The organism is Kribbella sp. NBC_01505, from assembly GCF_045040285.1.
GTDB lineage: Bacteria > Actinomycetota > Actinomycetes > Propionibacteriales > Kribbellaceae > Kribbella.
In genome coordinates this window covers 5,855,565-5,968,260 of the sequence record NZ_CP109425.1, presented here as the reverse complement: position 1 = coordinate 5,968,260, position 112,696 = coordinate 5,855,565, and the positions used below count along the sequence as shown (strand labels likewise).

General features: G+C 67.8%; 108 protein-coding genes and 1 tRNA gene (2 of these 109 only partly in view). 37 read left to right on the top strand and 72 right to left on the bottom strand.

Annotated elements, in window-relative coordinates:
* From OG474_RS28185 to OG474_RS28175, 3 genes are all read right to left on the bottom strand, one after another.
* A protein-coding gene (locus OG474_RS28185; RefSeq protein WP_405056602.1) for an ABC-F family ATP-binding cassette domain-containing protein crosses the window boundary here: on the bottom strand, positions 1 to 1,092 show its 5' portion. Its footprint begins 507 nt before the window's first position; the window shows 1,092 of its 1,599 coding nt (coding positions 1-1,092); its start codon is at positions 1,090 to 1,092; its stop codon lies beyond the left edge, outside the window.
* 478 nt (positions 1,093 to 1,570) lie between these two features.
* Positions 1,571 to 2,980 (bottom strand): ATP-binding protein, encoded by a 1,410-nt coding sequence (locus OG474_RS28180; RefSeq protein WP_405056601.1) that lies wholly within the window; start codon positions 2,978 to 2,980, stop codon positions 1,571 to 1,573.
* 3 nt (positions 2,981 to 2,983) lie between these two features.
* A complete protein-coding gene (locus tag OG474_RS28175; protein ID WP_405056600.1) occupies positions 2,984 to 3,667 on the bottom strand; it encodes a response regulator in 684 nt (227 codons plus the stop codon).
* 167 nt (positions 3,668 to 3,834) lie between these two features.
* Between OG474_RS28175 and OG474_RS28170 the strand changes: the two genes are divergently transcribed.
* Genes OG474_RS28170 through OG474_RS28150 form a run of 5 tightly spaced genes read left to right on the top strand, consistent with a single transcriptional unit; the run spans position 3,835 to position 9,557 of the window.
* Positions 3,835 to 5,628 carry an ABC transporter substrate-binding protein gene (locus OG474_RS28170; protein WP_405056599.1) on the top strand — a complete coding sequence of 598 codons (1,794 nt, stop codon included), beginning with the start codon at positions 3,835 to 3,837 and terminating at the stop codon, positions 5,626 to 5,628.
* A 4-nt stretch (positions 5,629 to 5,632) separates the two neighbouring features.
* On the top strand, positions 5,633 to 6,619 hold the full coding sequence (locus OG474_RS28165; protein ID WP_405056598.1) for an ABC transporter ATP-binding protein: 987 nt from the start codon (positions 5,633 to 5,635) through the stop codon (positions 6,617 to 6,619).
* On the top strand, positions 6,616 to 7,665 hold the full coding sequence (locus tag OG474_RS28160) for an ABC transporter ATP-binding protein (protein ID WP_405056597.1): 1,050 nt from the start codon (positions 6,616 to 6,618) through the stop codon (positions 7,663 to 7,665). The genes OG474_RS28165 and OG474_RS28160 overlap by 4 nt, the downstream gene beginning before the upstream one ends.
* Complete coding sequence (locus OG474_RS28155; protein WP_405056596.1) at positions 7,662 to 8,588, top strand: ABC transporter permease; 927 nt, start codon at positions 7,662 to 7,664, stop codon at positions 8,586 to 8,588. The genes OG474_RS28160 and OG474_RS28155 overlap by 4 nt, the downstream gene beginning before the upstream one ends.
* Before the next feature lie 9 nt (positions 8,589 to 8,597).
* A complete protein-coding gene (locus OG474_RS28150) occupies positions 8,598 to 9,557 on the top strand; it encodes an ABC transporter permease (RefSeq protein WP_405056595.1) in 960 nt (319 codons plus the stop codon).
* Positions 9,558 to 9,560: 3 nt separating this feature from the next.
* Here the strand turns inward: OG474_RS28150 and OG474_RS28145 are convergent, their stop codons facing one another.
* Positions 9,561 to 12,062 (bottom strand): ATP-binding protein, encoded by a 2,502-nt coding sequence (locus tag OG474_RS28145; protein ID WP_405056594.1) that lies wholly within the window; start codon positions 12,060 to 12,062, stop codon positions 9,561 to 9,563.
* Between the two features lie 73 nt (positions 12,063 to 12,135).
* On the bottom strand, positions 12,136 to 14,970 hold the full coding sequence (locus OG474_RS28140) for a BTAD domain-containing putative transcriptional regulator (RefSeq protein WP_405056593.1): 2,835 nt from the start codon (positions 14,968 to 14,970) through the stop codon (positions 12,136 to 12,138).
* A 22-nt stretch (positions 14,971 to 14,992) separates the two neighbouring features.
* Between OG474_RS28140 and OG474_RS28135 the strand changes: the two genes are divergently transcribed.
* Complete coding sequence (locus OG474_RS28135; RefSeq protein ID WP_405056592.1) at positions 14,993 to 15,991, top strand: 2-dehydropantoate 2-reductase; 999 nt, start codon at positions 14,993 to 14,995, stop codon at positions 15,989 to 15,991.
* On the opposite strand, the gene OG474_RS28130 is transcribed toward OG474_RS28135, so the two are convergent.
* On the bottom strand, positions 15,968 to 16,864 hold the full coding sequence (locus tag OG474_RS28130; RefSeq protein WP_405056591.1) for a GNAT family N-acetyltransferase: 897 nt from the start codon (positions 16,862 to 16,864) through the stop codon (positions 15,968 to 15,970). The two genes, OG474_RS28135 and OG474_RS28130, sit on opposite strands and share 24 nt — an antisense overlap.
* Before the next feature lie 56 nt (positions 16,865 to 16,920).
* Positions 16,921 to 17,487, bottom strand: a complete 567-nt coding sequence (gene idi, locus OG474_RS28125; RefSeq protein ID WP_405056590.1) for an isopentenyl-diphosphate Delta-isomerase — start codon at positions 17,485 to 17,487, stop codon at positions 16,921 to 16,923.
* Positions 17,488 to 17,694: 207 nt separating this feature from the next.
* Between idi and tyrS the strand changes: the two genes are divergently transcribed.
* On the top strand, positions 17,695 to 18,903 hold the full coding sequence (gene tyrS, locus OG474_RS28120; protein WP_405056589.1) for a tyrosine--tRNA ligase: 1,209 nt from the start codon (positions 17,695 to 17,697) through the stop codon (positions 18,901 to 18,903).
* Between the two features lie 2,147 nt (positions 18,904 to 21,050).
* Here the strand turns inward: tyrS and OG474_RS28115 are convergent.
* The 13 genes from OG474_RS28115 to OG474_RS28055 form a co-directional block, all read right to left on the bottom strand.
* Positions 21,051 to 21,881 carry a class I SAM-dependent methyltransferase gene (locus OG474_RS28115; RefSeq protein ID WP_405056588.1) on the bottom strand — a complete coding sequence of 277 codons (831 nt, stop codon included), beginning with the start codon at positions 21,879 to 21,881 and terminating at the stop codon, positions 21,051 to 21,053.
* A gap of 132 nt (positions 21,882 to 22,013) precedes the next feature.
* On the bottom strand, positions 22,014 to 23,174 hold the full coding sequence (locus OG474_RS28110) for a lytic transglycosylase domain-containing protein (RefSeq protein ID WP_405056587.1): 1,161 nt from the start codon (positions 23,172 to 23,174) through the stop codon (positions 22,014 to 22,016).
* Positions 23,171 to 24,016 carry a phosphate ABC transporter ATP-binding protein gene (locus tag OG474_RS28105; protein WP_405056586.1) on the bottom strand — a complete coding sequence of 282 codons (846 nt, stop codon included), beginning with the start codon at positions 24,014 to 24,016 and terminating at the stop codon, positions 23,171 to 23,173. Before OG474_RS28105 ends, OG474_RS28110 begins: the two co-directional genes overlap by 4 nt.
* A 27-nt stretch (positions 24,017 to 24,043) precedes the next feature.
* Positions 24,044 to 26,665 carry a hypothetical protein gene (locus OG474_RS28100; protein WP_405056585.1) on the bottom strand — a complete coding sequence of 874 codons (2,622 nt, stop codon included), beginning with the start codon at positions 26,663 to 26,665 and terminating at the stop codon, positions 24,044 to 24,046.
* 164 nt (positions 26,666 to 26,829) lie between these two features.
* Positions 26,830 to 27,843: a PstS family phosphate ABC transporter substrate-binding protein gene (locus OG474_RS28095; RefSeq protein ID WP_405056584.1), complete on the bottom strand. Its 1,014-nt coding sequence runs from the start codon at positions 27,841 to 27,843 to the stop codon at positions 26,830 to 26,832.
* A gap of 173 nt (positions 27,844 to 28,016) precedes the next feature.
* Complete coding sequence (locus OG474_RS28090) at positions 28,017 to 29,723, bottom strand: PPC domain-containing protein (protein WP_405056583.1); 1,707 nt, start codon at positions 29,721 to 29,723, stop codon at positions 28,017 to 28,019.
* A gap of 28 nt (positions 29,724 to 29,751) precedes the next feature.
* A complete protein-coding gene (locus tag OG474_RS28085; protein ID WP_405056582.1) occupies positions 29,752 to 30,606 on the bottom strand; it encodes a sortase in 855 nt (284 codons plus the stop codon).
* Positions 30,603 to 32,267 (bottom strand): phosphate ABC transporter substrate-binding protein PstS, encoded by a 1,665-nt coding sequence (locus OG474_RS28080; protein ID WP_405056581.1) that lies wholly within the window; start codon positions 32,265 to 32,267, stop codon positions 30,603 to 30,605. Before OG474_RS28080 ends, OG474_RS28085 begins: the two co-directional genes overlap by 4 nt.
* Before the next feature lie 11 nt (positions 32,268 to 32,278).
* Positions 32,279 to 33,412: a phosphate ABC transporter permease PstA gene (gene pstA / locus OG474_RS28075; RefSeq protein WP_405056580.1), complete on the bottom strand. Its 1,134-nt coding sequence runs from the start codon at positions 33,410 to 33,412 to the stop codon at positions 32,279 to 32,281.
* Between the two features lie 3 nt (positions 33,413 to 33,415).
* Positions 33,416 to 34,408: a phosphate ABC transporter permease subunit PstC gene (gene pstC / locus OG474_RS28070; protein WP_405056579.1), complete on the bottom strand. Its 993-nt coding sequence runs from the start codon at positions 34,406 to 34,408 to the stop codon at positions 33,416 to 33,418.
* Positions 34,405 to 34,743 carry a hypothetical protein gene (locus OG474_RS28065; protein ID WP_405056578.1) on the bottom strand — a complete coding sequence of 113 codons (339 nt, stop codon included), beginning with the start codon at positions 34,741 to 34,743 and terminating at the stop codon, positions 34,405 to 34,407. The genes pstC and OG474_RS28065 overlap by 4 nt, the downstream gene beginning before the upstream one ends.
* A 217-nt stretch (positions 34,744 to 34,960) precedes the next feature.
* Positions 34,961 to 35,482 (bottom strand): isochorismatase family protein, encoded by a 522-nt coding sequence (locus OG474_RS28060; protein WP_405056577.1) that lies wholly within the window; start codon positions 35,480 to 35,482, stop codon positions 34,961 to 34,963.
* Positions 35,479 to 40,143, bottom strand: coding sequence for a DUF2961 domain-containing protein (locus OG474_RS28055; RefSeq protein ID WP_405056576.1), 4,665 nt, complete (start codon positions 40,141 to 40,143; stop codon positions 35,479 to 35,481). Before OG474_RS28055 ends, OG474_RS28060 begins: the two co-directional genes overlap by 4 nt.
* A gap of 184 nt (positions 40,144 to 40,327) precedes the next feature.
* Between OG474_RS28055 and gndA the strand changes: the two genes are divergently transcribed.
* The 5 genes from gndA to OG474_RS28030 all read left to right on the top strand — a co-directional run bounded on the left by gndA (position 40,328) and on the right by OG474_RS28030 (position 44,570).
* On the top strand, positions 40,328 to 41,767 hold the full coding sequence (gene gndA / locus OG474_RS28050; protein WP_405056575.1) for an NADP-dependent phosphogluconate dehydrogenase: 1,440 nt from the start codon (positions 40,328 to 40,330) through the stop codon (positions 41,765 to 41,767).
* Positions 41,768 to 41,879: 112 nt separating this feature from the next.
* Positions 41,880 to 42,326 (top strand): DUF6319 family protein, encoded by a 447-nt coding sequence (locus OG474_RS28045; RefSeq protein ID WP_405056574.1) that lies wholly within the window; start codon positions 41,880 to 41,882, stop codon positions 42,324 to 42,326.
* Positions 42,327 to 42,512: 186 nt separating this feature from the next.
* Complete coding sequence (locus tag OG474_RS28040; RefSeq protein ID WP_405056573.1) at positions 42,513 to 43,355, top strand: helix-turn-helix domain-containing protein; 843 nt, start codon at positions 42,513 to 42,515, stop codon at positions 43,353 to 43,355.
* Positions 43,356 to 43,423: 68 nt separating this feature from the next.
* A complete protein-coding gene (locus OG474_RS28035; protein ID WP_405056572.1) occupies positions 43,424 to 44,005 on the top strand; it encodes a dihydrofolate reductase family protein in 582 nt (193 codons plus the stop codon).
* Between the two features lie 208 nt (positions 44,006 to 44,213).
* Positions 44,214 to 44,570 (top strand): phosphotransferase, encoded by a 357-nt coding sequence (locus OG474_RS28030; protein WP_405056571.1) that lies wholly within the window; start codon positions 44,214 to 44,216, stop codon positions 44,568 to 44,570.
* 223 nt (positions 44,571 to 44,793) lie between these two features.
* Here OG474_RS28030 and OG474_RS28025 read toward each other — a convergent pair whose 3' ends face one another.
* From OG474_RS28025 to OG474_RS28015, 3 genes are all read right to left on the bottom strand, one after another.
* Positions 44,794 to 47,406 (bottom strand): hypothetical protein, encoded by a 2,613-nt coding sequence (locus OG474_RS28025; RefSeq protein ID WP_405056570.1) that lies wholly within the window; start codon positions 47,404 to 47,406, stop codon positions 44,794 to 44,796.
* A gap of 921 nt (positions 47,407 to 48,327) precedes the next feature.
* A complete protein-coding gene (locus tag OG474_RS28020; protein ID WP_405056569.1) occupies positions 48,328 to 49,341 on the bottom strand; it encodes an alcohol dehydrogenase catalytic domain-containing protein in 1,014 nt (337 codons plus the stop codon).
* 11 nt (positions 49,342 to 49,352) lie between these two features.
* Positions 49,353 to 50,096 carry an SDR family oxidoreductase gene (locus tag OG474_RS28015; RefSeq protein ID WP_405056568.1) on the bottom strand — a complete coding sequence of 248 codons (744 nt, stop codon included), beginning with the start codon at positions 50,094 to 50,096 and terminating at the stop codon, positions 49,353 to 49,355.
* Positions 50,097 to 50,210: 114 nt separating this feature from the next.
* Between OG474_RS28015 and OG474_RS28010 the strand changes: the two genes are divergently transcribed.
* A complete protein-coding gene (locus OG474_RS28010; protein WP_405056567.1) occupies positions 50,211 to 51,131 on the top strand; it encodes a LysR family transcriptional regulator in 921 nt (306 codons plus the stop codon).
* A 52-nt stretch (positions 51,132 to 51,183) separates the two neighbouring features.
* Here OG474_RS28010 and OG474_RS28005 read toward each other — a convergent pair whose 3' ends face one another.
* Positions 51,184 to 51,315 (bottom strand): hypothetical protein, encoded by a 132-nt coding sequence (locus tag OG474_RS28005; RefSeq protein ID WP_405056566.1) that lies wholly within the window; start codon positions 51,313 to 51,315, stop codon positions 51,184 to 51,186.
* A gap of 224 nt (positions 51,316 to 51,539) precedes the next feature.
* On the opposite strand from OG474_RS28005, the gene OG474_RS28000 reads away from it, so the two are divergent.
* The gene (locus OG474_RS28000; protein ID WP_405056565.1) at positions 51,540 to 52,076 is read left to right on the top strand and encodes a DUF6817 domain-containing protein; all 537 of its coding nucleotides are present in this window, start codon (positions 51,540 to 51,542) and stop codon (positions 52,074 to 52,076) included.
* On the opposite strand, the gene OG474_RS27995 is transcribed toward OG474_RS28000, so the two are convergent.
* From OG474_RS27995 to OG474_RS27975, 5 genes are all read right to left on the bottom strand, one after another.
* Positions 52,077 to 52,799 (bottom strand): PIG-L deacetylase family protein, encoded by a 723-nt coding sequence (locus OG474_RS27995; protein ID WP_405056564.1) that lies wholly within the window; start codon positions 52,797 to 52,799, stop codon positions 52,077 to 52,079. It abuts the gene before it with no gap.
* Between the two features lie 9 nt (positions 52,800 to 52,808).
* Entirely contained in the window at positions 52,809 to 54,113 is a 1,305-nt protein-coding gene (locus OG474_RS27990) for a D-arabinono-1,4-lactone oxidase (protein WP_405056563.1), read from the bottom strand.
* Positions 54,110 to 55,267 carry an amino acid deaminase/aldolase gene (locus OG474_RS27985; RefSeq protein WP_405056562.1) on the bottom strand — a complete coding sequence of 386 codons (1,158 nt, stop codon included), beginning with the start codon at positions 55,265 to 55,267 and terminating at the stop codon, positions 54,110 to 54,112. Before OG474_RS27985 ends, OG474_RS27990 begins: the two co-directional genes overlap by 4 nt.
* A 63-nt stretch (positions 55,268 to 55,330) precedes the next feature.
* Entirely contained in the window at positions 55,331 to 56,437 is a 1,107-nt protein-coding gene (gene dapC / locus OG474_RS27980; RefSeq protein WP_405056561.1) for a succinyldiaminopimelate transaminase, read from the bottom strand.
* Complete coding sequence (locus OG474_RS27975; protein WP_405056560.1) at positions 56,434 to 56,937, bottom strand: MarR family winged helix-turn-helix transcriptional regulator; 504 nt, start codon at positions 56,935 to 56,937, stop codon at positions 56,434 to 56,436. The genes dapC and OG474_RS27975 overlap by 4 nt, the downstream gene beginning before the upstream one ends.
* A gap of 87 nt (positions 56,938 to 57,024) precedes the next feature.
* On the opposite strand from OG474_RS27975, the gene OG474_RS27970 reads away from it, so the two are divergent.
* A complete protein-coding gene (locus OG474_RS27970; protein ID WP_405056559.1) occupies positions 57,025 to 57,402 on the top strand; it encodes a DoxX family protein in 378 nt (125 codons plus the stop codon).
* 13 nt (positions 57,403 to 57,415) lie between these two features.
* Complete coding sequence (locus tag OG474_RS27965; RefSeq protein WP_405056558.1) at positions 57,416 to 58,444, top strand: FAD-dependent oxidoreductase; 1,029 nt, start codon at positions 57,416 to 57,418, stop codon at positions 58,442 to 58,444.
* Here the strand turns inward: OG474_RS27965 and OG474_RS27960 are convergent.
* Genes OG474_RS27960 through OG474_RS27935 form a run of 6 tightly spaced genes read right to left on the bottom strand, consistent with a single transcriptional unit; the run spans position 58,435 to position 63,404 of the window.
* Entirely contained in the window at positions 58,435 to 58,728 is a 294-nt protein-coding gene (locus OG474_RS27960) for a GroES family chaperonin (RefSeq protein ID WP_391543269.1), read from the bottom strand. The genes OG474_RS27965 and OG474_RS27960 overlap by 10 nt on opposite strands.
* A 41-nt stretch (positions 58,729 to 58,769) precedes the next feature.
* Entirely contained in the window at positions 58,770 to 59,033 is a 264-nt protein-coding gene (locus OG474_RS27955; RefSeq protein ID WP_405056557.1) for a DUF3618 domain-containing protein, read from the bottom strand.
* Between the two features lie 17 nt (positions 59,034 to 59,050).
* A complete protein-coding gene (locus OG474_RS27950) occupies positions 59,051 to 60,094 on the bottom strand; it encodes a glucose 1-dehydrogenase (RefSeq protein WP_405056556.1) in 1,044 nt (347 codons plus the stop codon).
* A gap of 4 nt (positions 60,095 to 60,098) precedes the next feature.
* Positions 60,099 to 60,941 carry a transglutaminase domain-containing protein gene (locus OG474_RS27945; RefSeq protein ID WP_405056555.1) on the bottom strand — a complete coding sequence of 281 codons (843 nt, stop codon included), beginning with the start codon at positions 60,939 to 60,941 and terminating at the stop codon, positions 60,099 to 60,101.
* Complete coding sequence (locus OG474_RS27940) at positions 60,938 to 61,882, bottom strand: alpha-E domain-containing protein (protein WP_405056554.1); 945 nt, start codon at positions 61,880 to 61,882, stop codon at positions 60,938 to 60,940. Before OG474_RS27940 ends, OG474_RS27945 begins: the two co-directional genes overlap by 4 nt.
* A gap of 16 nt (positions 61,883 to 61,898) precedes the next feature.
* Positions 61,899 to 63,404 carry a circularly permuted type 2 ATP-grasp protein gene (locus tag OG474_RS27935; protein ID WP_405064622.1) on the bottom strand — a complete coding sequence of 502 codons (1,506 nt, stop codon included), beginning with the start codon at positions 63,402 to 63,404 and terminating at the stop codon, positions 61,899 to 61,901.
* Between the two features lie 208 nt (positions 63,405 to 63,612).
* Here OG474_RS27935 and bcp point away from each other — a divergent pair, with 208 nt between their 5' ends.
* The 3 genes from bcp (at position 63,613) to OG474_RS27920 (ending at position 66,171) form a co-directional block, all read left to right on the top strand.
* Positions 63,613 to 64,080, top strand: coding sequence for a thioredoxin-dependent thiol peroxidase (gene bcp / locus OG474_RS27930; RefSeq protein ID WP_405056553.1), 468 nt, complete (start codon positions 63,613 to 63,615; stop codon positions 64,078 to 64,080).
* Between the two features lie 303 nt (positions 64,081 to 64,383).
* On the top strand, positions 64,384 to 66,042 hold the full coding sequence (locus OG474_RS27925) for a substrate-binding domain-containing protein (RefSeq protein WP_405056552.1): 1,659 nt from the start codon (positions 64,384 to 64,386) through the stop codon (positions 66,040 to 66,042).
* A gap of 48 nt (positions 66,043 to 66,090) precedes the next feature.
* A tRNA-Leu gene (locus OG474_RS27920) sits at positions 66,091 to 66,171 on the top strand.
* A gap of 6 nt (positions 66,172 to 66,177) precedes the next feature.
* Here the strand turns inward: OG474_RS27920 and OG474_RS27915 are convergent.
* On the bottom strand, positions 66,178 to 66,612 hold the full coding sequence (locus tag OG474_RS27915; protein ID WP_405056551.1) for a VOC family protein: 435 nt from the start codon (positions 66,610 to 66,612) through the stop codon (positions 66,178 to 66,180).
* 43 nt (positions 66,613 to 66,655) lie between these two features.
* Between OG474_RS27915 and OG474_RS27910 the strand changes: the two genes are divergently transcribed.
* Positions 66,656 to 67,891 carry an RNA polymerase sigma factor gene (locus OG474_RS27910; protein WP_405056550.1) on the top strand — a complete coding sequence of 412 codons (1,236 nt, stop codon included), beginning with the start codon at positions 66,656 to 66,658 and terminating at the stop codon, positions 67,889 to 67,891.
* Between the two features lie 228 nt (positions 67,892 to 68,119).
* Positions 68,120 to 69,244 (top strand): IS701 family transposase, encoded by a 1,125-nt coding sequence (locus tag OG474_RS27905; RefSeq protein WP_405056549.1) that lies wholly within the window; start codon positions 68,120 to 68,122, stop codon positions 69,242 to 69,244.
* Here OG474_RS27905 and OG474_RS27900 read toward each other — a convergent pair.
* The 7 genes from OG474_RS27900 to OG474_RS27870 form a co-directional block, all read right to left on the bottom strand.
* Positions 69,241 to 70,026 (bottom strand): maleate cis-trans isomerase, encoded by a 786-nt coding sequence (locus OG474_RS27900; protein WP_405056548.1) that lies wholly within the window; start codon positions 70,024 to 70,026, stop codon positions 69,241 to 69,243. The two genes, OG474_RS27905 and OG474_RS27900, sit on opposite strands and share 4 nt — an antisense overlap.
* On the bottom strand, positions 70,026 to 70,685 hold the full coding sequence (locus OG474_RS27895; RefSeq protein WP_405056547.1) for a transglutaminase family protein: 660 nt from the start codon (positions 70,683 to 70,685) through the stop codon (positions 70,026 to 70,028). The genes OG474_RS27900 and OG474_RS27895 overlap by 1 nt, the downstream gene beginning before the upstream one ends.
* Positions 70,686 to 70,694: 9 nt before the next feature.
* Positions 70,695 to 71,813 carry an acyl-CoA dehydrogenase family protein gene (locus OG474_RS27890; RefSeq protein WP_405056546.1) on the bottom strand — a complete coding sequence of 373 codons (1,119 nt, stop codon included), beginning with the start codon at positions 71,811 to 71,813 and terminating at the stop codon, positions 70,695 to 70,697.
* Positions 71,814 to 71,890: 77 nt separating this feature from the next.
* Entirely contained in the window at positions 71,891 to 72,265 is a 375-nt protein-coding gene (locus OG474_RS27885; RefSeq protein WP_405056545.1) for an ectoine synthase, read from the bottom strand.
* 17 nt (positions 72,266 to 72,282) lie between these two features.
* Positions 72,283 to 72,549 (bottom strand): acyl carrier protein, encoded by a 267-nt coding sequence (locus OG474_RS27880; RefSeq protein WP_405056544.1) that lies wholly within the window; start codon positions 72,547 to 72,549, stop codon positions 72,283 to 72,285.
* Complete coding sequence (locus tag OG474_RS27875; protein ID WP_405056543.1) at positions 72,546 to 73,970, bottom strand: AMP-binding protein; 1,425 nt, start codon at positions 73,968 to 73,970, stop codon at positions 72,546 to 72,548. The genes OG474_RS27880 and OG474_RS27875 overlap by 4 nt, the downstream gene beginning before the upstream one ends.
* A gap of 184 nt (positions 73,971 to 74,154) precedes the next feature.
* Complete coding sequence (locus OG474_RS27870) at positions 74,155 to 74,598, bottom strand: MarR family winged helix-turn-helix transcriptional regulator (protein ID WP_405056542.1); 444 nt, start codon at positions 74,596 to 74,598, stop codon at positions 74,155 to 74,157.
* A 138-nt stretch (positions 74,599 to 74,736) separates the two neighbouring features.
* Between OG474_RS27870 and OG474_RS27865 the strand changes: the two genes are divergently transcribed.
* The 4 genes from OG474_RS27865 (at position 74,737) to OG474_RS27850 (ending at position 76,698) form a co-directional block, all read left to right on the top strand.
* Entirely contained in the window at positions 74,737 to 75,057 is a 321-nt protein-coding gene (locus OG474_RS27865; protein WP_391543224.1) for a DMT family transporter, read from the top strand.
* Between the two features lie 27 nt (positions 75,058 to 75,084).
* Complete coding sequence (locus tag OG474_RS27860; RefSeq protein WP_405056541.1) at positions 75,085 to 75,486, top strand: DMT family transporter; 402 nt, start codon at positions 75,085 to 75,087, stop codon at positions 75,484 to 75,486.
* A gap of 91 nt (positions 75,487 to 75,577) precedes the next feature.
* Entirely contained in the window at positions 75,578 to 76,045 is a 468-nt protein-coding gene (locus tag OG474_RS27855) for a nucleoside deaminase (RefSeq protein WP_405056540.1), read from the top strand.
* 5 nt (positions 76,046 to 76,050) lie between these two features.
* On the top strand, positions 76,051 to 76,698 hold the full coding sequence (locus OG474_RS27850) for a DsbA family protein (protein ID WP_405056539.1): 648 nt from the start codon (positions 76,051 to 76,053) through the stop codon (positions 76,696 to 76,698).
* On the opposite strand, the gene OG474_RS27845 is transcribed toward OG474_RS27850, so the two are convergent.
* The 4 genes from OG474_RS27845 to OG474_RS27830 are packed head-to-tail and all read right to left on the bottom strand — an operon-like array spanning position 76,695 to position 79,453.
* Positions 76,695 to 77,282, bottom strand: coding sequence for a hypothetical protein (locus tag OG474_RS27845; RefSeq protein WP_405056538.1), 588 nt, complete (start codon positions 77,280 to 77,282; stop codon positions 76,695 to 76,697). The genes OG474_RS27850 and OG474_RS27845 overlap by 4 nt on opposite strands.
* 2 nt (positions 77,283 to 77,284) lie before the next feature.
* Positions 77,285 to 77,890 carry an RdgB/HAM1 family non-canonical purine NTP pyrophosphatase gene (gene rdgB / locus OG474_RS27840; protein ID WP_405056537.1) on the bottom strand — a complete coding sequence of 202 codons (606 nt, stop codon included), beginning with the start codon at positions 77,888 to 77,890 and terminating at the stop codon, positions 77,285 to 77,287.
* Positions 77,887 to 78,603 carry a ribonuclease PH gene (gene rph, locus OG474_RS27835; protein WP_405056536.1) on the bottom strand — a complete coding sequence of 239 codons (717 nt, stop codon included), beginning with the start codon at positions 78,601 to 78,603 and terminating at the stop codon, positions 77,887 to 77,889. The genes rdgB and rph overlap by 4 nt, the downstream gene beginning before the upstream one ends.
* Before the next feature lie 10 nt (positions 78,604 to 78,613).
* Positions 78,614 to 79,453 (bottom strand): SGNH/GDSL hydrolase family protein, encoded by an 840-nt coding sequence (locus OG474_RS27830; protein ID WP_405056535.1) that lies wholly within the window; start codon positions 79,451 to 79,453, stop codon positions 78,614 to 78,616.
* Between the two features lie 147 nt (positions 79,454 to 79,600).
* On the opposite strand from OG474_RS27830, the gene OG474_RS27825 reads away from it, so the two are divergent.
* The 3 genes from OG474_RS27825 to OG474_RS27815 all read left to right on the top strand — a co-directional run bounded on the left by OG474_RS27825 (position 79,601) and on the right by OG474_RS27815 (position 82,763).
* Complete coding sequence (locus OG474_RS27825; RefSeq protein ID WP_405056534.1) at positions 79,601 to 80,773, top strand: Gfo/Idh/MocA family protein; 1,173 nt, start codon at positions 79,601 to 79,603, stop codon at positions 80,771 to 80,773.
* A gap of 152 nt (positions 80,774 to 80,925) precedes the next feature.
* On the top strand, positions 80,926 to 81,744 hold the full coding sequence (locus OG474_RS27820; RefSeq protein ID WP_405056533.1) for a hypothetical protein: 819 nt from the start codon (positions 80,926 to 80,928) through the stop codon (positions 81,742 to 81,744).
* 53 nt (positions 81,745 to 81,797) lie between these two features.
* Complete coding sequence (locus tag OG474_RS27815) at positions 81,798 to 82,763, top strand: DNA glycosylase AlkZ-like family protein (protein WP_405056532.1); 966 nt, start codon at positions 81,798 to 81,800, stop codon at positions 82,761 to 82,763.
* Here OG474_RS27815 and OG474_RS27810 read toward each other — a convergent pair.
* The 3 genes from OG474_RS27810 to OG474_RS27800 are packed head-to-tail and all read right to left on the bottom strand — an operon-like array spanning position 82,750 to position 85,088.
* Positions 82,750 to 83,592 (bottom strand): alpha/beta fold hydrolase, encoded by an 843-nt coding sequence (locus OG474_RS27810; protein ID WP_405056531.1) that lies wholly within the window; start codon positions 83,590 to 83,592, stop codon positions 82,750 to 82,752. The genes OG474_RS27815 and OG474_RS27810 overlap by 14 nt on opposite strands.
* Positions 83,573 to 84,319 (bottom strand): MBL fold metallo-hydrolase, encoded by a 747-nt coding sequence (locus OG474_RS27805; RefSeq protein ID WP_405056530.1) that lies wholly within the window; start codon positions 84,317 to 84,319, stop codon positions 83,573 to 83,575. Before OG474_RS27805 ends, OG474_RS27810 begins: the two co-directional genes overlap by 20 nt.
* A 10-nt stretch (positions 84,320 to 84,329) precedes the next feature.
* Positions 84,330 to 85,088, bottom strand: coding sequence for a TetR/AcrR family transcriptional regulator (locus tag OG474_RS27800; RefSeq protein ID WP_405056529.1), 759 nt, complete (start codon positions 85,086 to 85,088; stop codon positions 84,330 to 84,332).
* 75 nt (positions 85,089 to 85,163) lie between these two features.
* On the opposite strand from OG474_RS27800, the gene OG474_RS27795 reads away from it, so the two are divergent.
* A complete protein-coding gene (locus OG474_RS27795) occupies positions 85,164 to 85,394 on the top strand; it encodes a hypothetical protein (protein ID WP_405056528.1) in 231 nt (76 codons plus the stop codon).
* Here OG474_RS27795 and murI read toward each other — a convergent pair.
* From murI to OG474_RS27780, 3 genes are read right to left on the bottom strand one after another with little or no spacing between them, the layout of a single operon-like run.
* On the bottom strand, positions 85,391 to 86,194 hold the full coding sequence (gene murI, locus OG474_RS27790) for a glutamate racemase (protein WP_405056527.1): 804 nt from the start codon (positions 86,192 to 86,194) through the stop codon (positions 85,391 to 85,393). The two genes, OG474_RS27795 and murI, sit on opposite strands and share 4 nt — an antisense overlap.
* 10 nt (positions 86,195 to 86,204) lie before the next feature.
* Positions 86,205 to 86,996, bottom strand: a complete 792-nt coding sequence (locus OG474_RS27785) for a maleylpyruvate isomerase family mycothiol-dependent enzyme (protein ID WP_405056526.1) — start codon at positions 86,994 to 86,996, stop codon at positions 86,205 to 86,207.
* Entirely contained in the window at positions 86,996 to 87,400 is a 405-nt protein-coding gene (locus OG474_RS27780) for an ester cyclase (RefSeq protein ID WP_405056525.1), read from the bottom strand. The genes OG474_RS27785 and OG474_RS27780 overlap by 1 nt, the downstream gene beginning before the upstream one ends.
* Positions 87,401 to 87,483: 83 nt before the next feature.
* Here OG474_RS27780 and OG474_RS27775 point away from each other — a divergent pair, with 83 nt between their 5' ends.
* Both OG474_RS27775 and OG474_RS27770 read left to right on the top strand, forming a co-directional pair.
* Positions 87,484 to 89,586 carry an ATP-binding protein gene (locus OG474_RS27775; RefSeq protein ID WP_405056524.1) on the top strand — a complete coding sequence of 701 codons (2,103 nt, stop codon included), beginning with the start codon at positions 87,484 to 87,486 and terminating at the stop codon, positions 89,584 to 89,586.
* 162 nt (positions 89,587 to 89,748) lie between these two features.
* A complete protein-coding gene (locus OG474_RS27770) occupies positions 89,749 to 90,108 on the top strand; it encodes a hypothetical protein (RefSeq protein ID WP_405056523.1) in 360 nt (119 codons plus the stop codon).
* A gap of 13 nt (positions 90,109 to 90,121) precedes the next feature.
* On the opposite strand, the gene OG474_RS27765 is transcribed toward OG474_RS27770, so the two are convergent.
* The 8 genes from OG474_RS27765 to clpS form a co-directional block, all read right to left on the bottom strand.
* Entirely contained in the window at positions 90,122 to 91,069 is a 948-nt protein-coding gene (locus OG474_RS27765; protein WP_405056522.1) for a PLP-dependent cysteine synthase family protein, read from the bottom strand.
* 2 nt (positions 91,070 to 91,071) lie between these two features.
* Entirely contained in the window at positions 91,072 to 91,350 is a 279-nt protein-coding gene (locus OG474_RS27760; protein WP_405056521.1) for a MoaD/ThiS family protein, read from the bottom strand.
* A gap of 1 nt (position 91,351) precedes the next feature.
* Positions 91,352 to 91,834 carry a Mov34/MPN/PAD-1 family protein gene (locus OG474_RS27755; RefSeq protein WP_405056520.1) on the bottom strand — a complete coding sequence of 161 codons (483 nt, stop codon included), beginning with the start codon at positions 91,832 to 91,834 and terminating at the stop codon, positions 91,352 to 91,354.
* Positions 91,835 to 91,898: 64 nt separating this feature from the next.
* Positions 91,899 to 92,876, bottom strand: a complete 978-nt coding sequence (locus tag OG474_RS27750; RefSeq protein WP_405056519.1) for an aldo/keto reductase — start codon at positions 92,874 to 92,876, stop codon at positions 91,899 to 91,901.
* 10 nt (positions 92,877 to 92,886) lie between these two features.
* A complete protein-coding gene (ileS, locus tag OG474_RS27745; RefSeq protein WP_405056518.1) occupies positions 92,887 to 95,964 on the bottom strand; it encodes an isoleucine--tRNA ligase in 3,078 nt (1,025 codons plus the stop codon).
* A gap of 68 nt (positions 95,965 to 96,032) precedes the next feature.
* Complete coding sequence (locus OG474_RS27740; RefSeq protein WP_405056517.1) at positions 96,033 to 96,674, bottom strand: hypothetical protein; 642 nt, start codon at positions 96,672 to 96,674, stop codon at positions 96,033 to 96,035.
* Between the two features lie 429 nt (positions 96,675 to 97,103).
* Entirely contained in the window at positions 97,104 to 97,655 is a 552-nt protein-coding gene (locus tag OG474_RS27735; RefSeq protein WP_405056516.1) for a DUF2017 domain-containing protein, read from the bottom strand.
* Complete coding sequence (gene clpS, locus OG474_RS27730) at positions 97,652 to 97,939, bottom strand: ATP-dependent Clp protease adapter ClpS (RefSeq protein WP_391543248.1); 288 nt, start codon at positions 97,937 to 97,939, stop codon at positions 97,652 to 97,654. Before clpS ends, OG474_RS27735 begins: the two co-directional genes overlap by 4 nt.
* 94 nt (positions 97,940 to 98,033) lie before the next feature.
* On the opposite strand from clpS, the gene OG474_RS27725 reads away from it, so the two are divergent.
* On the top strand, positions 98,034 to 99,314 hold the full coding sequence (locus OG474_RS27725; RefSeq protein ID WP_405064621.1) for a nicotinate phosphoribosyltransferase: 1,281 nt from the start codon (positions 98,034 to 98,036) through the stop codon (positions 99,312 to 99,314).
* Positions 99,311 to 99,781, top strand: coding sequence for a MarR family winged helix-turn-helix transcriptional regulator (locus OG474_RS27720; RefSeq protein WP_405056515.1), 471 nt, complete (start codon positions 99,311 to 99,313; stop codon positions 99,779 to 99,781). Before OG474_RS27725 ends, OG474_RS27720 begins: the two co-directional genes overlap by 4 nt.
* On the opposite strand, the gene OG474_RS27715 is transcribed toward OG474_RS27720, so the two are convergent.
* The 8 genes from OG474_RS27715 to OG474_RS27680 form a co-directional block, all read right to left on the bottom strand.
* A complete protein-coding gene (locus OG474_RS27715) occupies positions 99,778 to 100,089 on the bottom strand; it encodes a DUF1048 domain-containing protein (RefSeq protein WP_405056514.1) in 312 nt (103 codons plus the stop codon). The genes OG474_RS27720 and OG474_RS27715 overlap by 4 nt on opposite strands.
* Before the next feature lies 1 nt (position 100,090).
* Positions 100,091 to 100,447 carry a DUF1048 domain-containing protein gene (locus tag OG474_RS27710; protein ID WP_405056513.1) on the bottom strand — a complete coding sequence of 119 codons (357 nt, stop codon included), beginning with the start codon at positions 100,445 to 100,447 and terminating at the stop codon, positions 100,091 to 100,093.
* A complete protein-coding gene (locus OG474_RS27705) occupies positions 100,444 to 100,770 on the bottom strand; it encodes a PadR family transcriptional regulator (RefSeq protein WP_405056511.1) in 327 nt (108 codons plus the stop codon). Before OG474_RS27705 ends, OG474_RS27710 begins: the two co-directional genes overlap by 4 nt.
* A 92-nt stretch (positions 100,771 to 100,862) precedes the next feature.
* Positions 100,863 to 101,666 (bottom strand): ABC transporter permease, encoded by an 804-nt coding sequence (locus OG474_RS27700; protein ID WP_405056510.1) that lies wholly within the window; start codon positions 101,664 to 101,666, stop codon positions 100,863 to 100,865.
* Positions 101,666 to 102,520 carry an ABC transporter permease gene (locus tag OG474_RS27695; RefSeq protein WP_405056509.1) on the bottom strand — a complete coding sequence of 285 codons (855 nt, stop codon included), beginning with the start codon at positions 102,518 to 102,520 and terminating at the stop codon, positions 101,666 to 101,668. Before OG474_RS27695 ends, OG474_RS27700 begins: the two co-directional genes overlap by 1 nt.
* 5 nt (positions 102,521 to 102,525) lie before the next feature.
* Positions 102,526 to 103,734 carry an ABC transporter substrate-binding protein gene (locus tag OG474_RS27690; RefSeq protein WP_405056508.1) on the bottom strand — a complete coding sequence of 403 codons (1,209 nt, stop codon included), beginning with the start codon at positions 103,732 to 103,734 and terminating at the stop codon, positions 102,526 to 102,528.
* A 35-nt stretch (positions 103,735 to 103,769) separates the two neighbouring features.
* The gene (locus tag OG474_RS27685) at positions 103,770 to 104,801 is read right to left on the bottom strand and encodes an ABC transporter ATP-binding protein (protein ID WP_405056507.1); all 1,032 of its coding nucleotides are present in this window, start codon (positions 104,799 to 104,801) and stop codon (positions 103,770 to 103,772) included.
* A complete protein-coding gene (locus OG474_RS27680) occupies positions 104,801 to 106,234 on the bottom strand; it encodes an aminobutyraldehyde dehydrogenase (protein WP_405056506.1) in 1,434 nt (477 codons plus the stop codon). The genes OG474_RS27685 and OG474_RS27680 overlap by 1 nt, the downstream gene beginning before the upstream one ends.
* 124 nt (positions 106,235 to 106,358) lie before the next feature.
* Here OG474_RS27680 and OG474_RS27675 point away from each other — a divergent pair, with 124 nt between their 5' ends.
* Complete coding sequence (locus tag OG474_RS27675) at positions 106,359 to 107,102, top strand: FadR/GntR family transcriptional regulator (RefSeq protein WP_405056505.1); 744 nt, start codon at positions 106,359 to 106,361, stop codon at positions 107,100 to 107,102.
* A 1-nt stretch (position 107,103) separates the two neighbouring features.
* A complete protein-coding gene (locus tag OG474_RS27670) occupies positions 107,104 to 107,790 on the top strand; it encodes a cache domain-containing protein (protein ID WP_405056504.1) in 687 nt (228 codons plus the stop codon).
* Here the strand turns inward: OG474_RS27670 and OG474_RS27665 are convergent.
* Entirely contained in the window at positions 107,783 to 109,006 is a 1,224-nt protein-coding gene (locus OG474_RS27665) for a D-arabinono-1,4-lactone oxidase (protein ID WP_405056503.1), read from the bottom strand. The genes OG474_RS27670 and OG474_RS27665 overlap by 8 nt on opposite strands.
* A 67-nt stretch (positions 109,007 to 109,073) precedes the next feature.
* On the opposite strand from OG474_RS27665, the gene OG474_RS27660 reads away from it, so the two are divergent.
* Both OG474_RS27660 and OG474_RS27655 read left to right on the top strand, forming a co-directional pair.
* Entirely contained in the window at positions 109,074 to 110,069 is a 996-nt protein-coding gene (locus OG474_RS27660; protein ID WP_405056502.1) for a hypothetical protein, read from the top strand.
* A gap of 37 nt (positions 110,070 to 110,106) precedes the next feature.
* Positions 110,107 to 111,105: a YdcF family protein gene (locus tag OG474_RS27655; RefSeq protein ID WP_405056501.1), complete on the top strand. Its 999-nt coding sequence runs from the start codon at positions 110,107 to 110,109 to the stop codon at positions 111,103 to 111,105.
* 657 nt (positions 111,106 to 111,762) lie between these two features.
* Here OG474_RS27655 and OG474_RS27650 read toward each other — a convergent pair.
* Together OG474_RS27650 and OG474_RS27645 are read right to left on the bottom strand one after the other, a co-directional pair.
* Positions 111,763 to 112,527: a sulfite exporter TauE/SafE family protein gene (locus tag OG474_RS27650; RefSeq protein WP_405056500.1), complete on the bottom strand. Its 765-nt coding sequence runs from the start codon at positions 112,525 to 112,527 to the stop codon at positions 111,763 to 111,765.
* Positions 112,524 to 112,696, bottom strand: partial view of a FadR/GntR family transcriptional regulator gene (locus OG474_RS27645; protein ID WP_405056499.1) — the final stretch only. Its footprint extends 529 nt past the window's final position; 173 of the gene's 702 nt are visible here — the last part of the coding sequence; its start codon lies off the right edge, out of view — the gene reads right to left on this strand; the stop codon is at positions 112,524 to 112,526. The genes OG474_RS27650 and OG474_RS27645 overlap by 4 nt, the downstream gene beginning before the upstream one ends.

Below are 112,696 nucleotides of genomic sequence, written 5' to 3'. Positions count from 1 at the left end.
CTTCCCCGCGCCGTTGAGGCCCAGTACGACGACCCTGCTGCCGCGATCGATGGCCAGGTCGACCCCGTCGAGCACCTGCAGCCCGCCGTACGCCTTCTTGAGGCCGTGGGCCGTCAGCGGTGTCTTGCCGGACGGCGCCGGTTCGGGCAGCCGGATCCTGGCCACCCGGTCGGTACGACGTACCGTCTCCAGCCCGGACAGCAGTTTGTCGGCCCGGCGAGCCATGTTGCGCGCGGCAACGGTCGTGTTCGCACCGGCCATCATCTTGCGGGACTGGGCGGTCAGGATCGCGGCCTTGCGCTCGGCCACCTTGCGTTCCCGGGTCCGGCGGCGTTCGTCGAGCTCGAGCTGTTGCAGGTACTTCGTCCAGCCGGTGTTGTGGATGTCGATCGTGGTCCGCTGCGGGTCCAGGTGGAACACCCGGTTGACCGTTGCCTTGAGCAACTCCCGGTCGTGGCTGATCACGATCAGCCCGCCCGGGTAGCCGAGCAGGAACGACCGCAACCACACCACCGAATCGGCGTCCAGGTGGTTCGTCGGCTCGTCGAGCAGCAAGGTCTCGTGCTGCGCGAACAGGATCCGGGCCAGCTCGACCCGGCGCCGCTGTCCACCCGACAACTCGCCGACGGGCTGCTCGAGCGCCCGTACCGGCAGGCCGACACCGCCCGCGAGCCGAGCCGCCTCTGCCTCGGCGGCATAGCCACCGCCGGCCTGGAACCGCGTCTCGGCCCGCCCGTACGCCGCCATCGCCCGCTCCTGCGCGTCGCCCGTGGCCGTGCTCATCGCCAGCTCGGCCTTCCGCAGATCGCGGATGGCCGTGTCGAGGCCCCGGGCGGACAGGATCCGATCGGTGACCGTCGTACCGGGGTCGGCCGCGCGCGGGTCCTGCGGCAGGTAACCCACCGAACCGGAGACCGCGACGGTCCCCACGGCCGGACGCTCTTCCCCGGCCAGCGTCCTCAGCAGCGTCGTCTTGCCGGCGCCATTACGCCCGACAAGCCCGACCCGGTCCCCCGGACCGACATGGAACGTCAGGTCGGACAACAGCAACCGAGCCCCGACGCGAAGATCTACACCACTAACGGTGATCATGACTGTAACTCTCTGTGATGGTAAGCGAACACACTTCTGGCGCGGAAGCGGGTTGCGTACCTAGACACAGAGGCAAGTAGCCATACCGCCACCCTAAACGCCCACCCACCCCCCGTCACCCGAATAACGCCCCCATCCCCCACCCCTCACCCCCGCGCCCCGCGCCCAAAGAGCAGCCGCCCCACCCTTGTGCACCAACCGCATCTTTGGGAACCCACCAACCACTCCGAACGCACCGAAATGGTCGGTGGCTTCCCAAAGTCGACGCCCGTGCACAAAGAGCAGCGGGCCCACCCTTGGGCGCGAAAACACGCGCGCCAAAGAGCAGCCGCCCCACCCTTGTGCACCAACCGCATCTTTGGGACCCCACCAACCACTTCGAGGGCGCTGAAATGGTCGGTGGGTTCCCAAAGTCGACGCCCGTGCACAAAGAGCAGCGGGCCCACCCTTGGGCGCGAGCGCGCGGTGGGGGTGGGGGTTATTTGGCGGGGAGCTCGATTTGGAAGCGGGCTCCGCCGGTGGGGTTGTTGGTGACCTGGATGGTGCCCTGGTGCCACATGACGTGGCGGGCGACGATCGCCAGGCCCAGGCCGACGCCGCGGCCGCGGCCGCTGGTTTCGCCGCGGCCGAAGCGTTCGAAGATGCGGTTGCGGTCCTCGGGGGCGATGCCGGGGCCGGCGTCGTCGACGGTGATGACGACGCCGAGGCCGCCGGGGGCGACGCCGACGCCCTTGCAGCCGCCGGCGTGGTCCTCGGCGTTCTCGACCAGGTTGGCGATGACGCGTTCGAGCCGGCGTTTGTCGGCCTGCATGACCAGGAACTCGGCGCGCGGCTCGACCGTGGTGATCGGCCGGCCGGCGGTCGCGTCGGCGGCGGCCCGGACCAGGTCGGCGATCCGGACGAGCTCGCGGCTGCCGCGGTCACCACCGTCGTCGCGGGAGATCTCCAGCAGGTCGATCACCAGCCGCCGGAAGCGGTCCAGGTCGTCACCCAGCAGGTCCACCGGTTCCCGCACGGCCTCCGGCAGCTCGTGCCGGTGGTTCTGGATCAGCTGCATCGAGTTCAGCATCGTCATCAGCGGCGTCCGCAGCTCGTGGCTGACATCGCCCGCGAACCGAGCGTCGGCCGCGACCCGCCGTTCAAGATTGGCCGCGGTCTGGTTGAACGAGCGCGCCAGGCCACCGAGGTCGCGGTCCTCCTCAGCCTCCAGCCGCGCATCCAGCCGACCGCGAGCGACGGCGTCCGCGACCTTGGCCAGCTCGGCCAGCGGCCGCAGCGCCAGCGTGCTGGCCAGCCGACCGACCGCGAGACCGACCAACAGCGTCGCGATGGTCGCCGCGATCAGTGTCCACCGCAGCGTCTCCAAGGTGTCGTCCAGAACGTCCAGCGGGTGCCACTCGAACAGCGCGTCCCCCGGCCGCTCCAGCTGAACGCCGACCGCGAGCACCCGCTGACCACCCACGACGATCCGCTGATCGGCCGTCGTCCCCGTCCGCGCCGACTGGATCAGCTCCTGCGGTAGGTCCTGGGGCGTGCCGGTCAGCGAGAACCACTCACCGTTCACGTAGACCATCGAGGCGGCCGAGTCGCTGGTCGGCAGGCTGTTCAGCACGTCCATCACCGTCACGCCCGGTCGCTGTACGGCGGCCTCGCACTCGACGCGTAACCGGGCCGGCGTGCAGGGCGTCGAGGCGCCGTACAGGCCGAAGCGGAAGGCGGCCGCGTTGTCGGAGGTCTGGCTGATCGCGGACTCGCGGCGCTGGTCGGTGAGGTAGTCCGACACGATGTTCCAGGTCACCAGAGCGAGCACCGCGGACAGGCTGAGCGCGAGCAACCCATAGGCGATCGTCACCCGCCCCCGCAGACTCGTTCCGCCGAGAAGCCGCACGCCCTAGCTCACCAATCGATAGCCGAGACCGCGCGCTGTCACCAGGTGCTTGGGGCTGGCGGGATCGTGCTCGATCTTCAGGCGGAGCCGCCGGATGTGCACGTCGACGATCCGGCTGTCGCCGAAGTACCCGTAGCCCCAGACCTTGGACAGCAACTGCTCCCGCGACAGCACCCGCCCCTCGGCGCCGGCCAGCTCGGCGAGCAGCTTGAACTCGGTCCGCGTCAGCGGCAGCACCGCGTCGCCCCGCGTCACCTCGGCCCCCGGTACGTCGATGGTCAGATCACCCACCACCAGTACGTCGGGCTGCCGCGCGTTGGCGGGCTCGACCCGACGCAGCAGCGCGCGGATCCGGGCCGACAGCTCCTTGGCGACCAACGGCTTGGTCACGTAGTCGTCCGCGCCGGCCTCCAGCCCGGCGACCACGTCGTGGCTGTCGGTCCGCGCGGTCACCATGATCACCGGTACGTCGCTGGTCCGCCGGATCTCGCGGCAGACGGTGAACCCGTCCCGGTCCGGCAGCATGATGTCGAGCAGCACCACGTCCGGCGGTTGCCGGCGCAACGCGGCGAGCGCGTCGAGGCCGTTGGCCGCCTCCGCGACCTCGTACCCCTCGTCTTCCAGGGCGAGCCGCAGTACCCGGCGGATGCGGGGCTCGTCGTCGACCAGCAACAGGCTGTGTGCCACGGGACCAGTGTCGCTCACCACGGGGCCCGGACGGCGGTTACAGCTGTCATGAATCCGTCATGTTCAGCCCGGACCCAGATGACAAGTCCTTGACGCTTCGGTGATCACCGTTCCGGCCGGGTCCGCAAGTCCCAAGATCGGGGCCATCCAGTCCTGGAGGAGGACACATGGCTCGAAAGAGGCTGGCGGCCGTATCCCTGGCCGTCGTGGCGACCCTGGTGCTCGCCGCCTGTAACAGTAGCGGCTCGTCGCCGACCGGATCCGGCGGCACTGCCGGTGCACCGGTCGCCGGTGGAACGCTGAACATGCTCGGCGCCCAAGACGTCGACTACATGGATCCCAACATCAGCTACTACTCCGTCGGCTATCTGAGCCTGCGTCTGTGGAGCCGCCAGCTCTTCACCTATCCGGCCGACCCGAACGGCAAGAACACCGCGCCGGTCCCGGACCTCGCACCCGAGATCCCGACCACCGCGAACGGCGGGATCAGCGCCGACGGCAAGACCTACACGGTCAAGATCCGCCCGGGCGCCAAGTGGGGCACGACCCCGGCCCGGCAGATCACCGCGGCCGACGTGGTCCGCGGCGTCAAGCGGACCGCGAACCCGGTCCAGCCCTTCGGCGGTACGCCGGACTTCGCCGACCTGATCGACGGCTACCAGAAGTTCGCGGACGGGTTCGCCAAGGCACCCAAGACGGTGGCTGGCATCCAGGACTACATCGACAAGACCGCCCTGCCCGGTGTCGAGGCCAAGGACGACAGCACGGTCGTCTTCCACCTCACCCAACCGGCCAGCTACTTCGTCGACATGCTGACCCTGCCAGCCTTCTCCCCGGCTCCGGTCGAGGCGCTGAAGTACCTCCCGGCCAGCACCGAGCTCGGCAACAACTTCCCCGCCGACGGCCCGTACAAGATCGACTCGTGGGTGCCGAGCAAGTCGATCACCTACTCCCGCAACCCCGCCTGGGACGCGGCGAGCGACCCGGTCCGCAAGGCGTACGTCGACAAGGTCGTGGTCACCCAGGGCCTGACCCAGGACTCGATCCAGCAGCAGCTCCAGACCGGTACGCCGACCGCCGACATGGAGTTCGACGTCGCGCCGCCGCCGTCCCAGCTGCCGGCTCTGCAGGCCAAGAAGGACCCGAACCTGAAGATCGGTGACACCGCGGGCTCCAACCCGTACGTCATCTACAACACGGCCTCGCCGAACAACAACAAGGCGCTGGCCAACCCGAAGGTCCGGCAGGCGATCAACTTCGCGATCAACCGCGACCACATCCTGCAGGTGCTCGGCGGCAAGACGCTCGCTCCCCCGCTGACCCACGTGCTGCCCGATGTGATCGTCGGCTCCAAGCAGATCGACCCGTACCCGTACGACCCGGACAAGGCCAAGCAACTGCTCGCCGAAGCCGGCTACCCGAACCTCACGCTGAAGTTCCTGTACCGCAACGCGACCGAGGGCAGCAGCAAGGCCTTCCAGACCATCCAGCAGGACCTGACCAAGGCCGGCATCACGGTGACCGGCGTACCGTCGCCGAACTCGGACTTCTACGTGAAGTACCTGCAGGTGCCGTCGGTCGCCCAGAAGGGTGTCTGGGACATGTCCCTGGCCGGCTGGGGTGCGGACTGGTACGGCAACGCGGCGCTGTCGTTCTTCAAGCCGCTGTTCTACGGCAAGGCGGCCTTCCCGCCGGTCGGCAGCAACTTCGGCCTGTACGACGACGCCGAGACCAACACGCTCATCCAGCAGGCCGCGGCCGCGCAGACCGAGGACCAGGCCGCCGACCTGTGGGCCAAGGCCGACGCCCGGGTGATGGACCAGGCGCCGTTCTTCCCGCTCACCAACAACAAGCAGGCGAACTACCACGCGGCCCAGGTGAACAACGCGGTGTACGTGCCTTCGCTGCAGAACTTCGATCCCGCGAACGTCTGGCTCTCCAAGGACAAGCAGGGCGGCTGACGCTGTGTCCAACTCTTCAGGGGCCCTGCTTGAAGTAAGGGACCTCAAGGTCTCCTTCGACACCCCGGACGGTAGCGTCCGCGCCGTCCGGGGTCTGTCGTTCGATGTCGAGGCCGGACAGACCCTCGCGGTCGTGGGCGAGTCCGGCTCCGGCAAGAGCGTGTCCACCCAGACGGTCACCGGTCTGACCCGCGGTGCGACGGTGTCCGGTACGGCGTACTTCGACGGGACGGACCTGATCACCGCGGACCAGGCCACGCTGCGGCACCTGCGTGGCGCCCGGATCGGGATGATCTTCCAGGACCCGTTGTCGAGCCTGCACCCGCACTACCGGATCGGCTGGCAGATCGTCGAGATGATCCGCGCGCACGACCACCTGATCAGTAAGAAGGACGCCCGGAAACGGGCCGCCGAGCTGCTCACGCTGGTCGGCATCCCGCGGGCCGAGGAGCGTATCGACGACTATCCGCACCAGTTCTCCGGCGGGATGCGGCAGCGGGTCATGATCGCGATGGCGATGGCTCTCGACCCGGCGCTGCTGATCGCCGACGAGCCGACCACCGCCCTCGACGTGACGGTGCAGGCCCAGGTCCTGAACGTGATGCGCCGTCTCCAGCAACAGTTCGGTACGGCGATCGTGCTGATCACCCACGACCTCGGCGTGGTCGCCGAGATGGCCGACGAGGTCGTGGTGATGTACGCCGGGACCGTGATGGAGCGGGCGCCGCGCCGGGACATCTTCTACCGCAACCACCACCCGTACACCCAGGGACTGCTCGCGTCGCTGCCGGCGCGCAGCGGCGAACGGCTGACCCCGATCCCCGGCAGTCCGCCGAGTCTGATCAGCCTGCCGAAGGGCTGTCCGTTCGCGTCCCGCTGCCCGCACGTGTTCGACAAGTGCCGCACCGAGGCACCGCCGCTGATCGACATCGGTCCGCGGCACCAGTCGGCCTGCTGGCTACCAGTTCAGTCAAATGAGGCGATCGCATGAACGAGCGCAGCGAGTTCATCGAACAACGCAGTATGACCGAGGTACTTCTCAAGGTCGACAACGTCCGCAAGGAGTTCCCCACGCATTCGAAGGAGGTGGTCAAGGCCGTCGATGGCGTCTCGCTGGAGGTGCTGAAGGGCGAGACGCTCGGCCTGGTCGGCGAGACCGGCTGCGGCAAGTCGACACTGGCCCGCTGCATGGCACATCTGTACGACGTCACGTCCGGCTCGGTATCGTTCGAGGGGAGCGAGATCAGCTCGTTGTCCCGCCGGGCGATGCGGCCGATCCGCCGGGAGATCCAGGTGATCTTCCAGGACCCGTACGGCTCCCTCAATCCACGCCGGAGGGTCGGCTCGATCATCGGCGACCCGTTCGCCATCCATGGGATTGCTTCTGGCAACGAACGGAAGAAGAAGGTCCAGGAGCTGATGGAGCTGGTCGGGCTGAATCCCGAGCACTACAACAGGTTCCCGGCCGAGTTCTCCGGGGGCCAGCGGCAACGGATCGGGGTCGCCCGGGCGCTCGCGCTGCGGCCGAAGCTGATCATCTGCGACGAGCCGGTCTCCGCGCTGGACGTCTCGATCCAGGCGCAGATCATCAACCTGCTGGCCGATCTCCAGAAGGAGCTGGATCTGACCTACGTCTTCATCTCGCACGACCTGTCCGTGGTGCGGCACGTCAGCAACCGGATCGCGGTCATGTACCTCGGCCGGATCGCCGAGCTGGCGCCGACCGAGGAACTGTTCGGCGAGACCCGGCATCCGTACACCCGGGCCCTGTTGTCGGCGTTGCCGGTCGCCGATCCGGACACGGCCGACAGCAGGGAGCAGATCATCCTCGGGGGCGACATTCCCTCCGCGACGAACCCGCCGGAGGGGTGCAGGTTCCACACGCGGTGCCCGAAAGCCCGAGCAGACTGCGCGACGACCGAGCCGCAGCTGATCGCCGTACTGGATGATGTCGACGATCATCGGACGGCCTGCCTGCATCCGTTGACGCTGGGCGAGGACCTGTCCACCGCCGTACCGGATCTGAAGGCGTCATGACCGCGGCGCTGGAGTTGGTGGATGTCCTCGACGAGCCGAAGGCGATCGAGGGGCGCAGCCCGCTGGTGCTGGCGTTGCGCCGGCTACGACGGGACAAGATCGCGATGATCTCGCTGGTGGTGATCGTCCTGATCGTGCTGATGGCGGTCTTCGCACCGGTGTTCGCCGCGATCACCGGGCATCCGCCGAACGAGCAGTACCGCGACATCGGCCTGACGCCGGAGGGGTTGCCGCGCGGGCCGAACGGCACCTTCTGGTTCGGCACCGACGACCTGGGCCGGGACATCCTGGTCCGGATCGCGTACGGCGCCAGAGTGTCGCTGCTGGTGGGAGTTTTCGCAACGGCGATCACAGTCGTGGTCGGCGTCGTCTTAGGACTTGCCGCGGGGTTCCTCGGGGGGATCACCGACACGATTCTGACGCGACTGATCGACGTGGTGCTGTCGGTCCCGTTCCTGCTGGTGGCGATCGCCCTGGTGTCCATCACCGGGCCGAGCCTGAGCGTGACCGTGCTGGTGATCGGCTTCTTCAGCTGGGCCTCGGTGGCCCGGATCGTGCGTGGTCAGGTGCTGTCGTTGCGCGAACGCGAGTTCGTCGAGGCGGCGCGCTCGCTGGGGGCGAGCGACGGCCGGATCATGTTCGTCGACGTCCTGCCGAACGTGCTGGCCCCGGTGATCGTCTACAGCACGCTGCTGGTGCCGGTGGTGATCGTGACCCAGGCGACGTTGTCGTTCCTCGGACTCGGCCTGCCGCCGCCAACCGCCGACTGGGGCGGAATGATCAACTCGTCGCAGAACTACTACACGACGGCCTGGTGGTTCATCCTCTTCCCCGGTCTCGCGCTGCTGATCACGACACTGGCGTTCAACCTGTTCGGCGACGGCGTCCGCGACGCCTTCGATCCGCGCGCCGACCGGAGTTAGGGGTCCACCATGGTGAGGTTCTTGGTCCGCCGCCTCGGGCACGGGGTGCTGGTGCTGTGGCTGATCTCGATGGCCATCTTCGCGCTGTTCTTCGTTGCCCCTAGCAACGTTGCGCAGACGCTGGCCGGCCGGCAGGCGACGCCGGAGACGATCGCGCTGATCCAGCACCGGCTCGGTCTCGACCTGCCGGTCTGGAAGCAGTACCTGAACTTCGTCACGAACGCCGTCCAGGGCGATCTCGGCTTCGACTACTACCACCAGGTCCCGGTGACGACGATCATCGGGCAGGCCTTGCCGATCACGTTGTCGCTCGCGCTGGGCGCCGCCGTACTGTGGCTGCTCCTCGGGGTCACGAACGGCGTCATCTCGGCAGTGCATCCGCGGTCGCCGGCCGACCGTGGCCTGACGATGTTCGCGTTGTTCTTCTACTCGTTCCCGTCGTTCCTGCTCGGTCTGCTTCTGCTGTACTTCCTCTACTACAAGCTGACCATCGCCGGATTCGACTGGTTCCCGGCCGGCGGCTACACGGCGTTCAGCGACGGACCGGGCCTCTGGTTCCAGCATCTGATCCTGCCGTGGATCTCGCTCGCGTTGCTGCTGGCAGCGACGTACACACGACTGACCCGCGGCTCGATGCTCGACGTACTGGGTGAGGACTACATCCGGACCGCCCGGTCGAAGGGCATCCGGGAGGGCCGGGTCATCGTCCGGCACGGGTTGCGCAGTGCGCTCACGCCGGTCGTCACCCAGTTCGGTATCGACATCGGGCAGCTGGTCGGTGGTGCCGTGGTGACCGAGACCGTGTTCAGCCTGCCCGGGCTGGGCAAGACCGTGATCACCGCGATCAACCAGCAGGACCTGCCGGTGATCATCGGCATCGTCCTGTTCGCCTCGGCAGCCGTGGTGGTCGCGAACATCCTGGTGGACGTCGCCTACGCCTTCCTGGATCCGCGAGTCCGCCTGCACTGATGATCAGCCCGTGAGCTGGAGGTCCAGCTCACGGGCGATCGCGGCCGCCTCGCGGCGAGTACGGGCGTTCAGTCGCATCAGGATCGCCGAGACGTGGTGGTCGACGGTCCGCACCGACACCACCAGCTTCTCGGCGATCTCGGCGTTCGTCATCCCGTCCATCAGCAGCATCAGCACATCCACCTGGCGGTCGGTCAGCCCGGCCGGGTTGTTCCGCGACCTGGCCTGGGCACCGCGCGGGATCCGGCTCACGCCGAGCTCGCGCAACCGCCGCCGTACCAGCCGGGCCGCCGGTGCCGCGCCGAGCTCGAGCAGGATCTGCAGCCCTTCGAGCGTTGCCTCCCGGCCGCCCGAAACCGCCAGCCCGATGGCACGCTCGTACGGCGTGTCCTCCCACGGCTCGAGTTCCTGGTCCTCCACACAGCCGCCGCCGAGCGCGAGGTGCCGCTCCAGCTCGCGGAAGGCCGGCTCGTCGAGGGTGTGTCCGCCCAGTCCGGACCGGATCTCTTCGGTGATCTCGGGCAGACCGTTCAGCCAGGCCCATTCGGCGTACGCGGTCGCGGCGTACGAGAGTCCGAGCGTCGACTGCTGTGTGCTGGCCTGAGCCCACGCATCGGCCAGCAGGCGACCAGCTTCGGGATCGCCGCGGCGGGCCAGGACCCGGCCGAGACCGGCTGCGCTCAGCACCGACAGCATCCCGGGCTCCGCGACCGTATCCACCAGCCAGCGCAGGTGTTGCTCGGCTCCGGCGAGATCTCCGCGGCGCATCAGCAGCAGGCCGCGATGCGTCTGCAGGTTGTAGGCGTGCGACCCGAATCCTCGTTCTTCGGTGAACTCCAGCCCGGCCTGGATCGTTTGGTCCAGCTCGTCCCACTGGCCGGCCCGATAGAGCATCTCGGTGAGATTGGTGTAGCCGCGGGCAACGGCCTCGAAGTCCCCAGTAGCGCGGGCCGCGTCGATGCTGACCCGCAGCGTCGCCAGGCCGTCAGACCTACCGAGGTCACACCAGGCCAGGCCGAGGTAGTTCAGGCAGAGCGCGACCAATTCGGTCCGGTCAGCCAGTACTGCCAGCGCGTGCGCCTGCTGCAGCAACGGTACGGCGGCCGTCGGCGAACCGGTCAGCACCAGCATCATGCCGCGGCAGCCGAGCGCCTGCGGCCAGACCTCATCGTTGCCCTGGGCAACCTCGGAAGCACGCTCCACGGCGGCCAGTGCTGTCGCGGTGTCCCCGGCCAGATAGGAATGCCTGGTCAGCTGCAGCAATGCCTCGGTCAGCGCGACCTGCTGATCCAGTTCCTCGAACAGAGCAATCGCCTCCTGGCAGCGGGCGATGGCCTCCGGGAACCGGTGCGCGATGTGCAGCTCCCACGCGTACCCGGCCAGTACCTCGGCCCGATCCGCGGGCGGCAGCCGGTCGACGTACGGGGCTAGCGCTTCGTAGTGCGTCAGGGCCTGCCGGTGCGAACCCATCGCGGTCGCCTCCCGGGCCGCGCGCGGTGCGTAGGCGACGATCGTCCCACGGTCTCCGGCGGCGACCGCGTGGTGGATCAGCGGGTACAGCATTCCGGGGTAGTCGGCGGCCAGCATCATGTCGACCAGCCGGGCGTTGAGTGCCCGCCGTCGGGTGGTCGGGAGTGCCTCCTCGATCGCGCGGCGAGCCAGCTCGTGGCGGAACACGAGCGCGTCCGACCTGGTTTCGAGCAGGCCGCGGCGTTCGGCCCGGGTCAGCGCGTCGATCCGATCACCGACGATGTCATCGATGTATTTGAGTCCCACCGGCTGCGGGATGACCGACATCTGCTCGACCACGGCGATGCTCTCCTGGTCGAGCGTCTGCAGCCGAGCCAAGGTCGCGTCGACCACCGTCAGCGGTACGGCGTCGGCCGGGCCGGCGAGCGCCTCGGTCAGGTAGAAGGGGTTGCCGTTGGTCAGCCGATAGAGCTCGGCAGAATCGCGTCCGGCCGCGGCGGCCAGCTCCCGCACGGCCGCGGCGGACAGCGGCACCAGCTCGATCCGATGCACCGGCGCCTCGGTCAGCGAGCCGAGCAGCACCCGCAACGGGTGCCGACCGTCGAGCTCGTCGTTGCGGAAACTGAGCACGAGAACGAGCGGTAGCCGGAGCAGCCGACGAGCCAGGTATCTGAGCAGGTCCAGCGTCGCGTCGTCGGCCCAGTGCACATCCTCGATCACCAGCACCGTCGGCAACCCGTCGCTGAACTGCGCGATCAACGGCTCGTACAGATCACCGCCCTCGGCAAGCGCCTGCACGAACGGCCCGGACGTCCCCCGTACGGCGTCGCGCAGCGGCTGCAGCGGCGAAGGCGCGAGCATGTCGTCGCAAGCACCACTCAGCACCCGCACCTCCGGCCCGAACCGCCGAGCGACCTCCCGGATCACGCTCGTCTTGCCGACCCCGGCCTCCCCCGTGAGCAGCACAACAGACCCCACCGGCTCCCGCACTGCCCCCAGCACAGCACGGATCGCCCATTCCCGCTCCAGCAACATCAGAACCCCCGAGGTTCGCCCAGCTCTCTCCCCACCCAACGATCGTTCCACCCGCTGTGGGAACCGCTAGGGGTCAGTGCAGGAGGGCGGTGGTTTGGGGGCTGGGGGTGGTTTGGAGTTCGGTGGCGAGGATGTCGGTGAGGGCGTTGTACTGGCGGACGGCGGCGGCTCGGTCGCCCTGGATCAGGTGCAGGGAGATGAGCGCGCGGTGGGCGGATTCGAGCAGCGGGTCGTGGCTGACTGCCTGCTGGTAGAGGTCGATGCTCTCCTCGACCCGGCCGTCCGTGGCCTTCGCGTCGGCCAGGGCCAGGAGGGATCGCTCGAACGTCTGCCGTAGTGCCTCGCGGCGCTCCTCGATCCAGGGTGCGCCCGTCACCTCGACCAGGTAGTCACCTCGGTACAGCTCGACCACGCGCGCCAGATCCCCGACTGCGGCTGCGGCTTCGAGCTCGGCCACGTCGTACACGTGCTCGAGAGTCTGGTTGAACTCGTAGCGGCCGCCGCGGAAGGTGATCCAGTCCGAGCGGCCGAGCGTACGGCGTACTTGGTGCAGGCAGGTGTGGAAGCTGTTGCGGAGTGTCTGGGCGGTCGCATCCGGCCAGAGCTCGGCGCCGATCCGGTCCTTGCTGACCGGGCCTGATCCGAGCAGGAAGTAGAACAGCTCGCGCGGCTTGGCGTATCCCCAGTCGGCAGCATCGAGGAGGGTTTCGTTGCGGCGCACCTCGGAGACACCGAGCGCATTGATCCGCAGCGCGTCGATCCGGGTCTCGGCGATCGTCAGCGGCGGCGCGGCTCGACGAGCAGTCGCGTCGACCTCGGCCACCTGCTCGAGGGTCCACATCTCACCCTCGGCCCACGCCGTCCGGAACTCGTCCAGCGGGAGGGCCGCCCGCGCCGCCTCAAGCCCGGCCGACACCTCATCGGCCTCGACCGCGGGCACCGGCGTACCGAGGCGGGCCCGCAGGCTGGCGGAGTATCCGAGCAGGCGGACCGCGCGTCGCAGGTCTTGCTTCGCCAGGGCGGTCAATGCGAGCGCCTCCAGAACACTGGCCACGCGCCACCGATTGCCGTGGTCGTTGTAGGCCTGCAGGCTCTGGTTGAGCAGGTCCTCCGCGGCATCCAGCTGCCCGGCGCGACGCTCCTCCAGGCCGAGGAAATGCAGCGACCAGGCGTTCGTCGTACTGGAATTGTTCCGCTCGGCCAACCGCCGGGCCTCGCCGAGCAAGGTCCGGGCCACTGCGGATTCGCCTCGATAGTGCTCGACCCCGGCCAGCAGGACGGTCGCCCAGCCGAGCCCCTCGCCGGCGCCATCACTCTCATAGCGGGCGCGCGCCTCCCGCAGCAGCGCCTCGGCCCGGTCGAGCTCGCCGGCCAGCAACTCGCGCATGCCGAGGTAGTCGATCGCGCGGGAGAGGTTCGACGGATGGTCGAGCGTGCGCCACAGCTCGATGCACCGCTCGCCAAGCCGTCGGGCCTCGGCATACTCACCACGCCGCATCGCAGCGCCGCCCAGCCAATGCAGCTCGCGTGCCTCAGCCGTCGGATCACCGGCCGCCTTCATCGCATCGAACGCGACCCGCAGATGCACCTCGGCCAGGTCGGCTTCGCTCTGCAGATGCGCCATCGTGCCCAGCGCCAACTCGGCCTCGACCCGCAGCTCGGCCGGGACCGCGCCGGACATCGCGAGCACGCGCTCCAGCCACTCCCTCGTTTCGCGATACCAACCCAGCAGGTACGACGGCCACCACAACCCGACCACCAGTCGAGCCGCCTGCTCGGCCTCGCCCCGATCGAGGTGCCATCCGAGCGCGGCCCGCAGGTTGTCCCGCTCGGCGACGAACAGGTCGAGCCACTCCTGCTGCTCTGCGCCCTCCCAGCGACCGGCGGCCCGATCGAGCAGCTCGATCGCGTACTGCGCCAGCCGCTCGGCCGGGCCGGAGTCGTCACCGAGCCGCGAGGCGGCGTACTGGCGGACGATCCGCAACAGCCGGTACTGCACTTCGTCGCCCTGCTCGACCATCACCAGCGAGCGGTTCACCAGTCTCGACAGGGCTCCCAGCGCATCTGCGCTCTGAGCGACCGCCTCCACCGCGTCGACCGAGAAGCCGCCCTGGAAGACCGAGAGCTGCGCGAGCAGCTGCTGCTCCGGCTCTGCCAGTAGGTCCCAGCTCCAGTCGAGGGCGGCCCGCAGCGTGCGGTGCCGCGGCATCGCCTCCCGATCGCCCTGCGTGAGCACGGCCAGCGTGTCGTCCAGCCGGGCCGCGATCTGTGCCGCACCGAGCGTCGGGATCCAGGCCGCGGCCAGCTCGATTGCCAGCGGTACGCCGTCCAGCCGGGCACAGATCTCGGCGATGTGCTCGGCGTTCGCCGCGGTCGGTTCGAAGCTGTACGACGCCGCTTGCGCCCGGTCTGCGAACAGCCGGGTGGCCGCCTCGGTGAGCGGTGGCAGCCGGTAGACGACCTCGCCCGTGATCCCCAGCGCCTCTTGGCTGGTGGCGAGCACGGTCAGCTCGGGGCAGGCTCGGAGCAGCTCACCGATCAGCGGCGCCACGGTCTCCAGCAGGTGCTCGCAGTTGTCGACGACCAGCAGCAACGGCTCACCGGTCAGCCGCCTGACCGCGGCCTCGATACTTGCATCCGGCAACTCGAACGTGTCGGCCAACGCCGCGAGCACGCGATCGGCACCGCTGCCCGGCGGCACCCCGGCCAGACCGAGCCAACGCGCGCGATCGCCGTACCGGGGGCGCAGTCGATCGGCCAGCGTCATCGCCAGCCTGGTCTTGCCACCGCCGCCGGGCCCGGTCACCGTGACGAGCCGATGCGCCACGACGAGCTTGGTCAGCTCCGTCAGCTCGGTCTCCCGCCCGACGAAGCTCGACAACCGAACCGGCAGATCCCCCGCCGCCATCGCCACAGCGTAGCCTCCTGGGATGGAAATCGTCGTGTACGGAGCTGGTGGAATCGGCTGCTATGTCGGCGGCCGGCTGGCGGCGAGCGGGAGCCGGGTGACGTTCATCGGACGGCCGCGGATGGCCGCCGAGCTGGCCACGCACGGCCTGCGGCTGACCGACTACCTGGGCGCGGAGCTTCGGGTCTCCCCGGACGGTGTGCGGTACGAAACGACACCGACCGCGGCAGCTGAGGCGGATCTGGTGCTCGTCACGGTGAAGTCGGCGGCCACCGCGACCGCCGCCGACGAGCTCGCCGGCGTGCTCAAGCCCGGCGCGGTGGTGGTGAGCTTCCAGAACGGGATCCGGAACGGCTCGATCCTGGCGGAACGGCTGACCGAGCAGCGCGTCCTGACCGGGATGGTTCCGTTCAACGTATTGAACAGTGGCGGCGGACATTTCCATCAGGGGACCGAGGGCGCGCTCGACATCCAGCGGGACAACGCGTTGACGCCGTACGTCGATGCCTTCGAGCAGGCGGGTCTCCCGCTGCACCAGCACGACGAAATCCTGCCGGTGCAGTGGGCGAAGCTCCTGCTCAATCTGAACAACCCGGTGAACGCGCTGGCCGACGTACCGTTGCGTGACGAGCTGACGGATCGCGCTTACCGGCGTTGCCTGGCCGCTGCCCAGTCCGAGGCGCTGGAGTTGCTTGCTGCCAAGGGGCTGGAGCCGGCGCAGATCCTGCGGGTCCCGATGCGGCGGTTCCCGATGATCCTGCGGCTGCCGAACTTCCTCTTCCGTCGGCTGGCCGCCACGATGCTCGCCATCGACCCGCTGGCGCGGACCTCGATGTGGGAGGACCTGCAGGCCGGACGTCCCACCGAGATCGACTTCCTGAACGGCGAGGTCGTCCGGCTGGCCTCCGAGCTCGGCCGGACCGCGCCGGTCAACGCTCGCCTGGTCGAACTGGTCCGGGCGGCCGAGACCGACCGGCGTTCGTGGACCGGTCCGGAGCTACTCCGCGAGCTGCAGGGGTAGCTTCGCCCGGACGCTGACGCTGACCAGTCCGTAGCGGAAGCCGAGGTACTCGTTCAGCTTCCGCATGTTCGCGTTGCCCTCCTGCGTCCACGTGTAGATCTCGGTGATCCCGTGCTCCGCGGCCCACGCCATACTCGTCCGCTTCAGCGTCGACGCGATCCCCTTGCCCCGCCAGTCCCGCCGTACCCCGGTGTAGGCGACCTCGGCGCGCTGCGGCTGATCGGTGTCGATCATCAGCCCGGCGACCCCGATCACGGCGTCCCCGTCGAGCGCCACGAACATCGCCGCCGGATCGTTGATCCACTCGGTCGCCCACTCCTCGGGCGTCACCTGCAGCGGCGGCTTGAGGTCCATATCGGGGAACGTCGGTAGCGCCACCTCGTCGTACGCGCGCGTCCACAGCTCAGGTCGCTCTGCAACGCTGACAATCCGGTACGCCGTCGGTGCGGGCGGCTGCGGTTCGGCTCCGATCGCGCGGATCTGCTCGACCTGTCGCGCGACCTCGGTGAACCCGAACCGCGCGGCGAACTTCAGCGACCCCTCGTCGTCGACGCTGCAGCCGGTCCGTTCGTAGCCCTGGGCAACGGAATGCTCGGCCGCGGCCTGGAGCAGCGTGGTGCCAACGCCCTGCCGACGCGCCTCCGGACGGACCCGGGCCGTGAGCACCGCGCGGCCGGGCTCGGTCGAGCGATCGGACAGCCCGTGGCCGACCACCTTCCCGCCGACCTCGGCCAGCAGCAACAGGCGCTCCGGGCGTTCCATCTCGCGCAGCTCGGCCACACTCGGGCAGCGTTCGTACGGCATCGCCGCGATCCGCACCTCACGCCAGGCCTCGTAGTCCGCGTCGGTCTGCACCGGCCGGATCTCCGTCATGCTGATCCCCTCTCGATCCGGGCAGCAGTACGCGTGCGCCGTCTGGACCGGTTCTATCAGGGTCGAGCGGCTGGAGGCAGCAGGTTTTCGTCGGCCGTCGCCCACTCGGCCGGTGCCGGGCCGAGGTGATCGAGCTCGTCCAGCTGCAGCTCGGCCCACGGCGAGAGCCCGGGCACGCCACGGATCTCGGACCACTCGATCCACCGGTACGACGCCACCTCGGCGGGCGCCGGCTCCGGCTCTCCCGACCAGCGGACCCGGTAGACCGGGCAGGCCTCGTTCTCGACGACGCCGTTCGGCATCTCGGCGCGGTACCGGAAGCCGGGCAGCACGAGCTCGGCCGTGACATCGGCGATCCCGAGCTCGTCGGACAGCCGCCGTACAACGGCGTCCTCGATCGGCTCCCCGGGGAGCGGGTGCCCGCAGCAACTGTTCGTCCAGACGCCCGGCCAGGTCGGCTTCCCGAAAGCGCGCTGCGTCAGCAGCACCCGGCCCGCGTCGTCCACGACGTAACTGGAGAACGCCAGATGAAGCGGGGTTGCGGCATGATGAACCGTCGCCTTCGCCTCGGTCCCGATCGAGCGGCCCTCTTCGTCCAGCAGTACCACCAGCTCCTGCGTCACCCTCCGAGGGTAAGCGGATATCCACCTGCGGGCCGAATGCGCGCGTGTTAGTTTGATGACGTGATCATCACGCGGCGTGTGGCGTATCGACCGGCTCTGGGAGGAGTCGGCGTTCTGTAGTACCCCCACCCCGCTCCGTCTCAGAGCCTCTTCCGTTTCCGGAGGCGCTGACGAGGGTGTCTCCATCACATCTTGGAGCGCACCCCCATGGATCCGTCCGCTGTAGTTGACCGACTACGCCGTACCACCGACTCGATCGTCGGCGAGGCCGACCTGCTCGAGCGCCTCGCCGCGGGGCGGCCGCTGCGGATCAAGTACGGCGTCGACCTGACCGCGCCGGACCTGCACCTCGGCCACGCGGTGAACCTGTGGATGATGCGCCAGCTCCAGGACCTCGGCCACCAGGTCGTCTTCCTCCTCGGCGACCTCACCACCCGCGTCGGCGACCCGACCGGCCGCTCCGACACCCGCCCGGTACTCACGCCTGAGGAGATCTCGGCGAACGCTGAGGCTTTTTTGGAGCAGGTCTCCTTGGTACTGCGCACGGACCCCGAGGTATTCGAGGTTCGCCGGAACTCCGAGTGGTACGACGCGATGGGCGTCGCGGAGCTGCTCGGCCTCCTCGGCCAGGTCACCCAGGCACAACTGATGAGCCGGGACATGTTCCGCGCCCGCGTCGAGGCCGGGCGCGAGATCGCCGTACACGAACTGGTGTACCCAGTCCTGCAGGGCTACGACAGCTTCGCGCTGCGCAGCGACCTGACGATCGTCGGCTCGGACCAGCTCTTCAACGAACAACTCGGCCGCCACTTCCAGCAACGCCTCGGCATGCCACCCCAGGTCGTCATCACCACCACGATCACCCCCGGCCTCGACGGCGGCGCCAAACAGTCGAAGTCGCTCAACAACTACATCGGTCTGACGGACTCCCCGCGCGACAAGTTCGGCAAGCTCATGAGCATCCCCGACAACCTGGTCGAGCCCTACGCCCACGTCTACACCGAACTCCCCCTCGACACCGTCGCCGCCCTCGCCGCCGCCGCAACCACCGGCGGCCCACCCGCCCGAGACGCCAAACTCCGCCTAGCCGCCGCAGTAGTAACCCGCTACCACGGCGCCGGCGTAGCCCGAACCGAACTCAACGCCTTCCAGCAAACCTTCACCCACCGAACCCAACCCACCAACATCCCCGAAGTAACCCTCGACCACCCACCAGCCACCGTCCTCGACCTCCTCCAAGCCCTCCGCCCCACCAACACCCGCTCCGAACTCCGCCGCCTCATCCACCAAGGCGCCGTAACCATCAACAACACCCGCATAGACACCCCCACCCACCCCGTCGACGCCACCACCGACCTAGTAATCCGCTCCGGTCCCCGAACCTGGCACCGAATCCCCCGCCCGGACACCGACTAGTGGCCGCGCCCACGACGTGGGGTCGCGGGACACCTTTGTCAGGTGTCCCACGACCCCAGTAGGTACGCGTGGTTCCCGCCGCTTGCGATCCGGCCGGTCCGGTCCGCGCTGGCTGATCGCCGCCGCGGCCGGTTTCTGAAGCGGGTGGCTGAGGTCGCCTATGGCTGGCCCTGATGGCGAGCTCGGCGACCAAGGTTCCCCGTCGCCTACGGCCGCCGGGCTACGGTTGCGGCCGCCAATTCCGAGTCCTACCACCTGACCCGCCGCGACGGTTGACCGCTCACCTCGCCCCGATTTCCCTGGCTAGGCAGGTACGGAGTCCTCGGGCCGCTGCCCCGGGGAGCCTGCGACCCTCACCACCCAGACCAGCAGAGCTCCCCGGCACCGCCGATCCCCGGACCGCAACCACCACCAACAGCAACCTCGATCACCGACCCGCCTGCCCCAGCCCCAGCCATAGCCCGCCACCCATCGGCAACGCGCAACCTCGGTCACCAACCGCACCCCCCACCCCAGCCAAAGCCCCACCCAGCCACCCCGCTTTCTGCCAACCGACCGCAGCGGCGACCAGCCGCCCGCCGACCCCTCCGGCCGCATCCCAGCCAGCAGAAGCCCGGCTTTGAGGGGATCCACTGCCACCCAGCGACAGCAGCTCCCCGCAGACCCGCACCAACGACTCCGGGCACGAGATCCACGGAGATCTACTGCCACGGAGCGGCAGCGATCATCCGTGAACCGGCCACAACCCGAGCACCCCACGTAACGTCCGAACAACCAGAGGCTGAGCCCGCGGGTCCTTCGGACGTTACGGAACGGCCGTGGCTAACGTCCGAACAACCGGAGGCTGAGCCTGCGGGTCCTTCGGACGTTAGCGATGGTTGGCCGGCTGGGCTGGGTGGGGTGGTCGGAGCGTGGTGAACCCGCCGAGGTGGCGCGTCCCCGACCGCCGTCGGCAACGCGCCACCTCGGTCACCGACCGCACTACCCACCCCAGCCAAAGCCCCGCCCAGCCACCCCGCTTTCAGTAGAAGCGGCCCGCAGCGGCGATCAGCCACCGGCGACCTCGGCGGCCGCATTGCAGCGAGCGGATGCTCGGCTTTGCGGGGATTTGCTGCCACCCAGCGGCAGTAGATCCACGCAGAGGCGCACCGACGACCCGGCAGACGAGATCCACGGAGATCTACTGCCACCGAGTGCCTGTTGCGATTTCGCCGCAGGTGATCGGTCGCGGTGGCTGAGGACTTTGGCCGGCCAGGAACCCCTCCTCCCCGAATGTGCCCGTCCCATCCGACCGCTCGGATCCGGCCGATTTCGTACGCGGTGGCTGGTCGCCGCTGCGGCCGGTTCTACTGATGCGGGTGGCTGGTGCGGTCTTCGGCTGAGGGGGATGGTGCGGGTCGGTGACCACGGTTGCGGTTGCTTGAGCTTCCGGGCTGTGGTTGCTCCCGACGATGAGGAGGCCGGTCAGGTGACCCGCCGCAGTGGTTGGCCACGGCGGTTCGGGTTGCCTGCCTCGCCTGCCCTGGCCTGGCCTGCGGAAATTTGGGTGGATATCCGTTCAAGTTGGCCCTTCTCTGCTCAAAATTTGAGGGGAGAACCAGCAACTTGCGAGGAGATCCCCTCGTTTTTCCGGGACCGCAACCGAAGCCCGGAAGCTCAGGCGACGGGCGCGCGGTCACCGGCCTCGCCGTCCCCCTTAACCAGAGGCGACGCCCGCCTAGCGCTTCAGTAAATCGGCCGCCGCGGCGACCAGCCACCGGCTACGCGTCCGGCCTGTCCGGTGCGGCGCGAATCGGGGGCACACGAACCGCTTTGCGGGGGTCTGCTGCCTCTCACCGGCAGTAGATCCCCGCAAACACCCACAAACCCCGACCAGCCACAGATCCACGGAGTTCTACTGCCAAATACCGGCAGCAATCGTCCGTGAACCCGCTCCAACCCCGACCAGTCACCGGATTGCAGGCACCAACGCCACGCCGATTCTGCAACAGGCTCCGAGCGGCGCGATCATCCGTGAACCGGCCACAACCCGAGCAACCGCACGTAACGTCCGAAGAAACGGAGACCACGCCCGCGGGTCCTTCGGACGCTAGGAACAGCCGTGGCTAACGTCCGAAGGCGGTGGGGCCGTTGGTGTGGCGGTGGGGTCAGGGTTTTTGGGTGGTTATCAGCCAGGTGGTGGAGGGGAAGGTTACGCCGGAGTCGGATCGGTGGGAGTGGAGGACTTGGCGGAGGTTGGATAGGGCTTGGGGTTTGGTGGTGGGGTCGATCAGCCAGTCGAGGATGCCTAGGGCTAGGCGTTCGGCGGTGGGGAGGTCGGGGCCCCAGGACATGGGTTCTTGGAGGGGTTGGTACTGCGGTTCGGCGAAGCCTGCGGTGGTGAGGATGGTGGTGACGCGCGCGGGGTCGGCGAAGGCGAACGGGCTGGGGGCGTCCGGGGGTGGGGTTGCGAGGGGGCGGCCGACGGCCAAGGCCGTGGTGAGTTCGGTGAACCAGGGGTTGGTGGCGGGTGCTTGCCAGACCAGGAGGGCTACTCGGCCGCCGGGGCGCAGTGCGCGGAAGAGGTTCGTGAACGCAGCAACGGGGTTGGCGAAGAACGTGCAGCCGGTGCGGCTGATCAGGACGTCGTATGCGGCCGGCTCGAAGGCATGGACCTCGGCATCGGCCTGCAGGAAGGTTGCGTTCCGGACCCCGGTGGCGCGGGCGCGCTGCGTCGCGACCTTGAGCATCGGCGCGGACAGGTCGACCCCGAGTGCGCTTCCCGAGCCCGCGAGCCACCCGGCGGCTCGCGTGGAACTGCCTGTACCGCAGCCCAGATCGAGCACCTGCTCACCGTTGCGGATCCCGGCCGCCCGCAACAGCGCGTCGTCGTACCGCTGCAGGCACTCCTCGAACAGGACCGCCTCCTCCGCCCAGAACACCCCTTCACCGGTGTCCCACGCCTGCAGTTGACCCGCGTTCCCCGATGCAACGTCCATTTTTGGCACCCTCCCTCTGCCCCTCAGTACGGGGAAGGGGGAGCCACGGTTCTCCAGGCCATCACAACTGTGCGTTCGAGGGTCGCTCACGCCCGCTGGGAGACGATTGTGATGGCCTGGCCGTCCGCAAACTCAGCCGGCGGGTGTGGCGGCAGGGGTCTCCAGATCCGGCGTCGGAGTGGGCTCCGGCGTAGGCGTAGGCGTGGGAGTTGGCGTTGGCTCAGGCGTCGGCTCCGGTGTCGGGGTGGGCGTCGGCGTCGGGGTGGCCGACGGCGTGCCCGGCTTGGTGGGTGGCTGGTACGGCGGCTTCGGCGTCCCCGGCGTTGCAGGCGGTGTCGGCGTCTGCAACGGCGGCGGTACGACGGCCGGCGGGGTCACCGGCAGAATCGGCACCGGCGGTGTCGGCAGCACGCTGCCAGGGCGGCCCGGCTTCGGGTCGACGTTGCCTCGGTTGTCGGCCGGCGGCGTGATCACGCCCGCACCATCCGGCACCTGCACGGTCTGCTGGCTGTAGGACTGCATCCACCGCAGCACGGTCGACACGTACTCCATCGAGTGGTTGTACCGCAGCACCGACTGCACCAGCCCCTTCGGATCCCCCAGGTTCGCGCCACCGAAGCAGAGGTAGTTGCCGGCGGCACGCGCCGCGTCGTACACGTTGTGCGGATCTTTCACCCCGTCACCGTTGCCATCAGCACCGAAACTCTTCCAGGTACCGGGGATGAACTGCATCGGCCCGACCGCCCGGTCCCACTGCGCGTTCCCGTCGTACTGCCCGCCGTCGGTGTCCGCGATCGCCGCCATCCCCGGCCCGCCGTCCAGCACCGGCCCGAGGATCCGGCCCCGAGTGTTGCCCTGGGCATCGACCTTGCCGGCGGCAGCATGGTCGGACTCCACCTTCCCGATCCCCGCCAGCAACGGCCACGTCAAATGACACGCAGGCATCGACACGCTCAGATCCTGCGCCACCCGCTGGTACGCCGCGAGCACCGTCCCCGGGATGCCCGACGCGTCCCCCGGGACCCCAGGAATCGGCTGCACCTTCCCGTCCGTCGTCCCAGTCTCCGGTACGTCGGCCTGCTCGTGCACGGGAAGCTGCCCATCCGCCCCGGGCCCCGGCGGCAACTCAGCCGGGTGGTCGATGAACCCGGCCAGCGCCGTCGAGTCGACCACCAACTGATTCGGCGTACCGCTGCCACCAGAAGCGACCACCAGCGCGATCACCCCGAGCGGCGCGGCGCAGGCCCAGCCCGCGATCAGCTTGATCCGCCAGGTATCGCCCCGGGTGATCACCCGAACCGTCCTTCCACATAGTCGGCCGTCCGGGAATCCTCCGGCGCGGAGAAGATCTTCGTGGTCGGTCCGGCCTCGACGATCACACCCGGAGTCCCCTGCTCAGCAAGGAAGAACGCGCAGGTCTGCGACACCCGCGCGGCCTGCTGCATGTTGTGCGTGACGATCACGATCGTCACCTCACGACGGAGCTCATGGATGGTCTCCTCGATCCGCCGCGTCGAGGTCGGGTCGAGCGCCGAACACGGCTCGTCCATCAGCAGTACGTCGGGCCGCACGGCCAGCGATCGCGCGATACACAACCGCTGTTGCTGGCCACCGGACAACGCACCGCCAGGCGAGTTGAGCCGGTCCTTCACCTCTTTCCACAGCCCGCCCTTGGTCAGGCACTCCTCGATCAGGTCCTGCCGCTCGCTCCCGCGAACCCGGGTCCCGGTCAGCTTCAGCCCGGCGGTCACGTTCTCCGCGATACTCATCGCCGGGAACGGGTTCGGCTTCTGGAACACCATGCCGACCCGCTTCCGCGTGTCGGTGATCCGCCGTTCCGGCTCGTAGATGTCCTCGTCGTCGAGCAGCACCCGGCCGGCGAGCGACGCGCTCGGCACCAACTCGTGCATCCGGTTCAGGATCCGCAGGAACGTCGACTTGCCGCAGCCGGACGGTCCGATCAGCGCGGTTACCTGGCCGGCCTCCATCCGCAGCGAGATGTCGGCGAGCACCTTGTGGGTACCGAACCACGCCGCGACCCGGTCGCTCTCGAGCACACTGCCACCACTGATCGGCGGTAGCACTGTGGTCTCGTCGTCAGCGATGGTCGGGACGACAGGCAATACGGAGGTCATGCGAATCCTTCCAATGCAGCAAGCAGGTCAGCCACGACGACGCCCCCGGCGGAACAGGCCGGCCAGATACGAGCCACCGGACGCGAGACCACGCCGTACCGGATGGCCCGGCTGGGCGATCACGCGGATCCCCGGCGACGCGACCCCAGCGGCCAAACCGACCGCCAGCAAGGCGGGAAGGCCCCAGGCCAACCAGCCGAGTGACTCACCGGTGGTGGCCGCGACCGGCTTGGTCCCAGCGTTGTTCACCGGCGGCTGGCTCGGCCCGCCGGACGGTGCCGTCGGAGCCGGCGTGGGCGTCGGCGTCTTCCCGCCACCACCGTTGTTCGGGCCGTCGGTGTTCGGCGCCTTCGTCGGCGGATCGTTCGGCGTCGGATCCTTGGGGTCGTCGACCGGGTCCTTCGGCGGAATCGGAATCGTCCCGGTCTGCGCCGCGACCGCGTCGGCCACCTTGGCGGCCTGGTCCCGCATCGCCTGCGTCAGCGCGAGGTAGCCGTCCGGCAACTGCCCGGCCTCCTGCCCCCACTGCTGCCCCTCGGTCGACATCCAGCGGATGTTGTCGGCGTACCGGGTGGCCAGCGTGCTCGGCAGGTTCGCCGTCGGCACGGCCGCGTAGGTGATCATCGTGCCGGGGTAGCCCCGCTTGTCCATGCCGGCGTAGTCGATGTTCCAGACGCCGGAGCTCTTGTCCGGGATCGCCCCGTCCAACGCGTACCCCATCGCCTCGACCGTCGGCGCGACGAACTCACCGGCACTGTTCCGCAGATCAGCCGCCAGTACGCCGGACTTGGCCAGCTCGGACTGGACCGACAGTGTGAAGACGTGCCGGGTCCCGAAGAGCTGCACTTGATCGCGCTTACCCGTGTAGCCGCTCTTCGGATCGTTCGGATCCTTCAGCCCCGGGCTCTGGGTCATCGGCCAGCCGATCATCGCGATGTCGGCGCCGTTCGCCCAGGAGTTGATCGCCGGGGCCCAGTACGCCGGGGGGCCCAGCCCCGCCCACGTCGCACCGTCCATCCCCGGCCCGGGCTTGGGGGCCAGCCAGCCGTCGTTGAGGTTGTAGTCGTCAGTGGGCACCTGCCACCCGCGGTAGGTCTTGTTCACCGTCATGCCCCATGGATCCGCCTTGCCCTGCAGGAACGCGCGGGCCGTCGGGTCGGCCCAGACCCAACGGGTCAGGGCGAGGAACACGTCGCTGCGTGCGGTCGGCATCGACAGCTGAGTGCCCTCAGCGGCGTTCAGACCGGCGAAGCCGGACGCGCCGGGGTTGAGTTGAGCGAACTCCGGATCCTGGAAGATGTTCGCCGGATTGCTACCGGTATTGGGATTCACCGCCCAGCCGTCCTTGTTCGGCCGGAACAGTCCTGGGTAGGACTGCGTGAGCATCTTCGCCACGAGCCGCTGGTTGAGCTTCAGATCGGTGACCGGGCTCGTGATGCCGTTCACGGTCTTGTCGATCGTGTAGCCGATGGAGAAACCGGTGACCGCGATCGGGGCATAGCCCGGCTTGCGGTCGGTCGACAGCGGATCGTCCGGTCCGGCCGGCTCACTCACCACCGCGGCATCTGCCGAGTACTTCGATGCGGTCGCGGGATCGCGAAGACCCAGCTGCCGCATCGCGTCCGGTTCCCAGGCGCGGGTGTAGTCGAGCGCGGACGGACTCGACGACTGGCACCGGGCCGGGACCCAGCGGCGCATTGCCTCACCGGTGAGTTCGGAACCGATGAACTTCGCCTGGTCGGCGCGGCCGACGCATTTCGGCAGGCTCGGGCTGAACGAGAGCTTGAAGACATAGCGCTCGTACCAGTTCGCCAGCAACTGCCAGTTCGCGATGGCAGTCGTCCCCGTCGCCTTGGCACAGTTACTGATCAGCAGGGGCGTGGCACCCTGCTCCGCCGTACGACACGGCCGGGTCCGCACCGGGACGACGACCAGGGAGCACGGCACCTTGTCCGAGCAGCCCAGCGACGTGTTCTCGACGGCCGTGTTGATCCAGGTCTGGACGGACCCGCTCCCGTCCTGCTGCGGGCGCCCGCGCCGATAGTTCCGGGACGCCGGAGTGAAGTCTTCGAGCGCCTTGACGCCGACGGACGCGTCGGTGGGGATAGCCATCGCAAACGTGCGCCAGGTGCCGTTCGCGTTCCTGACGCCGTGATACTCGTCCTTCTTGTCGTCCTTGTCGTCCACCTTGCGGAACGGCACCGAGAACAACGGGCCGGCCGGCAGCGTCTTGAGCTGGGTGTACCAGTCGGAGGTCTCGACCGGGGCGTAGTAGTTCGCCTTGGCCGACATGGCCTGGCTGCCGAGCGGATCGCCCTCGTCGGAGAAGCTTCCGAACCAGCAGTCCTCGCGGGTCGGGTTGAGACCGCGGCACTGCATCACGGCGACCGTGTTCTGGGTGAAGCTGGACGAGTAGTCGAGGCCGGTCCAGGAGACCGAGATCGCCTGCCGGGTGAGGTTTCCGGTCCTGGAGGCAGTGACGCTCACCCCACCGCGCTGCAACGTCACCGGGTTCGCTGACGGCTCGGCGAACATCGCCTGGTCCGTCGGGTCCGGTGGCGGATCCGCGGCCACCGCCGTACCGGGTGCCACTGGTAGCAGCGCCAGCACGAAGGCGCCGGCGATCAACGTGAGCTTCCTCGGCCTCACAGAAATTCCTCCCCATTCCGGACACGCCGCAAGGGTGTGTCGATGGTCCTCAGCCTGTCCACGGGGCGGTACGGCGCAGAGTCCGTGAGGTGAACTGGACATGAAACGAGCCCGGTGGGCACGGATGATCCGTGCCCACCGGGGTTCTGGTGCGTTGTCGAGATTCAGAGCACGCCGCAGGTGCCGCCGTTGGCAGCGTCGCCGAGCGGCAGGAAGCCATTGGCGGTGACGACGTCACCGGCGGTGGTGGTGGCGGGGTCGGAGTCGGCGTCCTCGCAGATGTAGGGCGTGCCGCCCAGGGACGAGAAGCCGGTGCCGTCACCGAAGACGTCGGCGAGGCCGGCCGGGACCGAGCCCGCGACGAGCTTCACGACGTTGTAGAGGTTGCGGTCGTAGGCGCCCGAGTCGGCGGCCGCGACGGCACCGAGGAAGGTGCCGCTCTTCTCGGTGGCGGTGAGGAGGTTGTAGCGGCCGACGGAGAACGGCGCGATGGAGCCGGCGTTGGCCTTGATCGGGGCCGAGCTGTGCTCCTGGACGGCGACGCCACCGACGTTGTCCTTGACGCAGGACGGCGGGGTGGTGGCGTTGATGCCGACCTGGGTGGCCCAGAAGGTCCGGGTACCCGAGTTGATCTGCGGGATCAGCGGGAGGATGGCCAGGTTCGGGCCGCCGACCTGGTTCCAGTTGGTGATGGTGCAGTTGTAGATGCCGGTCAGCTGCGCGTCGGTCAGCGAGGAGACGCCGGTGACGCCGCTGTGCGCCGCCCAGCGGACGCTGTCCTTGGCGAACGGCAGGAAGGCGAGGTTGGCGCAGTCGCTGCTCGACGGGCCACGCGAGGAGCGCGCCGCGGTGACGTTCGCGTTCGAGCACAGCGCGGTGATGCCGGCGCCCGAGCCGTTCGGCCGGGTGACGGCGGCGGTGCCGGAGCGCAGTACGACGGTCGCGGAGCCGGTCGCGTCGAACGACGCGAGCTTGGCCGACGGGACCGGGGTGCGGCCGTTGTAGACGGCGGCGAGGTCGTTGAGCACGTTCTCGCTCGTGTCCGAACCGACCAGGACGACGTCGTTCGCGTCCGGCACGAAGCTCGGGTCGGCCGAGGCCGTCAGCGTGGTGGTGGCGACCACGGCGACCGCGGCAGCGGCGATCGCGGTGGCACGGGCGGTGCGGGTGAAACGCATTTTGGGGAATTCCCTTCCTCACAAGCGTTTTCACGACCTGAGGTGGTCGCGGTGCCGGTTTGCGGTCACATCCCTAATTCATCGTGCCGGGGTCGCCAGCAGGTCTCGGTTGGGTTAACCACACATGACCCGCTGGCTAGCCGGAAACGTTAACCACTCAGCAGGGACGGCGTTCAACAGGGAGCGGTGATCCCCCACGCGATCGCGTTCAAGCTGTTCTGGCTGCCGGTCAGACCGGTGGCCGGGTTGTAGGTGTCGGACTTGAAGTCCACGTCGACATCGTCCGCGGTACCACCCAGACCGTCCGCGCCAACGCCGTACAGACCGGGGAAGTTGCCGTCAGCATCCATCAACGTGCTCGTGGTGCTGGCCGGGTCGGTCGGCGCGGCGCCGTACAGGGCTCCGAGCTCGCGGCTGGCCAGGTTGCCCAGAGCCGTGCCGACGAAGGCGATCCGGTTGGACGTGGCACCGAGGTAGGTGTTCAGGCTGAGCGGTCCGGCGGCCGCGCTGATCCGATCCAGCTGGACCAGTGCGGTCTCCTCATGGGCGACATTGCCCACGTCGATCGATTGTGCGGTACCGATCCGGCCGATGCCGGACTCGGAGGTCTTGCCGCCGATCACCACCCGCGAAACGTTCGGGCTGCCGAAGGTGTCGGTGTCGTCGGCGCTGGTGCGGATCCGGACATTGACGTCGTACCCGGCGCGGACGGCGTCAGTGCGCAGGTTCTCCCGCACGGTAGCGGTCGCCTTGGCGATCACGGCGGCCTCATCGGCAGCCGTCAGACCCCAGTTGGGCAGGTACGACGCCAGTCCGGACAGCTGCCGGACTCCCGTACCACCGAGCGGCGCGAGGTCGATCGAGCCACCATCGAAGTCCAGGAACACGGTCTGCGGAGCGTCGTCGACACTCGGCCGATTCACCCCGAGGTTGAGGTCGTAGCCGCCGAAGCCATCGGTGACCGAGACCGCGTACCAACCGGCCTGGTCGGCTACCACCGCCAGGTCGACCGCACCGCGCGGCAGGGTGGACGCGGTCGGCAGCTTGCCGAGGCTGTGTACGTCGGTGCCCACGGCAACCGATCCGTTCGGACGCAGCACGGTCAGCCGGTCACCCGACGTACCGAGGGCTGCACCGAGAACGTCGCCCGCGGCCAGCTTGACCGCGTAGAAGTCGCGGTCGACCGGCGCGGACGCGATCAGCAGCTGGTAGGCGCCGGTGTCGGCACCGCCCAGGCCGCTGCCCGAGTTCTGCGGATCGGCCGGGAAGTCGCCGAGGGCGCTCTTACCGGCAACGGCCACGTAGTAGTCGGCGGTCGCGGTGATCGGGTACTGAAGTTTGCTTAGGGCACCGACCCCATTGTCGTCATCAGACGCGAGCAGTTGACCCGCCGCGTCGTACAGACCGACCACCGTGTTGGTGGAGGCGGCCGAACCGTCGGTGCTGACGGTCAGCGTCTGGCCGGCCTGGCCGGCCACCTTGTAGAAGTCGAAGTCGTTGGTCTTGTCGCCGAGCACGCCGTGCGGCCCGTCGCCGAGTGTCCCGCTGGTGGTCACGGCCCGGACGCTGCCGGTACCGATCCCGGTGGCCATCGCGGATGCGATCGACCCGTTGTCCTCGTCACCGGTGGTCAGTGCGACCGGGGCCGGCGAGAGGGTGCCGTGCACGGTGGCGGAGCCGGACTGGCCGTAGCCGGTTCCGACGCCGTACAACCGTTCCGCTGCAGTCCGGCTGTCGTTCTCCCCCGCTGCCGTGACTGCTTCGTGCTCTTGATGGGTGGTGGTGGTGGTGCCTACTGCGGACGAGACCGCCGGGGTGGTGGCGAGCAGTGCGGCGACCAGCGCCGCACCGACCACAGTCCGGTGGATTCGTACACTCATCAGCTTTCCCCTCCAGGAACTGATCTGCTCAGATCAGATTCGGAAGCATGGCGGCGATCTGTTCGAACACCCGCCATACCAGCGCGACGACAATCGGCGCGCCGATCAGGTAGGACTCCCAACGGCCGATCCGGGAGCGGAACCAGACAACTCCGGCGGCGACCGCGATCAGTGCCTGCAACCACAGCACCAGCGTCAGCACACCGGACAGGTCCACACCGAACGCCTGCTGAGAATCCGGGACCCGGGCCAACCGGCCACCCGGGTCGGGTAGTGCAGCGCCGTCGACGAGCTCGGCGTCGACGTACACGGTCTTCGACGGCACCGGCCCACCCTCGGCGGTGACGAGAGTGACGCGCGAACCACCGCTGGCCAGTACGGCGGGCAGCGGGTCCCCGGCCCGTCGCACCGCCTTGACCTCGTAGTTGAACCGGCCCTCACCGGTGACGACCTCGAACCGCGCCCCAGGCCCCAGCTTCGGCACGGTCCGGAACGGCCCGCCGTAGCTGAGCGCCCGCCCGTAGATCACCGAGACACCGGCCTCGCCCGGCAGGGGGCTGTCGGCGCGATGCCCCGGCCCACTCATCATCACCGAGCCGGTCGTGCCCTCGCGGATCACCTGGCGCAGGCCGAGGCCCGGAATATCCAGTACGGCGACCGGAGCGCCGTACTGGATGCCCGCACCGATCGGCGCGGTCGCCTCGGCGAGCTGGCCGCGAATCTTGTCATAGGCAACGTCCTGGGCCCGGTTGTACTGCAGCGCGCCCAGCAGCAGTACGTAGATGACGAACACGATGATGCCCAGGGCAAACAACCGCATCGCGTCCGACGTCAGCTGCGGACGCAGCGCGAGTTCTTCCCGCGCCTTCGTTGCTAAGCTCATCTACCTGCTCGCTTGCGCTGCAGATGCCGGGAAACCAGGGTCGGAACCAGGAGTAGCAACAGGGCCTCGACCGCGACCAGTACGGCGATGTTGCGCAGCGTGTTGCCGCTACCGCGGTTCCCGTTCAGGTCGGTCACCTGGCCGGTCGGCACATACCCACCGTTGTTCGACCCACCGGCGTTCACCACCTGCCCGGTCTCCGGATCGACGGCCCCTCCGTTCGTCGGTCCACCACTAGGCTGCTGCCCCGGCTGGGTCGGCTGATTCGCGGGCCCGTCACCGTTACCGTTGCCCGCGTTGTTCCCGTTGTTGTTCCCGGCCCCGTTACCGTTCCCGTTGCCTGTGTTGTTGTTCCCATTGTTGTTGCCGTTGTTCCCGTTGTTGCCGGCAGCAACGCACTTGCCGTTCACCGCCGGCCCGGCCCCATCCCGGTCGCAAGCCAGCGGTTGCGGCGCGATCACCGCGAGTACGTTCTTGTTCAGATCCTTGCCGTCGAACGTCGGGTTGCCACACTTCTTGATGTCCGTCCCCCCGGCCTTGCTGCCCGGAACCCTGGCAACCTGATGGAACGCGGCCTGGACCAAGTTCAACGGCAACGGCGAGTAGCCCAATGGCGCCGCCTTCTGCTGCCCCTGACAGAGGAAGTACGACGCGAAGTCGGACAGTGTCTGGCCCTTGTTGGCACTGAGGTTCGCGGTCGGCAGGATCATGTACGAGTACGAAGACAGCGGGTACGTCCGCGGATCGGCGTTGTTGTACACCCCGGTCAGCTTCTGGGTCAGATAGAGCGGCGAACTCGTGTTGTTCTCGATCTGCGCCTTGGTCAGCGCCACCGCGGTGTTGTACGAGTTCGGCTCGGTGTAGTAGCCGGCGTTGTTCTTCACCTTCGCCACCGGGTAGCTCTTGCCCAGTGCGTACGAGTACTCGACGTACCCGATGGCGCCGTCGGCGTAGCTGGCCGAGATGTAGCCGGCCATCTGACTCGAGCCGCCCTGCGCCTTCACCCCGGCGAAGTTCGTGGTCGGGTAGTACGACGTCTGACCGCACTTCCGGCCTTGGGTGGACTGGCAGAAGCTGTCCCACACACCCTTGTGCTGGGTGTTCATCCAGAGCGTGAACTGCGCCGTCGTCCCCGACCCGTCCGACCGGACCACCGGGATGATCTTCTTGCTCGGCAGCTTCTTGCCGTTGTTGTCCTTGGTGACCTGCGGATCGTTCCAGTTGGTGATCTTGCCGGTGAAGATCTTCGTGATCGTGTCACCGGACAGCCGCAGGTCGCGGTAGAGCTGACCACCGATCCGGATCTGGTACATGAACGCCGTACCGCCGGCCACGATCGGCATGTAGGCGAACTTCCGGCCGTTCGACGTGTCGTTCTGCCCGGTCAGCGGATCGGTGCCCTGGTACGGGATCTCGCTGATCGCGAAGTCGACCAGGTTGTTGGCGAAGTCGAGGCGGCCACGGGACGACCCACCGCCGCCGTACTCGACCCGCATCCCCTGCGGCTCGACGTCGCGGATCCACTGGTCCAGCGCGTTCTGCGACCAGGTCGATCCAGTGCCGTAGATCGGCGCGTACGCCGTACTCCCGGCAACCGCGGGCAGCGCCGCGACCGTCGTTGTGAGCAGCAGGGCGAGCACGAAGGCAGTCAGCCGTCGCATGGTGCGTCCTTTCATCGGGAACCGCCTCGACCACGACCGGCCATCCAGCGGGAGAAGGCGAACAGCACGAGGACCAGCAACAGCAGCAGCGCGGCAGCGCCGAACGCCCGGCTGATGTAGTTGGCCTCCGGCGACTGCGACATCTTGAAGGTGAACAAGGGCAGCGAAACCATCGGCCCGGAGAACGGATTGAGATTCAGGTACGTCGTGAATCCGGCGGTCAGCAGCACCGGAGAGGTCTCGCCGATCCCCCGTGCCGTGCCGAGCACCAGCGCCGTCGCGAGACCCGGCCGGGCGGTGGGCAGGACCACCGACCAGACCGTCCGCCACTGGGTCGCCCCGAGCGCGAGCGACGCCTCCCGAAGCCCACTCGGCACCAGCCTGAGTACGACTTCCGAGGAGCGGGCGATGATCGGCAGCATCATCACCGAGATCGCCATCGCCGCGACGAACCCGGACAACCGCATCCCGAAGCCGATCAGCAGCACGACGTACGCGAACAAGCCGGCCACGATCGACGGCAGCGCGGTCATCGCCTCGACCACCGACCGGACCAGCCGCGACGCGCGGCCGCCGACCTCGGTCAGATAGACGGCGCAGAGAATCCCGAGCGGCAACGTGATCGCGATCGCGATGCTGATCTGGATCAGCGTCCCGGCCAGTGCATGCAGCGCACCACCGGTGTTCAGCGGTTCGAGCGGCCCGGCCGTTCGCAGGTCCTGGGTGAAGAAGTTCTTGTGGATCAACGCCCGCGCCCCGCGGATCAGCGTGTAGCCGATCACGGTCGACAGCGCGAAGCCCACCAGACCCGCGCCGCTATGTGCGAGCAGTACGGCGAACCTGTCGACCAGCACCACCCGCCCGCGCCGGAGCCCGGTGTACAGCAGGTACAGGAGGGTGAACGACAGCCACCAGCAGACGATGAACCCGAGCGTGCCTTCGGTCGGCAGGATCCGGCTGTAGAACACCCAGGTCAGCGACAGCCCGGCGAGCGCTGATCCCCCGAGGCCCGCCCGGTCCTCCACATCGACCACCCGTAACCGGCGCTTCTCGGGCTCGGGCGGTGGTTCGGGCGGCGTGTGGCCGTTCTGTACAGCCTTCTCGACGAACGGGTTCTCGAGCTCCGGTGGACGGGTGATGGTCATCGCTCAGATCTCCGTTCCGGCACCGCTGCGGCTGCGGGCGACCACGAAGCCCGCGATCAGGTTGACGATCAGCGTGATCACGAACAGCACCAGGCCGGCCGCCATCAGGGCGTTGAGCTGGGATCCCTGCGCCTCGCCGTACCGGAGCGCGATCATCGACGAGATCGTGATCGACCCCGACTGCAGGACGTGCCAGTTGATCTCGAAGAGCGGGGACACGATCATCACCACGGCGATCGTCTCGCCGAGGGCGCGGCCGAGGCCGAGCATCGTGCCGCCGATGATGCCGCCGCGGCCGAACGGCAGCACGACCGCGCGGACCACGCCCCAGCTGCTCGAGCCGAGTGCCAGGGCGGCCTCGCGTTCGCCGGCCGGCGTCTGGTCGAAGACCTCGCGCATCACCGCGCAGGCGATCGGCATCACCATCATCGCGACCACGATCCCGGCGATGAAGGCCGAGGACGCGTACGTCGCTCCGTCGAAGACGGCCGCGTCCGGATCCGTGTCCACCTTGAAGATCGGGATCCAGCCGAAGAAGTCGGTGATCCACCGAGACAGGTGGATGACGCGCGGCTGCAGCAGGAAGAACCCCCACAGGCCGTAAACGATCGACGGTACGGCGACCATCAGGTCGACGGCCGCGACCAGGGACTTCTTGAGTCCGCGCGGCGCCCACTCGGTGATGTAGAGCGCGGTCGCGACCGCCAGCGGGAACGAGATCGCGATCGCGATCGTCGCCACCACGACGGTGCCGAAAAGGATCGACGCGACGCCGAGCTGGTTCGCCTCGGGCTGCCAGGACTGCTCGGTGAAGAACTTCCAGCCGTACGTCTGGAACGTCGGCTTGGCCTGGTAGGCCAGGAAGAGGCCGATCCCGCCGGTGATCAGCAGCACCAGCGCGCCGCCACCCCGGGCGACCAGCCGGAAGATCATGTCGGACGGCGCGAGCGACGACCGCAGTTTGCGCGGTGCCGGCTCGACGGTCGAATCGCTCACCGCGTTGTCTCTCTCTGGGTCAGTTGGCCCGAGGTGACCTCGGCGAGTTCAACTGCTTGCGTGAATCGATGGAACGCTCGGCGAGCATCGATCTGCCGCGCGAACACCCCCGGACACCGCACGTCGGGTCCCCCGGTCGCGGCCAGTTCCCAGCGCCAGCGTCCCTCCGGATCCCTCCGCAGAGCCGGCTCCGCCTCGCGCGCCAACCGCCGTACCGCGGCCAGCTCTTCCTGCGGCGACCTCCGCCCGCCACTCCCCATCGCGAGCGGGCGATTGTTGCCCGAAAGCAGTCGCCACAGCCGTTCACCTCCTCGCGGATCCTCGAGAAACTGCATCCGCACCCCCACCTTGCCCCTCCCAACCTCTCCCCCAGAGCAGCCAGTCAGGTGGAGCGTCACGAGCAGCGGACAACGCCCGGTGAACCGGACCGAAGCGGTACATGAACACAGGCCCGATTACGGACGCGACCGTAACCGAGACCCGCGGGACTCGTTGCTCAGCGGCCGCCCGGCCCGGACCCTCGAGGAATGGGTCAGCAGAACGCCGACCGCTTCAGCTGAGTGCGGCGATGTACTCCGCGCCGGTGGTCAGGGTGCCCAAGCGCGGGAAGATCTGGGTGACGGCGAAGTCGTGGGCCTGCTGGTCGAGGCCGGTCATCGCGTCGGTGAGGTAGACGGTTTCGTAGCCGAGATCGTCGGCCGCGCGGGCGGTGGACTCGACACCGAAGTTGGTGGCGATGCCGGCCAGGACGAGCGTGCTGATGTTGCGGCTCTGGAGGTCTGCGTCCAGGCTGCTGCGACCGAAGGCGCCGAGGGTGTGCTTGACGATCTCCAGATCTCCAGGCTCTGGTTCCAGCGCGAACCCGCTGCCCTCCGGCTGGTGGTCAACTCCCGGACGTTCGACCCGGACGTTGACCACCAGACCGCCGACCGACCGAGTCGCCTCAGCCAGGGCCGTGCATCGCGTCAACACCTCGGTTCCCTTCAGCGGCGCGGTGTCGAGGGCGATGATGCGGGGCATCAGGTCGATCAGGACGAGCGCCGTACGGCGGGGATCCAGGGTGAGCGTGGTCATCCGCCGAGGGTAGCCGCCAGCTGGTTCGCGTAGGTCACGTCGCGCTCGGCGTTCGAGAAGCCGACGCGCCACGTGCCACCGTCGTACGTGCCCTGCGGCCAGGCGCGACCTCCGGGCTGCCAGAGGGGTTGCCACGCGACGCCGTCGCTGACCGGGTCGTACCAGTGATTGTCGTTCGACCAGGCGCCCTTGTGCGCGGTCACGAGGCTGAGCCCGGGGCCAGTCGCCATTGACCACTTGGGTAAGCCGGCCACGTCTCCATCCCGGCCGAAGCCGCCGGGATCACCTTGGTCCGGCAGCGCCGAATCGACGTTGAAGGCAACCTCCCAGAGCGGTGCTGTCGTTGCCCCGTTCACCTTCCAGGTCAGACCGGTGTCGAAGGTCTTGGACCCGAAGTCGAAACTCCAGTCAACAGTCACCGGCTCATCACCGAACGGAATGCCAGTCAGCTTGACGGTCGTGCCGGTGGTCGAGACCTGCGCGGCCGCTCCAGTGATATCCGTCGCCCCGAAACCACCAACCCCCAGGTACGGCGCGGTGGCGCGACCCGTCGAGTCGAGCGCCGACCGGTACTGCCCTTGGCCGGTCGGATCCACCTCCAGACTGGTGACGGCTGCCCGCGGACTCGTCTGGATCGTGGCGCGATAGTGCCCGTTCGTCACCACCTGCCCCTTGGTCTCCTCGACCTTCGCGAAATCGAGCGGCGCCAGATAGAGACCGCCCTTACCCCAGCCGGCCCCGGTCACGTACCAGTCGTCCCCGTCCTGCACGACCTCGGCCGCATGCGCCTGGATCGTGCCGACCAACTGGTCGATGCTGAAGCGCAGTGGATCCTTGCTCTTGTAGACCTTTGTCGACTCGTAGCCACCGTCGCAGCAGACGAACAGATACCAGTCGGCTCCCCGCTGGACGACGAATGGCGATTCGGTCGGACCGCCGTACGTGCCGGTCGCCGGATGCTGGAACGCCGTCTGGCGCGCACTCCAATGCCGAAGGTCACTACTGGTGCGGTAGGCAACGATATGGTTCCCGCCGGACGGCGCCGAGTTGGCCGTGTAGTACATCACCCACTGGTCGCCGACCTTGCGGACCATCGGGTCGCGCCCGTCGAACCCATCGGTGAACAACGGATTCGCCGCGTCCCGAGTCCACGTCTTGAGGTCCTTCGACGTCGCGAGATGCATCCGGTACGCCGTGTGGTCCGGCGTACCGGCCGCGTAGAAGAGGTAGTAGGTGCCGTTGTCATAGATCGCATGCGGCGCCCAGATGTGACTCTCACCGGCATTGGGATCGGCGACCAGCGCAGGCGGTTGCTTGGTCCACGGCCCATTCGGAGTCGGCGCGGTCGCGTGCCCGAAGCTCTTCTCGTCCAGCGGATCGGCCGGCTCGGCATGGGTGATCGCGTAGACATGCCAGGTGCCGGTCGCGCGATCCTGGATCAGCGTGTGGTCGTTGTAGTACCAAGGCCCGGTCTCCCCGGTGCTCGGGTCGTAGATCTTGGTGAACTTGCCGGCGGCAACGACCGTGTCGGTCTTCGTGTACGGCGTGATCGTGGTGCTGTTCAATTCCAGGTCCAGGAGGTCGAGGCCGACCAGATACCCGGTCGCAGCCGGGTTCTTGCCGGTCAGGGTGATGGTCAGATTGTGTTTGCCCGCGGTGAGCTGCCTGCTGCCGAGCCCCACCCGCTGCGTACTGACCCCAGCGGCGACGTACCCGTCGAAGCTGGTCGGCGGATTGCCATCGACCTGTACACCGACGATGCCGTAGTCAGCGGCCTTCGTCAGTACGGCGTTGAGCTCGTAGTTGCCGTTCGTCGGAACTGTGAACGCGAGCACGGTCTTGTCGCCGGCCTTGGTGCCATGGATCCATGCCTGGGCACCACCCGACCAGTTCACGCCACAGCAGCTCCCCTGCGGGTCCACCGGCACCGTGCTGGACTGCGGCGGCAACATCGCCTCGCCCTCGATCCGCACGATGTTCCCACTTGTGCCGACCGCGGGCTGCGACTTCGGCCCGACGTTCCCCGCCAGGTCGACGGCGGCCACGCGATAGGTCCACGTCTCATGCAGTCCGAGATTCCGGTGCACGAATCCCGGCAGGGGCGTCGTCCCCAGCAGGACCTCGTTGCCCTTCGCGGCTCCATACACGTTGTAGTGCGCTACCCCGGAGTCATCCACCGCATCCGACCAGCTCAGGTCGATCGCATTGCCGGTCTGCCCGGTCGCCTTCAGATCGGCAACCGCGCCGGGCGGGCGACGATCGGCGTACGGGATGACGAGCGATTGAACGACGTACCGGCTGGCGTTCCAGTTCGATCCCGTCGGTCTGAGTTCGATATCCAGTTTGGTCCGGCCGAAGGTGAGTGCTGCAGGCAACTGATAGTTGTCGTCCAGCCAGCGCTGGGTGGCGTTACCAAGTGGCTGCAACCATGTCCCGGCCTCCTTGCCGTTGACAAACACCTTCGCGGACTGACCGGCGACCTTCTGATCGCTGGTCCTTCGGAGCGTCACGCCGCGGTTCACCGGATCGATCTTCGCGGTGAACCGAAGCAGCGACCCCACCTGATCGGTCAAGCGGACGTCGTCGTGATCGCCTTCGTAGACCGACGTCAGCGGCGTCCCCGGTACGTCGATCCGATCGGTCTCGCGGGCGCCGACCTTCGCGGTGGTGTAGAGGAATGCCGTCGAGCCGTAGATCGCCGGATGGTCATCCTGCTGACCGTGCTCGATCCCGATGTCGAGCTGGTTCTCGAAGCCGATCGAGTCCGTGATGTGCAGTCGCCAGGCGCCGTCGCACTCGTTCTTGCAGAAGCCGGCCTGCACCTCGTGCGCGGAGTTCCCGTGGAACGGTGTCGAGTACGTCCCGGCGTTGAAGTACCAACCGGACTCGTAGTAGTCCTCGGTCCCGGTTCCATGGATCGCCGGGGTCCGCTCGCCGTCGACGTACACGCGCTCGTCGCCCTCGAGGTATCCACGCGTGTTGCCGTCGGCAAGCAGTCCTTCCATCGTCTGGACGACACCGACGAACTTTCCACGCCCTGCCGTCTGCGCGAACGTCCAGTCACTGCCCTGCGTGGTCTCAGCGCGCTTCGAGATCGCACTGAAGTACCCCGTCTTCCCAGTCACCAGATCGACCGCCTTCCGCGCATCACGCGAGGCGGTGATCTCGGACTGACCTGTCAGCGGGTACGCCGATTTGTTCACCAGGCTGACCGTGGCCCGGGCGACGTACGGCATGGGCCACCAGGCGGAGTACCAGCCCTTGGGGTCCATTGCGAAGAAGAGCGAGCGGACCGGGTTCTCACCGAGGCCGGAGCCGAAGAACTCGCCGAGCGGCGCATCTACCCGCTTCTGCCCGTCGATGGTGACCTCGACGCGTACGCCGGCCAGTAGCGAGTCCGACGGCTTGACGCGAGCACCGTCGGCCGGAGTGGCGGCGTACGGCATGGTGTGTTCACCACTCCAGGCCTGCTTGGTGATCTCGTAGCCGTGCGCCTGCTCGGCAGCGACGTGGTTCGGCCCGACGTCGAGGGTGTCAGTGCGCTGCGGTGAGTCGACCCAGTAGGTGAACTCGTTGAAGTCCAGGTCGGAGGAGACGAACTGGTTGGTGATGGTGATCTGCGACTTACCCTTGGTGAGCGCAGCCGGGAGGTCGACGGTCTGGTCGTGCCACTGCGCCCCGGCTGCCTTCAGCGGCGCCCACTCCCCCGCCTCGACACCGTCGACGAGCACCTTCGCTCGCTGGTTGCCGATCCGGAGGTCCATCCGGCGAGTCAGCTTCACTCCGGTGTTGGCCGGGTCGATCTTCATCGTGAACTTGCTGCTGCCGGTGAAGGCGCGGCCGTCATCCGCGAACTCCTGCAGCTCCAGTCCGACGATCTCGGGGAGCTTCAGCCGCAGTGCACTGAGCTCACCCGGGCCATAGGTGTCGGCCAGCGTGACTCGCTTGCCCGGAGCAAGCTTGATCGCGGCCTTGGTGGTCCGGCTGTTCGGCTGCGCCGGCTTGGGGTCCTTGGTACCGGCCGCGTTCAGCAGCTTGAGGACGTCTTCGGCCTTGTCTGCCGGGTCGAAAGTGCGGATGCCATTCGCATCTGGGAACTCGCGGTAGTCGACGTGGTAGAAGTACGGATTGCTCTGCGTGGTGATGCGCATCGACGACCGGTACGGCATCGGGACCCGGATGTAGACGCCGCCACTGCTCTGAACGCCGTTCGCGACCAGTGGGTAGCTGAACGGCGCACCGAGCTTGCCGTCGACGATGTCCTGCAGTGAACCGTGCAGCACCTGCTTGCCGTCGAGCTCGACGGTGATGGTGCCGGTCTTGGTCACGTTGCCCTCGTCGCGGGTGAACCAGATGGAAGCGACCTCACCAGGGCCACTGTCCTCCGCGATCACACAGCCGGCTTCTGTGGTTCGCAGACACGAGTAGGTGCCGTCGAACCCGTCGTTGTTGGTGCCGTCGCGGCCGAAGCTGGAGAACTGCTTGGTCCGGACGGCGGTCTGGAGTTCCGGCAGGCGGTCCAGGTTCCGGTAGACGTCCCAGCCGACGGGACCGTTGCCCCCGGCCAACGGCGTACCGGCTGTGGCTTGAGCGACTGCGGCTTGGGAGGCGGGGAGCACCAGTACGGCGGCGGCTAGCACCGCGACTATGCGACGGAACATGGGCGGACCCTCCGGCGGAACGGTGGCGGGAAATCGATTTCTCAGTGTCTACCATCGATGCACTCAGGTTGAGAAGGGCTCAGCTTCGGCGAGTTGGGCGTCCGCGGGCCGGGCCGCTGCGGCGATCGCTTGCCGAGCGCGCAAAGATGGGTCCGCACACAACTTGAGACTGCGGGAGAACTTGATGAGCTCTGAGAAAGCCCAGATCGCCGTCACCGGCCTCGCCGTGATGGGGCGCAACCTGGCCCGGAACCTGGCGCGCAACGGGTTCCGCGTCGCCGTCCACAACCGGTCCCAGGGCCGCACGGACGCGCTGATCGAGGAGTTCGGCCACGAAGGTGACTTCACCCCCGCCGCCGATCTGCCCGCGCTGGTGGAGGCGCTCGAGACGCCGCGCAAGATCATCATCATGGTCAAGGCCGGCGAGCCGACCGACGCCGTGATCGACGAGCTGGTGCCGCTGCTCGACCAGGGCGACATCGTCATCGACGCCGGCAACGCGCACTTCCTCGACACCCGGCGCCGGGAGAAGGCCCTCAGCGAGAAGGGCCTGAACTTCGTCGGCAGCGGCGTCTCCGGCGGCGAGGAGGGCGCCCTGAACGGCCCGAGCATCATGCCGGGCGGCTCCAAGGAGGCCTACGACTCCCTGGGCCCGATCCTGACCAAGATCTCCGCCCACGTGAACGGCGAGCCGTGCTGCGTGCACGTCGGTCCGGACGGCGCCGGTCACTTCGTGAAGATGCTGCACAACGGCATCGAGTATGCCGACATGCAGCTGATCGCCGAGGCGTACGACCTGCTCCGCCACGTGCTGGACCTGTCCCCGGCCGAGCTGGCCGGCGTGTTCCGCGAGTGGAACACCGGCGACCTCGAGTCCTTCCTGATCGAGATCACCGCCGACGTACTCAGCCAGGTCGACCCGACCACCGGCGGAGCGTTCGTGGACGTCGTACTGGATCAGGCCGAGCAGAAGGGCACCGGCCGCTGGACGGTCCAGTCCGCGCTCGACCTGGGCATCCCGGTGAGCGGTATGGCCGAGGCCGTGTTCGCACGGTCGCTGTCGGGCGACGTCGTACGGCGTGAGGCGGCGGCCGGTGTACTGCCGGGGCCGGCGACGGCGAAGGTGGATGTCGATCGGGACGCGTTCATCGAGGACGTGCGGCACGCGCTGTACTCGTCGAAGCTGGTCGCGTACGCGCAGGGCTTCGACGCCATCCGGGCCGCTTCGGAGGAGTACGACTGGAACGTCGACCTCGGCGCGATGGCGACGATCTGGCGCGGCGGTTGCATCATCCGGGCGCGGTTCCTGGACCGCATCAAGGAGGCCTACGACCGGAACCCGGCACTGCCTTCGCTGCTCGTCGACGACTACTTCAAGGACGCCGTCGCCAACGGCCAGGACGCCTGGCGCCGCGTTGTCGCGACGGCGGCCACGGCCGGCGTACCGGCACCGGGCTTCTCGGCCGCACTGTCGTACTACGACGGCCTGCGGGCGGAGCGGCTGCCGGCCGCGCTGATCCAGGGGCTGCGTGACCTCTTCGGGGCGCACACCTACAAGCGGGTCGACGCCGAGGGCACCTTCCACCTCGAGTGGTCGGGCGACCGCTCGGAGACGAAGTCCTAGACCCTCTTTGCGGAGTGGCGGGTTTGGTATTGGGGTCGAACGTATGTTCTAATGTTCGCACAGTGCCAGCCCGCCTACCGCGGGCGATGTTACTAAGGAGATCGCCGCAACGATGACTGTAGACACTCTGGCAGTAGAAGCGCCGTCGGACGACGTCGACACTCCCTCCGAGGCAGCTCTGGCTGACACCACCCCGACCGAGGCCCCGACGGCCGCCGTCGAGGATGCCGACGTCGAGGAGTCAGCCCCGGCCCCGAAGAAGGCCCCGGCCAAGAAGGCCGCCGCCAAGAAGGCCAAGACCATCGAGCTGACGCTCACCATCACCGGCACCGCCGACGGCGAGTGGCACGCCGAGCTCAAGCAGGGCTCGACCTACCTGGCCCGCGGCGTGGCCGTCGCGGCGGCTGCGGTCTCCCGCGCCGCCAAGGAGCTGCACGAGGACCTGTCGACTCCGCTCGACGAGATCATCGAGGAGGCCCGCTCCCAGCAGGCCGCCAAGGTCGCCGCCCTCGAGGCCGAGCTCGAAGCCGCCCGCCAGGCTCTCGCCGACCTCGCCTGACCCACCCGTTCCCCGTCTGGCCCTCGCCGGCCGGACCTACCGGTCCTGGCAGCCACCTTCCCTGGCCACCAAGACCAGCCGATGCTCGTCCTCTTCCCAGGACGCACATCGCCCCCGCAGCCCAGGTGCCCCGTGTACCTGGGCCGCGGTGTTTGACGAAAGGCGGGCTTCGGCGATGCTGTGGGCATGGAGTACGTGTCCAGAGTGCCGAGGCCGCCGCTGGACGAGCTGATCGACGACCTCTACTACCTGGAGGGCACGCCGCCGTACGCACGGTTGACCCTCCCTCCGCCGGCGGTGTTGCTCATCGTCAACCTCGGAGCGCCGTTCCGGATCCGCGCCGGCACCGATGTCGAGGCGGCCGACTATGCCGACGGCTGCGTGGTCACCATGCCCACCCGTGCCTGGGAGTTCGGCTACCCACCCCGGAGTCGGTCCGTTGGCGTGCACTTCAAGCCATGGGGCTTGGCGCCGTTCCTCCCGATGCCCGCAAGCGAACTGACCGACCGGCCAGTGACGATCGAGCAGGTCTGGGGCCGACCAGCCATCGCTGAGCTACGAGACCGGCTGGCCAGCGCGGCCGGACCCCACGAGATGCTGACGCTGCTCGAAGCCGAGCTCATACGACGGCTACGGCTGCGCGAGACCGCCGGCCTGGGGCTGGTCCGCCGCACGAGCAGTGTCATCGCGGCGACCCACGGAGCGACGGCGATCGGCGACCTGAGTGTGGCCGCCGGTGTCAGCAGTACTCATCTGGCCCAGCGGTTCAAGGAGGTCATCGGCGTCACGCCGAAGCGGCTGGCCCGCACCTACCGCTTCGCCGCCACCGTGCTCGCGCTCGACCCTGCCGGATCGATCGACTGGGGCGATGTCGCCGGTTCCGCCGGCTACTTCGACCAGGCTCACTTCGCCCACGAGTTCCGGGCGTTCACCGGGCTAACGCCGACCCGGTACGTCGAAGTCCGGCGACGGTTCCTGCACGAATATCCCGGCCACGTGCTGGACAGCTGGCCACTGCCGGCGGATTGATTTCTTACAAGAACCGCGGCTCCCGACACGCTAGGTTTTGCGGCACCCCAAAGCAGAGGAGAGGCCCCGTGGGCAAGGTGGTTATGTACAGCTCGGTGTCGGTGGACGGCTTTGTCGCGGACGACGACGACCAGCCCGGACCGCTGTTCGACTGGCTGACCAGCGGTGACGTTCCGTTGGACGAGAGCGGCATGGTCAAGGTGTCGCAGACGTCGTACGACTACACCCGGCCGTACTGGGACCAGATCGGAGTGACCATCGTCGGCCGCCACGTCTTCGACCTCACCGACGGCTGGAACGGCCAGCCGCCAGGCGGGGTCGATCACGTAGTCGTCGTGACGCACCGGCCGGCGCCCGAGGGCTGGGACCCCGAGGCGCCGTTCCACTTCGTCGACGGCATCGAGGCCGCCATGGCCAAAGCGCAAGAACTCGCCGGCGACCGCCTGGTCGAAGTAGCGGCCGGCAATGTCGGCGGCCAGCTACTTGCCGCCGGCCTGGTCGACGAGGTCCGCATGGACGTCGTACCCGTCGTCTTCGGATCCGGCAAACGCTACTTCGGCTCAGCCAACGCCCAGCACCTACTGGAAGATCCAGACGCCGTGCTCCAAAGCAATCGCGTACTACACCTGCGCTACCAGGTACGCCGTTGACCGATCCGAACGGCGACGCGCCTCTGGCGGGTTAAAAAACCCGTCTCGTCGCAGCCCCTGCTGAACAGGTGTCGAGCGACGTGGCGTGCGAACGTTCGTCGTACTAGGAGATCACCAACCTCGGTGTGTTGGCGGGAAGCGGACTCCCGGTTCCGAGCATCCTGGCGACTGATGTTGCTGGTGCTTCGACGGGAGGCGCGCGCCATCGTTGCTGATGACACGGTTGCCGGGGCATGTTGACCTCAGTCCGGCGGAACCTCGGTCGTGGATGAATCGGATCGCGGAGCTCGCCGTACTGCCGCATTCCCTCGATCTCCCCGCCAAGACATTCAGACCTCGGACGGATTCCTGGATCGCTCCTCTGGACGGGTTTCAGGTACCGGTCGGCGCACAGAAGCCGGCGGTGTGGAAGGCCGCGTTCGGTGTCATGGCGGCGCTGCCACCGAAGGACACTGCCGTCTTTCTGCATTACGATCTCCTGCCTGTCAACATGCTGTGGGTGCGCGGGACGATTACTGGACTGACCGACTGGAACTCCATCCACCGAGGCCCTGCTGCACTATGACGACAGCGCGCAGAAGTGGCTGCGCGGTCAGGTCGCCGACCGCCGTACCGTCGATGTGCCCGGCATGACTCCCCGTACTCCCCGTACTCCCCGCCGAGGCTCCCCGCTGACTCCCTGCGTGTTCTGGCAGGCGGTCGCCCTGCCGGTTTACGGCATGCTGCACAGATCCCAGCGCGAATGCCGGTCGCACTCGCATCGATCACCGGCCAATAGTCAGACACCACTAGGCGGTGCATGGAGGTCCCCCTTCGGGCGGATCTTTGGGGATGCGGTGGGTACCGGTGGGGTCGATGCGGAAGATGAAGCCGTGGGGTGTTGTCCATTCGATGGTTTTGGCGTCGATGCGGCGGACTGTCCAGCCGGAGGCGTGGGTTTTGACTCGGTGGGCGTAGCGGCTGAGGGGGATGAGGTTGCCGGTGTTGGTCTGGCCTGGTGGGCCGTCGGGGTCGTAGGCCTCGAGGTGGTCTTGGTCGATGTGGTTGGTGGTTTCGCGGGTGCCGTAGGGGAACAGTTCGGCGGGGTGGGTGAGCTTGACGTGTTCGCGGATCTGGCCGGTGCTCTCGTAGGCATCTGAGCTGACGGCTTTGTTGAGGTCGATGACGGGCTTGACGATGTAGGGGCCGTAGCCGGTGAGTTCGGTGAACTGGCTGAGCAGGAGCGGCCCGATCTCTTCTGCGCGCAGGACTCCGTCACCGCTGGCGAGGGTGTAGTCGGTGAGATGCACGTACACCTCGGTCTTCCCTGGCCGTGGCGGGGCAGGACGTTCACCCTGCGGGCGGGCATGGGCGTCTCGTTTGACCTGGGCGAGCCGGGCAGCGAGGGCACGTAGTTCGTCGGGGCTCATCGACTCGCCCGCCTCAGAATCACCACCGCCGCCGACCGCCTCGAACGGCTCGGTCGCCCAGCCATCGCATTGATCGAGCGGATCAGGCAGATCGCTGCTACTGGGATGCGGCGCCTCACGGTCGGCCTCATCATCCAGTCCAGGCTCGTCATCCGTCCCGAGCTCTTCGCGGAGCCAAGGTTCACCATCAACTCTGAGCTCACCATGCAGCCCAGATTCACCACGGAGCCCGAGCTCGTCACCCATCCCGAGCCCTCCACCCGTCCCGAGCTCTTCGTCGAGCCAAGGTTCACCATCAACCTTGAGCTCACCATAGAGCCTGGGCTCGTCATCTACACCGAGCTGATCATCCCGGCTGCGCTCGTCGCCCCGAACCGGTTCGCCCTGGCAACCCAGATCGGCGCTCGCGTCGTCTACCCACTCAGCCCGCGGGTCGTTGCCTGTAGCAACATCATCGGTTGCCAGATCTCGGCCGGAGGCGGCAGCAGGCGTGCAGCCGGCGGTCAATGCGGGATCAGATGCTGGAGTTGTGCCCGACGCGGCAGCGACACCCGCCACGGAGGCAGAGCCCAGCACGGGAACGGGACCCCACACGGAGACGGAGTCCAGCGCGGACACGGGGTCCGATGGAGCGGCGGAGTCCAGCGCCTGGGCGAGATCCGGCGACGGCGTGATACCCGACATAGGAGTTCTGCCCAACGCGCGGGCTTGGCCGACGGCGAGCGCGGGACCCGGCACGGGAGCGGTGCCCGACGCGGGAGCGGTGCCCGACGCGGGAGCGGGATCAAGCACGGGAGCGGCGCCTGACGCAGGAGCGAGATCCGATAGACGGGCAGAGTTCCGCGCGTGGGCGAGATCCGGCAGAGCGGTGGGGTTCGGGCTGGGAGTGATGGCCGACCGGCCCGAGCCATCCGATGCGGGAGTGAAGCGGGCCGGAGGTGCGGGAACAGGCGCAGAGTCGGCGCCTGAAGTTGGCCCGGAGTCGGGCGCACAGGCAGGGCCGGACGCAGACGCAGGATCAGGCGCAGGGGCAGGACCCGCAGTAGGCGCGGAAGCGGGCGCCGTCGCCGTAGCGGGCGCCGTCGCGGTAGCGGGCGCCGTCGCGGTAGCGGGCTCGGGCGCTGAACTGGGCGCAGCCGCGGTGGTGGGCGCGGGAGCGGGGGTGGAAGTTGTGCGTTGGTGTTCTCGGGCTTGGGCCAGGAGTGCGTTGGTGAAGACGGGGTCGGGCATGATGCCGACCGCCTCCGCACGGCGGACCTGGACACTGCGCTTATCACCCTGGACCAGCAGGGCCTCGGCGATCTCATCGATCTTCGCCTTGTGCCGCCGCACCGCCGCCGAACCCGCCTTGATCACACAAGTCTTCGTACCGTGCTCATCAGACTGACCCACCCAGACACCACGCTCCGCAGCCTTCTCGTCAGCCTCGGACTTCGCCAAACCCGGATCGGCATACATCTTCGCGGCCTTGATGATCTTGGCCAGCCTCGTCGGCGAAATCGTGTCCAGCAGATGCGCAACCCGCTGATCCACATACAGCGCCGCCTCCAACGACAACTTCTCGCACTCACGCGCCAGATTGCGCGCCTTCCACGCCGTCACCTCCTCAGCCAGCACCCGCACCCACAGAAGCGGGAACCGATGCCGCAACCCCAACGCATCCGCCAAATACTGACGCCCCACACCCGGCGACACCCCCACCACCGCCGCATACTCCGCAACACAGAACTCCAGCACCAGCGGACACCCATCACCACCCAGCACCACCGCACGCTCCCGACCATCACCCACCCGACGACCCGAACGCCCCGGATGCACATCAGGATGGAAACGATCCGCATACACCACCGCATGCACCAGAGACCGCGCCGCCGACCGATACTCGGCCGCACGCTCCCCGGCAGCCGACTCCAGCAAGTCGGCCGTCGACAGCGATGCGAACTCTTCCTCGAACATGTGTTCGACTATAGTCACAGAACGATAACGAGGCAAATCCCGTTACACATAAGCGAAATCAGCTCTCTGGACGGGGTGTGGTTCGTCGCTCGTCGGCATGAGCGGCGAGTTCTGCCGCCCGCCACGTGATCGGGCAGACCCACTGGGTTCGTCGACACGGCCGTCTGCGAGAGGTTGCCCAGGGCCACCATTTGCGGTTGGTGCGACGACGCCCCGGGCGCATAGATCCAATCGGCTTGCCGCGCACGGTTACGACCGAGGGCGTGAACAAGAACCGGTGGGTGTGAACATGGAATGACTTGTTCACGGCCCCTGCCGGGTGTGCGCACCCCCGACTTGTGGCCAGCCCGTCAGGTGGAATCAGGCCCGTTGCCGGATCTGGGTACGGCGTGGGTCGCGCAGGCTGGTGCGGAGGTGCATGAAGGACAGCAGGTGTTGCGTTCACTGGATGCCCGTGGCGCTGCGCGAACCTCGCCCCGGGGCGCGCGAAGACGCGGCACGCGGCACGCGACGACCACCTGTCCTTCGTGCCGGCGATGGATGGCCGGCACATCCACCCCGGCGGGGTGCGCGGGCACGGCGGATTCGGTAGCGCTTCGCTGAGGTCGGTGCGTTCACCACTCGCGCGAAGCTTCCCGGTACTACGCGCCTCGGGCCAGGCGACCATCGCCGAGTGTGCGGAGTCTGCCGTCGGCAATCGGTCGCCGACGGCAGAGCAGTCGCCGACGGCGAGGCAGTCGCAGTCACCGACGGCAAAGGCAGTCGCAGTCGCAGTCGCAGTCGTGGACGGCAGGGCAGTCCCAGTGGTGGACGGTACTCGCACTCAGGACAGGCGCGCGCCACGTTGACGCGCCCACACATCGAGCAGAGGAGCCACAAAGCAGCGCCCAGAGACCCCGCACAGCAGATCTCTGGCCACCACTAGCTGTCTCCGGCCACCACTGATGGCCGGAGCACTCAGGCGTCCGGTTGGGTTTTCAGGACGATTCGGAGGTTGGCCTTGGGCTGGTGTTGCCAGGCTGCTTCGGCTTCTTCTAGCGGGTAGGTCTCGATGATGGGGCGGATGCCCTTCAGGACGGCGAAGTTGAGGGTGTCTTCGGAGTCCTGAGCAACGCCCGAGTACCAGCCGGAGACGCTGAGCCGGCTGTCCGCGAGGTCGTGGCCGGTGATCTGCATGGGGTCGGAGCCTTCCAGCACGATGAGCTGGCCGTTCGGGCGCAGTCCCTTGACCAGGTCGGACTGCAACTCCGCCCGCGACACAGTGGCCAGTACGGCGGCCGCACCGCCGAGCGCCTTGAGCGCTTCGCCGGCGTCGCCTTCGGTGCTGTCGATGTACTCGTCGGCACCCAGCTGACGTGCCAGCGCCTCCTTGTCGCGACCGCGGTTGATCGCAACGGTCCGGAAGCCCATCTTGTCCGCGAACTGAATCGCCAGATGCCCAACACCACCAACACCCTGTACGGCGATCAGATCGCCGGGGCCGGCCTTGGAATGGCGGAGCGCGTTGAAAGCCGTGATCCCGCCACACATCAGCGGAGCAGCCTCTTCAAACGTGAGGCCCTCGGGGATCCGAGCCACCGCGTCCTGCGGGGCGACCATGTATTCGGCGTAACCACCGTCGTACGACGTACCGACGATCGTGTGCTGGACGCAGTTCGTGAAGTCACCGCGGCGGCAGAACTCGCAGGTGAAGTCGACACCGCCGGACCAGCCGACGCCGACCTTCTCGCCGACCGTCCAGAGCGTGACGCCCTCGCCGACCGCGTCGACCACACCGGCGATCTCGTGGCCCGGGATGCGCGGCAACACCGTACCGAAGAGAGCGTTGCGCGGAATCGCGTCACCACCACAGATGCCGCAGGCGTGAACCTTCACCCGGATGTGCCCGGGCGACGGCTCCGGAATCGCCACATCCGTTACCACGAACGGCCCGCCGGCCTGCTGAACTTGAGCTGCTCGCATCGTCGTCATCAAGATCCCCTTCAGTGCATTCCGCCGTCGGCGACCAGCTGCTGGCCGGTGATCAGGCCGGCGTCATCGCTGGTCAGGAACGCCACCACACCGGCCACGTCCTCCGTCGTACCCAACCGCCCGATCGGCACCATCGCGACCAGGCTCTTCTTGTACTCGTCGTTCGCCGGGTCGGTGAAGATGCCCGCACCGTCGATCGGCCCCGGTACGACGGTGTTCACGGTCACGCCGCGCGGACCGAGCTCGAGCGCCAGCACCCGGGCCAGGTAGCCGGTGGCCACCTTGCTCGTCCCGTAGAGCCCGACACCGAGCTGCGGAACCGTGGTGGTGTTCGAGGAGATCGTGACGATCCGGCCGTTGTCCGCGATCCGCCGGGCGGCTTCGCGCAGGACGAAGTACGGGCCCTTGGTGTTGACCCGGAAGAGCAGGTCGAAATCCTCCTCGGTCACGTCGGTGACCGGGACGTTCACCTTCTCCATGCCGGCGTTCGCGACCACGATGTCGATCTGCCCGAAGGCCTCGACGGCGGCGTCGAACACCCGGGAGATCCCGTCCACCTGGGACACGTCGGCCGCGACCGTGATCGCGCGGACCCCGAGCGCCTCGGCGGCCGCCTGAACCTCGGCCGCGGCGCTCTCGTCGCGGGAGTAGTTGACCACGACATTCGCACCCTGCCCGGCGAGCCGGAGCAGGATCGCACGCCCGAGCCCCTTCGACGAACCGGTGACGAGCGCAGTCTTTCCTTGCAGCGTCATCCTTACTTTCTCCCATCAAGTCGCCCTGTTCCGATCGTCCGCCGTGACCGGACTCTGCGGAAACAGAGACTTCTTAGGGAGGTCACAACGAATCGTTGTGGCAGGATTGCGGACGTGGATCTGAGCTTGCGCCTCCTGCAGGCGCTGGCCGCCGTCGCCGAGGACGGCAGCATGACGCGCGCCGCCCGACGGCTGAACCTGACCCAGCAGGCGGTCAGCGGGCAGATCCGTCAGCTCGAGCGCGTCGTCGGTACGCCGCTGGTCGTCCGACTGCCGTCCGGAATCGAGCTCACCGGCGCGGGTCTGGTCGTGCTCAAGCAGGGCGAGGCACTGCTGCAGTCCGCCCAGTCGATGGTGTCCGAGGCGCGGATGGTCGGCGCCGGACGCTCCGAACCGCTCCGGATCGCGTTCAAGGCGCAGAGCACCGCGCACTTCATGCCGGCCGTTGAGGCCGCGCTCCGCAGGCAGGCACCCGACCTGGAGGTCCAGCCGATCGCCTCGCACACGCTGCCGGACGAGATCGAGGCGCTGCTCGAGGGCCGCGCGGACGCTGCGTTCCTGTGGCTGCCGATCGGTGACGACCCGCGCTTCACCATCCACCCGCTGGTCGCTGAGGATCGCTGGGTCGCGCTACCGCCCGGGCATCCGTTGGCGGGGCGCAACACCTTGACGATCGCGGACCTGGCCGACGTACCGATCGTTGGTCCACGCGAAGGTATGCCGGAGGCTGTGGTGCGTTTCTGGTTCATCGATCCGCGGCCCGATGGGTCCCGCGCGGTCTTCGGGCCCGAGGCGCGGACGCCGGAGGAGTGTCTGCACCTGGTCGCGGCCGGGCATGGGTGCTGGATCGCTCCGGCGTCGACGGTCACGTACTTCGCCCATCCGCGGCTGGTGTGGCTCCCGCTGGTCGATGCACCGCCCAACACGCTGGCGCTGATGTGGGCCGTCCACAACCCCAACCCGTACTTGCCGCTCCTCTTGCAGGAGACCAGCCGCGTCCTGCTCCCGATCACCGAACCCACCACATCCTCCTAGCGTCCGAAGAAATGCAGTACGTGGTCGGCGTGTCTTTTGGACGCTGCGGGATTTAGCGGGCGGTGGAGACGATCTCGGTCGGGTCGTTGAGGGCAGCGTCGAGGCGCGTGGTGAGGGTGATCGTGAGGAGCGTGATGGCGGCGAGGGCCGCGATCAGGGTCCAGCGGGCTGCGGTGTTGCTCATAGGTAAATGCTGTCTCGGGTGCGTGCCGCACGGAAGTGTCCGACGCGGGATTCAGGGGGTGGCCGGGGTCGGATCCGGGAGGTCCCCTGGGCGGAAACGACGCGTGAACGGGGTGTGACCCAATCGGCACGCCGAGGTGGTGGGCGAGCGACCGGCTGTGGCCTTACGGTAGGTGCCTGGGCCGGTCCGTGGGCCCTGACCGCTCCGCGCCGAGAAGGGGTCAGATGAGCACTTTCCAGGACTTGGGGTCACTGCTGCTGGTCCGCGGCGCCGACGAGATCGACCATGCCGGTGGGACGCTCTACGTGCATCTGCACCGCGTCGCCAAGCGGCTCACCTCGCTCGGTGCGTCCGACACGCTGGTGCTGGCCGGGCTGGCGCACGCGGCGTACGGGACGGACGGCTTCCCGACCCACCTGTTCGACTGGCAGGCCGAGCGGCCGGTGCTCGAGTCGGTGATCGGCCCGGAGGCCGAGCTGCTCGTCTACCGGTACGGCGCCTGCGACCGCGAGACGAGCTGGCGCGATCTGGCCGAGCACCGCACGGTCACCGACCGCTTCACCGGTACGTCGGAGGAGCTCAGCGGTGAGGAGCTACGCGAGTTCATCGACCTCACGATCGTCAACGAGCTCGACGTGCTCGACCACGCGCCGAAGCTCGCCCCGAAGCTGCGCCCGTTCCTGCAGGAGCAGATCCCGCGCTGGCAGTCCCTCACCTCACCGTCCGTGCTGGCCGAGGCCCAACGGATTCTCCAGCTCTGACTAGGGAGTGAAGACCTCGAAGCGGGTTGCGTACTTGGTGCCTAGTTGGCTGCCGGTGGGACGCGAGCCGCCTTCGAGGAACTCCTCGGGGTCGAAGTGCGGCCAGTTGAGGCCTTCGATGTAGGCCTTGTGGGCCTTCAGGGATTCGACGCCGACGGCGAACGTGTCGGTGGTGTCGGCGGCGTGCCGGGAGTTCGGCGAGCCGGCCGCCCAGACCTGCTTGACGCCTGCCCAGCGTTCGCCGACGTCCGGGAAGATCCAGCGGTTGGCCGCGTCGCGGACCGCGTCCAGGGTGGCGCGGCCGGTGTTGATGTGGTCGGCCTGGTTCAGCAGTACGTCGCCGTCCCACGTGTCGTGGAAGTTGTTGGTGATCACGATCTCCGGCTGGTGCCGGCGGATCACCTCGGCGATCACGCGGCGCAGCGGGACGCCGTACTCGATCGTGCCGTCCGGCTGACCGAGGAACTCGACCGCCGACACACCCACGATCCGCGACGACTCGATCTGCTCGGCCTCACGCAACGGCCCACACTCGGCCGGCGCGAGCCCGTCGATCCCCGCCTCCCCCGACGTCAGCAGGCAGTACACGATCTCCTTGCCTTGCGCCGTCCAGCGCGCGATCGCGGCCGCCGACCCGAACTCCAGGTCGTCCGGATGCGCCACCACGGCCAGCGCCTTCTGCCAGTCCTCGTCGACCGGCTGCAACCCCTCCGAAGCATTCATGAATGCAACCTAGCCGCCGAAGATCTTCCGGGTGTAGGGGTTGCTGAAGGTGTGCCCGGGATCGACCCGGTCGCGGACGGCGACGAAGTCGTCGAAGTGCGGGTAGACGGCGCGCAGGTCCTCGGCGCCGAGCGTGTGCATCTTGCCCCAGTGCGGACGGCCTTGGTACTCGGAGACGATGCGCTCGAACGCCTCGAAGTAGATGTCGTGCGGCAGCCGGTGGTACTGGTGGATCGCGATGTACGCCGTGTCGCGGCCGGAGGCGGTCGACAGCCAGATGTCGTCGGCCGCGGCGACCCGGACCTCGATCGGGAACGGCAGGTGGTGCCCCGAGTCGTCGATCCAGTCGCGCAGTCGGCGCAGCACCTCGACCACGTGCTCCCGCGGTACGGCGTACTCGGACTCGCGGAACAACACGTTGCGCTCGGAGACGAACACCTTGTACGACGCGTCGACGTACTCGCGAGCGGACAACGCGCGGGTCGCCAGCCGGTTGATGCGGGGAACCAGCGCCGGTCGCCGCATCGCCAGGCGGTTGGTGAGCTCGAAGACGCGGTTCGAGAGGAGTTCGTCGTCGATCCAGCCGCGGATCGCGCCGACGGGCGCCGCGGCGACACCTTCGGCGACCCGGTTGTTGCGCTTGGTCAGCGCGACGTCGGTGTGCGGGAACCAGTAGAACTCGAAGTGATCGTTGCCATCGGCAAGCTCATCGAAGCCGTCCAGCACGTCGGCGAGCGGGAGCGGCATCTCCTGCGCCCGCAGCAGGAACGCCGGGACCGTCTGCAGCGTGATCGCGCTGATCACCCCGAGCGCACCGACCCCGACCCGGGCGGCGTTGAAGACGTCGGCGTTCTCCTCCGGGGAGCAGTGCAGGACCGACCCGTCCGCCGTGACCAGGTCGAGCGCGGCGATCTGGGTCGCGATCCCACCGAGCCGGGCGCCGGTCCCGTGCGTCCCGGTCGAGATCGCGCCGGCAACGGTCTGCTTGTCGATGTCGCCGAGGTTCGCCATCGCGAGGTCGAAGGAGGCCAGCCCGGCGTTCAGCTTGCGCAGACCGGTCCCCGCACCGACGGTCACCCGGCCGGACTCCTGGTCGGCGTTGGTGATCGCAGCCAGCCCATCAAGCCGAACCATCACCTGCTCCGGCACGGCACACCCGGTGAACGAGTGCCCAGCACCGACAGCCTTGAGCTTCTTGCCCTGGTCAGCCGCAGCCTTCACCGAAGCAGCCAACTCATCAACCGACCCGGGCCGCAGAACCTCTACGCCCGTCGCGACCTCGGTCCCCGACCAGTTCCGCCACGTACTACTCATCCGAAGTTCCGCCCCTCACCTCGGTACGTCTTCAGCTCGGTCAGTTGGTCGCCGTCGATGGCGTGGACCGTCTCGAATCGCTCGAACATCTCCCCCGCCTTCGCGTAGCGCATCCAGACCCGATCTCCAAGATGCAGCCCATCGGCGGACTTGCCAAGGACCGGAGTCTGCACTTCTCCGGCACCTTCCGTGCCCAGCAGCTTCAGACCGGCCGGCCAAGCAGGCATCGGCAGCCGCGACTTCTTCGCCGGCCCGGACGCGACGTACCCGCCGCCGAACAGGGTGGCGATCCGCGGGGCAGGACGCCGTACGACGTCGAGTGCGTACGCGACCGCGGGCTCGGGCTGGAACACGTCGTACTTGTCGAACAGCGTCGGCCCGTAGAGACCGGAGCCGGCGGTGACCTCGGTGACGACCGGATCGGCGCTGCTGATCTCCAGGCTGCCGGTGCCACCGCTGTTGACGATCCGCAACGCTGCGAGCTGCTTGACCGCGTCCACGACCGCACCGCGCCGGTCGGCAAGCTCAGCGGCCGAACGACGCTTCACCCAGCGCACGGCCGGGGACGTGTCGGGCAGACCAGCGATCTGCGCCTCGTAGAACATCACACCGGCCAGCTCGAAGGCGTCATCCGCGACGACCTGACGCGCCAGCCCAGCCACGTCTTCCGGGGTGCGGAGCGGCGATCGCCGTACGCCGAGGTGCTGGCCGAAGACACGCAGTGAGGCGTCCACGTCGAGCGCGACCTGGATCCTGGCGCCACCGCCACCGGTCACCGACCGAACAAACGCCAGGTGCTCGGGCGAGTCGATCATCAGCGTGATCTTCGCGGCGGCCTCGGGGTTGCCGGCCAGCTCCCGCAGCGCGGTGCGATGCGTGGTCGGGTAGCCGAGCAGGATGTCGTCGACACCGTTCTCCGCCAGCCAGAGCGCCTCGACGAGCGAGTAGCCCATCACGCCGTGGAACCCGGGCCGCTCCAGCGCGGCCGCGAGCAGCTCACGGCACCGCACCGATTTGGACGCGATCCGGATCGGCGTCCCCGCCGCACGGCGGACCAGGTCGTCCGCGTTCCGCCGGAACGCGGCCAGATCCACCACCGCGAACGGCGCGTCCAGGCCCGCCGTCAGTCGTCCGTACCGCTCGAACTCAGCCATCTTTGGAGTGTAAGCCAAGAAATACTGAAAGGTAATACACGTTTTGAATCAGGGCTAGTTGCATCAAGGGTGCAATCGGGCAGCGGCCGCCTCGACGCGCTCGTCGGTACCGGTCAGCGCGACACGGACGTGATGGTCGGCGGCCGGGCTGTAGAAGGTGCCGGGCGCGACCAGGATGCCGTGGTCGGCCAGCGCGGCCACCGAGGCGTAGGAGTCGTACGTCGGGTGGTCGGCCCAGAGATAGAGGCCACCGTTGGACAGGGTGATGTTCCAGCCCGCCGCAGTGAGCGCCTCGCGGAGGAGGGTCCGGCGGCGGAGGTACCGCTCGCGCTGCTCCTCTACATGGACGTCATCGGCGAAGGCGGCGGCCATGGCTGCCTGGATCGGTGACGGGACCATCAGCCCGGCGTGCTTGCGGACTGCGAGCAGCTCAGCGACCACAGTCTCGTCGCCGGCGACGAATCCACCCCGATAGCCGGCCAGATTGGAGCGCTTGGAGAGGGAGTGCACCGCAAGCAGGTTGTCGAAGCTCCCACCGCAGATGTCCGGGTGCAGCACCGACATCGGCTTCTCGTCCCAGCCGAACTCGGCATAGCACTCGTCACTCACCAGCAGTACGTCGTTCGCCCGCGCCCACTCGACTGCCCGCCGCAGGTCGTCAGCGGGGGTGATCTGACCAGACGGGTTGCGGGGCGAGTTCAGATAGGCGATCCGGACCGGACCGGCGTCGTACGCGGTCGGATCCGCGACGGGCACGCTGGTCGCGCGCACCAGCGCCGCACCGGCCTCGTACGTCGGGTAGGCCAGGTCTGGGATCAGCACAGTGTCCCCGGCGCCGACACCCAGCAGGGTCGGCAGCATCATGATCAGCTCTTTGGTCCCGATGACCGGCAGCACGCCGTGCTGCGGGTCCACGTCGACCACACCGAGCCGCCGTGCCAACCAGTCAACCGCGGACTGCCGCGCTGACGACGTACCGAGAGTGGTCGGGTACGCCGGGGCGTTCGCTGCGTCAGCCAGCGCCTTCTGCACCAGTGCGGGCACCGGGTCGACCGGACTGCCCACGGAGAGGTCGACGATGCCGTCCGGATGGGCGGCCGCCTTGGCCTTGTAAGGGGCGAGCTTGTCCCACGGGAAGTCTGGCAACCGGCTGGAGGTCTCGAATTTCACCCACCCATTGTCGCTCGCCCGCCGGGGCAGTCCTGATCGGGATCGACTCGAGCCATGATCTGGTCGGCGATCGTCCGCAACTGGACCAACTGCTCGGGGGAAAGCGCGTCGATCACGAACTCGCGGACGGCGCCAACATGCCCGGGGGCCGCGGTCACCACGAATGCATACCCGCTGTCGGTCAGCGTGGCGACGGTGATGCGGCCGTCGTCCTCCGCGGTCCGCCGTACGACGAAGCCGCGGTTCTCGAGCCGCTTGACCACATGGGACAGGCGGGACAGCGAACCGTTGGCGAATCCGGCCAGATCGCTCATCCGCAGCGACCGGTCCGGCGACTCGGAGAGCCCGGCGAGCACCAGATACTCGAAGTGGGTCAGCCCGGAGTCCCGCTGCAGCTGGTTGTCGAGGACGCCGGGCAGCTTGAAGATCACCCCGACCAGCGACAGCCAGGTCGCGAGCTCGTCCTCGGTGAGCCACCGCGTTTCGGATTCCGACGCCATACCGGCAGTATACGCCGTTACTTGACGCTTCAAGTCTTGCGGCCCTACCTTTGGGTTGAAACATCAACTCATCACTGAGAGTGGGCCATGAACATCTTTCTGTGGATCCTGACCGGAGTCCTGGCGGCCTTCTTCCTGGCGGCCGGCGTGACCAAGCTGAGCCAGTCCCGCGCGAAACTGCTCGAGAGCGGCAACATGAACTGGGTCGAGGATCTGTCCGCCGGCACCGTCAAGCTGATCGGCACGGCCGAACTGCTCGGCGCGATCGGTCTGATCCTGCCGGCGGTCCTGGACATCGCGCCGATCCTGGTCCCGCTGGCCGCGACCGGTCTGGCCGTCATCATGCTGCTCGCGATCATCGTCCACGCCCGGCGCAAGGAGAACCAGCCGATCATCCTGAACGCGGTGATCCTGGTCGTCGCCGTCGTGGTCGCGATCTTCCGGTTCGGCCCGAACAGCTTCTGACGATACTTAGGGGATGACGTACGACGTAGCGGTGGTCGGTGCCGGCGCAATGGGATCGGCCGCAGCGCGGGCGCTGGCTGCCGCCGGCCGCGAGGTCGTCGTACTGGAGCAGTACACGCTCGGCCATGACCGCGGTGGTTCACACGGCGGGACCAGACTGTTCCGCCCCGCCGCTGATGATGCCGAATTGGCTCGGCTGACCGAGCTGGCCCGGCCGCTGTGGCGGGAGCTCGAAGCGGAGTCCGGTGAGACGCTGTTCGAGGTCACCGGCGGTATCGACTTCGGTGTCACCGACGAGACCGTCGAGGCCTTCAGATCGTTGCATGCGGCAACGGGTGAGGTTCTGACTCCCGAAGCCGCGAGCGAGCGCTGGCCCGGCTTCCGCTTCACCACTCCGGTGCTCCACCAGCCGGGCTCCGGCCGCCTGTACGCCGATCGCACGGTCAAGGCGCTGCAGACCACGGCTGCTCGGCTCGGGGCCGAGTTCCGCAGCCAGTCCCCGGTCACGGCAGTCCGGCGCCACAACGGCTTGGTGGAGCTCGACGTACCGGGTGGGGCTGTCAAGGCGGCACAGGTCGTGGTGACCGCCGGTTGCTGGGCTCCGAAGCTGGTGAGCGGTCTGGTGGAACTACCGCCGTTCAGAGTGACGCAGGAGCAGCCGCGCTTCTTCACTCCGGTCTCAGCGGACCTGACCTGGCCGAGCTTCGTGGATCAGAGTGCGAGCAGCTATGGCTTGTTCGAAGCCGGCTCTGGCGTCAAGGTCGGTCTGCACGCCACCGGGCCGGAGGTGGACCCGGACACCCGCGACTTTCAGGTGGAGCCCGAGCGCGACGCCGAACTGGTCCGGTACGTCGAGTCCACGTTCCCCGGCCTGGACACCAGCCGCACGACGGCGATCAGCTGCCTCTACGACAACACGCCGGATGCGGCATGGTTCATCAAGAGGTCCGGCCCGATCACCGTGGCCGCAGGTTTCAGCGGCTCCGGGTTCAAGTTCGTACCGCTGGTCGGGCAGCTCGTGCGCGACCTGGTTCAGAGATAGAGGCCGGTCTGACCGTCTTCGAGGCGGTTGGCGGCGACCGCGTGCAGGTCGCGCTCGCGGAGCAGGATGTAGTCGTCGCCGCGCACCTCGACCTCGGCGCGGTCCTCCGGGTCGAACAGGACCCGGTCGTCGACCTCGACGGTCCGCACGTTGGCGCCGATCGCGACAACCTTCGCCCAGGCCATCCGGCGGCCCATCTGCGCGGTGGCCGGGATCAGGATGCCGGCTGACGACTTGCGCTCGCCCTCGACCTCCGCGGAAACCAGGACGCGGTCGTGCAGCATCCGGATCGGCAGCTTGTCGTCGGAGAGCTTCTTACGAGGAGTCACCGGCGTCCCACCAGGCGACGGATCACCAGCAGCACAGCGACGGCGCCGACGACCGCACCGGCGACCGCGACCAGCTTCTGGGTGCGCAGCTGGCCGGTCTCGTCGAAGACCTGCGACCTGGCCTGCTCGACCTGCCGCTTGGCCACGTTCTTCGGGTGGGCCCGGTCGACCAGCTCGTCCACGGTCGAGGCCAGCCTGGCCCGGGTGGCGGCGATGTCCGCCTCGATCTGCTCGGCGGTGCGAGCCTTCGTGTCCGACATACCCCCATCTTCGCAGGTCAGGCCCGCAAGTCCACGACCACCTTGATGTCGTCCGGCTCACGCACCAGCGCGGACGGCCAGTCCGAGAGCGGTACGGTCCGGGTGATCAGGCGGCGCAGCCACTCCGGATCGGCCGCCCGCAGCACGTCCACAGCGTCCGCGTAGTGCCGCTTGGCGGCGTTCACGACCCCGAACACCGCCACGTTGCGCACCACGAGCTGCCGGATCAGTGCATCGAGCTGCACGTCGATCGACGCGGGTCCTGGCGAGATGCCGACCAGACACATGACTCCGGCCGGTCCCAGCAGCTTGGCGCAGTCGAACACGACCTGTCCGGCCCCCGTCGCCTCGATCACCACATCCGGTACGACGGGCAGGTCGGCGAGGTCGGTGAGATAGCTGGCACCGAGTGCTCGAACCAGCTCCGGCTTGGGCCCGTCCTGCATCCGGTCGAGCACATGAACGTCGTACCCGCGCTGTCTGGCCACCATGGCGGCGAGGAGACCGATCGGACCGGCGCCGGTGATCAGAACGTGCTCCGGGGCGTACCAGGACCGGCTGCCGATCGCGTCGATCTGCTCCCAGCTCTTGGTGAGCACACTGGCGGGTTCCACGAGTACGCCGAGGTCTCCGAGCTCGGCCGGGACCGGTACGGCGAAGTAGGGGTCGACGCGCCAGCGCTCAGCGCCGTACCCGTCCATCTCTTTGATGCCGCGCTCGGTGTAGCGGCCGTTGCGGCAGAAGTCCCATTCACCGCGTGCACAGGCCGGACAGGGCTCAGGGTCGGGTCGGCGAACCACTCCGGCCACCAGATCACCCGGTGCGAATCCAGAGCCGGCAGGTGCCTCCAGGACTCGACCGAGTGACTCATGACCGATGACTAGTTGGTCAGCGCCCGGCCGACCGGTTCCGAAGTGACCTGACACCAACTCGAGGTCGGTCCCGCAGATACCTGTCAGCAGGCCTTCCACCAGGACCGATCCGTCCGCGACCGGCGGCTCTGTGGCCTCCCCGACTCGCGCTGAGTCAGGCTTCCCCGGTGTGATGGTCATTGCCCGCATGGGCTCAGGCTAACCGGGTCATGTCCACTGTCACCTCGATGGCCGTGGCCGCGCCGCCCGAGTAGATGCCCTTCAACGGAGACACATCGGCGTAGTCACGACCAGTGGCGACCCAGACGTGCCGGTGACCGATCGGAATGTCGTTGGTCGGGTCGAATCCCCACCACTCCCCGGTCCAGGCCTCGATCCACGCATGGCTCTCGCCGACGACCGTTTCGCCCACCGCCGCGTTCGGCTTGGTGTGCAGGTAGCCGGAGACGTAGCGGGTCGGGACACCGACAGCACGCAGCATGGCGAGCGTGAGGTGCGCATAGTCCTGACACACGCCCTCACGGGCTTGCCACGCGTCGATTGCCGACGAGTGCACGCCGGTGGTGCCGCGCTGGTACTTGAGCGTGTCGTGCACCCACTTGGACACCGCGAGCACAGTCTCCTGCGGCGTCCGGCCCTTGCGCAGCTCCCGAGCCACACTGGCCAGCTCCCGGTGCTTCGGAACGTAGGTGGTGAATTCGAGGTACTCGGCGTACAGATCGATGCACTCCGGCGACCGCACCTGGGTCCAGGCCGCGTCGACCGCAGGAAGTGGCTGTCCGGTCGTCTCGACCACAGAGGCCGCGACGACCTTCAGCTCGGTGTGCGGAGTGAACACGTCGAAGGCAGTGACCTCAGTGCCCCAGTAGTCCGTGTACTTGTAGGCACGGGTCGCCGGGACTGTCTCCAGCCGCGAAACCATCAGGTTCTGCCGGTCGTCACTGCGCGGAGTGAGCCGGGCCTCGTTGTAGGACTGGGCCACCGCACTCGAGTACCGGTAGCCAGTCGTGTGCACAACCCGCAGACGCCATTTCACAGGTTGACCCCCGCGTTGTTCCACTCAATCCAAGGCACGGTGTGGAAGTACTGACGAGACACTGCCTCGCCGACATCGCGCACCGTGGTCTGCAGCGCCTGCAGGCGACCAGTGAGGTCGTCCAGCAACTCAGCCGGCTGCAGGAACTCCAGATCGCTGCGCGCCTTCCCCAGTAGGCGTGACGCCTCCGCACCGGTACCGATGCGAGCTGTAGGACCGCGGTCGAGCTCCTCCAGACAGGCTTCGGCCTGCAGCAGCGCGTGGAACGCCGACCGCGGAAAGAGCCGGTCCAAGAGCAGGAACTGCACGACCCGCGACGCGTCCAGTGCACCGCGATAGGTCCGCAGATACGTGTCATGCGCACCCGCGGAACGCAGTACCGTCACCCAGCCCGGAGACGTCGGCTTGTCGCCCACTCGGGACATCAGCAGCCGGACGATCATGTCGACCCGCTCCACTGACCGCCCGAGCACCAGGAACCGCCAGCCGTCGTCACGGCTCATCGTGGAGTCGGCCAGCCCGGCGAACATCGCCGCCCGGTCCTCCACGAACGTCAGGAACCCGTGCGGCCCCATCCGCCGCGCAGCTCGCTGCCGCTCCGGTACGGCGTTCCAGGTGGCGTTGATGCACTCCCAGAGCTCGCTCGACACCACCTCACGCGCGACGCGGGTGTTCTCCCGGGCACTGGAGATCGACGAGCTGATCGACCCCGTCTCCGGTGACATGGCGACCAGCTCGGTCAGCCCCCACACGTCCAGCGGTGCACCGTCCGGCGGATTGATACCGAGGACATGGAGCAGCGTCCGGCTGGCCGTGTCCGCATCCACCGAGGCGTCCTCGAGCAGTTGGTGGACGGAGACATCGAGAATCCGTGCGGTGTCGTCCGCGCGTTCGACGTACCGGCCGATCCAGTACAGCGATTCGGCGTTGCGTGCGAGCATCGTCAGCACCTCCCCATCACTGTTGCTGCTGCTGGGCGATATTGAGTTCCGGACCGCGCTCCGGAGTGGATGCTTCCTCCGACGTGACACCAGCCGCGCCGAGCCCTGGACCGCCGAGCTCGGAGATCGCTGCGGAGGCGCGGGGTGCCAGCACCCAGGTGTCCTTGGAGCCACCACCCTGCGACGAGTTGACGATCAGACTGCCCTCGGGAATCGCCACTCTGGTCAGTCCGCCCGGCAGTACGAAGACGGAGTCGCCGTCGTTCACCGCGAACGGCCGCAGGTCCACATGCCGAGGCTGAAGCCGCTCACCGACCTTGGTCGGCACAGTCGACAGCTGTACGACGGGCTGCGCGATCCAGCCGCGTGGATTCGACTTGATCCGGCGCCGCTGGGCCTGCAGCTCCTTGGGCGAGGCATCTGGTCCGAAGACGATGCCATAGCCGCCAGAACCCTCGACGGGCTTGGTGACCAGCTCGTCGAGCCGGTCCAGCACCTCATCGTGTTCAGCAGGCAGCCAGCAGCGGAAGGTGTCCACGTTGGGCAGCAGCGGGGCTTCACCGAGGTAGTACTTCAAGATCTCCGGCAGGTAGGTGTAGACGAGCTTGTCGTCGCCGACGCCGTTCCCGACCGCGTTGGCGATCACCACGTTGCCTGCTCGGGCCGCGTTCATCAGGCCCGCGACACCGAGGACAGAGTCCGGTTCGAAGTGCACCGGGTCGAGGAAGTCGTCATCGATGCGCCGGTAGATCACATCGACCCGCTGCTCGCCCTCGGTGGTCCGCAGGTAGATGACGTTGTTCCGGGCGAACAGGTCGCGCCCCTCGACCAGCTCGACACCCATCTGTCGCGCCAGTAGCGAGTGCTCGAAGTACGCCGAGTTGAAGACACCCGGCGTCAGTACGACGACGTTCGGGTCGGTGGCACCCGGTGGAGCCGAAGCGCGGAGTGATCTGAGCAGGTGGACCGCGTAGTCGCCCACCGGTCGCACACGGTGTTTGGCGAACAGGTCCGGGAACACCCGCGCCATGGTGCGCCGGTTCTCCATCACGTACGACACCCCGGACGGACTGCGCAGGTTGTCCTCCAGCACTCTGAAGTCACCCTGCTCGTCGCGGACCACGTCGATGCCGGCCACGTGGATGCGGACGCCGTTCGGCGGAACGATGCCGGCCGCCTGCCGGTGGAAGTGTTCACACGAGGTGATCAGCCGGCGCGGCAGCACGCCGTCCTTGACGATCCGCTGGTCGCCATAGATGTCCGCCAGGAACGCCTCCAGCCCGCGGACCCGCTGCACGATCCCGCGCTCCAGCCGGGCCCACTCCGACGCGGTGATGACCCGCGGCACCAGATCCAGCGGGAACGGCCGCTCCTCGCCGGACAGGCTGAACGTGATGCCCTGATCGACCAGAGCCCGGTCCAGCGCCTCGGACCGCGCCGTCAGGTCACCCGGGCGCAGTGGGCTGAGCGAGTCGTGCAGCCGCTTGTACGCCGGTCGCACCCCGTCGACAGGGTCGAACATCTCGTCGTACGCGGACGCATGCGGACGACGCGGGTCGAGGTACCCAGCGAACAGCTCCGCGGGGCGGTGGGATGCGCGGGTCATGTCCGCATCCTCACCCACACACGCCATGTCCGCACCTGGAACTGTGGGCCTCCCCCCGGCGAGGTGGTCAGAGTTTTCACGCACGTAACATTGGCGGCATCTCACTCGATCCGTGGAGGGCCTGATGTCCGAGCGTTTGTCCGTCGGCGATGCCGCACCTGATTTCACCCTCCAGGATGCCGACGGCAACGAGGTGGCCCTGAAGGATCTGCGCGGCAAGAACCTGATCGTGTACTTCTACCCGGCCGCGATGACGCCGGGCTGCACCAAGCAGGCCTGCGACTTCCGCGACTCGCTCGACTCCCTGCAGGCCGCCGGGTACGCCGTACTCGGGATCTCCCCGGACAAGCCGGCCAAGCTGGCGAAGTTCCGTGAGCGCGACGGCGTGACGTTCCCGCTGCTCAGCGACCCGGAGAAGGAGACGCTGACCGCGTACGGCGCCTTCGGTGAGAAGACCATGTACGGGAAGAAGGTGACCGGGGTGATCCGGTCGACGTTCGTGGTCGACCCGGACGGCAAGATCGCGGTCGCCCAGTACAACGTGAAGGCGACCGGCCACGTCGCCAAGCTACGGCGCGATCTGGGGCTGTGAAAGCGCGTAGCTGATTCACCACAGAGAGACACTCCTCGGAGGGAAACCTTCGACCGTTTCACGCAAGTGGTCCAGAGACCGATCCGCGAGCTGTGATCTGCATCACAGCGTCTGTTGAGCGGACCGGAACTGCTGCATTACCGACTGTGAGATTTCCCGCTTTCCTGAGAACGAGCAGTACTCCGAAGACCGTTGCAGTCTTCCGGAGGGCTTGTTTCGGTTCGTTGCGAACTTCGCCCTGACCTGCCCAAACCGGGTACTGTGCGCGCGCAGTGAGCCTCTGGGAGGGAGGGACCAACCGCGATGGGAAAGCATTCCTCTGCGGTAACGCGAAGTAACACCAGCAACAACAACCGCCGACCGGTGTACATCACCGCGGTCGGCCTACTGGTGCTGGCGATCGGCGGCGTCTTCGTCGTGCGGTCCTTCGGTTCGGAGTCGGGCGCCGACGGAATTCTCGGCGGCAAGGCCTGCGACGACCCCGCCCAGGTCAAGCTGACCACCACACCGGAACTACAGCCCTCTTTGGAGACCGCGGCCAAGTCGCTGGCCACCAAGGGCGGTAAGAACGGCGTCCCGTGCCTGCAGTTCACGATCACGGCGACCCCGGCGGCCTCCGTCGCCCGCGACCTCGCGAACGGCAGCGACAACCGGCCCGACCTCTGGATCCCGGACTCGTCGCTGTGGATCTCGCAGGCCGACGACGGCGAGTCCGTGCCGTCGATCGCCGTACCGTCGATCGCGAGCTCGCCGATGGTCCTGGTCGGCAAGAACACGAACTTCGCCGACACCTCGTCCTGGCTGCGGGCCTTCGCCGGCGCGCGACCGGCCCTGCTCGACCCCTTGGGTACGTCGCCCGGCGCGCTGTCGCTGCTGGCGATCCAGGCCGAGCGGCAGAAGACCTCGACCCCGGACACCGCGGTCAACGGCGTCATCGTGCCGCTCGCCCAGACGCTCGGCTCGATGGCCAAGCCGTACACGGACGTGAACGCGCTCTTCGGCCGCGCGGCCCAGGACGGCAGCACGGTCATCGTGCCGGCCTCGGAGCAGGCGTTCGTGAAGTATCAGGAAGAGCACCCCGAGGGCGGGCTCAAGGCGATCATGCCGGCCACCGGCACGCTCTCGCTCGACTACCCGATCGTGGTCACGGCCAAGGCCGACACCACGAAGGTCAGCGAGGCGGGCAAGGCCCTCGGCGCCGAGATGCTCGAGGACGCCGCCAGCCAGTCCCGTGAGCAGGCCGGTTTCCGCGACCAGCTGCTCGGCCAGCTCAGCGGCGGTCGTGGCGTCGGCGAGGTCGACCAGCTCCCGAAGCCGAACGGCGACACGATCGAGCGCACCCTCGGCAACTGGAGCCGGCTGTCGCTGTCCACCCACTCGCTCGCGGTGATCGACGTCTCCGGCTCGATGTCGGAGATGGTCAACGGCAAGACCCGGATGCAGCTCACCATCGAGGCGGCCACCGAGGGACTCAAGCTGTTCCCGGACACCGCGTCGCTGGGCCTGTGGACATTCTCCTCGAACATCGGCAACGCAGGCGCCGACTACAACAAGCTGGTTCCGATCAAGCCGCTCTCGGCGAAGCAGCGCCAGACCATCGGCAACGCGCTGAAGGTCCAGAAGCCGATCCCGAACGGCGGCACCGGTCTGTACGAGACCGCGATCGCGGCCGTCCGCGCGGTCCGCGCCGACTACGACGCGACCGCGATCAACTCGATCCTGCTGTTCACCGACGGCAAGAACGACGACAAGGGCAGCGCCGACCTGGACGCGACGGTCCGCAACCTGCAGAGCATCACCGACCCCGACCGCCCGGTCCGGATCATCGCGCTCGGCATGGGCCCCGACGCGAACCCCGACGAGCTCCGCCGCCTGGCCCAGGCCACCGGTGGTCAGTCGTACGTCGCCAAGGACCCCGGCGACCTCCGCCAGGTCTTCATCGACGCCCTGCAGAGCCGCTGAAGCAGCGTGCTCCCCTAGGATGTCTGTCCTAGGGGAGCTTCTTCCTCAGCCAGAGTGGTGGAACGGCAGACACGCCGGCTTTAGGTGCCGGTGCCTTCGGGTGTGCGGGTTCGAGTCCCGCCTCTGGCACAGATCTCAGTCGAGGCAGAATTCGTGGCCCTCGATGTCCTGCATGTTGATGCAGGACTCGTTGACGCCGTCGGCGTACAGGATCTGTCCCTGTACGGCGCCCAGCGCGACCAGGCGGTCGGATTCGGCCTGGAGCGCGGCAAGCCGCTCGTCACCGACGAGTCCGGTGCCGACGCGGATGTCCAGGTGGACGCGGTTCTTGACCACCTTGCCTTCGGGGACCCGCTGGAAGAACAGCCGCGGGCCGACACCGGTGGGGTCGACACACGCGAAGGCCGAGCCCTGCTTGTCGGGCGGCAGCACCTGGCTGAACGCCTCCCAGGACTCGAACCCCTGCGGTGGCGGCGGAACGACGTACCCGAGGGCCTCGCACCAGAACCGGGCGACGCGCTCGGGTTCCGCGCAGTCGAAAGTCACCTGAAACTGCCTGACGGTTGCCATCTGCCCAGCTTATTCGCGCCATTGGTGCATTAGCGTGGTGCGCGTGCAAGCGGATGACCGAGGGGCGAGCGAAGCGATCACTCGGGTTCACCACGAGGAGTGGGCTCGGGTCGTGGCCGGGCTGGCCCGCCGGTACGGCGATCTGGATATCGCCGAGGAGGCTGCGGCCGAGGCGTTCGCGGTGGCCGTGGAGCGCTGGCCGAGTGACGGCGTACCGCCCAATCCCGGCGCCTGGCTGACGACGACCGCGAACCGCAAGGCCATCGACCGGCTCCGGCGGGAAAGCAAACGCGACGACCGGCAGAAGGAGGCCCAGCTGGCGTACGACGAACCTGTCGAGCCTCTGGGCGTGATCGACGACGAGCGGCTCCGGCTGATCTTCACCTGCTGTCATCCGGCGCTCGCACCGGAGACCCGGGTCGCACTGACGCTGCGGATGGTCGGCGGGCTGACCGTGCCGGAGATCGCGCGGGCGTTCCTGGTCCAGGAGACCACGATGGGTCAGCGGATCACCCGGGCGAAGGCGAAGATCAAGGCGGCCCGAATCCCGTACCGGGTGCCTGCCGCCGACGACCTGCCGACGCGCGTGTCCGGCGTACTCGCGGTGCTCTTCCTGGTCTTCAACGAGGGCTATCTGGCGACCGGCCCGGACACCGATCCGGTCCGCCACGAGCTGACCGCCGAGGCGATCCGCCTCACTCGGCTGATCCGCGCGCTGCTCCCCGACGACGGTGAGGTGGCGGGTCTGCTGGGGTTGATGCTGATGACCGAAGCCCGCCGTACGGCGCGAGTCTCGGCCACCGGTGAGCTCGTCCCGCTCGGTGACCAGGACCGCAATGCGTGGGACACCGGATTGATCGCCGAAGGCCACCAACTGGTCCGCGATCGACTGGCATCCGGGATCGCGCCCGGCCGCTATCAGATCCTGGCCGCGGTCAACGCCGTACACACCTCGGCGCGCGACGTCGATGACACCGACTGGTCGCAGATCGTCGCCCTCTACGACCAACTCGTCCGCGTCGATCCGTCGCCGGTCGTGGCCCTCAACCGAGCCATCGCGGTCGCCGAGCTGGACGGCCCCGACGCGGCCCTGGGCACCGTCGATCGACTCGCACCGGCCCTGGCCGGCTACCACGCCTTCCACGCCACCCGGGCCGAGCTGCTCCGCCGGCTGGGCCGCAGCAACGACTCGCGCGCGGCCTACACCCAGGCCATCGACCTGGCCGGCAACACCGCCGAAGCCGCCTACCTGACCCGCCGCCGCGACCAGCTCGAATAGCTATTCAATTCAGGTCGAAGCAGTCGATCCAAACGCTTGCCTGATTGTCCGGACAGTAATCAAGCAATTACCCGGACGGTAACTCGTGTGAGGCTTTGTGAAACTCGAATTGGCAACATGGTGAAGTTGCAGCGAGGTGCCTCTTCGGGCCTAAAAAACATAGCGGACGTTCTTTATTCTCTGAGGGCGCCCACCAGCCCCGGTGGGTCTCAGGGAGGAGATGCCAGCATGGTTGCGCACCCGACCAGCTTCGCCCGATTCACCCACCAGTTGTTCAGCCGAATACCCAGGGCCGATCAGCGGCGCTGGGCCGAGGTCTACGTGCAGGGACTGCTCACGACCCCCGGCAAGAAGACGGTACGGCGGATGGCAGCCGCGGTCACCGATTCCGACACCGCCGCCCAGGCCCTGCATCAGTTCATCAATGCCAGCCCGTGGGAATGGGAGCCGATCCAGACCGAACTCATGCGCTGGGTCGAACGGCAGACCCGGCCGCGGTCGTGGACCCTCGCTCCCGTGGTGCTGCCGAAGCGGGGCGGTCAGTCCTGCGGCGTGCACCGGCGGTTCATCCCGCAGACCGGACGCACCGTCAACTGCCAGGTCGGGGTCGGCTCCTTCCTGTCCTCGGACACCGAGGACCTGCCCGTTGCCTGGACGATGCTGCTGCCCGAGGAGTGGTGCGGCGCCGCGCAGTGCCGACGGGCCCGGATCCCGGGTGAAGCCGTGGTGGCATCGACGACCGCGAGCGTCCTGGATCTGCTCAACGGTCTCCCGCCGCGCCGCGCCCACCGGCCGATGCCGGTCGTGGCGGACCTGGTCGGATACGTCGACACCTGCACGCTGATCCACGGTCTGGTCGAGCGCGGCCACGACTTCGTCATCGCCGTACCGGCCAACCTGCTGCTCCAGCCCGGGAGCCACCTGGCCGCTCGGCAACGTGCCGAAGGTACGCCGATGCGCGCCGAACAGCTCATCGACGAGCGCACCGGCCCCGCCCCGCACGCGACCGGGCTCGCCTATCTGCCGCGCACCCAGACCAGGCCGGGCCTGCAGCGCACCTATCGCCTGTTCGAGTGCCGCGAACACGACCGGGGCCGACCGGGCGGCTTGTGGCTCACGAACATGCCGAACCGGCCGTTCGACGAGCTCCTCGCGCTGGTCGACGGACCAGCCACCGCGGCCGGCGTCATCGGCCGGATGGAACGCGACTTCGGCCTGCGGGACTTCGAGGGCCGCTCGTACCCGGGCTGGCATCACCACATGACGCTGGCGTCCGCGGCGTACACCTATGACCGGCTGGCCGCGTACCACCTACCGGAGCTGGACCGGCCGTACCTGCGCCAGGTCGCCTAGCTCTTGGGCGTGGTGCTGAAGAGGTGGCCGTAGTCGGTGATCTCGGCGGCAACGTGGGCCGCGTCGGCCAGGTGCAAGGCGTGCCACATGAGCACCTGGTTCGCGGTGACCACGTTGAAGCCGAGCTCATCCTCGAGCGGCTTGATGGTTCCGACGGCGCGAATCCCGTTGCCTGCCACGAGAACGGCGTCCGGGTCGCGCTCGGCGACCGTCGTACGGATCCAGGCGGACAGGTTCGTCGGTGTGATCGCCTTCTGGTTCGACGGCAGACCACAGGGCCCGTGATGTACGACGTCGAACCCGAACTCGCGGAAGTAGTCCGCGCCCTGCTCCGACAGGAGGTCGTCGAACCACGGCGGGTTCACGATCGCGATCTTGCGCGCGCCCAGCGCATGGAAGGCCGCGCGCGCCGCCTTGGTCGTGCCGGTGATCGGGAAACCACGGGTGACCGGCGCGAGTCGCTCGTACAGCTCCGCCTCCCCCTTGGCCTTCAGCACATAGCTGGACGAGGTGAAGCCAAGCGCCAAGACATTCAGCGGGCTGGCGGCCACCAACTCCACTGCCTGGTCCAGGTACGGCGGCTCGACGAACGCGCGAACCGGGTCGTGCGGAATCTTCTCGTCCATCTCGCCGCCGGCCCGCATCGCGGCGAAGTGGATCCGCGATCCGTGGATGGACACCGACGCCGGCGCCATCGCCTGCAGCTCGGCCTCGGGGCCGACGTCGGCATGCGGTACGACGACACCGATCCGGATGCCGGCATCCCAGCCATCGTTGATCATCAGAAGGCCACCGAGTTTGCTTCGGCGGCGAGGCTGCCGCCGCTGACGGTTTCGCTGCCGGACAGGAACTTGGGGTGCTTGGCGCGCATGGTCTCGATGACGTAGTCGTACGGGACGTCGTCGTAGCTGCCGTGGTCGACGAGGAACTCCATCGATCCGCCGCTGCCGTGCGGGTGGTAGAGGCTGTCGGAGATCCCGTCGAACTCGAGGGCCTCCATGCCGTACAGCTTGCAGAGCATCTTGTTGAACACCGGCGTGGCCTTGACCCACTTGCCGTTCAGCTGGACCTGGGTCAGGCCGTGGAAGAAGACATCGCCGCCGATGTGTTCGATCAGCCGCGGCGACGCCAGGTGGTTGCGCACATCGCCGTACACCAGGCGGGACGGGATGCCGAGCGCGCGGACCGCGGCCGCGTACACGACGGACTTGTGCAGACAGAAGCCGGACTTCGCCCGTACCGTGCTCGAGGCCTTCAGCCCGTCGGCGGACAGGTCGGCGCCGTACACCTCATAGAAGATGCCGTCCCGTACGGCGTAGTACAGCTCGATCGCGTTAGTGGTCTGGTCTGCCGAGCGGTCCTTGACGGCGTGGTCGATGAAGGCCTGGACCTCGTCGGTTTCGTAGTCCAGGAAGGCGGTTGAACTGGTCAGGTCGATCATGATTGCTCCTCAAAGGCCCATCAGAGTGGCGATGCGGTTGCGCTGGATCTCGGAGCTGCCGGAGTAGATCGTGCCGGCGATGGAGTTGCGCAGCTCGCGCTCCATCCCGAAGTCGGTGAGCACCCCGCGGCCGCCATGGATCTGGACGGCGTCGAGGGCCGTCTGCAAGTTGGCCTCGGACACGATCGTCTTGGTGGCCGCGAGATCGAAGGCTGCGTCCTGCCCGGCCTCGACCTTGGCGCCGGTGTCGGCCAGCCACTTGCGGGCAGTCTCGACGCGCATCTTCATGTCGGCGAGCTTGTGCGAGATCGCCTGGAACTTGCCGATCGGCTGTCCGAACTGGGCGCGTGTCTTGGCGAACTCGACGGTCTCCTCGAGGCGGCGGGTCATTTCGCCGAGGCTGAGGGAGAAACCGAACAGGACCTCGCGCTTCATCACGTAGTCCAGGACAAGGAAGCCGGCGCCGTGGGCGCCGATGCGGTTGCTGGCGGGGATGCGTAGCTCGTCGAAGGAGAGCGTGCCGATCGGGCTGGTGCGCAGGCCGATCTTGTCCATCGTCGGTCCGACGGTCAGCCCGGGTGTGTCAGCTTCGACGAGCAGGGTGGTCAGGCCGAAGGGGCCTGATTTGCCGGTGCGCACGTAGAGGAGGAACAGGTCGGCGATCGGCGCGTTGGTGATGAACATCTTGCTGCCGTTGACCACGTAGTCGTCGCCGTCGCGATGGGCCACGGTGGAGATGTTGATCGCGTCGGAACCACCGGACTCCTCGGTGATCGCGTGCGCGGTGATCAGGTCACCGGCCATGATCTTCGGCAGGTAACGCTTCTTGAGCTCCGGCGTCGCGAACCGCTGCATCGGGATGCCGACGGAGACGATCTGGGTGGAGGTCGAGAAGGACAGGCCGGCGTCCCGTGAGGTGTAGCCGAGCCCTTCGAGCGCGCGCATCGTTCCGGTCAGGCTGTGGCCGCTACCGCCGAAGTCCGGGGCGAACGGGGCCCGCAGAATTCCGGAGTCCTGGATGGCCTTCCACTTGTCCTGCGGAAAGGCACCGGCCGTGTCCGACTCCTGCAGACCGGCGTTGAGCTGATCGGCCCACGGGGTGGCGAGGTGGAAAAGGTCGTCGTTCAATTCGGTGTCCTCGGTTCGGCTGCTGGGTGGCACCTGTCGGTGGTTGCACTGGGCAACCACCGACAAGCCTTGGCGACTCAGTACTGCGAGAAGCCGTCCGGGGACAGGGTGTGCTTCTCGTTGCCGACGATCGGCGGGTTGAAGACCGAGATCAGGTGCAGGTCCTCGTCGTCGGACGCGATCAGGTAGTGCGGGTCGTGTTGGTTGAGGGCGTACATGCTGCCCTCGACGATCTTGTGGCGGGTGCCGTCCTTCTCGACGATCTCGCCTGAGCCGCCGACGCAGAAGCAGGCCTCGAGGTGGGCGCGGTACTGCAGGGCGCTCGTGGTGCCGCGCCGGACCAGCGTGTCGCAGATGGCGAAGCCCATGCCGTCGGCCTCGGTGAGGACGCGGTAGCTGAGGCCGTTGCCCCACTCGACAGGGGCGATGGTGTCAGTGCTGCGGACGATCATTTCGGGACGTGCTCCTTCTACTGGACGGGTACGACGGAGTGGGTCTGGACGAGGTCGACGATCGCGTCGAGGCTGCGGAAGTTGTCCGGGCCGAGATCGACGTCGTCGAAGGAGACCTGGTAGGCCTCGGTGAGGTGCGAGATGAGGCGGATCAGCCCGAGGCTGTCGATGACGCCGGAGTCGATCAGGGCGTAGTCACCGGTCAGGTCGGAGGCGTCCTCGCCGGCCAGGTACTCCGCGACGACATGGGCACGGATCTCGGCGGCGATGTCCTTGCTGGTCACGTCTGGATCTCCTTCATACGGTTGCTCTTGATCAGGTTTCGGTCGGGCTTGCCCGTCGACGTCCGGGGCAGCGGGGTGTCCGTGATGTGCACGGAGGTCGGAATCGCGTGCCGGGGCAGGTGTTCACCGGCGTGGGTCCGCAGCCGCAGGCTGGAGAGCGTGCTGCTGGGATGCCTGCTGACGTGGGCGTGCAGCCGGACGCCGGCCTGTTCGTCGGGCAGCGGTACGACGACCGCCTCGAGCACCTCGGGATGTGCGGCGATCACCTGCTCGACCTCCTGCAGGTTGGTGCGCACCCCGCGGACCTTCACCTGCCAGTCCGCCCGGCCCTGCAGGCTGTACAGGCCGTCGTCATCGCGCGTGACGAGGTCGCCGGTGCGGTAGAACACGCGGCCGTCGAGCTCGACGAAGGCTGCCGCATTCAAGGCAGTGTTGAGATAGCCGGCGGTCTGGAACGGCGTTGCCACCAACAGCTCGCCCGCTTCGCTGACACGGGCTTCGGTGCCGGCGATGGGCCGGCCGATCGGCATCTTGCCGGTCAGCGTGGCGGGGTCGACCTCGTGGATGAACGAGTCGTTGGTCTCGGTGCAGCCGAAGATGTTGTGGAACTTGGCTTTCGGGAAGGCCACACTCACCTGTGGCAGCAGCGAATCCGGCACGCTGTCGCCGGTGAAGATCACCTCGCGGACCGCGGCGAACGCCGTACCGGCCTCGGCCAGCAGGCGGTAGAGCATCGGGACGCCCTGGATGAAGGTGACCTCGTGGGCCTCGACGAGGGCTTGGATGTACGGCGCGTCCGTGGCTCTGCCCTGATCCACCAGGACGACCCGCGCTCCCAGCTGCAGGAACGACCAGATGTCGAGCAGTGCGAGGTCGAAGTTGAGCGGTGCATAGGAGAGCGCGACATCATCCGAGGTGAGCGCGAACTCCTGCGTGGCCCAGGCCGCGAAAGCGTCGAAACCAGCGGGCGCGATCGGCACGATCTTCGGCGTACCGGTGGAACCTGAGGTGGTGAGGAGCAGGCCGGGCGCCGCCTTGGCGAAGCCGGCCGCCTCCACCTCGTCCTGCGGCACCCGGTCGGCGGTCAGGGTGTCGGACGCGGTCAGGATGTGGGTGGCCCGAGCCTGCTGCGCCAGGCGAGCCAGTGCGGCCGCGCCGAGGTCAGGTGCGGGAGCCAGTACGGCGAGGTCCTCGTGGAAGGCGGCGAGGAGCAGCGCGATCGTCTCGGGTGTCTTGTACGCCGGGACGCAGACCGTACTGCCGGCCGGGATCTCGAGCTGGGTCAGCTGACCGCGGTAGGTCTGGGTGAGGTCGATCAGCTCCCCGTACGTGACGGAGCGGTCGTTGAAGACCAGGGCGGTTCGGTGGGGCCGATGGAGGCCGTGAACAGCGACGGCGTCGGCCAGGCAGGGCGATGGCACGGCGGATTCCTCGCGCTAGGGAAAGTCTCTGGACGGGGTATTGCGGTCCAGAAGCTATCCCGCGAGGTACATGCTTGGTCAAGCATCTACATGGCGAAGTCGTAGTGAGCAGGATCATTGGTGCTTGCGCAGGCAAACAAAAACCCCCGCGCGCCGAGGGCGAGCGGGGGTCGGGGGTGCTGGGCTACGCGGTGCGCAGCGCCTGGACGGTCGAGGCGAGCTCGGGATCGGCGGCGAAACTGTTCAGCGCGGCCGAGAGGACCTCGACATAGGTGGCGTGCGCCAGCTGGTAGCGCTTGCGTCCTTCGTCGGTGATGACCGCGTAGACCCCGCGCTTGTCCGACGGGCACAGATCCTTGAACGCGAAGCCGGCCGTCTCCAAACGCCCTACCAGGCGGGTGATTGACGACTGCCCGAGGCCTACTTTGTCCGCGAGCTCCTGCATCCGCAGCTCGCTGGTCCCGGAGGCGACGAGGTGCTCGAGCGACCGATACTCCGACAGGCCGATGTGGTGCCGGCTCTGCAGCGCCGCGGCCAGCTCACGCTCGACCTGCGTATGCAGCGCGAGCACGCGATCCCAGGCACTGCGATCGGATGTGCGCGGCGGCGCGACCTGCGAGGTTGTCATGGAGCGCGGTCCTCCTCGATTGATTCTTGAACCAGAGTACATGCCCGTGCAACCTCTCGGGGTTTCCCTTGCCCGGGGCTTTGCCGTACAGTCCGGAGCATCGCTTGCATGTACAAGCAATTCTCTGGAGGACACCTCATGCACTGGCTTCTACTCGGCATCGCCGTCGTCTTCGAGGTCGTCGTGGCGATCGCAGCCGGCAAGGCCGACGGTTTCAAGAACCGCAAGTGGACGATCATCACGCTCGTCAGCGGCGCCCTCGGCACCTTCTTCCTCAGCCGTGCGCTGCTGACCTTCAACGTCGGCGTCGGCTACGCGATGTGGACCTCGATCTCCGGGATCGGCATCACACTGCTCGGCGTACTCGTCTTCGGCCAGAAGCTCAGCTGGCGGAAGGGGCTCGGCATCGCGGCGATCATCGCCGGCGTCGTCGGTCTCCAGCTCAGCGGCGCCGCGTAACCCTCCCCCTCGAAAGGAATCCTGCAGATGTCTTCGACCAGCCCCTCCGCAGCCAAGTCCTGGCTGATGCTCCTGCTCGCCGGTGTGTTCGAGATCGGCTACGCGCTCTCGGTCGGCGGAAGCCACGGCTTCACCCGCCTGACCTGGTCGCTCGTCGCCGTCGTGTTCTTCCTGCTCACGCTGTGGGCGCTGAGCGCCGCGCTGCGCACCATCGAGGTCAGCATCGGCTACGCCGTCTGGGCCGGGATCGGCGCAGCCGGTGCGGCGGCGCTGGGCCCGGTCTTCTTCGACCAGAGCCTCACCGTCGTCCAGTCCTTGTGGCTCGGCCTGATCGTCCTCGGGGTGATCTGGCTGAAGCTCGCCGACAAGTTCGACACCCCGAGGGCAGCCGTCGAGCAGCCGCAGGAAGCCCAGAACGCCGGCGTCTGAACGCGTTCCGTACGGCACCCCGGGGTAGCTCGCCCCCGTCCGGGCGGGCACTCCGGGCGTGCTCCCGTCACTACTCCCCCAAGGACACTGCATGCCGAACGACCAGCTGACTCCGCATGTGGCGGAAGCGATCCGGATCAGCCGCGCGCACGTCGCCGAAGGCGGCATCCCGTTCTCCGGGATCGTCGTACGGGACGGCCAGGTCCTGGGCACCGGCTTCAACCGGGTCCTCGAGGACGACGACCCGACCGCGCACGCCGAGGTCGTCGCACTGCGCGCGGCCGCGAAGAAGGCCGGCCGGTTCGGCGTCGCGGGAGCCACGCTGATCGCCTCCGGCGAGCCCTGCGCCCTGTGCTACCTGGCGGCGCTGTATTTCAGCATCGAGCACATCGTCTACGCGTCCGACCGCACGACGGCCGACCGCTACGGCTTCAACTACTCCAGCTCGTACGCCATCTTCGCCAACGACCCGACCACCTGGCCGATCAAGGTGACGCACGCCCCGCTCGAGGGCCACGAAGTCCCGTTCCAGGAGTTCATGACCGGCCGGAAAGGCTGACCCCGATGACTGACCAGGTCACGATCAAGATCTTCTCCGACTACGTCTGCCCGTTCTGCATGCTCGCCGAAGGACCGATCGAGGAGGCGACCAAGGACTTGTACGTCAACATCGAGTGGATGCCCTTCGAGCTGCGAGCGCACCCGCACCCCACCCTGCGCCCCGAAGACGACTACCTCCCCGCCATCTGGGCCCGAGCCGTCTACCCGATGGCCCGCGAGCTGGGCGTAGACATCACCCTGCCCACCGTCTCCCCCCAGCCCTACACGCACCTCGCCTTCGAGGGCTACCAGTACGCCGCCGACCACGGCAAGGGCACCGAGTACACCCACCGCATGTTCCAAGCCTTCTTCCAAGAAGACCAAGACCTAGGCAACCCCGCCGTACTAGCAACCCTGGCAGCAGAAATCGGCCTGGACGGCAACGCCTTCCGAGCCGCCCTGGACAACCGCACCTACCAGTCCAGACACCAAGAAGCCCTCCGCGAAGCCCAGACCCACCAAATCCAGTCCGTCCCCACCATCCTGGTAGGCACCACCCGCCTAGAAGGCGTCCCCACCCCCGCCGCCCTCCGCCAAGCCATCCTCAACACCCAAGCCGACCAACAACTAGCAGCAGCCTCCAAAACCACCTGCAACGTAGACGGCTGCTAGTCGAGGGTTTTGAGGTAGGCCGTTCCGCGGGGGGAGAGTTCGTAGCCGGTTTCCAGGCTGTGGGTGAGGCCTAGGTTTTTCAGTTTGCGGACGTCCAGTTTGAAGGGGGCGGTCTCGCGGCCGAGGGTGGCTGCGAGGTCGGCGGCTCGGGTGGCTGGTTTGGTGGCGATGAGGCGGAGGGTTTGGGTGGTCCAGGCGCCGTGGGGGTTGGTGGCGTCGAAGCGGGCCAGGCGGTCGGTGAGGTCGGCCAGGTCCTCGTCGGTGAGGTCTGTCTGGGCGGCCAGTTCTTCGCGGGGGTCCGGGCCTTTGACGAGGTGGAAGCGGATCAGGAAGGTCGGCCAGGACTCGTCGCCGCGGAGGCGGCGGAGGATGTCGCCGGCGTTGCTGCGGTCCGCGAGGGCGATGTCGGGATCGTTGTCGGCGATCAGCGCGGGGTTGATCTCGCTGACACTGTCGATCTGGATCCGGCCGGCGTTGGTGCGGTAGATCCGTCCCTCGACCACGCGGGCCTCGGACCAGCGGCGGTAGGCCGAGGTGATCCAGCCGTCCTCGACACCTTCACGGTCACGTCCGGCGAACAACATGCTCAGGCCCCCAATGCTTTCGCGACGATCGGGGCCAGCGCGCGCAAGGCCTTGCCACGGTGGCTGATCGCGTCCTTCTCTTCGATCGACAGCTCGGCCGTGGTCCGGTCGTAGCCGTCGGCCTGGAACAGTACGTCGTACCCGAAGCCGCCGGTCCCGCGAACCTCGTGGATCACGGAGCCGCGCATCTCACCCAGCACCAGCTCGTCAGCCGCGTGCGGACGCACGAACGCGACCGCGGCCACGAACGACGCACCGCGCCGCTCGTCCGGCACATCTTCGAGCTGACCCAGCAGCAGCTGGTTGTTCGCGTTGTTGTCTTTGGCCGGCCCGGACCAACGCGCAGACAGTACGCCGGGCATCCCGTTCAGCGCGTCGACGCAGATCCCGCTGTCGTCGGCGATCGACGGCAGTCCGGTCGCGGCCAGCGCGGCATGCGCCTTCAGCAGCGCGTTGCCCTCGAAGGTCGGCTCGGTCTCCGGCGGCTCCGGGTACGGCGGCACGTCGCCGAGCCCGAGCACCTCGATCCCCGGCACGATCGGCGTGAGGATCCGGCGCAGCTCCTCGAGCTTCTTCTTGTTGTTCGACGCCAGCAGAACGCGGGTCATCCGAGGGCCTCCTGCTGCAGCTTCGTGAGGTCCGCACAGCCGGCAAGTCCGAGCGACAGCAGGCTGTCCAGCTCGGCGCGGTCGAACGGCGCACCCTCGGCCGTGCCCTGCACCTCGATGAACTTGCCGTCGCCGGTGATCACCAGGTTCATGTCGGTCTCGGCCCGCACGTCCTCCTCGTAGCAGAGGTCGAGCATCGGGGCGCTGTCGATGATTCCGACGGAGACCGCGGAGACCGTGCCGGTCAGCGGCTCGCTCTTCAGCAGCTTGCGGTCACGCAGGAACGACACCGCGTCGGCCAGCGCGACGTACGCGCCGGTGATCGCCGCCGTCCGCGTGCCACCGTCAGCCTGCAGTACGTCGCAGTCCAGCAGGATCGTGTTCTCGCCGAGGGCCTTGTAGTCGATCACCGCACGCAGCGAACGCCCGATCAGCCGCGAGATCTCGTGGGTCCGGCCGCCGATCCGGCCCTTCACCGACTCACGGTCCGAGCGCGTGTTCGTCGACCGCGGCAGCATCGCGTACTCCGCGCTGACCCAGCCCAGCCCGGAACCCTTGCGCCACCGCGGCACACCCTCGGTCACGCTCGCCGCACACAGCACCCGCGTCTTGCCGAACTCCACCAGGACCGATCCTTCAGCGTGGTCAAGCCACTTCCGTGTCAGGGTTACCGGTCGAAGCTGGTCAGGGGTACGTCCGTCGATGCGAGCCATGGTTCAAACCCTATGCCTCCAGGCGTCTCACCTCCGCATTGGTGAGGGCACCGGAGGCGGGTCGGCGCTGGCTGACGGCCATCCGCGCGACGAACGGGACCAGGTCACCGGCGCGGCGGCCCAGCCACGGAACGCCCTCGCGAACCATCCAGACGGTGTCGGCCCACTTGCTCGGCGGCTTGTACGCACAATCCAGCTCAGGCGGTACGTCGATCCGCACGCCCCGCCGGGTCAGTTCGTCGGCGAACATCCGGGCCAGCTTGCGGTGGCCGAGCTCACCGGGGTGCATCCGGTCGATGCTCCAGAAGTCGCGCCGGTAGATCTCCGGGAAGTCGGCCATGTCGAGCCGGATCCCGCCGTACCGGCTGTAGAGGTCGTCGTAGGCGAGGTTGACCTGCTCGATCCGCTGCCACAGCGGCCGTCCGACCCACTTCGGCAGGCCGAAGATCTTGGCGTGGTCGTGGAACCGGACGGTGAGCAGCAATGCACCGCGCGCGGTCAGCGCCTCGGCACATGTGTGCAGCTGGTCGCGGATCCGGCCGGGGTCGAAGGAGGATCGCAGGGTGTCGTTGATCCCGACGATCAGCGAGGCGAGGTCGATCGGCCCGCTCCCGATCTCGGGGAGCTGCTCGGTCGCGACCAGATCCGTGGTCGCGCCACTGGTCGCGAAATTGGAGAACGTCACACGGTGGGAGCTGCCCAAGGAGTCGGCGAGCAGCGAGGCCCAGCCCCGCCACCCTTCCCCCGGGCGCGCGCCGGCACCGGAAAGGTCGGTCGTACTGCTGCCGTTCATCGGGTCCCCGACCCCAACTGTGGTCGAGTCCCCCAGTGCCACGTAGTGGAGGCTCACATTCCGTCATGGTGACGACACGCGGCGAGGTGCCGCTGTCGGCTGGGTGACCAGGAAGGCAATTTCATACAGAGGACAGGTGATTGAAGGACGGAACTGCTCGGAGTTAGGGTGATTCAAACAACTATGTGCAGGAGTTGCTGGCTGATGACTGATCTTCGACTCGGCGTGGTGGGACTCGGTGCCCGCAGTTACCTCGCGGGATACGCACACCGGCCCGGCGAGGGCAGCGCGATCGTCGCCGTGGCCGACCCGGTCGCCGCGCAGCGGGACCTCGCTCTGGAGAAGTACCCGGAGGCGACCGCGTACGCCGATCACACCGAGCTGCTCGACCAGAAGCTCGACGGCGTCTTCCTGACCACCCCGGACGACCTGCACGAGGGTCCGGCGGTCGACTTCCTCGGCGCCGGGATCCCGGTCTTCGTGGAGAAGCCGCTGGCGATCACCACCGAGGGCTGCGACCGCGTCCTGCAGGCGGCCTACGAGTCCGGCGCCCGCCTGTACGTCGGTCACAACATGCGCCACATGCCCGTCGTACAGACCATGCGCCAGCTGATCCTGGACGGCGCCATCGGCGACGTGAAGGCGATCTGGTGCCGGCACTTCGTCGGCCACGGTGGCGACTTCTACTTCAAGGACTGGCACGCCGACCGCCGTCGTACCACCGGGCTCCTGCTGCAGAAAGGGGCCCATGACATCGATGTGATGCACTGGCTGGCGGGAGGCTACACCAAGCGCGTCAACGCGATGGGCGCCCTGACCCTGTACGGCGGGATCGAGGACCGGCTCGATCGGACCGGCCAGCGGTTCTCCGATTTCGTCAGCTCGGACAACTGGCCCCCGCTGGAGCAGAAGGGCCTCGCCCCGGTGATGGACGTCGAGGACCTCTCGATGGCGAACCTGCTGCTGGACAACGGGGTCTTCGTCACCTACGAGCAGTGCCACTACACGCCGGACTACTGGCGCAACTACACCGTCATCGGCACCCACGGCCGCCTGGAGAACTTCGGCGACACCGCCGGCGGCGTGGTGAAGGTCTGGAACAGCCGCCGTTCCGGGTACCGCGAGGACGCCGACATCGTGGTCGAGATCGCCGGCGAGACCGAGCACCACGGCGGCGCCGACCCGCACCTGGTCAACGAGTTCCTCACCTTCGTCCGCGACGGCGGTACAACGTTGACCTCCCCGATCGCCGCCCGCGCCGCGGTCGCCGCCGGGGTCGCGGCCACCAACTCACTCCGGTCGAACGGCGTACCAATCGACGTACCGGACCTCGATCCGACCCTGATCAGCTACTTCGACAACGGCCAGGTGCGGTGAGGTAGCATTTCTGACGTGACCAGGAACATCATGCGAATGCTGAGCCCTCGATACGGAGGATCCTCGGCCGCGTAGTCACGCGTGCTTGCAGCGAGAGGCCTCCCTGTCGGGGGGCCTCTTCTCATTTCTGCAACCACCCCAGGAGACCTCGCATGTACCCGATCACCTACCTGACCGACTGTTTCGACGGCAACGCCCGCGCGCGGCTCAGCACCCGCATCGGCGCCCTCTTCGGGCAGTCCCCCACGATCATCGCGCTCGACGGCCCGGACCCCGAGTCGTTCGCGGCCTTGACTCTGCTCGACTGCCTGAGATCGACGGAGTCCCTGGGTGAGGCCGGCCACCCGACCATCACCCTGCTCAACCTCGCGCCCCGCGACGGCGGCTGGCCGAACGGCGTCCCGTTCTGCTTCTTCCACTACGGCAAGCACCTCGTCGCCAGCACGTTCAACCCGCGGGCGCTGGCGCTGGTACGGCGGGAGCTCGGGATCACCGAGGTCTTCGTGACCGACATCGCCGAGGTGCTGGCGGCAACCGACTTCGACCCGATCGAGGCCCAGCGCATCACCAACACCCAGTTCCGCAGCCTCTGGTACCTGCCCCTGCTGGCGAAATGGGTCGCCGACGGCCGCGCGGTCCCGGCCACCCGGACCGCGATTCCCGACACTCCGGACGTAGGCCCGATCGTGACCGTCGTCGACAATTTCGGCAACTGCAAGCTCGATCGCGCGCCCGAGGAGATCAAGCTGCCGGGTGTACATCGCTATCCGCACCTGACCGCCGTACCGCGCAACGAGCCCGGGCTCATCCCGGGCAGCTCAAACGTGGCCGAGCTCGTGATCCGCGGCGGTTCGGCGGCGAGCCACTTCGGCCTGCAGCCGGGCGATGCCATCGGGATCGCGGACCGCCAACACTCACCAATTCGCGTCGCGGCTGGTCCGGCACGCTCAGGCGGGGGCCGAAACTCCTGACGGAAGGCAGTTGGTGAGTGGGGGCGGTCCGCCCAACCTGCTAGACAACGGGTATGACTGCGCTCCGGATCGACTACCAGCAGGCGGTTCGGTATCGGCTGGCGGTGAATCGGCTGAGTGAGCGGTTGCCGAGCGGTTCGTATGTGAAGGCCGCTCGGTACGGGCTGCAGGACACGGCGCCGCGGGACGCGTTGGTTGGGCTGCATGCGCGGGTGGACTCGTGTGAGCCTGAGGCCTGGGAGGCGCCGGGGTTGGTGCAGACGTACAGCCCGCGGGCGGCGGTCTATGTGCTGCCTGCGGATGATTTCGGCGTGTTCACGATCGGCCGGATTCCGCTCGATCCTGTGGAGCAGCAGAAGGTGGCGCAGTTGGCCGATCGGATCTGCGGGGAGTTCGCGGGAGCAGAGCGGCGGCGGGGGCATCCGGAGTTGCGGGGTGCTTGTGCGACTGGGCGGTTCGTTCTGCGGTGGACGACGAGTGCCTTGTACGCGCGGGAGGTCGCGGCACCGGAGATCGACTTTCGTGAGGCCCACCTGGAGTTGTGCCGTCGGCATGTGCGCGCATTCGGGCCGACTACCGTGGAGACGTTCAGCTGGTGGGCAGGCTTGTCGCGGCCTGACGCGCGGACCGTGTGGAGCTGGCTGGACGACGAGCTGTTGCCGGTCGAGCTGGAGGGACGAGCCGCAGCGATCCTCGCTGCCGACGAGGACGCCGTACGGTCAGCGCCTGCCGTGACGGGTGCACGGTTTCTAGTGGCTTCGGATCTGCGGTTGTTCGGGGCGGACCGCTACGGGTTGTTCGCCGGGCCCGGGCAGAAGTCCCGGATCGAGTTGAACGATTGGCATCACCCGCATGGGTTGATGGTTGACGGCAAGATTCGCGGCGCCTGGGGACGTCGGCAGGGAGCGGTCGAGCTGCGAGTAGCGGGTGTGCTCAATGCTGACGAGCGGGCCGCGGTCGAGGCGGAGGCGTTGTCGATGCCGATCCCTGGCGCCACGATGTCGATCAGGGTGTCTTGAGCACCACGGCGCGAAGGATTTCGCGGACGGCGGCCGGCTGCTCGCGCCACGGTGAGTGACCGGCGTCCGGGATCAGGTGGAACGCCGGCTGCTGAGCGTGTTCGGCCAGAGCCTGTACGGCGGTGTGCGGGCGCGGGTCACCTTCACCGTGGATGAACGTGATCGGCGCGGGGATCGCGGCGACGTCGTCGGACTTGCGACTGTCCGGCCAGCTGTTGATTTCGCTCATGAGGGTGCGATTCACGGTCCAGTTGATCGGCAGGTCGACGGAAGCGTCCTCGAGGGCCCACTCCATCGCATGCTCGGGATCCGCGTTGTCGGGGAACCAGGCCAGCACCCGGAATTCGATCTCCTCGGCGCGACTCCGAGGACGACCACCAAGGTTCTCCAGGCGGGCGACCTGCTCCGGGGTCATCCGCTGATCGCGGACCGCGGCCTCGCCCGTCCGCCAGTCACCGATGCCGACCCCGTCGAGGTAGACCACTGCGGCCACGTGCTCGGGATACAGCGCGGCGTAGGTGACGGCCAGGGTGGCGCCGAAAGAGTGGCCGATGACAACGATCTTGTCGTGGCCCCAGAACGCCCGCAGTTCATCGATGTCCTGGGCCCAGCGCGCCATCGACAGGTCGTCGGACGCGCCGGATCGGCCGCAGCCCCGCTGGTCGAACCGATGCACGACGGTCAGATCGTCGACCATCCCTGCGAGCCTTGCATGGTCGTCCCAGGTACCCGGACCACCATGAAGGATGATCACCGGCGCGGCGGCAGGGGTCGCCGTACCGGTTGTTGCGGTCCACAACGGGACTTGGTCAGATGTCGAAAACTGCATGTGGGGTCGCAATCTCGATCGGTCCCGAATAGGTGCGCCGGGCGTTCTCAGCTTGGGTCACCCGGTTGTACCACGGCGGGACGTGCGTGATCACGAGCTTTTTCACACCGGCCTTCTTGGCATGTTCGCCGGCGTCGGACGGGGTCAGGTGCAGGTCGACCGGGTTGTTCGGATTCTCGTCCTGCAAGGCGGCCTCGGACAGCAGCAGGTCGGCACCGCGAGCCAGCTCGATCAGTGCGTCGTTCGGCCCGGTGTCACCCGTGTACACCAGCACCTTGCCGGCGTACTCGACGCGAATCGCGTACGCCGGGACCGGGTGCACCATCGGTGCGGTCCGGACCGTGAACGGGCCGATCTGCTGAGAGTCCTGCCAGGTATGGAATTCCAGCTCCTCCTCCATGCCGGGATCGACGGGAAGGTCATAGGCCAGGGCCATCCGCTCCGCCGCACCGGGCGGGGCGAACACGGGGATGCGGGGAATCGGTGAACCCGGTGCGTACTTCGCCGCGACATAGAGGCCACACAGGTCCATACAGTGGTCAGGATGCAAGTGGGACAGGCCGATCGCGCCGATCTGCGGGACGGCAAGGTGCCGCTGGAGCGATCCGAGAGCACCACTGCCGAGATCGAGGACCAGGTGGAAATCCTCGGCAGTGACCAGATAGCTCGAGGCGGCCGAGTCCGGCCCGGGGACGGACCCGGAGCAGCCGAGCACGGTGAGCTTCATATCTTGAAGATTACCGGCGGGTTGCCGGGTTCGCAGGAGAACCGGTCGCGTCGCGGAAGAGCTGATCCAGTTGCCTGGCTATGATTTCGCGCACATCACGGGCAGATCTGGTGCCGAGGACAACATCCAGGGCGAGCCCGGTCACAGCGGAGACCAGCACGTCGGCGGTCGAGGTGACATGGACGCCGGGGCGCAGTCGCTCCTGCTCCTCGGCGTACCGCAGGACGAGGGCGACGAAGTCCTCGAGCGAGCGATCGCCGCTCAGGAAGACCGCGGCCAGCGCGGGATCGCTCAGGCTCCGCGCGAAGTAGCCGGTCATCGCGCGCAGGCTCAGCCGCCGGTGCGCGTCGAGCGGGAGGAATTCGTCCAGGATCGCGCGCAGCAAGGCTTTCGGGTCGGTCAGGTCGGCCTGGATCCGGCCGGCCGCGAGCTGTTCGTTGGTGCGATGCAACAACTCCAGCGAATCGACGAGCAGCTGGTGCTTGGTTCCGAAGTGATGTTGCACAACGCGCACCGACACCCCGGCAGCCGCCGCCACCGATCGCATGCTGACCGCGTCCAGCCCCTGGTCGGCCGCGATCCGCCACACCACCTCGGCGATCTCGGTACGGCGCTCGGTCCGGCGGTCGCTCTCGGGAACCTCGGCCACGGGTGTCCGCCGAGCGCGGTAAGCCTTGGCCTGACAGGCCCGCGAGCAGTAGACCGGCCGCCGGCCACGCTCCGGCGGACTCAGCGGCTGTCCGCAGACCCGGCACATTTCATCACGCACGACCCCAGTCTATTCGTGACGTAATGGCAGTTTTCAAGACTAAAGTCGCACTCGACCGTTGGTACGGTCGTATCCATGAACGAGGGAATGTACCGACTGGTGATGTTCGTGGTGGCGTTCTTGGGGATCTGGGAGGGCATCGTCGCGCTGATCTTCCGGCTCTGGACCGACAAGGGACCGAGCGTGCTCACCGCCGCCAACTACCTGGACGCGCCGTGGTGCTACGTCGTCGCCGCGGGGACGATCGTGGTGGCATTCATCCTGCTGGCGGTGCTGGAGCAGGGTCGGGCGCGGGCAGAGGCCTAACGCACCCAGGCGAACTGGTCTACTCCGGACAGGACCGGGCCGAGGAAGCGGGAGCCGATCGCCTCGAACTCGGCCGGCGTACCGGTGGTGACGAAGCGATGCTTGGGCTCGGCCAGGTCGTCGGCACGGAGCAGTCCGGTCTTGGTCAGCACGCCGTACACATCCTTGGCGCACTCCTCCGCGCTGCTGACCAGCGTGACGCGGTCACCGACGACGTACTGGATCACGCCGGTGAGCAGCGGGTAGTGCGTGCAGCCGAGGATGAGCGTGTCGACCCCGGCCTCGACCAGCGGGTCCAGATACTCATGGGCCGCCTCCAGCAACTCCGGACCCGAGGTCACCCCGGACTCGACGAAGTCGACGAACTTCGGGCAGGGCCGCGTGATCAGCTCGACCTGCGGCGCCGCGGCGAACGCGTCGTCGTACGCCAACGAGGTCGCCGTGGCATGGGTGCAGATCACGCCGACCTTCTGATTGCGCGTCGCCGCAACCGCCCGCCGAGCCGCCGGCAGAATCACCTCGACCACCGGTACGTCGTACCGCTCGCGAGCATCTCGCAACATCGCGGCACTGGCCGAGTTGCAGGCGATCACCAGCATCTTCACCCCGGCCTCGACCAGGTGATCCAGGCACTCGAGCGCGTACTCACGAACCTCAGCGATCGGCTTCGGCCCGTACGGCTGGCGGGCCGTGTCGCCGAGATACAGGATCGGCTCATGCGGCAACTGATCCAGCACCGCGCGGGCGACGGTAAGACCGCCGAAGCCTGAATCGAAGATCCCCACCGGCGCGTCTGTCACCCAGCAGAGTTTACAACTCCCAGCGCGCGTGATTTCGCCAGTAGTCGAGCAGCGCCGGGTCACCCGCCAGCTGAACATCGGTCGGCGGGGTCCGGTTCCAGAGCGTGAGGTAGACAGCGCTGGCCGGCCCAACGAGGCGGAGGTCGACCGGACCACCGCTGTCCGGCGCGACGGTGCAGTCCGCCGGGCCCACATGGAGCAGCGAGCCGGCGGCCGCGATGGTGAACCCCGGATCGGCCCGGAGGCTCAGCGCGGTGAACGCCAGCAGCTCGGCGATCCCGTCCCGGGCGAACGCCGCCTCGTACGGCGTGATCTCGGCACCGGCCGCGAGCTGCACATCGGCCCGGTGGATCGCGGTCTCATGGGCGTTGCGGCGGGCCCAGAACAGCAACGGCGACTCGGCCGGCAGGAAGCTGAAATAGGCGGTCTGCGGGTCCGCGGCCAGGAAGGCTTCCGCGAGCTCAGCCCTGGTTCCGGCGTACCAATCGACCAGATCGGTGCCAGCGGGCGGCGATACGAACCAGCTCTGCTTCGCGGCCTCAGTGGGCGGATGCGGATTCCCCGTGCGCAGGTAGTCGGTGACACCCCGCGCCAAGCCACCGACGTGCTTGAGCAGTCCGCCAACCGTCCAGCCCGGACAAGTCGGTACGGCGGCATCCAGGCCGGCCGCCAGCGCTGCCTCGACAAGCCGCTGCGACTCCAGCTGTGACGTGGCCAGGTACTCCGCGAACCCGACCGCGCGCTCCGCCCCACTCTCGCCCGAGACATCGCTGCCGTCCCGAAGAACTCGGTACGCCGCCATCATCGGGCTCCTAGCTGCCGCAGTACGCCGAGGTCGTCGCGGCTGGCCCAGTGTTCGGCGATCAGGCCGTTCTCCAGCCGGAACAGGTGGAAGTGCCGCCAGATGATCGGCGTACCGGCCGGCTCGATTCCACTCAGGAACGGCAGCCGGGAGCCCTGGTGCGAGCCGGTCAGGTCGAGCTTGACCGTGACCAGATCGTGCTCGGCGATCAGCACCGGGCCGGTCCACTGCCAGTCCGGGAAAGACTCCCCGATCCAGCTGAAGACCTCCTTCCACCAGGCGATCCCGGCGTTGCCGCTGACGTGGTCGACCGTGTCCGCGGTGAACAGTTCATCGAACACCTCGAGCTTGCGGTCGTTGCCGGCCTCGACCCACCGCCGTACGACGGTCTTGTTCTGCTCCATGCCTACGAGCATCCGCCGGGACGCGCCCGGTCGCCACCGACAAACGCCCCGACAAACACCTGGGCGACGACTACGCTTTCCAGGTGGCAGCTGGGGAGTTCGGGGATCTGCTTCGGCACTTCCGGCAGCGGGCGGGGCTCACGCAGGAGGAGCTGGCCGACCGGTCCGGGGTGAGCGTCGACGCGATCGGCCTGCTCGAACGCGGCGAACGGCAGCGCCCACAACGCCGTACCCTCGCGATCCTCGCCGACGCGCTGACCCTCGGCCCCGCGGACCGGGAACGGTTCGAGGAGGCCCGCCGAGGATCCCGGCTGGTGCAGGCCGCGGAGACGCTGCGGGTGCCGATCCCGGCCGGTGCGCTGCTCGGCCGCGACGCGGAACTTGCCGAGGCGACTGAGCTACTGGCCGATCCGGCGACCCGGCTGCTGACCCTGACCGGCCCGGGCGGAGTCGGCAAGACCAGGCTCGCGATCGCCATCGCGGCCGAGCTCGCCGACGTGGTCTTCGTCCCGCTGGCCGACCTCCGGACCCCGGAGGCCGTGGCCCCGCAGATGCTGCGCTCACTCGGTCTCAAAGAACACCCCGGTACGCCGCCCGCCGAGCGCCTCGCCACCGCGTTACGGGCAACCGGGACCGTGCTGCTCGTGGACAACTTCGAGCACCTCCCCGAGGCCGCCGCGCTGGTCGCGGACCTGCTCGCGACCTGCCCGGATCTCCGGGTGCTGGCGACCAGTCGAACCGCACTACAGGTCGGCGCCGAACGGCTCCTGGCGGTCCGGCCGTTCGTGATCCCGGGATCCTTGCCGACCGACGCGGTCGACCTTCCAGCGCTCCGGATCTTCGCCCGCCGCGCGAGTTCCGCCGTACCGGGATTCGTCCTGACGCCCGACCAGATCGACCCGGTGGCGGCGATCTGCCGCCGGGTCGACGGACTGCCGTTGGCAATCGAGCTGGCCGCGCCCTGGCTGCGCGTGCTGACTCCGGCCCAACTGCTGGCCCAGCTGAGCGATCTCGAACTGCTCGCGGGTGGCGCGCGCGATCTGCCCGAGCGGCATCGCACTCTGCGCGACACACTCGAGTGGAGCAGCCGGCTGCTGACCGAGCGGCAGCGCGAAATCCTCGCCGGGCTGTCGGTCTTCACCGGAGGCTTCACCACGGAGGCAGCGCTCGCGGTCACCGGCGCCGGGCTGCCCGATTTCGTGGCGTTGATCGACGGCAGTCTGGTGACGCCTGAGCCCGAGCGGTTCCGTCTGCTGGAGACGGTTCGGCAGTATGCGACCGAGCAGCTCGAACCGGCCGGGCACGCGCGCTTCGCCGCACTGCACGCGGCGTATTTCCTCGAGTTCGCCGGCCGGGCCGAGCTGGTCGGACCAGCCGAGAACGCTTGGAAACAACGGCTTGCGGCCGACGATGCGAACCTGCGAGCCGCGGTTCAGTACACCTTGGCGAGCGGTGACACCGCGCGCTCCATCGAGTTTGCCCGCTATCTGTGGCGGTACTGGGGCTGGACCGGGCAGATCACCGAGGCGGACGGCTGGCTGGCACAGGTTCGGGCCCTCCTCGACGCGACCGTCGAGCCGCTGGTGCGAGCCGAGGTGCTGCTCTGGAGCGCGACCGTGGCCCGGCTGCTCGGGCACTTCGATCAGTCGGAGCAGCTCTGTCACGAATGCCTGGCGCTGGAGCCGGAGACCGGGCATGCTCCCACCCTGGTCGCTGCCGAACACAACCTCGGCATCCTCTGCTACGAACTCGGCCGGTACGACGAAGCCGCGGCCTACTACCGGTCAACGGTCGGCAACGCCCGCCGGACCAGCAGCGGCTACGGCCTGCCGTTCGGCCTGGTCAGCCTCGGCGACGCGGAGTGGCGGCTGGGGCATGCGGAGAACGCGCGATCGTCGTACCTGGAAAGTCTGGAAGGGTTTCGGCGGATCGATCATGACCGCGGGATCGCACAGGCCCTGCTCGGATTGGGACGGCTGGCCGCGGACAGTGCTGACCTGGACGAGGCCCACGACAAAATTGCCGAGGCCATCCGGCTGACGGCCGGGCAGCGTGACCCGCTGACGGCTGACTGCCTGGAGGCTCTTGCGGCGTACTACGACGCGGTGGGTGCCGCCGAACCGGCAGCCGAGGCGGCCACGGCGGCGCGGATTCTGCGCGACGAGATTGGCGCGGTCTCTTCCTGAGCCGTAACCAGGGCCGGATTCGGGTCGTTCAAGAAGACACCCAGTCCCTTCTCTTGAAACGACACGCCGAACCTTGTCCACATCTTTACGTTATGCAATTGCCAACAGCCGTGATCCGGGTCACTCTGGACCGATGTTCGTCCGACCCGCCCTCGAGCTGCCATGACTCTGGCGCATCACTTCGTGGCGGTGCTCAGCAGCACCGCCGGACCGAATCCGCAACCTGATCACGTCTCCGCCTCCGGGCAGGCCGCGAACCAGGCTGCCGAGACCAACAGCACGGCCGCAGACATCGCGTCGTCCCTCGGGACGACCGGGACCCTGTTGCTGGTGCTGATGGCGGCGTTCTTCTTGTACGTCGTCTCGCTGTCGCTGCACCCGAACGCCAAATGCAATCGCTGCAAGGGCGCCGGGCGTCATCACGGTGGCATCTTCAGTTATGCCCAACGACCCTGCACGAGCTGCAAGGGACGCGGTGTCCATCCCCGGATCGGCCGCCGGATCCTCTTCAAATCCCCATAAGAACAAAGACTTCTCAGGCCCAGAGCTGGCCTTCGAGGCGGTCCTCCGCCTCGTCGACCGTGCCCTCATAGGCACCGGTCGACAGGTACTTCCAGCCGCCGTCGGCGACCACGAAGGCGATGTCGGCCCGCTCACCGTCGCGCACGCACTTGGCCGCCTGGCCGAGCGCGGCGTGCAGGATCGCGCCGGTCGAGACGCCGGCGAAGATGCCCTCGTTGTCGAGCAGCTCCCGCACCCGCCGGACGGCGTCGCGGGGTCCGACCGAGAAACGGGCATCGATCAGCGAAGCGTCGTACAGCTCCGGGACGAAGCCCTCCTCGAGGTTGCGCAGACCGTAGACGAGCTCGCCGTACCGGGGCTCGGCGGCGACGATGCGCACCTCGGGCTTGTGCTCACGGAAGAAGCGGCCGGCGCCCATCAGCGTGCCGGTCGTGCCGAGACCCGCGACGAAATGCGTCACCGACGGCAGGTCGTCGAAGATCTCCCGCGCGGTGCCGTCGTAGTGGGCGGCCGCGTTCGACGGGTTGCCGTACTGATAGAGCATCACCCAGTCCGGGTGGTCCTCTGCGACCTGCTTGGCGACCCGGACCGCTTCGTTCGAACCGCCCGCGGCTGGGGACGAGATGATCTCCGCGCCCCACATCCGCAGGATCTGGCGGCGCTCCTGCGAGGTGTTCTCCGGCATCACGCAGACCATCCGGTAGCCGCGCAGCTTGGCCGCCATCGCGAGCGAGATCCCGGTGTTGCCCGACGTCGGCTCCAGGATCGTGTTGCCCGGCCGGAGCCGGCCGTCCTTCTCCGCGTCGAGCAGCATCCGCAGCGCCGCCCGGTCCTTGATCGAACCGGTCGGGTTGTGGTCCTCGAGCTTGGCCCACAACCGTACGTCGGCCGACGGCGACAGCTTGGGCAGCCCCACCAGCGGCGTGCCCCCGACCGAGTCGAGCAGGCTGTCGAAGCGCATGCTCAGCCGCCGGCGACCGCGGGCAGGACCACGACCACGTCGCCGTCCTTCACCCCGGTCTGCAGACCACCGGTGAAGCGCACGTCCTCGTCGTTCACGTACACGTTGACGAACCGCCGCAGCTCCTCCGGCTCCCCCTCGACGATCCGCTCCTTGAGCCCGGGGTGGCTGCCGTCCACGTTGTCGATGAACGCCGCCAGCGTCTCCCCCGCCCCGGTGACCAGCTTCTCGCCGCCGGTGAAGGTGCGCAGGATCGTCGGGACCCGCAACTCGATCGCCATCTCAGTTCTCTCCCGTTTCGCTGCTGTCTAATTCGTTGCTGTGTCGTTCGGTGTGGGCCGTGACGACCTTGACCTCTTCTTCGGTGACCGTGCCGTCGACGATCCGGTACGACCGGAACTCGACCGGACCGTCGTACGTGAGTGACTCGGCGCCGTCCCGCGTCGACACCAGCACGTAGTGCGCGTCCGGGACGCGCGCCTCGGAGATGTCGGTCCGCGACGGGTACGCCTCGGTCGCGGTGTGCGAGTGGTAGATCACGACCGCCTCCTCGTCGTTGTCCCACATCTCGTCGTACAGCTTCTTCCAGTCGTCGTTGTCGAACTTGTAGTACGTCGGCGACCGCTCCGCATTCAGCATCGGCACCACCCGCACCGGCCGGTCCGACCCCTCCGGCCCCACGATCACCCCGCACGCCTCGTCCGGGTGATCCCGCCGCGCATGCGCCACGATCGCGTCGTACGCCGCCCGCTCGATGATCAACACGCCTCCACGGTACGGCGACCGCCGGACCGACCCTGACAACCGCAGGGTCGGTCCAGTATGTGGACTACCAGCGGTTGTGGATCTGGGGGCGGATGAGGTCGTCGTAGATCTCTCGTACGGCGGTCTGCTGCTCGTCGGTGAGGGGGGCCAGGGCGGCTGCGGCGATGTTGCCGGCTACCTGGGTGGGGTTGCGGGCGCCGGGGATGACGACGGAGACGCCGGGCTGGTCGATGATCCAGCGGAGGGCGAACTGGGCCATGGTGGCGCCGGCGGGGAGCCAGGGCATCAACCGTTGGACGGCTTCGAGGCCGGTGCCGAAGTCGACGCCGGAGAAGGTCTCGCCGACGTCGAAGGCCTCGCCATGGCGGTTGTAGGTGCGGTGGTCGTCGGCGGCGAAGACGGTGTTCTCGTCGTACTTGCCGGAGAGCAGACCGCTGGCGAGCGGGACGCGGGCGATGATGCCGACGCCCGCCTCCTGGGCCGCGGGCAGGACCTCGTCGAGCGGCTTGAGGCGGAGCGCGTTCAGGATGATCTGGATGCTCGCCACGTTCGGGCGCGCGATCGCGGTCAGCGCTTCGGCGGTGGTCTCGACACTCACGCCGTACGCCGCGATCCGGCCCTCGTCGACCATCGCGTCCAGGTCGTCGAAGACCGCGTCGGTCGAGTACACGGCGGTCGGCGGGCAGTGCAGCTGGACCAGGTCGATGGTGTCGACCCCGAGGTTCTGCCGGGAGCGGTCGTTCCAGGCGCGGAAGTTGGCCGGGTTGTAGTTCTCCGGCAGCTGCTCGACCCGGCGGCCCATCTTGCTCGCCACGGTCAGGCCCTCGTGTTCCTTGAGGACCTGACCGACGAGCCGCTCGCTCCGGCCGTCGCCGTACACATCGGCGGTGTCGATGAACGTCACGCCGCCCTCGATCGCCGACCGCAGTACGGCGAGGGCGTCGCTCTCGTCCACCGACCCCCAGTCGGCGCCCAGCTGCCAGGCGCCGAGCCCGACCACGCCTACATCCCGACCGGTCCGTCCAAGCTTCCGCGTCTCCATGAACGCAACATTAGGACCTGAGGTCGAGCTCCAATTCAGAGCCCTCTTGTACGGCGAGGTCGGTGGCGAGCGTCTCGCGCATGATCAGCTCGCGGTGGGTTTCGACGGCTGCGGCCATCGCGGGTTCGGCGGTCACGGTCAACCGGATGCGATCGGTCACCTCGAGCCCCGAATCCCGCCGGGCCTGCTGGATCGAGCGGATCACGTCGCGCGCCGTACCCTCGGCTTCCAGCTCAGGCGTGATCGTCGTGTCGAGGACCACGAAACCGCCGCTCGGCAAGAGTCCGCTCGACCCGTCGGCGTCCGTTGCCAGCGTCGTCTCCAGGGCGTACTCCCCCTCGACCAGCTCGATGCCCCCGGCAACCACCACGCCGGCCTCGGACACCGACCAGTCTCCGGACTTCGAAGCCTTGATCGCGGTCTGCACCGTCTTCCCCAGCCGCGGACCGGCCGCGCGCGCGTTGACCGTCAGCCGTTGCGACACCGGCGCGTCGACCGCGTCCACCGAGGTCAGCACCACCTCACGGACGTTCAGCTCCGCGGCGATCAGCCCGGTGAGCGCCTGCAGATCGGCAGATGTTGCCACAGTCAACTTCTGCAGCGGCTGCCGCGCGCGGATCCCGGTCGCCTTCCGGATCGCCGAGGCGACCGAACACACCTCCCGGGCACGCTCCATCCGCTCCACCAGCTCCGGGTCGTCCGGCAGCTTGCCGACGGTCGGCCAGTCGGTCAGGTGCACCGACCGCTCGCCGGTCAGCCCGCGCCAGATGTCCTCGGCAACCAACGGCAACAGCGGTGCGACCGTCCGGCACAGCGTCTCGAGCGCCGTGTAGAGCGTGTCGATCGCCGCCTGCTCACCCGCCCAGAAACGGTCGCGGGAGCGCCGGATGTACCAGTTCGTGAGCACGTCGACGTACGAGGTGATCGCGTCGCAAGCCGAAGCGATGTCATACCGGTCGAGTTTGTCCTGGATGTCGGTGACGAACAGCCGCAGCCGGGCGAGCAGGTAGCGATCGAGCAGATCCTCGGGCTGCTCGGCGGCCTGGCCTTCGCGGTCGGCCGCATTCGCGTAGAGGGCGAAGAAGGACCAGGCGTTCCAGAGCGGGATCAGCACCTGCCGGACACCCTCGCGGATGCCTTCCTCGGTGACGATCAGGTTTCCGCCGCGCAGGATCGGGCTCGACATCAGGAACCAGCGCATCGCGTCCGCGCCGTCCCGGTCGAACACCTCGCGGACGTCGGGATAGTTCTGCAGCGACTTGCTCATCTTCTGCCCGTCGCTGCCGAGCACGATCCCGTGGCTCAGCACCGACTTGAACGCCGGCCGGTCGAACAACGCCGTACCGAGAATGTGCATGGTGTAGAACCAGCCACGCGTCTGCCCGATGTACTCGACGATGAAGTCGCCCGGGAAGTGGCTCTCGAACCAGTCCGTGTTCTCGAACGGGTAGTGCACCTGCGCGAAACTCATCGACCCCGAGTCGAACCAGACATCCAGTACGTCGGACACCCGGCGCATCGTCGACTTCCCGGTCGGGTCGTCCGGGTTCGGTCGGGTCAGCTGATCGACGTACGGGCGGTGCAGGTCCTCGACCTTGACCCCGAAGTCACGCTCGAGGTCCGCGATGGATCCGTAGACGTCGATCCGCGGGTACGCCGGATCGTCGGATCGCCAGACGGGGATCGGCGAACCCCAGAAGCGGTTCCGGCTGATCGACCAGTCGCGGGCGTTGCTCAGCCACTTGCCGAACTGGCCGTGCTTCACGTGCTCCGGGGTCCAGGTGATGTCCTCGTTCAGCTCGACCATCCGGTCGCGGATCGCCGTCACCTGGACGAACCAGCTCGAAACCGCCTTGTAGATCAGGGGATTCCGGCACCGCCAGCAGTGCGGGTAGCTGTGCACATAGCTGTCCTCGCGGATCAGCGCCCCGGCCGCCTTGAGGTCGCGGATGATCGGGCGGTTGGCCTCGAAGACGTGCAGACCCTGGTACGGCGGGACCACGCTGGTGAACCGGGCTCCGTCGTCGACGGTCAGGATCGTGGGGATCCCGACGGCATCGCAGGCGAGCTGGTCCTCCTCGCCGTACGCGGGTGCCATGTGTACGACGCCGGTGCCGTCGTCGGTCGTCACGTGCTCGGCCGCGATCACCTGGAAGGCGTTGGGGGCGTCGGCGAAGAAGTCGAAGAGCGGGGTGTAGCGCTTGCCGATCAGCTCCGCACCCTTGAGCCGCCGAATCACGTCGCCGCTCAGGCCGGCCGAGTCGCCGTGCTGACCGACATACGACGCCAGACGCGCTTCCGCCAGGATCGTGGGCCGCCCCTCGGCGTCGTTCACCACCACGTAGTCGAGGTCCGGACCGACCGCCATCGCGAGGTTGCTCGGTAGCGTCCACGGGGTGGTCGTCCAGGCGAGCAGGCGCTCCCCGGTCTCCAGCTCGACGGCGACCGTCACCGACGGGTCCTGCCGCTGCTGGTAGACGTCGTCGTCCATCCGCAGCTCGTGGTTGGACAGCGGGGTCTCGTCGTTCCAGCAGTACGGGAGGACGCGCAGGCCCTCGTAGACCAGGCCCTTGTCGTACAGGGTCTTGAACGCCCAGATCACCGACTCCATGTAGTCAGGACTGAGCGTCTTGTAGTCGTTGTCGAAATCCACCCAGCGGGCCTGGCGGGTGACGTAACTGCGCCACTCGTCGGTGTACTTCAGCACCGACTCCCGGCAGGTCGCGTTGAACTTCTCGATCCCCAGCTCGAGGATCTCCGCCTTCGTCTTCAGCCCCAGCACCCGCTGAGCCTCCAGCTCAGCCGGCAACCCGTGCGTGTCCCACCCGAACCGCCGCTCCACCCGGGCCCCACGCATCGTCTTGTACCGAGGCACCAGATCCTTCACGTACCCCGTCAGCAGATGCCCGTAGTGCGGCAGCCCGTTGGCGAACGGAGGCCCGTCGTAAAAGACGAACTCCTCCCCCACCCGCCGCTCCACCGACCCACGAAAAGTGTCATCCGCCTCCCAGAACGCCAGCACCTCCCCCTCGATCTCCGGAAAATCCGGAGCCCCACCCACCCTGCCGCCAGTCCTCGGATAGCTCACCCCCGCATGCTACGCAGGAGCCGTCCCTCCCGAGTACGTCAATACCTAGGAAGGACGGCTCCGTCGGCTCAACCGGTCTTACGCCATTCGCCACAACGCTCGGTTTTAAAGGCCTTGTCAGACTTCTTGATGACTACGGTCTGCGGCCCGCTACTCAGATTGTTCGCGATGATGCCGCCGAGGTCGCCATCCAGGCTGGACATCCGCGCCCAGTAGCAGTCACCGCCACCGGCCGACTTGTACTTGCCTGGCTTGATGTCGACTCCGACCTCGTAGGTGCCGTCGTCAGTGATCGCCGCCGACGCCTGCGGCGGCTGCGCAGTCACGGTCTTTGCCGGTGGCGCAGGCTTCGTGACGGTGACCGGAGGAGCAGTTACGGTCACCTCCTCGCCGGGCTTTGCTGCGGTCGTCACCGTCACTGTCGGCGCCGGAACGCCGGAGCTCAGGGCCGCCGCCGAGGTGGTGTCGGCCCCGGCGTTGCCCGCCACCGCACCCACTGTGAAGATGATGAGCCCGCCCAGGGCACTCCACCCGATCGTGGCGGCGCGGCTCCTCGGCTTGTGCTGCTTCGGCCCTCGCGGCGCCGGCCCACCTGCTGGATACTGCGGATGCCCGAGTGCCGGGCTCGGCTGCTGCCCAGGTGCACCGTACGGCGGCAGCCCTTGTGCGTCGAACGGCCGATTCGGATCCTGCGGATACTGCTGAGACATCGCAATTCCTCCCCATCCCCGAGCCCCCCTCGGGATCTGCCAGGAAGCTAACGCTGTGTGAGGATTTCCGCCAGCCCCCGTCACCCCAAGCGAGAAATGATCACCCATTCGTTACATTCCGTAACATTGGTCTCCTCGGAACGACCAGGTCGCTCGTCGGCGGACCGCCCCCACTGTCCAACCTCGGCTGGCACCCCACTTCCACGCGTGAAGCCGCCTCGGCAAATCGCTCACCAGCTACTTGATCAGTGCCGGCGATCCGGCCGCTGGGCGTAGACATGAACGGGTAGTGGTCGCCGGTCGGGCTCAGGTACGCCGTCCAGTGCGCTCAGGCAAGAGCCTGCGATCGCCGCCGCCTGGACTACTACCCGTCCGTCGGTACGCCGGCCAGCCGGCATAGGTGCTGTCGCCGCCGGAGGCGGTGTCGTTTCAGCGCATGTTGTGGAGGAGAGCTGACTGGAGGTAGCCGAGCCAGTCGTAGAGGTCGTAGGTGAGGCGGCGGGGGTCGTCTTCGGGGAGTTTCTCCCAGGTGACGTGGTCGTCCTCGTCCTTGATGTCCAGGCGGGTGCCGATGGCCAGGCGGAGGTCGTTGAGGGCCCGGAGCCAGGAGAGTTGCTCGTCGGGCTCGAGGGCGATCTCGTCGGCGCCGGACTCCTCGAGGGCGGAGAGGACGCGTTTGGCGTCGGTGATCTTGCCGTCGCGCAGGCCGCGTTCGGTGAAGCGGCGGAACTCACCGGACGCCATGTCGTCGGAGCCGTAGGCGTCGGGGAAGAGACGCTGCAGGACGATGTCCTCCGGCGGGGAGGTCGGGCCGTCGGAGTCGAGCAGTGCCGCCAGCGGGTCGCTGGACTGGGTGGCGCGCGGAGGCATGCCGTCGTACAGGAGCTCGACCAGGTTGCGGAGCAGGTTGGCGAGGATGTCGGCCTCGTGCTCGGCGAAGCTGACCGCGACGATCTTGCGGCGCTTGCGGAACCGCGTCACGACTTCTCGCAGGTGGCCCACAGGCCGTAGGAGTGCATCGCCTCGACGTCGCGCTCCATGGCTTCCCGGTTACCGTTCGACACCGCCGACTTACCCTCCTCGTGGACCTGCATCATCAGCTTCTCCGCCTTGGACTTGGAGTAGCCGAAGTACGTCTGGAAGACGAACGTGACGTAGTCCATCAGGTTCACCGGATCGTTCCAGACGATCGTCACCCAGGGTGGGCTCAGCTGGATCGCCTCGTCGACTTCGGGGCTCGCGAGCTCGCTCGGTGCGGTGGTCACTGACCCATTCTCTCCACTACTGGTTCCGTCGGCGCAATAGGCTGCCCTTGTGAACACCTCGACCGCGCTCCTGACGGACCACTACGAGTTGACCATGTTGCAGGCCAGCCTGGCCGACGGCTCGGCGCAGCGCCGCTCGGTCTTCGAGCTGTTCGCCCGACGGCTGCCCGACGGCCGCCGCTACGGCGTCGTCGCCGGGGTGAACCGGCTGCTCGACGCCCTCGAACAGTTCCGCTTCGACGAACGGGCGATCGCCTTCCTGGCCGACCGGGGTGTCGTCGACCAGGTTACCCGCGACTGGCTCGCCGGCTACCGCTTCACCGGTGACATCGCCGGGTACGCCGACGGCGAAATCTTCTTCCCCGGATCCCCGGTGCTCGTCGTGGAGTCGAGTTTCGCCGAGGCGGTGCTGCTGGAGACCGTCTTCCTGTCGATCCTGAACCACGATTCCGCGGTCGCCTCGGCCGCCTCCCGGATGACCTGGTGGGCCGGCGGCCGCCCCTGTATCGAGATGGGCTCCCGGCGGACCCACGAGGAGGCCGCGGTCGCCTCCGCGCTGGCGGCGTACATCGCGGGCTTCGCGACCACCTCCAACCTGGAGGCCGCGCACCGCTACGGCATCCCCAGCGCGGGGACGTCGGCGCACTCGTTCACCCTGCTGCACGACACCGAGAAGGAGGCGTTCACCTCCCAGGTGGATGCCCTCGGCAAGCGCACCACCCTGCTGGTCGACACGTACGACGTCGCCGAGGCGGTCCGGACCGCGATCGAGATCACCGGCCCCGAGCTCGGCGCCGTACGGCTGGATTCCGGCGACCTGCCGTCGCTGGCCGGCCAGGTCCGCGAGCAGCTCGACGCCCTCGGCGCGACCAGGACCCGGATCATCGTGACCTCGGACCTCGACGAGTTCCAGATCGCCGCGCTCGCGCCGGCCCCGGTCGACGGCTACGGCGTCGGTACGTCGCTGGTCACCGGCTCGGGCTACCCGACCTGCGGGTTCGTCTACAAGCTGGTCGCCCGCGAGGACGCGAGCGGTGAGCTCGTCCCGGTGGCGAAGAAGAGCCCGGACAAGATCTCGATCGGCGGCCGCAAGTGGGCGCTGCGCCGCCGAACCGCGGCCGGTGTCGCCGAGGCCGAGCTGATCGGCGTCGGCAGCCTCCCCGAGGACGACGGCGACGACCGCGAGCTGCTGAAGCCGCTGGTCAAGGGCGGCGAGGTCATCGGCCGCACCACCCCCGCCGAGTCCCAGGCCCACCACCTGAAGGTCCGCGACGAGCTCCCCCGCTTCGCCAGCCAGCTCAGCCGCGGCGAGCCCGCCATCCCCACCCAGTACGTCGGGGACTACACCTCGCAGAACGCCTGGACCCACAAATGACCACGCTCGAGGAGGAATGGCCCGTCGACGCCCCCGCCGGGCCACGGGACGTCCTGATCGCATTGCGCTTCGCCGACCGCGCAGCCCGCAAGGCCGTCGCGGCCGAGCTGGTCGGGACCGGTCTGCACACCGGCCAGGAGCTGGTCCTCGCCAAACTGCTCCACCACGGCTCGCTCCCCGTGGCGAAGCTCGCGAAGGTCCTGGACGTCGAAGTACCGACCGCGACCAAGACCACCCAGCGCATGGAGACCGCCGGGCTGGTCCGCCGGGTCAAGAGCACGACCGACGCCCGCCAGGTCGGCATCGAGCTCACCGACGCGGGCGCCGAGCTCGCTCGCACGGTCGAGGACATCTACGACCGGGCCGGCGGCCGTGCCCTGGCCGGTCTGACCCCCGAGGACCGCCGCCAGCTCCGCAACCTGCTGTGGACGCTGACGACAACCCTCGAAGGCGATCCGCGCGACTAGGACTTCTCCTTGATGGACGCCTGGTAGACGTCCGCGTAGGTCTCCGAGTCCTTCACCAGCCCGTCGGCGAAGGCGGCCACGTCGGTGCCGATCAGCTCCAGCACACCCTTGCCGCTCGCGACACCCTCCTCGAAGAAGTCGACGATCCCCGACAGCAGGTCGCCCTCCAGCAGGTCGACCGGGCCGACCTTGAACAGGTAGCGCTGCAGCTCTTTGTAGACGATCTGGTAGTCCGGCGGGAGCGCCTTCACGCGTGCGACGTGCGCTCGCCACTGCTTCTTGCCCTCGATGAGGTCCTGAATGCCCATGTCAGCCTCCTAGCCGGGCGAGTTTCTTGGCGACGTTCCGGTTCAGCTGGTCACGCCAGCGGTCGCGATAGCCCCGGGCCCCTTCGCCGCCGGCCAGCGCCGCACTGAACCCCACGATGTCGTCACCGACCACCTGATAGATGGTCTGACCGTCTGCCGAGGTCTCTTCGAGCAGCCCCAGCGCGCTGTCGAGGATCGGCATCAGATTCCGCCCGGAGAAGTCGCCGTACGGCATCAGGTGCTCTTTGATCTCGTCCCATGCTGCCCGGAAGTCGCTCGGCAGAACCGCCGCGCGAGCCTCGAACGCCTTGTATTCCCTGGTGAGATCGCTCCCCGTGATGGTCTCCCAGAACGTCATCTCCCACCCTCCTTGAGTTTGTCGATCCGCTCGGTGATGAAGTCCCACTTCGCCCAGAACGTCACGAGCTCCGCCCGGCCGGCGTCGTTGAGCGCGTAGAACTTGCGCGGCGGCCCCTGTCCGGACGGTCGCTTCGTCACCTGGACGAGCCCGTTCTTCTCCAGGCGCAGCAGGATCGTGTAGACGGTCCCCTCGACGACATCGGTGAAGCCGAGTTCGTTCAGCCGGCGGGTGATGGCGTACCCATAGGTCTCCGCACCGCCGATGATCTCCAGCACGCAACCCTCCAGCGTGCCCTTGAGCATCTCCGTCAGATGATCCATCCCACCGCCCCCGGTACTCCGTGCCACTCAGTACCAGTACACGGTATCACGCAGTACCGGGCCGTGGTCAGCTAGCAGGCCAACTGAAGCCGTCAGTGGCCCAGTGATTCGGCGTCGCCGGAGAGGCGTTGGGCCAGCCAGACGGGGACCACGGAGACGACGATCAGGGCGGCGGCGACGACGTTCACGATCGGGGCCTGGTTGGGGCGGAAGAGGTTGTTGAAGATCCAGATCGGCAGCGTCTGCTGCTGGGCGCCGGCGGTGAACGTGGTCACGATGATCTCGTCGAAGGACAGCGCGAAGGCGAGCAGTCCGCCGGCCAGCAACGCCGAGCGGATCATCGGGAAGGTCACCAGGCGGAAGGTCTGGAAGCCCGACGCGCCCAGATCGGCCGAGGCTTGTTCCAGTTGCAATCCGGTACGGCGAAGTCGCGCGATCACGTTGTTGAAGACGGTCACGATGCAGAACGTGGCGTGCGCGATCACGATCGTGACGAAGCCGAGTTGCCAGCCGAAGATCGTCCGGAACGCGTTGTTCAGCGCGATACCCGTGACGATGCCGGGCAGCGCGATCGGGAGGATCACCAGCAGCGACACCGCGTCGCGGCCGTAGAAACTGAAGCGCTGCAGGGCGAACGCGATCATCGTGCCGAGGATCAGCGCGATCGCGGTCGCCGCGAGACCGACGCGAACGCTCACCCAGAGCGCGTCGAGGGCACCCTGGCTCTCCGCGGCTCGTCGCCACCAGTCAAGGGTGAAGTCGCGAGGGGGCCAGGCGAAGGTCTTGTTCACGTTGAACGAGTTGACCACCACCAGCAGCAGCGGCACGTAGATCACCGCGAGGATGAGCGCGGTCAGGATCCGCAGGACGACGCGGGTCGGTCCGGACATCGTCATCAGAGGCTCTCCATCGCTCCGGTACGGCGGACCGCCGCCAGGTACACGAGCATCACCACGACCGGAATCGTGGCCACCGCCGCGGCGAACGGCAGGTTGTTCGCGGCACCCACATTGTCGTAGACCACGTTGCCCAGCAGCTGATTCGTGCCACCGACGATCCGGACCGCGATGTAGTCGCCGAGCGTCAGGCTGAAGGTGAAGATCGACCCGGCCACCATCGCCGGGATCACCACCGGCACGACCACCCGGCGGATCGTGTGACCGGTCCGCGCACCGAGATCGGCCGATGCCTCCAGCAAGGAGTTCGGCAGCCGTTCGAGGCCGGCGTAGATCGGCAGGATCATGTAGGGCAGCCACAAATACGCGAGCGTCACGACGGTTGCCGTCAGCCCGTATCCGGGAGACTTCAGCCCCACCGCCTCGAAGGCCGACGACACCAGCCCGCCCTCGGAGAACATCCCGCGCCAGGCATAAGCCTTGACCAGATAGCTTGCCCACAAGGGCATCAGCACCGCCACCAGCAGGAAGCGTTGCAGCCCCGGCCGTGCCACCTTCGACATGTAGAGCGCGATCGGGAACGCGACCACCGCGTCGACCAGAGTCACCAGTACGGCGACTCCGATCGTCCGCAGCGCGATCGTCCGATACACGTCCTCGGTGAACAACGTCCGGAAACTGTCCAGCGTCCACACCCGCTCGATCGTCCCGGTGAACCCGTTCTGCGTCCACAACGCGGTGACGAACAACGCCGCCAACGCACCGAGATACGCGACTCCGAGCCACAACATCGGCGGACCGAGCAACAAGGCGAGCCGGGCCCGCGGGTGCCTGAACAAACCACTGGGCAGCATTCGATTTATCCCTTGATCGTTGTCCAGGCTTGCGTCCACTTCGAGTAGTCGGCGCACTTGACGTCGGTGCGGCCGTCGAGGCACTGCTCCAGCGGCGTGGTCCAGTACCAGATCTTCTCGGAGTAGGCCTGGTCGCCGGCGTGGAAGGTCGTGCAGTGGCTCTTGTCGGCGGTCTCGGCGCAGGCCTTGCCGTTCGACGGCGACTCACCGAAGTACTCGGCGACAGCCGCGTTGGCCTTCGGGCTGATGATGTGGTTCATCCACAGGTACCCGCAGTTCTTGCTCTTCGACGTGGCACTGAGCATCCAGGTATCCGACCAGCCGGTGACGCCCTCGGTCGGGACGGTCACGTCGACCGGGACCTTCTCGCCCTTGGCGACGTTCGCGATCACCTGCCAGGTGGTGCCGATCACCGAGTTGCCGCTGGTGAACGCCTGCACCTCCTTGAGGTAGTCCGACCAGTACTCCGAGACCAGCCCCTTCTGCTGCTTGAGCAGATCGACGGCCGCGGTGAACTGCTTGTCGTCCAGCGCGTACGGGTTCTTGATCCCGAGATCCGGCTTGGTCGCCATCAGGTACATCGCGGCGTCGGCGATGTAGATCGGCGAGTCGTACGCCGTCACCGTGCCCTTGTACGGCGAGTTCGGGTCGAAGACCGCGCTCCACGAGGTCGGCGCGGGCTTCACCTTGTCGGTGCGCCACATCAGCAGGTTCGCGCCGTACCCGTGCGGGATGCCGTACATCTGGCCCTTGACCGAGTTCCACGGCCGGTCCTTGAGGAACGGGTAGACGTCGGCGTAGTTCTTGACCAGATCGGTGTTGATCGGCTCGACCGTTCCGGCCGCGATCAGTCGCAGCGACGCGTCACCCGAGGCCGACACCACGTCGTACTGGCCGGTCTTCATCAAGGTGACGGCCTCGTCCGAGGTGCCGAACGTCTTCACCGTCACCTGGCAGCCGGTCTCCTTCTCGAACGACGAGACCCAGTCGACCTTCGGGTCGTTCGAGCCGTCCTCGGCGTACCCGGGCCAGGCCAGCACGCTGAGCTTGCCCTCCCCGGCGCCGAGCGTGTCGAGTTTCTTCAGGTCCGGCGGGGTGAACCCGCCACCGGCCGAACTGTTGCCCGACGCACCGGAATCACCTCCGGACGTTCCGCACGAGGCCGCGACCAGGGCGAGCACTGCCAGGCTCACCGCTGCGAGGGATTTCTTCATCGAACGCTCCTTGCCAAAGGGTGGGGGCGGGGGGACTACTGGGCACCACCGTCAATGGAGACGGTGTGTTCGCGATGCCAGGTGAGGCGGACCTGAGCACCCCGAAGCTCGAGCTTGTCCTGCACGGAATCGCCTTGGTTCTGTTGCAGGACCAGGAGGGAACCACCGGCGTCGAGGTCGACCACGGACTGCGTGGCGGCGCCGAGGTACACGACTTCCCGGACGACGCCGGTCGCCGTACAGCGACCTGGTTCCACCGGCGTCCCGACCGGAGCGAGCTGGATCTTCTCCGGCCGCACGGTGAAAACTCCGGCTGTCCCGAGGACCTTCAGCGCGACCTCGTCGGACAGCAGGTTCGACGTACCGACGAAGCCGGCCACGAAGGCCGTCGCCGGGTGTTCGTACAGCTCGGCCGGCTCGGCCAGCTGCTCGATCCGGCCGCCGTTGAACACGGCGATCCGGTCGCTCATCGTCAGCGCCTCCTCCTGATCGTGCGTGACGAACACGAAGGTGATGCCGACATCGCGTTGCATGGCTTTGAGTTCGAGCTGCATCTCACGCCGCAGCTTCAGGTCGAGGGCGCCGAGCGGTTCGTCGAGCAGCAGCACCTTGGGCCGGTTCACCAGCGCCCGGGCCAGCGCGACCCGTTGCCGTTGGCCACCAGATAGCTGACTCGGCTTCCGGTCTCCGAAGCCACTCAACCGGACGGTTTCCAAGGCTTCGGCGGCCTGGGTACGGCGGGCGCGCCGGTCGACTCCCTTGACCCGCAGCCCGTACTCGACGTTCTGCAGCACGCTCATGTGCGGGAACAGCGCGTAGTCCTGGAAGACCGTGTTCACATTGCGCCGGTACGGCGGTCGCGTGGTCACGTCGACGCCGTCGAGCATGATCGTCCCGGCGGTCGGTTCCTCGAACCCGGCGATCATCCGCAGCACCGTGGTCTTGCCGGAGCCGGACGGTCCGAGCATCGAGAAGAACTCGCCCTCGTCCAGATCCAGGTCGACCTCGTCCACGGCGACCACGTCGCCGAAGGTCTTGCGCAGCCCGCGCAGACTGATCGCCGTCATCAGAACGCCGACATGACGTGCTTGATCCGGGTGTAGTCCTCGACGCCGTACATCGAGAGGTCCTTGCCGTACCCCGAATGTTTGAACCCGCCGTGCGGCATCTCGGCCACCAGCGGGATATGGGTGTTGATCCACACACAGCCGAAGTCGAGCGCGCGCGACATCCGCAACACCCGGGAATGATCCGTGGTGAAGACTGAAGAGGCCAGGCCGTACTCGACCCCGTTCGCCATCTCCAGGGCTTCGTCCTCGTCGATGAACGGCTGCACCGTGATGACCGGCCCGAAGATCTCGTCCTGGATCATCTCGTCGTCCTGCCGCAGCCCGGTGACGACCGTCGCCTCGAAGAAGTAGCCGTCCGCCAGCGCTCCACCGGACCGTGAGCCACCCAGTACGACGGATCCGTGGGCCGGCATCCGGGTCAGGAACGCACGCACCCGATCGAGCTGCATGCTGCTGTTGAGCGGCCCGAACAAGGCGTCCTCGTCGTCGGCGAGTCCGGGGCGAGCGTTGTCCCGGGCCCAGGACGTGAGCGCCTCGACAAACGCGTCGTGTGCCGTGGCCTCGACGAGCACCCGGCAGGCCGCCGTACAGTCCTGGCCGGCGTTGAAGTACCCGCCGACGCCGATCGCCTCGGCCGCGACGGCCAGATCGGCATCCGCGAAGACAACGGCCGGTGCCTTGCCGCCGAGCTCCAAATGGGTGCGCTTGAGATCGAGGGCGGCCGTCGACGCGACCTCCGAGCCGGCGCGCGTAGACCCCGTGATGCTGACCAGCCCCGGGGTCGGATGCGCGACCACCGCCTGACCGGTCGCGCGATCTCCACAGACCACGTTGAACACACCGGTCGGCAGCACCTCGGCGGCGATCTCCGCCAACAGGACCGTGCTCACCGGCGTCGTCTCAGCCGGTTTCAGTACGACGGTGTTGCCCGCGGCAAGCGCCGGACCGATCTTCCAGACCGCCATCATCATCGGGTAGTTCCACGGCGTGATCTGACCGACGACACCGATCGGCTCCCGGCGGACCCACGAGGTATGACCGGCCATGTACTCACCGGCCGACTTGCCCTCCAGCAACCGGGCCGCGCCGGCGAAGAAGCGCAACTGGTCGACCATCACGCCGAACTCTTCGTCGCGGGTCAGACCCAACGGCTTGCCGGTGTTCTGCGACTCGGCCGCGATCAGGTCGTCGGCCCGCGCTTCGACCGCGTCGGCGAACCGCAGCAGCATCCCCTGCCGCGCCGACGGCGTATCGCCGCCCCAGTGCGCAAAGGCAGCGGCCGCCGCCCGGTACGCCGCGTCCACGTCGTCCTCGCTGGACAGCGGCGCCGTACCGAAGACCTTTCCGGTGGCCGGATCGATCAGCTCGCTCGTCGCTCCGCTCAGCGCATCGCGCGATTCGTTGCCGATCAGGTTCCGCACAGTTCGCATTGCTCACTCCCAGTGCTGCCGCGACTCGTGGCGGTTAACATATGAAATCAGATGTTAAAGTTCAAGTGATCGGAGAGAATGGCGGGGATCTGTTTTCCAGTCGTGTCTTTGAGAGGTGGCCCAGGTGGCGGTGCGGTTCTACGGCAGTGGCGCAGCGGCGGTCTTCGCACCGTTGGAGTCATTGAGCCGTTCGGAACTGGTGGCCCGCCGGCTTACCGACGCGATCGCGCTCGGCCTGATCCCGGACTCCGAGCAACTGCCCGGCGAGTCCGACCTGGCCGGGATCTTCGGCGTCTCCACCACCACGATCCGTGAGGCGCTCTCCGCACTGCGCCTGCGCGGGCTGATCGACACCCGGCGCGGTCGCGGCGGCGGCAGCTTCGTGCGGGCGCAGGAGGACATGTCGTCCACCCTCGTCCGGGCCCGGCTGGCCGAGCTGAGCCTGGCCCAGTTGCGCGACCTCGGCGACCACTACGGCGCCATCGCCGGTACGGCGGCCCGCCTCGCCGCCGAGCGTGCGACACCGGACGACGTACGGCGACTGGTGATGGTCTGCGACGCACTGGAGAACGCGGAAGGTTCGGGCGCTCGGCGGCGGGCCGACGCCCAGTTCCACATCGAGGTCGCGGCGACCGCGCAGTCCACCCGCCTCTACCGGGCCGAGGTCAGCCTGCAGGCGGAGGTCGGCACGCTGCTGTGGCTGGCCTTCGGCGATGACGACAGCCATCAGCGTACCGTCGCAAGTTGCCGGGACGTGGTCGCCGCCATCGACCGGACCGACGGTGATGCCGCGCGCGCCGCGGCGGAAGAACGGGTCGCCGACTCGACGGCCCGGCTGATCGACCTCAGACTGGCCTTGGAGGACTGAGATGAGCACTCACGTTGCGCAGGACACCGCGGCCATCGTCTCGCTCGTCGGCGCGCTGGCCGACCAGGCGTTCGGGCTGGCCGACCGGATCGCCGCTTCGGCCGCTGACGCGTTCGCCCGGCAGCCGACCGTCCGGCGCGGCGACCTCAAGGGAATCGCCTCGCTGGTGAAGCCCGCCATCGACGCGCCTGGCAGCCCGATCGCGGGCGCCGGCTTCGTGGTCGCGGTCGACGCGCTCGCCGACTCACGCTGGTGGCTCGAGTGGTTCATGCGCAACAACGGCGCGGCCGAGCGGCTGCTGGTCGACACCGACCCGCGTGGTGACAACTTCTACGACTACGAGTCCTTGCCCTGGTACGACGTACCGCGGACGACCGGTCAGCGGCACATCACCGGCCCGTACGTCGACTACCTGTGCACCGAGGACTACACGCTGACCTTCACCGTGCCGGTCCTTGCCGGCGGCACCTTCGTCGGGGTGGCCGGCGCGGACGTCCGCGTCTTCACGTTCGAGAAGGCCGTCCTCCCCTGCCTGCGGGCGATCCACCGGACCGTTGCCGTCGTCAACGACCAGGGCCGCGTCGTCCTCAGCAACAGCGCTCGCCACGTCAGCGGAACCTTGCTCAAAGCATCAGGTCCCGTACAACCGATCGAGGGTCTACCTCTGAGCCTGGTGGAGCTCAGCTAGGCAGGTAGGTGTCCAGGTAGGCGTTGCGGAACTTGCCGGTCGGGTCGTAGCGGGCGGCGAGCGCGATGAAATCGGGGACCTTCGGGTAGCGCTCGGCGAGGGTCGCCGCGTCGGCGGCGAAGACCTTGCCCCAGTGGGGACGGGCGTGCAGCGGAGCCAGCGCGTCTTCGAGGGCTTCGACGACTGGTCGGACAGCGGCCTCGTCCTGGATCCAGGTGAAGTGCAGCGCGACTGTGTCCCGGCCCTGACTCGGACTGAGCCAGAGGTTGTCCGCGGCAATCGTTCTGACCTCGGACACCTGGATGACCGGCGCGAGTTGTTTGCCCAGGGCCCGCAGTATCTCGACCGCTTCGGGACCGCGGTCGCGCGGGACGAAGTACTCGGACTGCAGTTCGTCGCCGTTGCTCGGTGTGAACTCCAGCCGGAAGTGCGGCAGACGCTCATGCCACGGTCCCGGTACGCCGCCCTGCTGGGTCGCGTAGTCGGCCGGCATCGCCTTGATCGGGTGTCGCGGGCCGTCGGCAACCTTCGCACCGAGCCATTCCGAAGGGAACTCCGGTGACTTCTGCTTGCGCCACACCATCACGTCGGGATCGACCCAGTCGGTGAACGCGCTGACGCTGTAGGCGCTGCTCATCACCTTGTCGAAGTCCGACTGCAGCCGGCGCACCGGCAGGCCGTCGTACACGACCTGGCTGATCTCGTACGTCCGCTGGACGTTGAGCGTGAAGCTCACCGTCACCCCGAGCGCGCCGAGCGCGACGACCGACCCGTTGAAGTCGGGATCGTCACGGGTCAGCGTGACCAGCTCACCGGACGAATCGATGAAGGTGATCGCGTAGACGGCGTCGGCGAGCGGCGCGTTGGTGTCACCGGATCCGTGCGTCCCGGTCGCGCAGGCGCCGGCCACCGAGATGTGCGGAAGCGAGCCGAGGTTGTGCAGGGCGAGGCCCTTGGCGTGCAGGGCCGCGGTGATCTCGCCGTACCGCAGACCGGCCGAGATGGTCACGCCGGAGGTGCCGATCTTCAGCACCTTCGGCAGGTCCGCGACGGTCACCAGCGTGCCGGTCGTGTCGGCGATCCGGTTGAACGAATGCCCGGTCCCGAGCACCCGGACCTTCTCCGACTTCGCCACCAGCTCCTGCAGCTCGGCCACCGATCGTGGTCGTTCGAGCGCACTGGAGAATTCGACGTTCCCGGCCCAGTTCGCGACCACAGCAAACCCCTTCCGTCGTACCAGGACAAGTTGACTCTTTCACACCATCGACCGTTAGGGTCGCAGGATGCGCTTCACAATGACCCGCCGAAAGGTCGCACTCACTCTCGGACTGGCCGCACTGCTCGCTGCCGGCACCGCCACTGCCGTCGCCCTGACCGGCCCGCAGACCTCGCAGGCCGCGACCACCGTGACCGCCGCCGCGACCCGGGCGATCAGCTGCGACACCGCCGCCGGTGGCGCGCACTTCTACGACGGCCCGTCGGCCTCGAAGAAGTACGACAGCCGCTTCAGCAACAGCGCCGCGCTGCCCAAGCTCGGCTCCTACGTCCCGCAGGGCATCGGCACCTGGTGGAACTGGTCCGGCTCGAAGAACCTGCTCCTCGTGTCGATGTACCACACCGGCAAACAGTCGCTGATCGTCGGCATCGACCCGGCCACCAACAAGGTCGTCGGCGACGTCGCGATCGCCGAGACGCACAGCGGCGGCATCACGACCTCGAAGGGCTGGGCGTTCGTCCAGGGCAGCACCAACGGCATTCGCAAGTACAAGCTGTCCACGCTCGCGGCCGCGATGAAGAAGGCCGGGACGCCGTACGTGAAGGCTGTCGGCTCGGAGCGGAAGGTGTACGCCGCGTCGTTCCTGACCAGCTACGGGGACTCGTTGTTCGCCGGGAAGTTCAACGACAAGGGCCGCGGCAAGATGTACGAGTACAAGATCAAGAGCGACGGCACGCTCACCACGATCGACAAGGCCTGGGAGATCCCGACCAAGACCCAGGGCCTGCTCGTCACCAAGTCGCACTTCATCTACAGCACCTCGCTCGGGCGCAAGAACCTGAGCAACCTGTACGTCGTCCGCCGTGGCCAGCCGGATCTCGACAAGGCCAAGCTGTCGTGCTTCCGGGCGCCGAGCATGTCCGAGGGCATCACCGAGTTCGGCGGCAAGGCGTACCTGGTGTTCGAGTCCGGCTCGTACCCGTACCGCTCGGACCCGACCACCAAGAACGTGATCACGCGCCTCCACAAGGCATCGATTTCGTCACTGACCAGCCTGGCGTGAGGTGACCGGGCGCCATCCGATGGTTGGATGGCGCCCGATGACCATCTCCTTCGCGATCGCCGGGTTCTGGTTCCTGATCTTCGGAATCAGCTTCCTGTACGACCGGCGGCTGTTCCGCAACAGCATCTTCCTCGTGCTGACCCTGATGTTCGCCGCGTTCGGCGCGATCTTCGCGCTCGGCGAGGTGAGCCGGTTCCTGGCCGAGACCCTGGTGCTCGGGATCCTGCTGCTGATCCCGCTGACGATCGCCGTGCTGGCCGTCTTCCTGGTGGTCAACGGCGTCACGATGCTGCGCCGCGAAGGGCGCCGCCCGGCCAACCTGCTGTCGCTCGCGGCCGGGATCGGGATCTTCGGGCTGGTGATCTTCGGGATCATCTCCCGGCTGATCGACTCGCGGCCGCTGTCGGCACTGCTGACCGCGATCGGCGGCGTGCTGACCTACGTCTCGTTCCTGTTCGTGTGTTTCCTGATCTACGCGTTCGTCTACAGCCGGGTCCGGTCGTCCCGCAAGATCGACTTCGTGATCGTCCTCGGTTCCGGACTCCGCGGTTCGCGCGTCCCGCCGCTGCTCGCGAGCAGGCTCGACCGCGGCAAGCTCGTCTACGACCGGGCGATCCGCAAGGGCCGCAGCCCGATGATGATCACGGCCGGCGGCCAGGGCCCGGGCGAGGACATCCCCGAGTCGCACGCGATGGCGACGTACCTGATCGAACGCGGTGTCCCCGAGGACCAGATCCTGCGCGAGGACAAGTCGACCACCACCACCGAGAACCTGCGCTTCAGCCGGGCCCTGATGGTCGCCCGCAACCCGAAGTACCGCTGCCTGATCGTCACCAACAACTTCCACGCCTTCCGCGCCGCCCTGACCGCACGCAAGGTGAAGGTCAACGGCCAGGTCGTCGGCTCCCCTACCGCCCGCTACTACTGGCCGACGGCAACCATCCGCGAGTTCGTCGCCATCCTCTTCAGCCACAAATGGATCAACGGCACCATCTGCGGCGTCCTCTTCGTCCTCCCGTTCGTCCAGTTCATCTAGCTGACGGCAATCACCGGATACGGCCCCACCTCGCACCCAAAGGTGGGCCGGCTGCTCTTTGTGCACGCTCCCCGACTTTGTGCACCCACCAACCACTTCCGCGGGCCCGGAATGGTCGGTGGACTCCCAAAGACGCGGCCAGCGCCCAAAGTTGCCCAAGACGCCCAAAGGTGGGCCGACTGCTCTTTGTGCACGAGGCTCGACTTTGGGCACGAGGCCCGACTTTGTGCACCCACCAACCACTTCCGCGGGCCCGGAATGGCCGGTGGACTCCCAAAGACGCAGCCAGCGCCCAAAGTTGCCCAAGACGCCCAAAGGTGGGCCAACTGCTCTTTGGGCACGAGGCCCGACTTTGTGCACGAGGCCCGACTTTGTGCACCCACCAACCACTTCCGCGGGCCTGGAATGGTTGGTGGACTCCCAAAGACGCGGCCAGCGCCCAAAGTTGCCCAAGACGCCCAAAGGTGGGCCGACTGCTCTTTGGGCACGAGGCTCGTCTTTGTGCACGAAGCTCGACTTTGGGCACGAGGCCCGACTTTGGGCACGAGGCGCGACTTTGGGTGTGCACCGACCACTTTTGCGGGCTCGGAGTGACTGGTGGGTGCCCAAAGCTGCGGGACGGTGGACGGTGGTGGGTGGTGGGGGTTCGGTTGGGGGTTAGGTCAGCATGAGGATGGCGGCGAGGATGCCGGCGAGGACGATGAGGGCGCGGAGGAGGCCGCCGGGGATGCGGCGGCCGATGTGGGAGCCAACGTAGCCGCCGACGAGAGAGCCGATCGCGAGCAGGGCCGCGGCGGTCCAGTTGATGTCGGCGATCACGACGAAAATCGCGCTGGCCACGACGTTGGCGGCGAGCAGGGACAGGGTTTTGAGGCCGTTGACCACGCGGAGTTCCAGGTCCAGGCCGAGGCCGAGGACCGCCATCATCATCACGCCGGCGCCGGCCCCGAAGTAGCCGCCGTACACGCCGGTCAGGGTGGTGAAGAAGTACGTTGCCGGGGACATCGACGTACGGAGGCCGTGGGGGTGGTCGCTGCGGGCGCGGAGCCAGCGGGAGATCCGCGGCTGGACGCCGACGATCAGACAGGTGAAGAGGATCAGCCAGGGCGCGGCCGCGGCGAAGACGCCCGGCGGCAATGCGAGCAGCAGGACGACGCCGCCGATCGCGCCGACTGCGCAGACGGCCACGACTGCGATCGTGATCGGCCGCGGGACCTCGCGGATCTCGCGGCGATAGCCGAAGGAGCCCGACAAGGCGCCGGGGAGCAGGCCGATCGTGTTCGAGACGTTCGCGACGACCGGCGGGATCCCGAGCGCGATCAGCACCGGGAAGCTCAGCAGCGACGCGACCCCGACCGTCGACGTGAGGATCCCGGCGCCAAGGCCCGCGGCGATCACCGCCAGATGCTCAGAACCTGTCACTGGCTGTCCCGGAGGAGGGCGACGTCGGACACGAGCATCACGTGGTCGTGCATGGCGGTTGCGGCGGCGACGGGATCGCCGGCCGCGATGGCGTCCGCGACCTTGCGGTGGCCTGCCAGGGATGCCTTCGGACGGCCGGGTTGGGACAGGGACTCGAGGCGGGTCTCGC

Excerpts from the sequence above, each read along its gene's own strand:
- OG474_RS27905 (WP_405056549.1), top strand. The coding sequence starts at position 68,120 with ATGGTTGCGCACCCGACCAGCTTCGCCCGATTCACCCACCAGTTGTTC.
- gndA (WP_405056575.1), top strand. The coding sequence starts at position 40,328 with ATGAGCTCTGAGAAAGCCCAGATCGCCGTCACCGGCCTCGCCGTGATG.
- OG474_RS27720 (WP_405056515.1), top strand. The coding sequence starts at position 99,311 with ATGACCACGCTCGAGGAGGAATGGCCCGTCGACGCCCCCGCCGGGCCA.
- OG474_RS27780 (WP_405056525.1), bottom strand. The coding sequence starts at position 87,400 with ATGGAGCAGAACAAGACCGTCGTACGGCGGTGGGTCGAGGCCGGCAAC.
- OG474_RS28130 (WP_405056591.1), bottom strand. The coding sequence starts at position 16,864 with ATGACGGAGATCCGGCCGGTGCAGACCGACGCGGACTACGAGGCCTGG.
- OG474_RS27955 (WP_405056557.1), bottom strand. The coding sequence starts at position 59,033 with ATGTCGGACACGAAGGCTCGCACCGCCGAGCAGATCGAGGCGGACATC.
- OG474_RS27940 (WP_405056554.1), bottom strand. The coding sequence starts at position 61,882 with ATGCTCGCACGCAACGCCGAATCGCTGTACTGGATCGGCCGGTACGTC.
- OG474_RS27700 (WP_405056510.1), bottom strand. The coding sequence starts at position 101,666 with ATGACGATGTCCGGACCGACCCGCGTCGTCCTGCGGATCCTGACCGCG.
- bcp (WP_405056553.1), top strand. The coding sequence starts at position 63,613 with ATGTCCGAGCGTTTGTCCGTCGGCGATGCCGCACCTGATTTCACCCTC.
- OG474_RS28085 (WP_405056582.1), bottom strand. The coding sequence starts at position 30,606 with ATGAGCTTAGCAACGAAGGCGCGGGAAGAACTCGCGCTGCGTCCGCAG.
- OG474_RS27990 (WP_405056563.1), bottom strand. The coding sequence starts at position 54,113 with ATGAGTAGTACGTGGCGGAACTGGTCGGGGACCGAGGTCGCGACGGGC.
- OG474_RS27860 (WP_405056541.1), top strand. The coding sequence starts at position 75,085 with ATGTCTTCGACCAGCCCCTCCGCAGCCAAGTCCTGGCTGATGCTCCTG.
- OG474_RS28090 (WP_405056583.1), bottom strand. The coding sequence starts at position 29,723 with ATGAGTGTACGAATCCACCGGACTGTGGTCGGTGCGGCGCTGGTCGCC.
- OG474_RS27810 (WP_405056531.1), bottom strand. The coding sequence starts at position 83,592 with ATGCAGTTTTCGACATCTGACCAAGTCCCGTTGTGGACCGCAACAACC.
- OG474_RS27820 (WP_405056533.1), top strand. The coding sequence starts at position 80,926 with ATGTACCCGATCACCTACCTGACCGACTGTTTCGACGGCAACGCCCGC.
- OG474_RS27785 (WP_405056526.1), bottom strand. The coding sequence starts at position 86,996 with ATGGCGGCGTACCGAGTTCTTCGGGACGGCAGCGATGTCTCGGGCGAG.
- OG474_RS27915 (WP_405056551.1), bottom strand. The coding sequence starts at position 66,612 with ATGGCAACCGTCAGGCAGTTTCAGGTGACTTTCGACTGCGCGGAACCC.
- rdgB (WP_405056537.1), bottom strand. The coding sequence starts at position 77,890 with ATGACCCGCGTTCTGCTGGCGTCGAACAACAAGAAGAAGCTCGAGGAG.
- OG474_RS28135 (WP_405056592.1), top strand. The coding sequence starts at position 14,993 with ATGGAAATCGTCGTGTACGGAGCTGGTGGAATCGGCTGCTATGTCGGC.
- OG474_RS27950 (WP_405056556.1), bottom strand. The coding sequence starts at position 60,094 with ATGCGGGCAATGACCATCACACCGGGGAAGCCTGACTCAGCGCGAGTC.
- OG474_RS27765 (WP_405056522.1), bottom strand. The coding sequence starts at position 91,069 with ATGCGCTTCGACAGCCTGCTCGACTCGGTCGGGGGCACGCCGCTGGTG.
- OG474_RS27695 (WP_405056509.1), bottom strand. The coding sequence starts at position 102,520 with ATGCTGCCCAGTGGTTTGTTCAGGCACCCGCGGGCCCGGCTCGCCTTG.
- OG474_RS27985 (WP_405056562.1), bottom strand. The coding sequence starts at position 55,267 with ATGGCTGAGTTCGAGCGGTACGGACGACTGACGGCGGGCCTGGACGCG.
- OG474_RS27870 (WP_405056542.1), bottom strand. The coding sequence starts at position 74,598 with ATGACAACCTCGCAGGTCGCGCCGCCGCGCACATCCGATCGCAGTGCC.
- OG474_RS27660 (WP_405056502.1), top strand. The coding sequence starts at position 109,074 with ATGCGCTTCACAATGACCCGCCGAAAGGTCGCACTCACTCTCGGACTG.
- OG474_RS27815 (WP_405056532.1), top strand. The coding sequence starts at position 81,798 with ATGACTGCGCTCCGGATCGACTACCAGCAGGCGGTTCGGTATCGGCTG.
- OG474_RS27865 (WP_391543224.1), top strand. The coding sequence starts at position 74,737 with ATGCACTGGCTTCTACTCGGCATCGCCGTCGTCTTCGAGGTCGTCGTG.
- OG474_RS27670 (WP_405056504.1), top strand. The coding sequence starts at position 107,104 with ATGAGCACTCACGTTGCGCAGGACACCGCGGCCATCGTCTCGCTCGTC.
- OG474_RS27845 (WP_405056538.1), bottom strand. The coding sequence starts at position 77,282 with ATGTTGTTCGCCGGACGTGACCGTGAAGGTGTCGAGGACGGCTGGATC.
- OG474_RS28055 (WP_405056576.1), bottom strand. The coding sequence starts at position 40,143 with ATGTTCCGTCGCATAGTCGCGGTGCTAGCCGCCGCCGTACTGGTGCTC.
- OG474_RS27885 (WP_405056545.1), bottom strand. The coding sequence starts at position 72,265 with ATGATCGTCCGCAGCACTGACACCATCGCCCCTGTCGAGTGGGGCAAC.
- OG474_RS27850 (WP_405056539.1), top strand. The coding sequence starts at position 76,051 with ATGACTGACCAGGTCACGATCAAGATCTTCTCCGACTACGTCTGCCCG.
- OG474_RS27935 (WP_405064622.1), bottom strand. The coding sequence starts at position 63,404 with ATGTTCGACCCTGTCGACGGGGTGCGACCGGCGTACAAGCGGCTGCAC.
- OG474_RS27710 (WP_405056513.1), bottom strand. The coding sequence starts at position 100,447 with ATGACGTTCTGGGAGACCATCACGGGGAGCGATCTCACCAGGGAATAC.
- OG474_RS28145 (WP_405056594.1), bottom strand. The coding sequence starts at position 12,062 with ATGTTGCTGGAGCGGGAATGGGCGATCCGTGCTGTGCTGGGGGCAGTG.
- OG474_RS27855 (WP_405056540.1), top strand. The coding sequence starts at position 75,578 with ATGCCGAACGACCAGCTGACTCCGCATGTGGCGGAAGCGATCCGGATC.
- OG474_RS28005 (WP_405056566.1), bottom strand. The coding sequence starts at position 51,315 with ATGAGCAACACCGCAGCCCGCTGGACCCTGATCGCGGCCCTCGCCGCC.
- OG474_RS28150 (WP_405056595.1), top strand. The coding sequence starts at position 8,598 with ATGGTGAGGTTCTTGGTCCGCCGCCTCGGGCACGGGGTGCTGGTGCTG.
- OG474_RS27975 (WP_405056560.1), bottom strand. The coding sequence starts at position 56,937 with ATGGCGTCGGAATCCGAAACGCGGTGGCTCACCGAGGACGAGCTCGCG.
- rph (WP_405056536.1), bottom strand. The coding sequence starts at position 78,603 with ATGGCTCGCATCGACGGACGTACCCCTGACCAGCTTCGACCGGTAACC.
- OG474_RS27680 (WP_405056506.1), bottom strand. The coding sequence starts at position 106,234 with ATGCGAACTGTGCGGAACCTGATCGGCAACGAATCGCGCGATGCGCTG.
- OG474_RS27685 (WP_405056507.1), bottom strand. The coding sequence starts at position 104,801 with ATGACGGCGATCAGTCTGCGCGGGCTGCGCAAGACCTTCGGCGACGTG.
- OG474_RS28115 (WP_405056588.1), bottom strand. The coding sequence starts at position 21,881 with ATGGACGTTGCATCGGGGAACGCGGGTCAACTGCAGGCGTGGGACACC.
- OG474_RS27965 (WP_405056558.1), top strand. The coding sequence starts at position 57,416 with ATGACGTACGACGTAGCGGTGGTCGGTGCCGGCGCAATGGGATCGGCC.
- OG474_RS27715 (WP_405056514.1), bottom strand. The coding sequence starts at position 100,089 with ATGGGCATTCAGGACCTCATCGAGGGCAAGAAGCAGTGGCGAGCGCAC.
- tyrS (WP_405056589.1), top strand. The coding sequence starts at position 17,695 with ATGGATCCGTCCGCTGTAGTTGACCGACTACGCCGTACCACCGACTCG.
- OG474_RS28105 (WP_405056586.1), bottom strand. The coding sequence starts at position 24,016 with ATGACCTCCGTATTGCCTGTCGTCCCGACCATCGCTGACGACGAGACC.
- OG474_RS27895 (WP_405056547.1), bottom strand. The coding sequence starts at position 70,685 with ATGATCGACCTGACCAGTTCAACCGCCTTCCTGGACTACGAAACCGAC.
- OG474_RS27770 (WP_405056523.1), top strand. The coding sequence starts at position 89,749 with ATGACTCTGGCGCATCACTTCGTGGCGGTGCTCAGCAGCACCGCCGGA.
- OG474_RS27795 (WP_405056528.1), top strand. The coding sequence starts at position 85,164 with ATGAACGAGGGAATGTACCGACTGGTGATGTTCGTGGTGGCGTTCTTG.
- OG474_RS27760 (WP_405056521.1), bottom strand. The coding sequence starts at position 91,350 with ATGGCGATCGAGTTGCGGGTCCCGACGATCCTGCGCACCTTCACCGGC.
- OG474_RS27825 (WP_405056534.1), top strand. The coding sequence starts at position 79,601 with ATGACTGATCTTCGACTCGGCGTGGTGGGACTCGGTGCCCGCAGTTAC.
- OG474_RS27995 (WP_405056564.1), bottom strand. The coding sequence starts at position 52,799 with ATGAATGCTTCGGAGGGGTTGCAGCCGGTCGACGAGGACTGGCAGAAG.
- OG474_RS28160 (WP_405056597.1), top strand. The coding sequence starts at position 6,616 with ATGAACGAGCGCAGCGAGTTCATCGAACAACGCAGTATGACCGAGGTA.
- OG474_RS27960 (WP_391543269.1), bottom strand. The coding sequence starts at position 58,728 with ATGCTGCACGACCGCGTCCTGGTTTCCGCGGAGGTCGAGGGCGAGCGC.
- OG474_RS28000 (WP_405056565.1), top strand. The coding sequence starts at position 51,540 with ATGAGCACTTTCCAGGACTTGGGGTCACTGCTGCTGGTCCGCGGCGCC.
- OG474_RS28060 (WP_405056577.1), bottom strand. The coding sequence starts at position 35,482 with ATGACCACGCTCACCCTGGATCCCCGCCGTACGGCGCTCGTCCTGATC.
- OG474_RS28170 (WP_405056599.1), top strand. The coding sequence starts at position 3,835 with ATGGCTCGAAAGAGGCTGGCGGCCGTATCCCTGGCCGTCGTGGCGACC.
- OG474_RS27740 (WP_405056517.1), bottom strand. The coding sequence starts at position 96,674 with ATGTCTCAGCAGTATCCGCAGGATCCGAATCGGCCGTTCGACGCACAA.
- OG474_RS28065 (WP_405056578.1), bottom strand. The coding sequence starts at position 34,743 with ATGCAGTTTCTCGAGGATCCGCGAGGAGGTGAACGGCTGTGGCGACTG.
- OG474_RS28040 (WP_405056573.1), top strand. The coding sequence starts at position 42,513 with ATGGAGTACGTGTCCAGAGTGCCGAGGCCGCCGCTGGACGAGCTGATC.
- OG474_RS27900 (WP_405056548.1), bottom strand. The coding sequence starts at position 70,026 with ATGATCAACGATGGCTGGGATGCCGGCATCCGGATCGGTGTCGTCGTA.
- OG474_RS28095 (WP_405056584.1), bottom strand. The coding sequence starts at position 27,843 with ATGCGTTTCACCCGCACCGCCCGTGCCACCGCGATCGCCGCTGCCGCG.
- OG474_RS27925 (WP_405056552.1), top strand. The coding sequence starts at position 64,384 with ATGGGAAAGCATTCCTCTGCGGTAACGCGAAGTAACACCAGCAACAAC.
- OG474_RS28140 (WP_405056593.1), bottom strand. The coding sequence starts at position 14,970 with ATGGCGGCGGGGGATCTGCCGGTTCGGTTGTCGAGCTTCGTCGGGCGG.
- OG474_RS28045 (WP_405056574.1), top strand. The coding sequence starts at position 41,880 with ATGACTGTAGACACTCTGGCAGTAGAAGCGCCGTCGGACGACGTCGAC.
- OG474_RS28155 (WP_405056596.1), top strand. The coding sequence starts at position 7,662 with ATGACCGCGGCGCTGGAGTTGGTGGATGTCCTCGACGAGCCGAAGGCG.
- OG474_RS27705 (WP_405056511.1), bottom strand. The coding sequence starts at position 100,770 with ATGGATCATCTGACGGAGATGCTCAAGGGCACGCTGGAGGGTTGCGTG.
- OG474_RS28080 (WP_405056581.1), bottom strand. The coding sequence starts at position 32,267 with ATGCGACGGCTGACTGCCTTCGTGCTCGCCCTGCTGCTCACAACGACG.
- OG474_RS28015 (WP_405056568.1), bottom strand. The coding sequence starts at position 50,096 with ATGACGCTGCAAGGAAAGACTGCGCTCGTCACCGGTTCGTCGAAGGGG.
- OG474_RS27805 (WP_405056530.1), bottom strand. The coding sequence starts at position 84,319 with ATGAAGCTCACCGTGCTCGGCTGCTCCGGGTCCGTCCCCGGGCCGGAC.
- OG474_RS27725 (WP_405064621.1), top strand. The coding sequence starts at position 98,034 with ATGTTGCAGGCCAGCCTGGCCGACGGCTCGGCGCAGCGCCGCTCGGTC.
- OG474_RS27690 (WP_405056508.1), bottom strand. The coding sequence starts at position 103,734 with ATGAAGAAATCCCTCGCAGCGGTGAGCCTGGCAGTGCTCGCCCTGGTC.
- OG474_RS28020 (WP_405056569.1), bottom strand. The coding sequence starts at position 49,341 with ATGACGACGATGCGAGCAGCTCAAGTTCAGCAGGCCGGCGGGCCGTTC.
- pstA (WP_405056580.1), bottom strand. The coding sequence starts at position 33,412 with ATGACCATCACCCGTCCACCGGAGCTCGAGAACCCGTTCGTCGAGAAG.
- OG474_RS27750 (WP_405056519.1), bottom strand. The coding sequence starts at position 92,876 with ATGGAGACGCGGAAGCTTGGACGGACCGGTCGGGATGTAGGCGTGGTC.
- OG474_RS27970 (WP_405056559.1), top strand. The coding sequence starts at position 57,025 with ATGAACATCTTTCTGTGGATCCTGACCGGAGTCCTGGCGGCCTTCTTC.
- OG474_RS27655 (WP_405056501.1), top strand. The coding sequence starts at position 110,107 with ATGACCATCTCCTTCGCGATCGCCGGGTTCTGGTTCCTGATCTTCGGA.